A 113,193-nucleotide genomic window follows, 5' to 3' on the forward strand; every position below is an offset into this window, starting at 1 on the left:
CCGTTGAGCATCACCGCCCCGGAGGTCGGATCCTCCAGGCCCGCGACCATCCGCAGCACCGTCGACTTGCCGCAACCCGACGGCCCGAGCAGCACCATGAACTCACCGTCGTTCACGTCCAGATTGATGCTGTCGACCGCGACCGTGCCGTCGCGGAAGACCTTTGTGACGTCCTTGAGTGCGACGGTGGTCACCGTCTCCTCCCCACCTCGTCCACGGAACCCCGAATGACTGTGGCCAGGATCATGCGGATGGCACATCGGGTAAACGTGCCATGTTTGAATCGTGACAGACCTATTACGTTCCATCGATTAGCGGCGATTGTGCGGAACTTCCAACTCAGGCCGGGTTCTCGCCGAGGAACACCCGGCGCACCACCCGCTCGGCGGCACGCCCGTCCTCCAGGGCGCAGAACCGCTCCCGGAAGCGGGCCCGAGCCCGCTCGGCGTCGGGTGCGCGCAGCGCACCCGAGCGGAACACGTCGAGCAGTTCGGTGAAGGTCCGGGCCACCGGTCCGGGCGGCTCGGCGACGATGTCCAGGTAGACGCCCCGGGTCAGCCGGTAGGCGTCCCAGTCCGGCGCGTAGATGACGATCGGCCGGTCCAGGACGGCGTAGTCGAACATCGCCGACGAGTAGTCGGTGACCAGCACGTCGGCGGCGAGGTAAAGATCCTCGACCCGGGGATGGGCGCTGACGTCCAGGAGGCGACCACGGGCGGCCGGAGGTGGCAGCCGCCGGTCCCGGTCGTGGAAGTAGTGGCTTCGCATCAGCAGCAGGCCGGCGGGGCCGAGCGCGTCCAGGAAACGCTCCGGGTCGAACGGCGGCCGGTACCGGGGCAGATGCTCCCGGTGGGTCGGCGCGTACAGCACGACCTGCTCACCGAGGCCGGCGTCGAGCTCCGCGCGCAGCCGCAGCACCTCTTCGGGGGCCGCGGTGACCAACCGGTCGTTGCGCGGGTAGCCCACCTCCAAAGTGGCGTACCCGGCCGGATAGGCGCGTTCCCACATCTGGGTGGAGAAGCTGTTCGAGGTGATGCTGTAGTCCCAACGGTCCACCCGGCGCAGCAGACCGGCGAAGTCCATCCCGCCCGCGCCCAGCGGATAGCGCTGCTGGTCCAGCCCCATCACCTTGACCGGGGTGCCGTGGTGGGTCTGCACGTGCACCGTGCCTGGCCGCTTGCGCACCGAGTCCGGGAAGTTGACGTTGTTGATCAGCCATCGGGCCCGGGCCAGCACCCGGTGGTACGCGGGTGTGCCCGCGACCACGTACTCGACCCCCTTCGGCAGCGTGTGCACCCGGTCCCGCCGGACGATCCACACCCCCCGGACCTGCGGTGCGAGCCGGCGCGCTGCTTCGTAGATCGCGGCGGGATTGCAGGTGTAGCCGCGGTACCAGTACGCGGCGTAGACGGCCAGGTTCTCCTCCACCGGCCGACGCCGCTCGGCCCGCTGGTACTGGCGCAGCACCGCGTCACGGGCCCGCCGTACCCCGACCCGGGCCGGTGGCAGCACCCGACGGCCGGCGCCGCCGGCAACCCGGCGAACGGTCTCCCCCGCCCGGCTCGCGGCCCGCAACGCGCTGAACGTACGCCATCGGCCGGCCGCCACCAGCCGGTGCTTGAGCCCCGCCACCCCACCCGGCACCCGGTGCCCGTCGGACGGCCGGAACCGGGCGTGCTCGATGGCGACCCGGGAAAAGAAGGTAGGTCGCAGCTCGGGCCCGATCCGGTCGCCGTTGCCGAGCACCACCAGGTAGTGCCACATCATCCGCTCGAAGATCGCCGGCCGCAGCTCCTCGGCCCCGAACCGGTCCAACTCCCGGAACACCCGGTGCCACTGCTCGAACACGTCGAAGTGGCGCTCGCCGCGGGTCCTCGTGATCGCCCCCGCCCGCCGCTGCCGATAGTTGACGCAGACCACGTCCAGCACGCCGATCCGGTCGGCGGCCAGCAGCGTCGGGTAGCTGAAGGAGACATCCTCGTACCAGCCGGGTGCGAAGCGTAGCCCCACGTCGGCCAGGAACTGCCGGCGGACCAGCCGGTTCCACGCGGTGTGCAGCAGTCGCACCGTCTCCGGCCGCTCGACCAGCCGGAACGTGACAGGACCGGGCGGAACGGGAAAGACCTCGGCCATGGCGCTGCGGGTCACCGTGTCGTCCCAGTGCGCGCGTACGTGGTCGACGAGCAGCACGTCCGGGCGGGTCTCGCGCAGTCGGGCGGCCACCTCGACCAGGCAGTCCGCCGTCAGCCAGTCGTCACCGTCGACGAACCAGACGTACTCGCCGACGGCCCGGTCCAGCCCGACGTTGCGCGCTGGGCCGAGCCCGACGTTGCGGTCCAGGCGTACGGCGGTCACCCGGTCGTCGCGCTCGGCGTACTCGGCGAGGATGTCGCCACTGCCGTCCGGTGAGCAGTCGTCGACCCCGATCACCTCAATGTCGGCAACCGGTTGGGCGAGGATCGAATCCAGGCATTCCCGCAGGTAGCCCTGCACCCGGAAAGCCGGGACGACGAAGCTGACAAGCGTCATCGTCCCGGCCCCTCCTCAGCGCGTCGCGCGACCTCCCGCACCCGCCGGCACCTGCGCGGCACGTACCGGCCGGACCACCCAGGCCAGCACCACGCTCGCCACGAACAGGGCCAACAGGTAGATACCGAGTGTAGCCAGACCAATACTCATGATTCCGGCGATCGCCGCCAGGGCCAGTACCGCCGAACGCCCCTCCCAGCCGAGCGTGGCGGCGTGCAGCGGCGGTGCGGGCTGCCGTTTCTCCAGCCGGGCGACCAGGTCGTAGTGGTGCAGGGTGAGCACGAAGACGTACCCGAAGATGAGCCACGGCGGCGCGCCGCCGATCACGCCGACCGCGATGGCGAACAGGAACTCGGCCGTCCGCAACGCCGCCGGCACCAGCCAGTCCAGCGGCCCGTTGTGCGCCGCCCGCGCCCCGGCCGCGCCGACCAGCAGGGACAGCAGCACCAGCGGAACCGCCGCCCAGCGCAGCCACGGCGGCACGCCGTTCCCGCTGACCTCCACCAACGTCACCAGCAGCAGGATCGCCGCGCCGAGCGCCGCCACCACCGCGAGCGCCAGGGGCCCCGGCCGCCGCAGCACCGGTAGCCGGACGGCCAGCGGGCCGTCGTCACGGTGCAGGGTCGCGTCGAGCGTGTCCAGCACCGGCACCCACATCCAGCGGGCCCGCAGGGTACGCAGCGCGCCGGTGTAAGCGAACGCCAGCACACCCCAGGTCAGCACCGCTAGCAGGGCGATCCGCTGGTCGAAGAGCGCCACGGTCAGCGAGATCAACGCCCACCGCTCCCCGATCGGGAAGACCACCGTGCGCTTGAGCCAGTACGACACCGAGCCGGCATCGGCCTGCACCCGCGTCGACGCGGCGTTCAGCCGGTCACCGATGCCGCCGCCACCAGCACCGACGCTCTTCGGCCGGCGTGCCGCCTCATCGTGCAGCACGCCGTACCACGCGTCGGTCATGTGCCGCACGGTCTGCATCGTCATCGCGGCGATGGCGAGGGCCCAGCCGTACCGGAACCCGGCCTGGGTCGCGCCGAGACCGAGCCCGGCGTAGACCAGGTACTCCTTCGCCCGGTCGGCCATGGTGTCCAGCCAGCCGCCCCAGGCGCTGAAGTTGCGGGTGTAGCGGGCCAACTGGCCGTCCACGCAGTCCAGCACGAACCCGAGATAGAGCAGCACCGCCCCGACGACCAGCAGCGGCCGGCCACCGGCGGCGAACATCGCCGCCGCCGCCACCGCGAAGGCCACCGACACCATGGTCACCGCCGTCGGGCTCAACCCCAGCCGGGCACAGAGCTTGGTGACGTACGGCGACCAGGTGCTGACAAAGTAGGTGGTGAAGAAGTCGTCCTTCTCCTTCACCGACAGCCGCAGCTCGGCCCGGTCCTCGTCGACCGCGGCCACCGCCGCCTCCGCCCGGGCCAGCCCCGCGGCCTCGTCGACCCGGTGCGCGACGAGCAGGCGTACCCGGTGCGCGAAGACCAGCGCGCCCTGCCCGGTGAGGGCGGCGAAGAGCTGGTCCACGACGGGCCCCGCCGCTGCATCCGGGCGGGCGGCCGGCCCGGCCGGTTCGACCGGTCCCGCCCGCTCGGTCGGTCCGGCCGACTCGAACAGCTCGACCGCGACGGCTCCGGCCGGTAGCCGACCGGCGGCGACCGCACGGGCGGCGGCCACCAGCGCCGGTACGTCCTCCCGGCCGACCCGGACCGCACCGCCGAAGATGCCGGTGGCCGCACCTCCCACCAACTGTTCGGGGCGGCCCGCTTCAACCACCTGGCCGCGCTCCTCGCGCAACACCGTCCGTCCATCGCTGGGCGGATCGGTAAGCACCAGCGCCACGGTCGGCCCGACCGGACTGGTCAGCAGGTGACGCAGTACGGCCGTGTGGGCGACCAGGTCGGCCCCGCTGATCACCACCAGGCCGGTCGCCGAGCCGGCCAGTTCGGCCAGCTCGTCCAGGTCGGCGGCCACCCGCACCTCGGCCGCCCCGGCTTGGCGCCACTGACTGGCCAGCCGTTCGCCCGTGCTCTCGCCGGTGCCCGTCGGCAGGCTCGCGGCCGGTGATCCGGCGGCGAGCACGATCGCGAGGGTCACCGGGGAACCGCGTCGTGGTACGCGGCCAGCGCCTCGGCGATCGTGCCGTCGACGCTCAGCCGACCCGCGTCGAGGTAGAGCCCCCGACGGCAGAACCGGGTCAGATCCTTTTCGTTGTGTGACACCAGCACCAGAGTGCGCCCCTCCCCGAGCAGCCGATCGATGGTCGTGTAGCACTTTTCCCGGAACTCGGCGTCGCCGACCGCCGTCACCTCGTCCATCAGCAGGATCGGGTGCGGCAGGTGCGAGATGATCGCGAAGCCGAGCCGCACCTTCATGCCGGACGAGTAGTGGCGTACCGAGGTGTCGATGGCCCGTTCCACCTGCTCACCGGCGAACGAGACGATGTCGTCGAAGTGCCGTTTCAGATAGCCCGACGAGAGCCCGTGCAGGCCGCCCACCAGGTACAGGTTCTCCCGGCCGGTCAGGTCGTTGGAGAAGCCGGCGGAGAGTTCCAGCAGCGGCGCGACGTCGCCGGAGACCCGGATCCGCCCCTCGTCGGGGATCAGCACCCCGGCGATCAGCCGTAGCAGGGTGCTCTTGCCGGTGCCGTTGCGGCCGACCACCCCGACGGTCTCCCCCGGCGCGATCGCGAAGGAGACGTCGCGCAGCGGCCAGAACCGGCCGTCGGCGGCACCCCGCGTACCCCGGTGGATGAACAGCTCCCGCAGCCGCAACTGCCGGCGGCGGTTGCGGACGAACCGGATGCCGAGGCCCTCCGCCTCGATGATCGCCTCACTCATCAGAGTTCCTTGAGCACGGCGGGTTCGAGCCGGCGGAAGGCCCACCAGCCGGCCACGAGCAGCAGCACGCTGATGCCGACGGTGGTGGCGAGCAGTCGGGCACCCGGGAACTCGTCCGGGTACCACACCGCGTGGTGCAGCTGGAAGATGCCGACCAGCGGGTTGAGTTCGTAGGTCACCCGGACCCAGCCCGGCAGGCCGGAGTCGTGGACCAGGCTCAGCGGGTAGATGATCGGCGTGGCGTAGAAGAGCACCCGGATGACCAGGCGCATGAACCGCTCCACGTCGCGCATCAGCACGTTGAACGCCGACAGCAGCAACGCCAGCCCGATCAGCAGGATCGCCTGCACCAGCACCGCAAGCGGCAGGGCGAGCAGCGACCAACCTGGTTCGATCCGGCCCTGCGCCGCGTACCAGACCGCGATGGCGGCGAGGATCGGCAGGCCGGCAGCGTACTCGGCGAAGCGGCCGGCGACCCGGCCGATCGGGAAGACCTGCCGGGGGACGTTCATCGTGGTGATCAACCGGGCCTGGCCGGTGAGTGCGTGGGTGGCCTCGCTCAGCGCCGAGCTGGTCCACATCCAGGCGAAGATCCCGGTGATCAGGAACAGCGGGTACGACCCGGCGGCCTCGCCGAGATACCGGTTGGTGTCGCGGGAGTAGAGCACGCCGAAGACGAACCAGTAGATAGCGCCCATGCCCAGCGGCTCGATCAACGACCAGAGGTAACCCAGCACCGACTGCTGGTACTTCACCGCCAGGTCGCGCCGGACCAGGATGCGCAGCGAGTTGCGGTGCGACCACAACGCCCCGACGCCAGAGGTCACCGCCGTCTCCCGCCTGGTAAGAGCCTCGGCCAGGACCCGCCTCGCCTCCACCGCCCTGCTGCCGGCCGTGCTAAACGGACGACAGGTTAGCAGCCGGTGAACGCTGCCCCACGAGCGCTCAGCACTCGATCACGTTGACAGCCAGGCCACCGCGCGCCGTCTCCTTGTACTTGACCTTCATGTCGGCACCGGTCTCCCGCATGGTCTTGATGACCTTGTCGAGCGAGACGGCGTGCACCCCGTCGCCACGCAGCGCCAGCCGGGCGGCGGTGATCGCCTTGATGCTAGCCACCGCGTTGCGCTCGATGCACGGGATCTGCACCAGGCCACCCACCGGGTCGCAGGTCAGTCCCAGGTTGTGCTCCATGCCGATCTCGGCCGCGTTCTCCACCTGGGCCGGCGTGCCGCCCAGCGCCTCAGCCAGCCCGGCAGCGGCCATCGAACAGGCCGAACCGACCTCCCCCTGGCAGCCCACCTCCGCGCCGGAGATGGACGCGTTCTCCTTGAACAGCACCCCGATGGCGCCGGCCGCCAGCAGGAAACGCACCACTCCCTCCTCGGAGGCGCCCGGCACGAACCGGGTGTAGTAGTGCAGTACCGCCGGGATGATCCCGGCCGCCCCGTTGGTCGGCGCGGTCACCACCCGGCCGCCGGCCGCGTTCTCCTCGTTGACGGCCAGCGCGAACAGCGTCACCCAGTCCATCACGTGCAGCGGATCCCCACCGGCGCCCGCTACCGGTCCGCCGGGTGCAGTCGCGGCCGGGGCGGCGTCAGCCTCCAGACTGCGACGCAGCTCGGCGGCGCGGCGGCGCACCTTCAGGCCGCCGGGCAGGGTGCCATCGCGGGTGCAGCCACGCTCGACGCACTCCCGCATGACCCGCCAGATGTCGAGCAACCCGGCTCGGACGTCCGCCTCGGCCCGCCAGGACACCTCGTTGGCGAGCATGACCTCGCTGATGGAAAGCCCGGTCGCGGCGGTCACGTCGAGCAGTTGCGCGCCGGTGAGGAACGGGTACCGGACCGGGGTGCTGTCCGGTTTGATCCGGTCCGCCCCGGCCGCGGCCTCGTCCACCACGAACCCGCCACCCACGGAGTAGTAGGTACGCGTCCGCACCTCGACCCCGCCCGCGTCGTACGCCGAAAAGATCATCCCATTCGGGTGGTACGGCAACGATCGGCGGCGGTGCAGCGTCAGATCCCGCTCCGGGTCAAAGTCGATCTCGTGGGTGCCGGACAGGGACAGCCGGTGCTCCGCCCGGATCTGGCCCACCCGCGCCTCGACGCCGTCCGTGTCGACCGTCTCGGGATCCTCGCCGGCCAGGCCGAGCAGCACCGCCCGGTCGCTGCCGTGCCCGTGCCCGGTGGCGCCGAGGGAGCCGAACAACTCGGCCCGCACCCGGGCGGTGCCGGTGAGCAAACCGTCGGCCTTGAGCCCGGCGACGAAGGTCCGCGCCGCCCGCATCGGCCCCACGGTGTGCGAACTGGATGGCCCGATACCCACACTGAACAGGTCGAACACGCTGATCATGACTGTGCCTTCTCGCCGTCGCCGGGATCACCGGTCAGCGGCCGGTCATGGTCGGCTCCGTGCTGCGGACCCGACCGGTCGTGGCCGGTCCTCGCTGCGGTCCGGCCCTGGTGACGCCCGGGTGCGGGCGTCCGACCGGCGAGCCTACTACCCAGGACGCGACCATGACCGACGTGCGAGCGCTGTCGAGCTGACGGCGCAGACGAATCACACCCGCGATAGCGCAGACGGTCCAACTCGACACCAATCGCGGCATCGCCGTCACCCCTGATCCCGACGGCAGGCGTCGTCCGGAACCCACGCGGGTAAGCACCTACGGGTCAGCAGGGTGGCCTTCCTCCTCCCGACCGAGGTCAGGGCGGCCATCCGTGCCTAGCGTTGAATCCAGCAGCGGCGGAGAGCCGCAGAGGGGAAGTGACACGAATGAGTCGCAAACTCGTCCGGCCCCGCCAGGGGCGCATGCTCGCTGGCGTCTGCGCCGGCCTGGCCCGCCGGTTCGGCACCTCGGCCGGGTTGATCAGGCTGCTGTTCCTGCTGTCGCTCCTGCTCCCGGGCACCCAGGTGATCGTCTACCTGGCGCTCTGGATCATCATGCCCAACGAGGACCGCCACCTGGCACCCGGCCACTAGCCCCCTTCCCCTCACTCCCACGCCGCGCACCCCACACCCCACACCCCGCCCCCCACGCCGCAAGCCGCAAGCCGGTGCAACTTCAGGGTTGCTGCCTGCCGCGCGTCGGATACAGCAACAGACTTGAAGTTGCACGCCCAGCTACGGGGGAGCGCTGCGCGCCCTCGCCGACGGTGGGCATGCCACCACGCTGGGCTGGTCGCCTGCGAAGGGGGCGGCCTTGTCGGCGGCGGCGGAGGGGGCTGCCCGGGGCGGCTCACGGTGGGGCGGGGCGGGCGTGGGGGTGGGGGTGGGAGGTTGTCAGGGGGCGATGTAGGTGACGTTGACCTGTTCGAAGCCGAGCGAGCGGAGCAGCCCTTCCAGCATCTTGCGGGTGTTCTCCTCGGCGCGGGCATTCAGGCCGCTGTCCCGGGCCGCCGCGGTGATCCGGTCCTCGGCCAGCCGGTAGACCTCCTGCTGCCGGTTCGGGTCACCGCCGATCAGGTCACCGACGCGGTTGAGCAGGCCGCGCTCCTCCGCGAAGACGTAGCTCTTCTCCAGGTCGAGGTTGGTCTCGGCCAGCTGCGGTGCCGGCAGCCTGATCTCGACCGACTTCCCGTCGGCCGACTGCACGATCGCCCCCTCGGTGAGCGTGCCGAAGTCGACGTACGCCTCGACGCTGCCTGACCCGACGAACAAGGTCCGCTGGTTGAGCAGCCAGTCCGGCACATTGCGCCGGTCGTTCTGCAGGTCGACCACGACCTGGAAGTTGCCCTCGGCGGCCACGTAGCGGCTGAGATCCTGCATCGACTCGAGCAGTGCCGGCTGCGTGCGGTCGGTCTGTTCCTTGGTGAACGGGTTGCGGAACTCGGGCAGGATCCCGGTGGTCTGCACGCCGAGCAGCACCACCACCGCGAGCGCCGCGGCGCCGAGCACCCAGAGCAGGGCACGGACCGCTCCGCCACCTGACTGCGGGGCCGGCGGTGGTGTGTCCGGGGCGTCCGTGAGCACATCGCCCGACCCGTGGTCGGCAAACCTGCTGGTGGGCTCGTTGATGTCGCCGTCGCGTGCCATCGCCCTCACCGTCCTCGTCAGACGCGGTCTCTGTTGATGACGGTAAGCCCAACGTACGACAGCCGCTCGTCGAGCCCGTCAGATGGACCCGGCCAGGGTCAGGTGAACGCGGAGACCCCGGTGAGCCGCTGCCCGACGACCAACTGGTGGATCTCCGAGGTGCCCTCGTAGGTCAGCACGCTCTCCAGGTTGTTGGCGTGCCGCATCACCGGATAGTCCCCGGAAACCCCGTTGGCGCCGAGGATGGTCCGGCACTGCCGGGCGATGGCCAACGCCTCCCGTACGTTGTTCAGTTTGCCGACGCTGACCTGCTCCGGGCGCAGCTTTCCGGCGTCGGCCAGCCGGCCGAGCTGGAGGGCCAGCAGATAGCCCTTGTTCCACTCGACCGCCATGTCGGCGAGCTTGGCCTGGGTGAGCTGAAAGCCGGCCAGCGGCCGCCCGAACTGGGTGCGGGTGGTCGCGTACGTGAGCGCGGTTTCCAGGCAGTCGCGGGCCGCGCCGAGGGCACCCCAGACGATGCCGTGCCGGGCCTCGGTCAGGCAGCTCAGCGGTGCCTTCAAGCCGGTGGCATCGGGCAGTTGCGCGTCCGCCGGCAGCCGGACGTCGTCGAGGGAGATCTCTCCGGTCAGCGACGCACGCAGCGACATCTTTCGAGTGATCTCCCGCGCCGTCACCCCCGGCGTGTCCATCGGTACGACGAAGCCCCGCACCCCGGAGTCGGTGCGCGCCCAGATCACCGCCACGTCGGCGATCGGCGCATTGGTGATCCACATCTTGCTGCCGTCGAGCACCCAGTCGTCGCCCTCGCGGCGTGCCCGGGTGGACATCGACCCCGGGTCGGAGCCGTGGTCCGGCTCGGTCAGTCCGAACGAGCCGATCGCCTCGCCGGCCGCCATCGCCGGCAGCCAGCGCTGCTTCTGCTCCTCGCTGCCGTAGCGCCAGATCGCGTACATGGCCAGTGAGCCCTGCACCGAGACCAGCGACCGGACACCGGAGTCACCGGCCTCCAGTTCCAGGCAGGCCAGCCCGTACGCGACGGCCGTCGAGCCGGCACAGCCGTACCCGGTCAGGTGCATGCCGAGCAGGCCGAGCTTGCCGAACTCGCGGGCCAGGTCGCGGGCCGGCACCTGACCGGCCTCGTACCAGCCGGCGACGTGCGGGCGGACCAGGTCGTCGACCACCTGACGCACGACGGCGCGGATCGCCCGCTCCTCCTCGGTCAGCGACGCATCCAGGTCGAGCAGGTCAACCGGAGTCACTCGACCGCCTCGGCGAGCACGAGCACCCGGGCGTGGATCTGGTTGCGCTGTTGCAGCGCGGCACGCAGCGCCCGGTGCAGACCGTCTTCCAGGTAGAGACCACCGTTCCACTGCACGACGTGCGGAAACAGGTCACCGTAGAAGGTGGAGTCCTCGGCGAGGAGCTTGTCCAGCGCCAGCTCGCGCTTGGTGGTGATGAGCTGATCCAGGCGCAGTGGGCGGGGCGGAATCTCCGCCCACTGCTTCAGGGTCAGGTTGTGTTCCGGATAGGGACGCCCGTCCCGGACCGCTCTGAAGATCACGACGGCACGCTCCCCTCCCCCTGGCCAGCCGGTACCACGACGCCGGGCCGGGTCGCGGCACGGCACCGCGACCTGCGGCGCCGATGACCGTGCCAGCGTAGCCGGACCCCGCACCCCACGTTCTGCTCCCTGATGCCAGTTTCGCCACCGGTCGTCCGGTTCTCAACCGGACGAAACCACCGGTTCGGGTCAGCTCCACCGCCCCCGCCGGACGACCTCGTCCACCGGACGGCGTCCGCGACGCAGCGATGGTGACCGGTGGTCGGCGGCTCTGTAACCGACAGTGAGGGCACCGATCGGGTGGTACGCCTCCGGCACACCGAACGCCTCCCGGTAGGACGCCAACCGCTGCGGCGGGATGCCGAAGAAACAGCAACCCAGCCCCTCGTCCACGGCGGTGAGCATCATCAGCAGTGCGGCGAAGCCGGTGTCGACGTACCAGTAGGGCACCGGCCAACGATCCGTCGACCGGTCAGCCCAACCCTTGTCCGGCTCCGCGTACCGCTCCAGGTAGACCGAGCGGTTGGCGTGCGGCACCACGATCAACGGTGCCCGACGCATCCCGGTCAGCCACCGCTGCATCCCGCCGCCCTCCGGGGTGCTGGCGGCCCAGAAACGCTCCCGGTCCTCCGGCGACTCCAGCACCAGGAAGCCCCACCCCTGTGAGAACCCGGCAGACGGGGCCCGCACCGCGTGCTCCAGCAGCCGTTCCACCACCTCCGGCGGGACCGGCCGGTCCGGGTCGTAGTTGCGCACCATCCGGCGCCGCCGGACGACCTCCGCGAACTCCACGCCGTACTCCTCACGTGCCCGCCCGGTCCGCGACCGGACGCTCAGCCACCCGGCCGAATGCCCCAGCTCCCGCGCCAGGTGTCACCCGGCGCCAGGGTGATGAGATCCCGGCCGGAGCGGAACGCATCCGGCGGGCAGGTCATCGGCTCCACCGCCACCGACCGGCGGAACCGCTCGCCGGTCAGCGTGTCACCGGTGAAGACCTGCCACCAGCCGAACTGGTCGTCGGCCCAGATCCGTAGCCCGGTCGAGGAGTCCGGCCCGGTCAGCGTCACCGAGGAGCTGCCGTCGGCGTCCCGGTTCACCTGCCCGAAGGCGAGATCCAGGACGGCCTCACCGATGCGACGCGGCTCGGTGTAGTCGTACTCGGTACCGGCCACCGCGGCCGCGCCGACCGGTAGCAGCCGACCGTCCAGCAGCAGCCGGGACCGGCCGGGTACGCGCAGCGCGATGTCCTCCACGGACACCCCCGGCAGTTGCAGGTACGGGTGCACGGAGAAGCCGAAGGGCACCGTCTCGGTGCCGACGTTCGTGACGTCGTGCTCGGCGCGCAACCCGTCGGCGCCCACGATCCACCTGGTACGCAGCCGCAGCGGCCACGGGTAACCAGGCTGTGGCAGCAGGTCGTAGCCGACCGTGACCTCGTCCGGCCGCTGCTCGATCAGGTGCCACGATGCCCAGTTCACCAGGCCATGGATGGCGTTGTGCCGCTCCGGCTCGGTCAGATTCAGCTGCCTCGACTGCCCGGCGAAGGTGTAGACGCCGTCGCGGATCCGGTTCGGCCAGGGTGCCAGCACCTGCCCCGCCGAGCCCGGGCACACCTCGTCGGTGGCGTACCCGTCGAGATGCTCGACCCCGTCCTGGCGGTAGGCGCGGAGCCCGCCGCCCAGCTCGACGATGACCGCCTCGTGGCCGGCGGCTGAGATGCTCCACTGCGCTCCCGACAGGGGAAGCGGATCGCGGCTGTCCATTCGCCAGACCCTAGCCGCCGACGCCATTGTTCGCTCGCCGCGGTCGGCGGCCCTCGTCGTGCTCGCGTCCACCCGCTGCGGTCGGTGGCCGGTAGCGGGTCAGCGCCGGGAAGGCCACGGCGAGCAGCACCGCGAGCACCGCCGCCGCGACACCACCACCGATCCAGGCCACCCCGCTGCCGAACCCGGCCGCCATGGCACCGGCCCGCAGGTCCCCCAGGCGCGGACCGCCGGCCACCACGACGGTGTTGACGCCCTGGAGCCGACCGCGCATCCGATCCGGAGCGTAGATCAACAACATCGACTGCCGTACCACCGAGCTGACCAGGTCAGCGGCGCCGGCCAGCACCAGCAGTACGACCACCAGCCAGAGCTGGCCGGCCAGTCCGGCCAACGCCACGGCGACGCCCCAGCCCACCACGGCGAGCACCAGCACCAGCCCCTGCCGGCGAACCTGGCCGATCCAACCCGAGACCAGGCCGGCGAGCAGTGAGCCGATCGCGATGGAACTGTAGAGCCAGCCCACCGCCGCGCCGCCACCGAACCGTTCGGTCGCCACCTCGGGGAAGAGTGCTCGCGGGAAGGCGAACACCATCGCGATGAGGTCGATGGCGAAGGAGAGCAGCAGCACCGGGCTGCCGGCCAGGTACCGCACCCCGTCGACGATGCTGCGCAGTCCCGCCTGCCGGGGCCCGCCGTCTGGATCAGGTTCCGGCGGCATGGCTGGCAGCCGCAGCGCCGCCCAGACCAGGGCGGCGAGCAGCGTCGCGTCCACGGCGTAGGCGACCGGCAGCGCCACCCCGAGGTCCCAGATCGCCAGGATCAGGCCGGCGGCCAGCGGCCCGAGGACCGCGGTGGCCATGGCGGTGGTGAAGTTCAACGTGGTGGCCGCCGGCACCAGCTCGGTCGGGACCAGCCGGGCCACGAGCGCCCCACGGGCCGGCCCGGAGATCGCGAACGCCACCGAACTCAATGCGACAAGGGCCAGTAGGAGAACCGGGCTGCCGACCCCCAGCAGCGCCTGGGTCAGCAGCCCCAGCACAGCCACCCAGAGCAGGACCGAGCCGCCCAGCAGCACCCGCCGCCGGTCGATGGCGTCGGCGACCGCCCCGCCCCAGAGTCCGAAGACCAGCAGCGGTACGAAGGCGGCGACGCCGAGCAGGCCGACCCAGAGGGAGTCCTCGGTCAACGCGTACATCTCCACCGGCACCGCGACGGCGGTGAACTGGAAACCGAACATCGCGATGGCGTTGCCGGCCCAGAGCCGCCGGTACGCCGGCACCCGCAGCGGGCGTAGATCGATCGCCCAGCGGCGCTGCTCGCGCGGCCGGTCGGTGCTGCCGACGGTCACGGTGCCAGCCGCTCCACGACCCAGCCCGCGCCGGTACGCCGGAACCGCAGCCGGTCGTGCAGCCGACTGGCCCGGCCCTGCCAGAACTCCACCGAGTCGGGACGTACCCGCAACCCGCCCCAGTGCGGCGGAGCGGGGATCGGGTCCACGTCGGCGAAGCGCTCGGCCGCGGCCCGGTAGGCGTCGTCGAGGGCGGCCCGTTCCGGCAGCACCGACGACTGGGCGCTGGCCCAGGCACCGAGCTGCGAGCCACGCGGCCGGCTGGCGAAGTACGCCTCCGTCTCGGCCCGGTCGACTCGTTCCACCGGACCGGTGACGATCACCTGCCGCTGCATCGGAAACCAGGGAAAGAGCAGGCTGGCGTACGGGTTGGCGGCCACCTCGGCGCCCTTGCGCGAGCCGTAGTTGGTGAACAGCACGAAACCCTCCGGGTCGTACCCCTTGAGCAGCACCGTCCGCGCGCTCGGCCGCCCGGCGGCGTCGGCGGTGCCGAGCACCATGGCGTTCGGCTCGGGCAGTTCGGCGGCGACCGCGTCGGCGAACCACCTGTCGAACTGGGTGTGCCAGTCGTCGGCCAGGTCGCTCTCCATCAGGCCGGAATCGGCGGCGTACTCGTGCCGCATCCCGGCTGGCACCGGTGTGTCCCCCATCACGTTCCCGCTCCTCCCCCGTCGGGCCGGTACGCGCCCGCCGACCAGCCCGTCCGGCCCAGTCTTATCCGTGCCGGAAGGGGCCCGGCAAGCGGGATGTCGCCAGCAGCACATCGACAGCGTCTCGCGCACCCGGTCACCAGCAGGCAAGATGTCACGAACACATCCCTGAGGGTCGCCTAAGGCGCTCACCCGGCCGGGGCCGGGACACCGAGCCCGGGCGGGCGCACCGACCACACACCAGGAGCAGTGAGATGGCCGATTTCAAACCCGGACTTGAGGGCGTCGTAGCCTTCGAAACCGAGATCGCCGAGCCCGACCGCGAGGGCGGTGCGCTGCGCTATCGCGGGGTCGACATCGAGGACCTGATCGGCCAGGTCTCCTTCGGCAACGTCTGGGCGCTGCTGGTCGACGGCCGCTTCGGCCCCGGCCTGCCGCCGGCCGAGCCGTTCCCGGTGCCGGTGCACTCCGGCGACATCCGGGTCGACGTGCAGTCCGCCGTCGCCATGCTCGCTCCGTACTGGGGCTTGCAGCAGTTGCTGGACATCTCCGACGGGCAGGCCCGCGAGGACCTGGCCCGGGTGTCGGTCACCGCCCTCTCCTTCGTCGCCCAATCCGCTCGCGGCCTCGGGCTGCCGGCGGTCCCGCAGAAGGAAATCGACAAGGCGGAGACGGTCGTCGAGCGCTTCATGAAGCGGTGGCGCGGCGAGCCCGACCCGAGGCATGTCAAGGCCGTCGACGCGTACTTCATCTCGGCCGCCGAGCACGGCCTGAACGCCTCCACCTTCACCGCCCGGATCGTCGCCTCCACCGGCGCGGACGCTGCCGCCTGCATCTCCTCGGGCATCGGGGCACTCTCCGGCCCGCTGCACGGCGGCGCGCCGTCGCGGGTGCTGACCATGCTGGAGGCGGTCGAGCGCAGCGGTGACGCGGAGGGCTATGTCAAGGGCGTGCTCGACCGGGGTGAGCGGCTGATGGGCTTCGGTCACCGGGTCTACCGGGCCGAGGATCCGCGCGCCCGAGTGCTCCGCCGCACCGCCAGGGAACTGGGGGCCCCGCGCTTCGAGGTCGCCGAGGCCCTGGAGAAGGCCGCCCTCGCCGAGTTGCAGGCCCGCCGACCGGATCGGGTGCTCGCCACCAACGTCGAGTTCTGGTCCGCCGTGGTGCTCGACTTCGCCGAGGTGCCGGCACACATGTTCACCTCCATGTTCACCTGTGCCCGGATGGGCGGTTGGAGCGCCCACATCCTGGAGCAGAAGAAGCTCCAGCGACTGGTTCGTCCCTCGGCCCGCTACGTGGGCCCGGGCACCCGCAAGCCGCACGAGGTCGACGGCTGGGACGCCGTCCCGCACGACGTCTGAGATGCAGCGGAAGGGCCCCTCTGCTGGACGGCGGAGGGGCCCTTCCGACTGCTCGGGCATCGGCGGCCAGCCGAAAGCGGCCGGCAGACGGACGTGGCCGGCAGACGGACGTGGCCGGCAGACGGACGTCGCCGGCAGGCGGGGCGGCTGACGGCGGAGCCGACGAGCGGGAGCGGGTCGACAGGCCGCGGCAGGCCAGGTCGGCCGGCTGTGGCGGACGCCTCATGGTTCAGGGTGGGACCAGCGCCCGGACCGGCGGTGACTGGTGCGAGGATAAAGTCCGGCAGCGCTGCCGGACGGGCTCCGACCCGGCAACGCCGTGCGGTCACGCACGCGTCCGCGGTCGGTCCACGCCCATTCTGCTCACCCGGGCCCCGACCCATGCGGAAGGATCTTGAACACCGTGGCTGACGCACCGACCATCCGGATTCCCGACGAGATCAAGCCCGCCGACGGCCGATTCGGCTGCGGGCCGTCCAAGGTCCGTCCGGCCGCGGTCTCCGCGCTCGCCGAGGTGGCCACGAGCTACCTGGGCACCTCGCACCGGCAGAAGACCGTCCGAGACCAGGTGGCCCGGTTGCGCTCCGGCATCGCCCAGTTCTTCTCCCTCCCCGAAGGCTACGAGGTGATCATCGGCAACGGTGGCACCACCGCCTTCTGGGAGGTCGCCACGTTCGGCCTGATCCGGGACCGGGCCCAGTTCGCCAGCTTCGGCGAGTTCGGCGCCAAGTTCGCCAAGGCCGTCAAGGACGCGCCCTTCCTCGGTGAGCCGACGGTCCGCAAGTCCGACGCGGGCAGCGCCCCGGCCCTGGCCGCCGAGGCGGGCGTGGATGTGTACGCCACCCCGCACAACGAGACCTCGACCGGCGTGGCGGTGCCGATCGGCCGGGTGGCCGGCGCGGACCCGGGCTCCCTGCTGCTGGTCGACGCCACCTCCGGTGCCGGCGGGCTTGAGGTCAACGTGGGCGAGACCGACGTGTACTACTTCGCCCCCCAGAAGTGCTTCGGCTCCGACGGCGGGCTCTGGCTGGCCCTGATGTCGCCGGCCGCGCTGGAGCGGGCCGCCGAGGTCAAGGCCTCGGGACGGTACATTCCGGCCTTCCTCGACCTGGTCACCGCGATCGACAACTCGCGGCTGGAGCAGACGTACAACACCCCGGCGCTGGCGACCATCTTCCTCGCCGCGGAGCAGACCGACTGGATGAACTCCCAGGGCGGTCTGGCCTGGGCGGCCAAGCGCACCGCCGAGAGCGCCTCGGTCGTCTACGGCTGGGCCGAGCGCTCCTCCTTCGCCACGCCGTTCGTCACCGACCCGGCGCTGCGCTCCAACGTGGTCGCCACCATCGACTTCGCCGACGGGGTGGATGCCGGAGCGATCGCGAAGGTGCTGCGCGCCAACGGCATCGTCGACACCGAGCCGTACCGCAAGCTGGGTCGCAACCAGCTGCGGGTGGCGCTCTTCCCGGCCGTCGAGCCGACCGATGTCGAGGCGCTGACCGCGTCCATCGACTACGTCGTCGAGCGGCTGTAACCGCCGACCCGGCCCTGCCACGGGCCCGGCACCCCGACCGGGGTGCCGGGCCCGCACCGTGTGATGCCCCGGTCGGCGTCCGGCACTCAGCTGATCCCGCACCACTTCGGACCGTCTACCACGCCACTGTCGGCCACCGACAGCTGACCCGTGACACAGCGGCGGAGCAGGCGGATCCGCCGCTTACCCGGGCGTGGCGTCTCCCACCGGGAGACGGATGGGCGTACCGTGGAGCGCAACGCCCCGGGTGGCCGGCTCGTGGCGTACGGCCAGCGAAGCGGGACGGAGGCAACGCGATGCGCCCAGTACGCTTCGTCGCCCTCTCCGAGGACGGCCAGGCCCTGGTGCTCGCCGACGAGGTCGGGCGGCTGCTCGCCCTGCCGTTGGACGAGCGTGTCGCCGGAGCGCTGCACGCCGAGCCGGGTACGCCCACGCTCGCGGTGGCCCCGGCCGCTGCCGACCCGGTGCCCTCGCTGTCTCCTCGGGACATCCAGGCCCGGATCCGCTCGGGCGAGTCCGCCGAGGACGTCGCCCGGATCGCCGGTGTCCCGGTCGACCGGGTGCTCCGCTACGCCGGGCCGGTGCTCCAGGAGCGCGCGATGCTCGCCCAGCACGCCCGGCGCACCCGACTCAAGGGTGCCGAGAAGCCCACGCCTCTCGCCGAGGTGGTCAACGGTCGGCTCGCCCAACACGGGATCGACACCGAGAAGATCTCCTGGGACGCGTGGCGCCGCGACGACGGCACCTGGCGGATCGTCGCGACCTGGCCGTCGGGCAAGGCCACCGCGCAGGCGGTCTGGGATCTGGACAAGACCCGGCAGTCGGTCGCCCCGCACGACGACATGGCGCAATATCTGTGCGCCGAGCGTCCGACGCCGATCCTGGGCCAGGAGCCGGCACCGGAGCGGGGCGGCCACGCCCTGCCCGGCCCGTCGCGTGGCGAGCCGAGCCGGGGTGGGCACGGCCTACCGTCGCCCGCCGAGCCGGGGCGTTCGGGTCGTGACCCGATCCGAGCCGGTCGTGACGCGCTGCTCGCCTCCCTCGACCGGCCACTCGGCTCGACCTCGGGCCGTGGTCTCGAACCGCGCTCGCCGGCCGCTCTTGCCGGCGGCCCCGACGCGCAGCGCCAGCGCGCGGTCGCCGGGGGCGCTGCGGCGCTGCTCGGCGGCGGTCAGGGCTCGGCCTTCGACGACGACGCGGACGCGCCCAAGGAGGTCCCGGCCGTGCCCTCGTTGGCGGTGCTGCGGCCCCGCCGGACCAACGCGCCGGCCGCTGGTGGCACCGAGTCCGGCGAGGCTGGCGGCAAGCCGCGCAAGCGTCTCCCCAGTTGGGACGACGTCCTCTTCGGCAGCGGCCCGGCGGCCCGCGAGTCATCCTGACCCGCGGGCCCCGCGCCCGCCCACGCCGCCGCCCCGTGTGGATTCAGAGGGGCCAGGCGGCGAGCCGGTGATAGCTCGACGGGGGTCCGGGCCGGCTGTGCACCAGCACCAGCTCGTCGGCGGCCCAGGGCGGCCCGAGGTAGGCGTCGAGCGTGGCCAGGTCCGCCTCGATGTCGGCGTGCGGCAACCGGTCTCCCGGGCGCGCAATGGTCAGGTGTGGTCGGAAGGGTCTCTCGTCGCCAGGTAACCCCGCCGTGGCCAAGCCGACGCGAACGGCACCGGCGAGCGCCCCCAGGCGGGTGACCTCGCCGCGTACGTCGACCCAGAGCACGGTGCCGCGACCCCAGCCGAACCGGCCACCGCCGCCCAGCCGTAGTACGGGCGGACCGCCCCGCCCCTCGCCCACCACGGCACCGCCGCGCGCATCGTCGACGGCGTCACCGAGAACCTGCCGCACATCGTCCAACCGGGCCGGGTCGACCTCGCCGAGGAAGGCGAGGGTGAGATGAGCCTTGGTCGGGTCGACCAGCCGGACGTTCGTGCCGGCAGCCGAGGCCGCTGCCAGTCGCAGCCCGCTCACCTGCGCGGTCAGGTGCGCGACGGCATCGGCCGGCGGGTAGATCGCAGTGAAGAGTCGCACCTGTCACAGGGTGGCAGCTAATGGTTCCGCTCAGGCTGCTCGGGGCGGGCAGCCGGCAGCCGCAGGCCGGCCGCGTCCAACTCGGCCTCGACGCGTACCCGTTCGATCTGCCGGTCCAGACCGGACAACTCCGCGAGATGCTCGGTGATGCCCAGTGCGTGGCAGGCCAGCCGAAGCCGATCGTCGTACGCGTCGAGCACGTCGCGGTGCCACACGACCGGCCTGCTGCCGCCGGCCCGGTCCCGACGCAGACACCGCAGGTCGGCGGCGATCTGCTCCAGCGGCCGTCGCTCCGACCGGTCGAGCGCGTCGAGGTCGATCCGGTCGGCGACCGCGACCGCGTCGGCGGCCTCGTTCAGCCGGGCGATCAGGCACCGGTCGCGGCGCCGCTGCCGCCACTCGCCGTACCGACAGGTCAGCCGGTCGACTACCTCGTCGGTACAGATGACCAGCGCAATCAGCACCGGCACGAAGACCACGGCGGCCAGCGCCACGGCCAGGAGCAGTATGCGTAGGACCTCCACCCATCGAAGCTATGCCGCTGCATAGCGTCACGTAAGCGATTTTCCGCATTCCGGGGTCAGGTGGGTGGTGCGGCAGGCTGGCGCGACGGTGAGCCGACCCGCGGACCGACCTGTGCTCACATTTCGGTGACGTAGAAGCGGGGCAGTGGCAGGACGCGAAACCGCAGTCGAGCACCCGCCCGGCGCAGCTGCCAGGCCAACGCCAGCAGCGCGGTGGTCAGCGAGAGCAGGCCACCGGCCCAGATGCTGGCACCGGCGCCGAAGGTCTCCGCGACCCAGCCGATGATCGGGGCGCCGACCGGGTTGGTGCCGAGGAACACCAGCACCCACAGCGCCATCACCCGTCCGCGGAAAGCGGCGTCGGTGCCGAGTTGTACCCGCTGGTTCGCCGCCTGGGCGAAATAGACCATGAAGAAGCCGGTCGGCGGCAACAGGGCGACCACCATCCAGTACGCCGGGGCCAGCCCGACGAGCGTGCCGAAGGTGGCGCAGCCGATCGCGGCGCCCAGCACCAACCACACCGACGGGCGGCTCCGCCGCCCGGTTCCGGCCAGCGCACCGACCAGCGCACCGGCCGCGAGCGTGGTGCTGAACAGGCCGAACGAGGCCGCCCCGGTGTTGAAGACGGTCTTGGCCAGGGCCGCCAGCGTCAGCTGGAAGTTGAACAGCGACATCCCGATCACCGACATCACCACCATCGGGAGCAGCAGGTCGGGACGGCGGGCGACGTAGCGCAGCCCGTCGAGCACGGTCGCGGCGGCCCGCTCGTCACGCGGTGGCAGTGGGTCCCGGTGCAGCTCGGTCGGGCGCATCCGGATCACTGTCACCAGCGGCGCGATCGAGCTGAGCGCGGTGACGAGGAAGACCGGCCCGACGTCGAAGACGGCGATGGCCAGGCCGGCCACGGCCGGGCCGACGATCCGGGCCGAGTTGAACACGGCCGCGTTGAGCGAGAGCGCGTTCGGCAGCAGCGCCGTGCCGACCAGTTCGGAGACGAACGCCTGTCGTACCGGGGTCTCCATCGCGTTGGCCACACCGAGCAGGGCGGCGAAGACGAAGACGTGCCAGAGTTGCACCAGGTCGGTGAGCACCAGCACGCTCATGGCCAGCGACAGCACGGTCCAGAAGGCGTTGGCGACGAAGAGGAGCATCCGCTTGTCGTACCGGTCGGCGAGCCGGCCGGAGAGCAGCGTGAGCAGCAGCACCGGGGTGAACTGGAGGGCGACGACCACGCCGAGCGCGGTGGCCGAGTCGCCGGAAAGCTCGAGGACCAGCCAGTCCTGGGCGATGAACATCATCCAGACACCGATCAGCTTGACCAGTTGCCCGAATGCGAAGAGCCGGTAGTTGCGGACCTGTAGGGACTGGAACATCGTGCTCAGCCTTGCCTGCACTCTTGGTGCGCCTCCTCGCGGTCGTACGCGTCGTCAACGACGGACGGCACGGCGCGGGGCGCACACCCGGTGCGCGCGGCGTCAGGCGCGGGAGATTCGCTGAAGAATCTCCGCAGCCCGGTGCAGGGTCTCCCGGTCGGGTTCACTCAGCTCGGCCAGCCGGCGGGCCAGCCATTCGTCCCGGACCCGCTCGAACTGGTCGAGCACGGCCCGGCCCCCCTCGGTCGTCGCGAGGATGACCTGCCGGCCGTCGGTCGGGTGCGGAGTCCGCTGCACGAGGCCACGCTCCTCCAGCTTCGCGACGATCTTGGTCATCGTCGGTGGCTGCACCCGTTCGACGTCGGCGAGTTCCCGCGGCGTGAGCGCGCCCGCCAGCCGAAGACTGGTGAGCGCGGACAGTTGGGTGACCGTGAGGTCACCAACCGGCCGGGCCTGGCGGACCCGCCGGTTCAACCGGGTGATCGCATCACGCAGCTGAAGGGCCAGCTGCGCCGGTGGCATGCTCTGAGCCGTCACCGTCCGCTCCGTCACGATAGTTAGCCTAACTAATTAGCTGACCGAGCCGCAGCGGATATGACCATGCTCACCTCGACGTTCTCCTGCTCGGGGCCGGGGGTGCGGATCACGTCAGGAGGATCACACACCCCCGGCCCGGACGGCTGTCAGAAGAGCAGCGCCTCGATCGGACCGCGCAGGAAGTACACCACGAACAGCGCCGCCACCGCGTACAGCAGCGGGTGGATTTCCCGGGACTTGCCCTTGGCCAGCTTGATCACCACGTACACGATCAGGCCGGCTCCGATCCCGTTCGAGATCGAGTAGGTGAACGGCATCAACACGATGGTGAGGAAGGCCGGGATGGCGATCTCGTAGTCGGACCAGTCGATCGTCCGTACCGCCGTCATCATCAGGAACCCGACCACCACCAGCGCGACGGACGCCGCCTCGAACGGGACGACCACCACCAGCGGCGCCAGGAACATGGCCAGCAGAAAGAGCACGCCGGTGACCAGGTTGGCCACTCCGGTCCGGGCGCCCTCCGCGACACCGGCGGCACTCTCGATGTACGACGTGTTGCTGGAGACGCTGGCCGCACCACCGCTGGCCGCCGCGATCGAGTCGACCAGCAGGATCTCCCTGGTGCGCGGCGGGGTGCCCTGCTCGTCGAGCATGCCGCCCTCCTGACCGACGGCCACCATGGTGCCCATCGTGTCGAAGAAGTCGGTGATGAGCAGGGTGAAGATGAACATCAACACAACCAGCCAACCGGCCCGCCCCCACGAGTCCAGCACGTTGAACTGACCGAGCAGGGAGAGATCCGGAACGTCGAACGGGTTGCTCGGCAGCGTCGGAACATTCAGCGACCAGCCCTTCGGGTTCGGCACGCCGTCGACGAAGGACGGGCCGATGTTGCCCACCGCCTCCACCACCATGGCCAGCGCCGTGGAGGCGAGGATGCCGACCAGGATGGCGCCCTTGACCCGGCGTACCACCAGCACCAGGGTCACCAGCAGGCCGACCACGAAGACCAGCATCGGCCAGCTGACGAGTTTGCCGCCGATGCCGAGACCGACCGGGACGGTGGTGTTGGCATCGTCCGGAATCCGCCGGACGAAGCCGGCGTCCACCAGGCCGATGATGGTGAGGAACAGGCCGATGCCGACGCCGATCGCCGTCTTCATCTGGGTCGGCACCGAGCGGAACACCGCCGTCCGCAGCCCGGTCAGCACCAGCACCGCGATGATCAGCCCCTCGATCACCACCAGGCCCATCGCGTCGGCCCAGGTCATCTCGGGCGCGATCTCGTACGCCACCAGGGCGTTGACGCCGAGCCCGGCGGCCACCGCCAGCGGGAAGCGGCCGACCACGCCCATCAGGATGGTCATCAGACCAGCGATCAGGGCGGTGGCCGCCGCGATCGCAGGGATCGGCAGGGTCTGGTTGTCACCATCGACGGCGCTGCCGAGGATGAGCGGGTTGAGCACCACGATGTACGCCATCGTGAAGAAGGTGGCCAGGCCGCCGCGTATCTCGCGGGTGAGCGTCGAGCCGCGGGCCGAAATCTCGAAGTACCGGTCGAAGCCGTTGCGCGGCTGGCCGGAACCGGGTGGGGTGCCGTTGTCGGGCGGCGCTACTGCCATCAGGAACCTCACAGCGGATCATCGGGTTGTCGCGCGCATCGTCGCAGATGGCCGGCCTCTCCGGAAGCGTCGTCACGTACGCTGGCCGGGTGCCCACCCCGCCGCCCCGTCCCGAGCCGCTCGACCCGCCGATGGTGCCGTTCGCCCTCGCCGGGATGGCGGCCTGGGCCGTCGCCGGGCTGGTGCTGCTGCTCTTCCGCGACCGGCTGGTCGCCGGTGGCCACGAGAACTGGCTCTGGATCTGCCTGGCCGGATTCCTCTGGGGCTTCCCCGGTCTGGCGGTGATGATGCGGCACGACGCCAACCGCCGCCGCCGTCGCGCCGCGGGTTGACCCGACGGGCGCCGGCCACGGTCAGGAGTGCCCGTACGGCTCCGCCGGCTCGCCGCTCTCCACGGACCCGGCGGCGCGGCTGACCGCCATCGGCTCCACCGCGCTGTCGTCGTAGACGGTGGGCATCTCGTCGACCGCCGTGTCGGCCTCGACCAGGGTCTCCGAGTGGGCACCGCAGCCGTGGTCGGCGCTTACCACCCGGCCGTCGTCCGGCGCGTAGAAGTTGCCGCAGACACCGAAGCACTGCCGCAGCCTGCCCGCTAGTGGCAGGTAAAAGCCGCAGGTGCCGCAGCGGGCGGCGGCGGGTGCGGAGGCGGAGATCGGTGCCGAGGGGCCGTGATCGCCGTCGTACCAGCGCTGGGCCGTCTCGATCCGCCCCTCCCGTGACATCACCCGGGGCCGGCCCAGCCCCAGTTCCCAGACGGTCTCCTCGACCGCCGGGTCGTCGGAGAGGAGGTAGCCGGGCTGGAGCCGCTCGTCGTCCGACGGGGTCGGCAGCAGGTCGCCGGGGCCAAGGTCACCGGGCTTCAGTCGCTCCTGCCACGGCAACCAGCCGGGGGCGAGCAGCGCGTCCGGGCCGGGCAGCAGGACCGTCTCACAGATCGTCACCGTACGGCTGCGCGGCACCCGGGTCACGGTGACCGCCCACCGCCAGCCGCGATAGCCGGCCAGCCGGCACTCGAAATAGTGCGTGACGAGTCGATCACCCTCGGTCACGACCTGGAGGTGGTCGCCGACGTCGTCGGGGCCAACCTCGGTGATGCCGGCGCGCGCCACCTCGACGGCAGCGGCGCAGACCTGGTCAAGGCGGGCGGCACGGGCGGAAGCGGGCCTGGTCACCCGACCATTGTTCCCCATCGGGTGGGTGAGCCGTGAGGCACTCCCCAGAGGTGTTCTCCGGCGGTGGCGCAGCATTGCCCGGGCCGATGGGTCAGGATGGGTGCCATGCCGCTGTTCTCCCGCGCTGAGCGGTCCCTCCTCGGGCGGACCGTCGGCACCGGCATCCGCGCCACCCGGCTGATGCTGCGCGGCTCCCTGTCCAGCGGCCGCTGGGTGACCCGCAGCGCCGCGCGGGCCCGGGCCCGGGGTGCCGGCGGGGAGACCGGCATGGTCCGTCTGTTCGACCTGCACGCGATCTCCTGTGCCGGTGACACGCTGATCGCCATCGGGCTGGCCGGGACGATCTTCTTCAACGTGCCGCTCGGCGAGGCACGGAGCAAGGTCGCGCTCTACCTGCTGGTGACCATGGTGCCCTTCGCGATGCTCGCACCCGTGGTCGGGCCACTGCTCGACCACTTCCGGCACGGCCGTCGCTACGCCCTGGCCACGACCATGTTGGGCCGGGCGTTCCTGGCCTGGTTGATCTCCGACTACATCCACGGCTTCGGGCTCTATCCGGCGGCCTTCGGCGTGCTGGCGCTCTCCCGGGCGTACGGGGTGGCACGTTCCGCAGCCGTCCCCCGACTGCTGCCGGAAGGGCTCGGGCTGTCCCAGGTCGGTGCCCGGGCCAGCGTCTACGGCACGGTCGCGGGTGCGCTGGTCGCCCCGATCGGCCTGGCCGCGTTCTGGTTCGGACCGCAGTGGCCGTTACGGGTCGCGTCAGTGATCTTCCTGGTCGGCATGGTGATCGCCCTCCGGCTGCCACCGAAGGCGGACTCCGAACCGCCGGAACGGGTACCGCGACCACTGCGGGCGCTGCGTCGAGGCACGGACGAACGACCACTGGGCCGGGGCAGACCCGCCGGACGACTGGTGATCTCGACCCTGATCGGCGCGGCCACGCTGCGCGCGGTCTACGGTTTCCTGCTGCTCTTCCTGGCCTTCACCATCAAGGCGGGCGACCTGACCACCGTGGTGTTCGGGCGCGATCTGGGCGACGAGGGATCACTCGGCCTGGTCGGCGGCGCACTGGCCGTCGGCACCTTCCTGGCCACCGCGATCGGTACCCGGTTGCGCATCCACCGCCCGGCCGCCCTCCAGTCCAGCGGCATGGTGATCGTCGCCGGGGTTGGCGTACTCACCGTGCTCAGCTTCTCGCTACCGATGGTCGCCCTGCTCTGCGTGGTCACGGCGATGATGAGCGGCATCGCCAAGCTGGCCGTGGACGCCTCGATCCAGGAACGCATCCCGGAACGGCTGCGGGCCAGTTCCTTCGCCCATTCCGAGACGGTGCTGATGCTCGCCTTCGTCGCCGGTGGCGGGCTGGGGCTCGTACCCTTCGACGGCCGGATCGGCATCGCCGTCGCCGCCGGTGTCGGTGCCCTCGCCGCCGCCCGGGGCCTGGTGATGGCCCGGCGGCTCCGGGCCGAGAAGCTGCACGGACGGCCACTGACCGACGACGAGTTGGCCGCGGAGAAGCAGGCCGAGTCGGCGCGCACCACCGAGGCGGATCACGCCGAGTCCACCCCCACCTCACCCGCCCCCTTCCAGGGCGGACGTGGTCCCGAGGAGCCGGGGATGGCACCGCCGGGCTTCCACATCTACCGCCCGTCCTCGACGATCACCGGTTCCGGTGGTGGCGACGATGAGACGCGGCGCAGCTCACCCGGTTCGCTCACATGAGCGGTCTGCTCGTGGTGACCGCGGTTCCCGCCGAGGCGGAAGCGATCCAGGCCGGCCTCGCCGACCCGACCGTGGCGGTGCTGCCGGTCGGGGTGGGCCCGGCGGTCGCCGGTGCGGCGACGGCCCGGTTGCTGGCGCTCGCCGAGATGGCCGGCCGCCCGTACCGGGCAGTGGTCAGTGCGGGGGTTGCCGGCGGCTTCGCCGGCCGGGTCGCGGTCGGTGGCACCGTGCTCGGTACCCGGGCCGTCGCCGCCGACCTGGGCGCGGAGTCACCCGACGGCTTCATTCCGATCGACGAGCTCGGCATGCCGGCCGAACTGCTCGGCGGCGGCACGGCCCTCGACGCCGACCCGACACTGCTTGCCGGCCTGCGCGCCGCGCTCCCGGCCGCGACCGTGGGACCGGTGCTGACCGTCAGCACCGTTACCGGCACCACCGCCAGCACCGAGGAACTGGTCCGGCGTCACCCGGAGGCGGTGGCCGAGGCCATGGAGGGGTACGGCGTGGCGGTCGCCGCCAGCCAGGCCGGCGTGCCCTTCGTCGAGCTGCGTGCCATCTCGAACCCGATCGGCCCCCGCGACCGCGACGCGTGGCGTATGCGCGACGCCCTCACCGCCCTCACCGCCGCCGCCTCCGCCCTCCGCTGACCCGCCAACCCCATCCCAAGATCCGCGCAACTTCGGCGATGTTGCTGATTCTGGCCGAGTTCAGGCAGCAAGATCCGGGAAGATGCCCGGATCTTGGGTTGGGGGCGCTGCCGCGCTGGCAGCGGGTCGGGTCGGCGGGGTTACGGTGGGGGTGTGGCGCTCTCGCTGGCGATCTCGCCCTGCCCCAACGACACGTTCGTTTTCCACGCGCTGGTGCACGGACAGGTGCCCGGCGCGCCGCCGGTCGAGGTGACGTACGCCGACGTGGACGTCACCAACACGGCCGCCGAGCGGGGCGCGTTCGACCTGGTGAAGGTGAGTTACGCGGCGCTGCCGTGGCTACTGGAGGACTACCACCTGCTGCCCTGTGGGGGTGCGTTGGGCCGGGGATGTGGCCCGCTGGTGCTCACCCGCACCGACCACGGCGGCCGGCCGGAGCGCGACGACCTCACTGGTGCCACCGTCGCGGTGCCGGGTGACCGGACCACGGCGTACCTGCTGTTCCGGCTCTGGGCGGCCGGACGGACGCCGCGACGCATCGAGGTGGTGCCGTTCCACGAGATCATGCCCGGCGTGGCCGCCGGGCGGTACGACGCCGGACTGGTGATCCACGAGGCCCGGTTCACCTACCCCCGACACGGCCTCACCGCCCTGGTCGACCTGGGCGAGTGGTGGGAGTCGGACACCGGGCTGCCGATCCCGCTCGGCGCCATCCTGGCCCGGCGGGGCGTGGTCGACCCGCAGCAGGCCGCCGGCTGGATCCGGGACTCCGTCCAGCGGGCCTGGGCCGATCCGGCGGCCAGCCGGGGGTACGTGCTCGCGCATGCCCAGGAGATGGAGCCCGACGTGGTGGACCAGCACATCGGCCTCTACGTCAACGAGTTCACCGCAGACCTGGGTGAGGCGGGTTTCGCTGCCGTCGAGGCGCTGCTCGGCCGGGCCGCCGACGCCGGGCTCGTGCCTCAGACCTCCAGCTCGCGGGCGACCGCGTGGACCAGCTGAGCGATCTTCTGCGCGGTCCTACGGTCCGGGAAGCGGCCCCGACGAAGGTCGGGCTGAACCTTCGCCTCCAGCACCTTGATCATGTCTTCGACCAGGCCGTGCAACTCCTCGGCGGGACGTCGGCGCAGCTCCGCCACGGACGGCGGCGCGTCCAGCAGCTTCACCCCCATCGCCTGCGCACCCCGCCGGCTGTCCACCACGCTGAAGTCGACCCGCTGGCCGCCCTTGAGATCGGTGACACCCGCCGGTAGCGCGCCCTTCGGCAGGAACACGTCGCCACCCTCGTCACTGGTGACGAACCCGTATCCCTTGGCCGCGTCGTACCACTTCACTCGACCCGTAGGCACCTGAGAACCTCTGCTTCGCTTGAACCGTCTACTGCCTCAAGGCTAGCCGGATCATCCCGTCGAGCGCCGCTGGGAATCCGGTGAGATCCGCCAGCACCGCCGCCGCCCCGGCGGCACGCAGCTCGTCGGGGGTACACGGGCCCGTGGCCACCGCGATCCCGGGCACCCCGGCCGCTGCGGCGGCCACCATGTCCGCCACGTGGTCGCCGACGTAGTGGGTCGCCCCGTGCGCCCGCAATGCGGTCGCCTTCTCCTCAGCGAACAGATCACCGGCCAACTCGTCCACGACCAGCCCCAGATGGTCCAGGTGCAGCCGGGCCAGCCGCCCGATCTTGGACGTGACCACCAGCACCCGGCCGCCCCGGTCGCGGACCGCGGCGAGGGCCGCCGCCGCGCCGGGCAGCGGCACGGTCGGCGTGATCGCGTACGCCGGATACAGCTCGCGGAAGATGGTCACCGCCCCCTCGACCTGCTCCGGCGGGAACCAGTGGGCGATCTCGGTACGTAGCGGCGGGCCGAGCCGGGACACGGCGGCGTCGGCGTCGACGGGTACGCCCGTCCGCTCCGTCAACGCGCGATAGGTCGCGGCGATACCGGGACGCGAGTCGACGAGGGTCATGTCGAGGTCGAAGCCAACGGTCAACGAGGGCATCCTGGAAAGCTACCCGGCCAGCCGGACCGGCCGGGTCGTCCGATGGGCGGGAGTGGCCCCGACCGGGCTAGCGTGGAACGACGATGAGCACCTCACTCGCCGACCACCTGCGGTCGCTGCCCGACGAGTCCCTCGCCGCGCTTCTTCAGCTCCGGCCCGACCTCGTCGTACCGGTCCCCGCCGACGTGGCCGCCCTCGCCATCCGGGCACAGTCCCGCGTCTCGGTGTCGCGCGCGCTCGACGGGCTGGACCAGTTCACGCTCCAGATCATGGACGCGGCCCGGTTGACCCGTGACCCGGCCGACGGCACCACCTCGGTCGACGGCGGGCAAGGTTCCTGCTGTACGGCCCCGACAGCGCCCTGCACCTCGTCGGTGGCATCGACGAGATCTCTCCGTACCCTGCGGGGCTCGGCCGGCCGGCGACGGAGCTGGACCCACGCACGGCCGCGCTCTGCGCGGACCCGGCGAAGCTGCGGCGGACGCTGCTGTCCGCGCCGCCGTCGGCCCGGGCGATCCTGGACCGGCTGGCCGCCGGCCCACCGGTCGGCAGCGTGCCGCCTGGGGCGTTGCAGGCACCGGCGGTCGGCGCGGACGACGACCTGCCGCCGGACGACACGAACGGCGGGGCGCCGACCGGGTCACCGGTGCGCTGGCTGGTCGACCACCGGCTGCTGGTGCGGGTCTCCGGCGGCAAGGGTGGCACCACCGGCATGGTCGAGCTGCCCCGGGAGATCGGGCTGCTGCTGCGCCGCGAGACCGGTCCGCTGGGCCCGTTGAGCAGCAGTCCACCCCAGGTGGCCGCGACGCCACGCGAGCCGAAGGCTGCCGACTCCGCCGGGGCCGGGCAGACCATGGAGGTGGTACGCCACACCGAGGCGCTGCTGGAGCAGTTGGCCGCCGAACCGGCGCCGGTGCTGCGGTCCGGCGGCATCGGGGTACGTGACCTGCGCCGGTTGGCGCGGGCCACCGGGTCGGACGAGTCGACCGCCGCACTGCTGCTGGAGGTGGCGTACGCGGCCGGGCTGACCGGTGAGACGGAGTTGCCCGGTGCCGCCGGTCGGTACGGCGCCGACCAGCAGGTGCTACCCACCGCCGGGTACGAGATGTGGCGGGCCGGTTCGCTGGCTCAGCGCTGGGAACAACTGGCCCGGGCCTGGCTGACCATGACCCGACAGGTCGGTCTGGTCGGCCAGCGCGACGACCGGGACCGGCCGATCACGGTGTTGTCGGCGGAGGCGGAACGGGCCGGTGCCCCGGCCGCCCGGCGGGCGGTACTCGGCGTACTCGCGGATCTGGAACCGGCGGCCGCGCCCAGTGCCGAGGAGGTGCTGGCGCTGTTGGACTGGCGGGCGCCCCGACGCAGCCGTGGCCGGGAGAACGCGCATCGGGAGGTCCTGGCCGAGGCGGCCACGCTGGGCGTGACCGGGCTGGGGGCGCTCACCTCGTACGGGCGGCTGCTGCTGGCCGAGGCGACGGCGAGCGAGGACGACACCACGGCCGACCCGCTGGGGCTGCGGGCCGACGCCGAGGACGGTGGCAGCGCGATCCGGGTCCTGGACACGCTGCTGCCCGCTCCGGTGGACCACTTCCTCGTCCAGGCAGACCTGAGCGTGGTGGTGCCCGGGCCGCCGGAGCCGGCGCTCGCCGCCGAGCTTGAGATGGTCGCCGAGCCGGAGTCGGCAGGTGGGGCGAGCGTGCACCGGATCACCACCGGCAGTGTGCGGCGGGCGCTGGATGCCGGCTACTCCGCGGACGACCTGCACGACCTGTTCCGTCGCCGGTCCCGCACGCCGGTGCCGCAGGGATTGACGTACCTGGTCGACGACGTGGCCCGCAAGCACGGCGGGCTGCGCATCGGCTCCGCCGGGGCGTACCTGCGCAGCGACGACGAGGCGCTGCTGGCCGAGGTGCTGGCCGACCGGCGGGTGGAGGCGTTGGCGCTACGCCGCCTCGCGCCGACCGTGCTGGTTACCCCGTACCAGGGCGGCCGGCTGCTCAGCGTGCTCCGGGAGGCCGGCTACGCCCCGGTGGCCGAGGATGCCACCGGGTCGACGGTGCTCACCCGACCGAAGACCCGACGGGCACCGGCCAGGGTGTCGGTGGCGACCCGGGCGCTCGACCCGCTCGCCACCCCACGCCTGCCACTGCCGCGCCTGCTCGGCGTGGTGGAGCAGATCCGGCGGGGTGACGCGGTGGCGCGGGCGGCCCGACGGGCTCCGGCGGTGGTGCGCGGCGCGGCACCGGACGGGCCGGCTCCCACGCACAGTCACCACGACGCCCTCGCCGTGCTTCAGCAGGCGGTACGCGACAAGGCGCTGGTCTGGGTCGGCTACGTCGACGCACACGGGGCAACCGCGTCCCGGCTGGTGCGGCCCGTGTCGCTCGGCGCGGGCTACCTGCGTGCCGAGGACGAGCGCACCGAGATGCTGCACACCTTCGCCCTGCACCGGATCACCGCGGCGGTGCTGGAGAAATGAGGTTCAGCGGCGACTGCGCCGCACCGACCCGACGATCGCCACGATCAAGAGCAGGGTGAACCCGGTGCCGGCCGCCTCGCCGACCGAGTCGACGAAGCCCTGCTGGAGCACCAGCCAACCGAACAGGAACCAGCCGAACAGGACGACACCGACGATCGCGTACGCGACGACGGTGGCGGTGGAGACGGGTTCGGACGACTCTGCCTGCTCGCGATCGGGGACAACTTCCTGGTCAACGGTCATCTGCCCTCCCCCGTACGGTCCGGCCCTCGAACGTCAAGGGTGTCACCCTTGACGGCTGTCGGCCAGCACCATCGGGTACCGATCCGGCTCTGTCCGGACCCGAGCGGTAGCCGGCGGCGAAACGGTGGGGTGGGGCGCCGGTACGGCCCCGGGCGCGCCGCTCGCCCCCGTTGGCTTCCACTGCGACGGGAACGGCCCCCGCTTCCTGGCCCGTCCGGCCGTGGATCGAACGCGCTGCGCACCGGCACCGACCGGCATGACGACCGCGAGGGCGTACGGTGGCCCGTTTCGCGACCCATCGGGCCGCCGACCTCGACAACTCGTCCCCTACTGCTAGACGCACCGGGGCACCGGCAGGGTTGCGCAGGATGAGCACTTTCTCGCCGCCCGCCCGTACGTGCAACACTGGATGGTCGCCCGATGGCAGGTCAGCCACCTGCTCCGGCGGCCGGATCAGCCGTACGGACGAGAGGATTCGGCGTGAGTGGTGGACCACTTATCGTGCAGTCGGACAAAACCCTCCTGCTGGAGATCGACCATCCCGACGCACAGTCCTGCCGGATGGCCATCGCACCCTTCGCCGAGTTGGAACGTTCGCCCGAGCACGTGCACACGTACCGGTTGACGCCGCTCGGGTTGTGGAACGCCCGCGCCGCCGGCCACGACGCCGAGGGCGTGGTGGACGCGCTGATCAAATATTCGCGCTACCCGGTGCCACACGCGCTGCTGGTGGACGTCGCCGAGACGATGGACCGGTACGGGCGGCTCCAGCTCGCCAACGATCCGGCGCACGGCCTCGTCCTGCGCGCTCTGGACCGGGTGGTCCTGGTCGAGGTGGCCAAGAGCAAGAAGCTCGCCGGGATGCTCGGCAACCGCATCGACGACGACACCATCGCGGTGCACCCCTCCGAGCGGGGGCGGCTCAAGCAGGCCCTGCTCAAGCTCGGCTGGCCGGCGGAGGACCTCGCCGGGTACGTCGACGGTGAGGCGCACCCGATCGAGCTGGCCGAGGCCGGCAAGGACGGTGGCAAGGCGTGGACGCTGCGGTCGTACCAGCGGGAGGCGGTCGAGGCGTTCTGGGCCGGCGGGTCGGGTGTGGTGGTGCTGCCCTGCGGCGCCGGTAAGACGCTTGTGGGTGCGGCGGCGATGGCGGAGGCGAAGGCCACCACGCTGATCCTGGTCACCAACACGGTGGCTGGCCGGCAGTGGAAGCGGGAGCTGATCGCCCGCACCTCGCTGACCGAGGAGGAGATCGGCGAGTACTCGGGCGAGCGCAAGGAGATCCGCCCGGTCACCATCGCCACGTACCAGGTGCTCACCTCGCGGCGCGGCGGCGCCTTCACCCATTTGGACCTGTTCGGTGCCCGGGACTGGGGCCTGGTCGTCTACGACGAGGTGCACCTGCTGCCCGCGCCGATCTTCCGCTTCACCGCGGACCTCCAGGCCCGCCGCCGGCTGGGCCTGACCGCCACCCTGGTACGCGAGGACGGCCGGGAGGGCGACGTGTTCAGCCTGATCGGCCCGAAGCGGTACGACGCGCCCTGGAAGGACATCGAGTCGCAGGGCTGGATCGCCCCCGCCGAGTGTGTCGAGGTCCGAGTCACCCTGACCGACGCCGAGCGGATGGCGTACGCGACGGCGGAGGCGGAGGAGCGCTACCGGATGGCGGCCACCGCCCGCACCAAGCTGCCGGTGGTACGCGCCCTGCTCGACCGGCATCCGGGCGAGCAGACGCTTGTCATCGGGGCGTACATCGACCAGCTGCACCAGCTGGGCGAATATCTCGACGCCCCGATCGTGCAGGGCTCGACCACGAACAAGGAGCGCGAGCGTCTCTTCGACGCGTTCCGCACCGGGGAGATCCGTACGCTGGTCATCTCCAAGGTGGGGAACTTCTCCATCGACCTGCCCGAGGCCGCGGTGGCGATCCAGGTGTCCGGCACGTTCGGCTCCCGGCAGGAGGAGGCGCAACGGTTGGGGCGGGTGCTGCGCCCCAAGGCCGACGGCCGGCAGGCGCACTTCTACTCCGTGGTCTCCCGGGACACCATCGACACCGAGTACGCCGCCCACCGGCAGCGCTTCCTCGCCGAGCAGGGGTACGCGTACACCATCGTCGACGCCGACGACGTCCTCGGCCCACCCCTGCCCACCGTCGACTGATCCGGGTCGCCGGCAAGATCCGCACACCATCCCTGTTGTTGCTGCCTCAGCTCGAAGCCGACACAGCAACAGCAGGGATGGTGCTGCACTGGTTCAACCCTGGCGTCCTCAGAGCACGCGGGTCACCTGCTCGGCGACGATGACCGTGTCCCGATCCGCCGGGTCCAGGTTGGCGCAGAGCAGCACCGAGGCACCGGCCGCCAGCGGGGCGAGCAGCCACTTCAGCGGCTGGTCGTGCTCGGCGACGTCGACCAGCAGCCGGTCACCGGCCCGCAGGTCGAGCTGCTCGGCCACCGCCCTGGCGATCGAACCCCACTCGGCGTAGCTGGTGCCGTCCGGGCTGGCCGCGTCGTTCGCGTGCAGCACGGGCCGATCGGTCGGGGCGACGCCGTGCCGCAGCACTTCCACGGACCAGTCGAGCCAGCCGACCGGTACGTCGACCAACGGCTGCCGGCCGGTGCCGACGAGGTAGCGGTGCAGCCCGTCCGGTACGTCCTCCAGCCAGTCGTCCAGGCGCTCCGGGGTGACCAGGACCGCGTCGTACGGCCGGTCGCCGCCCGGCTCCAGCACCGGCAGCCCGGCGGTGGCACGCGGCCGGAACGACACCTCAAGCCCCACCGCCCAGGCCCCCAACAGCACGGCGGCGGTACGCCAGTGCGGTGGCAGCAGCACCGCCACCCGACTGCCGGGGATCAGGCCGCAGCCGTCCCGCAGCAGGCCGGCGGCCCGCGCCGACCATTCGCCCAGCTCAGCGGCGGTCATGGCGTGACGCGCACCGGTCCGGTGATCGAGGTGGCTGAGCAGTGGCCCGTCCCGGTCAGCGAGACCGGCGGCGGACGGTACGGGAAGGGCAGCGCGCATACGTACGTCCTACTCCTGCCGCTCGGGCCTGTCGAGGCCGACCCTCCGGCCGGGCCGGTGAAGACATGACTGATGGCATTGGTGCGGGGTACCGCGGCACGGGGAGAGTCAGCGTCATGACTACTCACGGCGAAGAGCGCACGGCTCTCGACGGCGTCCGGCTGCCGATGCTGCGGCGACTCGTACCGGTCGTGGCGCTGCTGTTCCTCGCTCCCTGGGCCGCCGAATGCTCGTGGGGCGGCTTCGCCGGCACCGACATGCTCGGCGTGGTGATCGTCCTGGCACCGATGTACGGGGGCGCGGCGGTGCTCATCCGGGAGGCGGCCCGGCGCACGGGCGGTGGCTGGCCGATGATCGTGCTGCTGGCGGCGGGGTTCGGGGTGGTTCAGGCGGGTCTGGTGGACCAGTCGCTGTTCAACCCCGACTATCTGGCCGACACCGAGTTCGCCGAGCTGAGCGCGGCCGACCGCACCCGCGTTCCGGTGCTGGGCATCAGCGCGCAGGAGGCGATCAGCTTCCTCGGTAACCATGTGGCGTTGACCATCTGCGCGCCGATCGCCATCGTCGAGTCGTACCTCTCCCCGGCCCGCCGGCTGCGGCCGTGGCTGGGCGCGCCCGGCCTGGTCGCCGTGACCGTCCTCTACCTGCTGGGCAGCCTGCTCGTCTTCGCCGACGACAGTGGACGCAAGGGGTTCCTGGCCAGCCCCGGTCAGCTCATCGGGGCGACGTCGGTGGTCCTCGCTCTGGTCGTGGTGGCGGCGCTGCCCCGCTGGCGGCGGCGACCACTTCCGGATCCGGCCGCCGCGCCCCGGCCGACCCGTCCCGGACTGCTGGTGCTGATCGTCTACCTGGGGGTCAGCATGCTCTCCGGCTGGGTCGGCGTCGCCGTGTCGGTGATCGTCGTCGCCGCGCTGGTGGGGCTGCTGGTTCGCTGGGCGGGACGCGCCGGGTGGGGTCAGCGGCACGTGCTGGCCAGTGCCGCCGGGGCGCTGGTCGGGGCGGCCGTGCTGGCCTACCTGGTGCCGCCGTACTCACCGGCGTCACCCACCCAGGCGCTGATCAGCGACGTGATCGTCAGCCTGCTCGCAACCGCCATGCTCGCCGGAGCGTACGCGCGGCTGCGGCGGCACGAGGGGTGACCAGCCGACACCGCACTAGCCCGGAAGTTCGGGGCCGCCGTCGAGCAGTGGGGCGAGCAGGTCGCCGTGCTTCTCGACCCGGTCCAGCACCTCGCCAGCGGTGTAGGGCTTGGTGGCCGGGCGTCGGCCCGCCGCACCGGCGGAGACCTCGTCCCAGGTCAGCGGCGTCGACACCGACGGGACGGGCTGGGCGCGCAGCGAGTACGGGGCCACCGTGGTCTTCGCCGCGTTGTTCTGGCTCCAGTCGATGAAGACCTTGCCCGGTCGCAGGTTCTTCGCCATCTTCGAGACCACCAGTTTCGGCTGGTCGCGTTCGAGTTCCTGGGCGATGCGCCGCGCGTAGGCCGACACGTCGTCGGCGGGCTGGGTGCCGGAAATCGGGCAGCAGAGCTGCATGCCTTTCTTGCCGGAGGTCTTCGGGTAGACGGTCAGGCCGTCGGCGGCCAACCGGTCGCGCAGCGACAGGGCGACCTGGCAGCACTGCTTGAGCGCGGCCGGGGCGCCCGGGTCCAGGTCGACCACCATCAGGTCCGGGTGCGCGCCGACCTTCCACTGCGGGGTGTGCAGTTCCAGGGCGGCGAGGTTGGCCAGCCAGACCAGGGTGGGCAGGTCGTCGGCGACGACGTAGTCGATGGTCTCCCGACCCTTGGTGGAGCCCGGCGCCGGCAGCGTCTCGACGCGTACCCAGGATGGGGTGGCGGCCGGGGCGTTCTTCTCGAAGAACGAGCCGCCGGTCACCCCGTTCGGGTAGCGGATGCGGGTAAGCGCCCGGTCGGCCAGGTGCGGCAGCAGCACCGGGGCGATCCGGGTGTAGTAGTCGATCACCTCGCCCTTGGTGAAGCCGGCCGTCGGATAGAGGACCTTGTCCAGGTTGGACAGCTCCAACGTGCGGCCCTGCACGTCGACCGGGAACCGGTCAGCTGGCATCGTCGACCTCCTCGGCCGGTTTGTCCGGACGGATCCGCAGGATTCGGGGGAACCGCAGCCGCCCGTCCGGGGTGCGCTGGCCGTACTTCACCTCCACCACGACCCGGGGAGTTACCCAGATCGCGCCCCGGGCATCCTCGCGGGGGACGTCGCCGCTGAACGGCGAGGCGGTGGTGCGCAACGGCTCCAACTCGCGCAGCAGTTCCCGTTCGAGAGCGGCACCGATCCCCCCGCCGACCCGGCCCCGGTACACGAGTCGGCCGTCCGCGCCGGGGACCCCGACCAACAGGCCACCGATCCGCCGCGCGCCGGGCCGCCAGCCGCCGACCACGAAGTCGCCGGTCACCTCCAGCTTGACCTTCACCCAGTCCGGCGAACGCACCCCGGGCCGGTAGGCCGACTCGACCCGCTTGGCCATCACCCCTTCGAGGCCGTGCTCGCCGGCCGCCTCGTAGGTGGCCGGGCCGTCGGAGAAGACCGGGGGGACGGCCCACCGCGCCGCGCCCAGCGCCAGGCCGTCGAGGGCTTCCCGCCGCCGGGCGTACGGCCAGCCGGTGAGGTCCTGACCGTCCAGCCGCAACACGTCGAAGATCATGTACGTGACCGGTACGGTTGCCGCCAGCCGGGCCGCCTTGGCGGCGTTACGCACGTGCATCCGCTCGGCCAGGGCGGTGAACGAGGGCCGCCCGGCCTGGTCGAACAGGACCACCTCGCCGTCGAGCAGGACGTCGTCGGCCTGCTCGCTGAGCGGAATCAACTCGGGGTAGGCGGTGGTGATCTCCACACCGGAACGCGCGTACAGGCGTTGCCGTCCGGCGGCGATGTCGGCCAGGGCGCGTACCCCGTCCCACTTGAACTCGTACACCCAGTCGGGACCGGTCGGAAGCTGCCCGGTCATCGCGAGCATCGGCTTGAGCGGCGCGCCGGACACAGGACGACTGTAGTAGCCGGCCGAACACCTCGCGTCCGGTTCCCTGTGATGCGAGCATGGTCGATACCGGGGAAGGGAGCGCAGCATGCGAGCCATCTGGAAGGGAGCCGTGTCGTTCGGCCTGGTCTCGATCGCGGTCAAGCTGTATTCCGCGACGGAGGAGAAGGACATTCGGTTCCACCAGGTGCACCGGGCCGACGGCGGACGGATTCGGTACAAGCGGACCTGCCAGGTCTGCGGCGAAGAGGTCAGCTACGACGACATCGCCAAGGGCTACGACATCGGCGGCGGGGAGATGGTCATCCTCACCGACGAGGACTTCGCCGACCTGCCGCTGAGCACCTCCCACGCGATCGACGTGCTGGAGTTCGTGCCGGCCGAGCAGGTCGATCCGATCCTCTACAACAAGGCGTACTTCCTGGAGCCGGAGGGCACCGCGACCAAGCCGTACCTGCTGCTGCGGGACGCGTTGACCGACTCGGAGCGGGTGGCGATCGTCAAGGTGGCGCTGCGTCAGCGGGAGCAGTTGGCCACCCTGCGGGTCCGTGAGGGTGTGCTGCTGCTGAACACGATGCTCTGGCCCGACGAGATCCGTAAGCCGGACTTCGGTTTCCTCGACGAGGACCTCAAGATCCGGCCACCGGAGTTGGCGATGGCCACGTCGCTGATCGACTCGATGGCCGGGGACTTTCACCCGGACGAGTTCAACGACGACTACCGGGCGGCGTTGCAGGAGGTCATCGACGCGAAGGTGGAGGGCCGCGAGGTGGTCCAGCCGGAGGAGGTGGAGGAGGCTCCCGCCGCCGCTGTCGACCTGATGGCCGCGTTGAAGGCGTCCGTGGAGCGGGCCAAGGCGGCTCGTGGCGAGGCGCCGGCCGGCGGGGGCGCCGAACCGACCCCGATCTCGTCGGCCCGCTCGGCGCAGAAGAAGGCGGCGGAGAAGAAGGCCACCAAGGCGCCGGCCAAAAAGGCACCCGCGAAGAAGACCGCCGAGAAGAAGACCACCGCCAAGAAGGCCCAGCCCGCAAAGAAGACCGCGGAGAAGAAGGCCACCAAAACCGCCAAGAAGACCACTCCGCGCAAATCCGCCTGACTGCGCTCCTGGTCGCCCGAATGCCCCTTTGGGCGGTTGCGGGACGACCTGGACTCCATGATCGGCACAGCCGTGCCTGCGGACGTGGGCCATCGATGGTCGGAAGTGCGTCAGACACCAGGTACCGTGTGTCGGCGACGGCTGCCCGTGGCCGGACCCACCCCACACCTCTCAGCAGGGAGTCGAGGACGTGAGCGAGCAGGAGACCAAGGCGCGGCGGCGGCTGGCCGAGCAGTTGGCGGCTCAGAAGGCAGCCGAGGCGAAGCGCCGCCGGCAGGCCTGGGCCGGTGCGTTCGCCGGGATCGCCGTCGTGGCGGTGCTGATCACCGTGTTCGTGATCGTCGGCCAGCGCGGTGGTGACGACGCGCCCGAGCAGGCCGCTGGCACTCCCTCCGCCCCGGCGGAGGCGACGAACGAGCCGGGGGCGCCACCCGCGCCGCAGCTGCCGGAGGGCGCGGACCCGGCCCTGGGCAGCAAGCCGACCGTCACCGCCGGGGAGGGTGAGCTGACCAAGCTGACCGTCACCCCGCTGATCGAGGGCACCGGGCCGAAGGTGCAGGCCGGCCAGTCGATCACCACCAATTACGTCGGCGTCTTCTACGAGAGCGGCGAGGAGTTCGACTCCTCCTGGGAGCGGGGCGAGCCCGCCACCTTCCCGATCGGCGTCGGGCAGGTCATCCCGGGCTGGGACAAGGGCCTGGTGGGCGTGACCGTGGGCAGCCGGGTGCAGCTCGACATCCCGGCCGAGGACGCGTACGGCGACGGTGGGGGCGGTCGCCCGGCGGGCCCGCTGCGCTTCGTGGTGGACGTGCTCGCCGCCCAGTGAGCTCCGAGTCGGGTCGTCCGACAGAACATCGATGCCGTTGACCACAGATGGCTTCCGAACGGTCACCGACCGGCAGTAGGTTCGGCAGCGTCCCGGGCAGTTCGCCCGGGACGCTGGTCGAAGCGACACGGAGGTGCACGTGACGGCAGTGGACGCCGACGGGCGGACCGCCCGGTTGATGTGGACGCATTACGAGCCGGTGCACGCCGTCACCTATTTCCACCCACGCGCCCGTGCTGCCTACGGCGCAGCCGGACTCCGCGGCTACTGGCGGGGTTACTTCGCCGGTCGCGCCGCCCCGCTCGGGCCGACCGGTCCGGCACCGGTGATCGCCGCCTTCTACAACTTCGCGCCGCACATGGTGAGCCGGGCGCTGCCGGCGGTGTGGCAGCTGGCCTCGCCGGACCAGGCGCTGCGTGCCCGGCTGACCGGGGCGGTGCAGGCGCTCGCCGAGTTGACCTACGAGTTGCCCGAGCGACACCTGGTAGAGGCCGCCGGCCTGCTTGAGGCCGCCACCGACGGGCTCGGCACGGCCGGCCGGGTGCTCGGCGCGGCGAATGCCGCCCTGCCCCGTGGTGAGTACCCGCTGGCTCGGCTCTGGCAGGCCGCCACCACGCTGCGCGAGCATCGCGGCGACGGGCACGTGGCGGCGCTGGTCGCCGCCGATCTCGACCCGGTGGAGACGCTGGCCTGGCGGGTCGCGGTCGACATGCCCCCGGCCAATCTGCTCGGCCGGGGCTGGTCGGAGCAGGACTGGTCGCAGGCGCGCGAGCGGCTCACCGGCCGTGGCTGGCTGGACTCCGACGGCAAGCCGACCGAGCGCGGGCGGGCGGCCTTCCAGGCGATCGAGGACGCCACCGATCTCGCCGCCGCCCGCCCCTGGCAGGCCCTCGGCCCTGAGCGGTCCCATCGCCTACGCGAACTGCTCGACCCCATCGCCCGCGCCGCCCACACGGTCATCCCGCCGGACAGCCCCATCGGCCTCCCGCCCCTGTCGAGTTGACCAAGAGGTTTACGTCTGGCTGCTGCGAAATCCCCGACGCAAACTTCTTGATCGACGCGGTGCTGGGTGGGGGAGGATGGGGGTGTGATGGTGGATGGGGTGGTTTTCGACCTTGACGGCGTGATCGTCGATTCCGAGCCGGTGTGGGAGGAGGTTCGGCGGGCGTACGTCGCCGAGCACGGCGGCAGCTGGCAGGACGACACCCAGCGTCGGCTGATGGGGATGAGCACCGGCGAGTGGGCCCGGTACCTCAGCGACGAGTTGGGGGTGCGACGTACCGCCGACCAGGTCGCCGCCGAGGTGGTGGAGGAGATGGCCCGCCGGTACGCGGCCCGGGTGCCGGTGATCGACGGCGCGGTCGACGTGGTCCGCCGGATGGCCGCGCGGTGGCCCCTGGGGCTGGCCAGTTCGTCACCGACCCGGCTGATCGCCGCGGCGCTGGCCGCCACCGACCTGACCGACGCGTTCCGCAGCACCCTGTCCACCGAGGAGACCGAGCGCGGCAAGCCGGCACCGGACGTCTACCTGAGCGTGGCCCGGCGGCTCGGCCTCGACCCGACGCGCTGCGTGGCGGTGGAGGATTCCTCCAACGGGGTCCGTTCGGCGGCTGCCGCCGGCATGGCGGTGGTGGCGGTGCCGCACGGGGCGTACCCGCTGGATCCGGACGCTCGGCGGCTGGCCGTGACGGTGTTGGAGTCGATCGACGAGTTGACTCCGGAGGTCGTCGACCGGCTGGGCTGAACCGGCACCGGACGGTCCCCGGCCCGCCTACGGTCGGTGGCATGAAGGCGATGGTGTACGAGCGCACCGGTGATCCCTCCGTGCTCCAGCTGGTCGACCGGCCGGTGCCGGATCCCGGTCCGGGCGAGGTGCTGGTGCGGGTCGCGGTGTCCGGGGTGAATCCGACGGACTGGAAGTCGCGCCGGCAGGGCCCGTTGCCGGCCGGCTGGCAGACGCCCGGCCAGGACGGCGCCGGGGTGGTCGAGGCGGTCGGCGAGGGGGTCGACCAGGCACTGATCGGCGAGCGGGTGTGGGTCTGGGAGGCCGCCTGGCAGCGGCCCTGGGGGACCGCCGCCGAGTACACCCTGGTCCCGGTCCGCCAGGCGGTACGCCTGGGCGACGCCTCCTTCGAACTGGGTGCCTGCCTGGGCATTCCCTTCCTGACGGCGCACCGGTGCCTGACCGCCGGAGAGTATCTGCCGGACAGCCTGCGCCCCGGTGCGCTCAGCGATCACACGGTGCTGGTGCAGGGCGGGGCCGGTGCCGTGGGCAACGCGGCGATCCAGCTGGCGGCCTGGGCCGACGCCTGCGTGATCGCCACGGTGAGCAGTGCCGAGAAGGCTCAACTGGCGGCGGCGGCCGGTGCCTCGGCAGTGGTCAACTACCGGGAGCAGGACGTGGTGGAGGAGGTCCACAAGCTCGCGCCCGACGGGGTGCACGCCATCGTGGAGGTCTCGCCCGCGCGGAACGCGGCCACCGACGTACGGTTGCTGCGCCCCGGTGGCGTGGTCTGCGTGTACGCCGACGACGGCGGTGACGAGGTGACGTTGCCGGTCCGACCGCTGATGGCGCCGAACGCCCGCTGGCAGTTCGTGCTGGTCTACACGATGCCGAAGGCGGCCAAGGCGCAGGCGGTGGTGGATGTCGCGGCGGCCGCCGCGCAGGGCGGGATCCGGGTCGGCGAGGACGCGGGCCTGCCGTTGCACTCCTATCCGCTGTCGGCGACCGCCGCCGCCCATCAGGCGGTGGAGGACTCGGTGGTCGGCAAGGTGCTGCTCAGCGCCCGCGAATAAGCGGTCCTACCTGGGAGTTTTCGCCGTCCGCAGGACAGAGGCGAACAAGTCTCGCAATACTGGCCTTGCGGGTCGCCCCGCAAGGAACGGGCGGCCCCGGCGCGGTGCGAACGCCGGGGCCGCCCACCGGAGAGAGGTCTGTGCAGGCCACTACTCCCAATGGCGATGATGCGCCGAAAAACGTTACGGCGTGGCCAGTTCCCGCACATTCAGGTCGCCGTCGGCGTACCGGGAGCGCACCACCTTCTTGTCGAACTTGCCGACGCTGGTCTTCGGCACCGCCTCGATGAACGCCCACCGCTCCGGCAACTGCCAGCGCGCCACCGACCCGGCCAGGAAGTCGCGCAACTCCTCCGGGGTCGCCGAGGCACCCTCCCGGAGCACCACCGTGGCCAACGGCCGCTCATCCCACCGCTGGTCCGGTACGCCCACCACGCAGGCCTCCAGCACCGCTGGGTGGGCCATCAGCGCGTTCTCCAGCTCCACCGAGGAGATCCACTCGCCGCCGGACTTGATCACGTCCTTGGCCCGGTCGGTGAGGGTGATGTAGCCGTCCGCCGACAGCGTGCCCACGTCACCGGTACGCAGCCACCCGTCGCGGAACTTCTCCGGGTCCGGCGCGTCGTCCCCGACGTACCGGGCGGTGATCCACGGCCCACGGACCTCCAGCTCACCGACGGAGGTCCCGTCCGCGGGCAGCGGCTCCCCGGACGGACCCACGATGCGGGCCCGTACCCCGGCCGGCACCCGGCCCTGCGTGTACCGGTACCGCCAGGCGTCGTCGCCGCTCGCCCCCGCCGGCGGGCGCGACACCGAGCCCAGCGGCGACATCTCGGTCATCCCCCAGGCGTGGATCACGTCGACGCCGTGCCGCTCGTCGAACGCGTGCATCAGCGACGGCGGGCAGGCCGAACCACCGACGATCACCTCCTTGAGCGAGGCGGTGTCGACGTCGTGGCTGTCCAGGTAGGCCAGCAGGTCGGTCCAGATGGTCGGCACCGCACCGGCCAGGGTCGGCCGCTCCGCAGCGATCATCTCGGCGATCGGCGCGGCCTGGAGGAAACGGTCCGGCATCACCAGCGACGCGCCGGAGAGGAAGGCCGCGAACGGCAGCCCCCACGACATCGCGTGGAACATCGGCACGATGGCCAGCTCCCGGTCGGTCGGTCCGAGCCCGAACCCCTCCGGCATGCAGATCTGCAACGAGTGCAGGTAGATCGAGCGGTGCGAGTAGGCCACCCCCTTGGGGTTGCCGGTGGTGCCGGAGGTGTAGCAGAGGGCGGCGGCATCGCGTTCGTCCACCTCGGGCCAGTCGTACGCCTCCGGGCGGTCGGCCAGCAGCGCGTCCCAGTGGTGTACGGCGATCCGGTCGCCCGCCGCCGCCAGCAACGGAGCGGGATCGCCGCCACCGACCACCACCACGTGCCGCACGCTGGTCATGCCACCGAGGGACTTCGCCAGCAGCGGGATCAGCGTCGAGTCGACAAGCACCACCGGTCCTCGGCGTGGTTGGCGATGTAGGTGACCTGGTCGGGAAAGAGCCGGATGTTCAGCGTGTGCAGCACCGCACCCATGCTGGGCACGGCGAAGTACGCCACCAGGTGCTCGGTGTTGTTCCACATGAAGGTGGCGACCCGCTCGTCGCCGGTCACCCCGCACTCCGCCCGCAGCGCGTGCGCGAGCCGGGCGGCGTCCCGCCCGACGTCGGCGTACGTGCTGCGCCGTGGCTCGGCGCCGGTCCACGTCACCACCTCGGCCGCGCCGTGCACGGTGGCGCCGTGTTCGAGGATCCGGGAGACCTGAAGAGGGGCGTCCATCATCGTGCTACGCATGGGTAACAAGTTAGTGTCGCCGGTCACACGTTGGGAACCCCCGTAAATTGTCCGGGTGAGCATCTCCTGGGCTGATTCGTACGTCGGGCAGCTGCGCGCCCTGGCCGGCGACCGGACGCTGATGTTCGTCGGGGCGCGAGCCGTGGTGCGCGACAACTCGGCCCGCATCCTGCTGATCCGCCGCTCCGACAACGGACAGTGGGCACTGCCGGCCGGCGCGATGGAGCTGGGCGAGTCGATCGCGGACTGCGCCGTGCGGGAGGTACGCGAGGAGACCGGGCTGCGGGCCCTCCGGGTCAGCGCCTTCGCCCTCTACACCGGCCCGGACCGCACCCACACCAACATGTACGGCCACACCTATCAGATCTTCACCACCGCGTTCCGGGTCGAGGAGTGGGACGGCCGGCTGGCCCGGGTCACCGACGAGACCATCGACGCGGGCTTCTTCCACCGCGAGGCGATGCCCCAGCCGCTCTCGGTCAGCGTCCTGGAGACCCTGGCCGACCTGGACGTCTTCGAGCAGACCAACCGCCTGATCCTGAAATGACCCGGCGGCCCCGCCCGTCAGGGCAGGGCCGCCGAAGCGGGCTCCGGTCCGGCCGATCAGTGCCGGCCCTCGGCGAACTCCTCGACGATCTTGGCGCAGAAGGCCGGCAGGTCGTCGGGCTTACGGCTGCTGACCAGCCCGTTGTCGGTCACGACCTGCTCGTCTACCCACTCCGCGCCGGCATTGACCAGGTCGGTACGCAGGCTGGGCCAGCTGGTCAGCCGACGCCCCCGCACCACGTCCGCCTCGACCAGCGTCCACGGGCCGTGGCAGATCACCCCGACCGGCTTGCCGGCGTCGAAGAACGACCGCACGAACCGGACGGCGTCGGCATCGGTACGCAGGAAGTCCGGGTTGGCCACCCCACCGGGCAACACCAGCGCGTCGTACCGGGCGGGATCCGCGTCGGCCGCGCTCACATCCACCTCGTACGTGGTGGAGGGGTCCAGGTGCTCGAAGGAGGTGATCTTCCCAGGCTTGATCGACACCAGTTCGGCGGTCGCGCCGGCCTGCTCGACGGCCTGACGCGGCTGGACGTACTCGATCTCCTCCACACCGTCGGTGGCCAGGAAGGCGACCCGCTTGCCCTGCAACGTCGCTGCCATGATGTTCTCCTCTCCGGGGGTTCGTCCGTATCCGTTCCCGGCACCGACGTCACGAAACGCGGCGGGTAGGTGGCCCACCACACGTCGCCGCCAGCGGGTGCCTGGCCGGCAGGTTTGACCCCGCCGACCGGAGGGGAACCGCCGGCATGGCACGAGCAGCAGCGGAACAGCTCCGGCTCGCCGACGTCGTGCAGAGCTGGCTCGGGCGTCCGGTCCTGGTGATCGGTGACGCCATGCTCGACGAGTGGCGGTTCGCCGACTCCGACCGGTTGTGCCGGGAAGCCCCCGCCCCGGTCCTCACCCTGCGCCGCCGCATCTCGGCGGCGGGTGGCGCCGCCAACACCGCCGTCAACATCGCCACGCTGGGCGGGCGCTCGGTGCTGGTGGCACCCGTCGGGGCCGACGCGGCCGGCGACGAGCTGCACGACTGTCTCGACCGGGCCGGCGTCTGGGACCGTACGGTCAGCCAGCCCGGGCGGCCCACCCCGGTCAAGCGTCGGATGCTGGCCGGCGACCAGATTCTGCTGCGCGAGGACTCCGGCGACCCGGACGACCCGCTCAGCGACGTGGGGGTGGACTGCCTGCTCACCGCCCTGGACTGCGCGAGTGCGGAACTGCGGGCCGCCAGCGGAGGCGAGAAGCCGACCCTGGTGGTCTGCGACTACGGCCTGGGCGCGCTGCCCGCGCCGGTCCGCGCCTGGCTGGTCGAGCACCGGGACCGGTACGCCACGGTCGCGCTCGACGCGCACGACCTCGCCGACTGGCGGGGCCTCGCCCCGACCGTGGTGACCCCGAGCTTCGCGGAGGCCACCCGCCTGCTCGCCCGCGCGGGCATGGTCGGGCCGACCACGAACCCGGCCCCCGCTGACCCGACCGGCACCGCGACGACCGGTGGGCACGAGCTGCACCTGGAGCATCCCGAGGTCGACCCGGCCGACGGCCCGTCCGAGCTGACCGTGGGAACGGCGCCGGGTGAGGCCGGGATGCGGCGTTCCGACGGGCCCACCGGGGAGCCCACCCCGGGCGAGAGCCGGGTGGCGATGACCCGCGACGGACTCAGCGTGACCGGCACCGGAGTGACCGTGAACGCCGAGATCGGTGCCGGCGTGGACCGGGCCGTCCTGGCCGAATCCCGCCTCGCCGACCTGCGCGCCCACACCGGCGCGGCCGTGGTCGCGGTGACCCTGGACACCGAGGGCGCGGTGGTCGGCGGGATCGACGGCGAACCCGCCCGCAGCCACAGCACACCCGTGCCGGCCAGCCACACCGTCGGTGCCGGTGACGCGTATCTGGCGGCGATGACGCTCGCGCTGGCCGCCGACGCTCCACTGTCCACCGCCGCCCAACTGGCCCAGCTCGCCGCGACGAGCACCGTCGCCGGCACCGGCACCTGCGTGTGCCGCCGCGAGGACCTGCTGGCCGCGCTGGGCCGGCCGACACCCGACGGTCGGCAGGTGCTGGTCGACACCGGGCACCTGACGGAGATCGTGGCCGGGCACCGGCGCGCCGGCCGCACGATCGTCTTCACCAACGGCTGCTTCGACGTGCTGCACCGGGGGCACGTGCGCTACCTGGAACAGGCCCGCGCCCTCGGCGACCTGCTGGTGGTGGCGGTCAACTCCGACGGCAGCGTGCGCCGGTTGAAGGGTGCGGACCGACCGGTCAACCCGATCGAGGACCGGGCCGCCCTGCTCGCCGCGCTGACCTGCGTCGACCACGTGGTGGTGTTCGAGGAGGATTCGCCGGCCGCCCTCATCGAAGCGGTCCGACCGGACGTCTACGTCAAGGGCGGCGACTACCCGCCCGAGCTGGTGCCGGAGGCCCCGCTGGTGCAGCGGCTGGGCGGCCAGGTACGCACTCTCGGGTACGTGCCGGACCGCTCCACCTCGGCGATCATCGACCGGATCCGCGGGTACGGCCAGGAGGGCGCGACCGGGGCGGAGGTCGGGCCGACCGCGCCCGCTCAGGAGGTGGAGACCTCCGGAGCGACCGGAACCACCGGTGCGGACGCGCCGCCACTGACCGGCAAGGCGCCGTGAACCGACCCCTCGACGCCGGCGCGCCCGCGCAGTTCCGCGTCGACCGGCTGGTCGACGTGCTCGTCCCGACCCGCAACCGGCCCACCGAACTCGCCGTCACCCTCTCCGGGCTCGCCGCCCAGGAGGGGGTGCCGGGATTCGGCGTGGTGGTCAGCGACCAGTCCGACGGCGACCCCGGGTACGCCCATCCGGCGGCGGCCACCATGGTCCGGGCCCTGCGTCACCGGGGACATCCGGTGCTGCTGACCCGGCGGCTACCCCGGCGTGGGCTCGCCGAACACCGCAACTTCCTGCTCGCCACCTCCATCGCCCGGTACGTGCTCTTCCTCGACGACGACGTCTGGCTGGAACCGGGAACGCTGCGCCGGCTGGTCACCGCGATCGGCGAGCTGGGCTGCGGCTTCGTCGGCAACGGGGTGCACGGCCTGTCCTACCTGGACGACGTCCGACCGCACACGCACCGGCACTACCGGGAGTGGCCGGGACGACCAGTGCCGGAGCGGGTCCGCCCGGGCACGCCCGAGTGGGACCGGGCGCAGATCCATTCGGCGGCGAACCTGCTGCACGTGACGGCGTCGCTGGCGCTGGCCGACGACGAATGGCGGGCGTACCAGGTGTCCTGGGTCGGCGGTTGCGTGCTCTACGACCGGACCAAGCTGGTCGACGCCGGCGGTTTCGACTTCTGGCGTCGGGTGCCGGTGCGGCACCAGGGCGAGGACGTCGCCGCGCAGCTCGCCGTGCTGGCCCGGCACGGCGGCGCCGGTGTCCTGCCCAGCGGCGCCTACCACCTGGAGTCACCGACCACGGTCACCGAACGTGACGTGGAGGCGTGGGAGGTCGTCCTCGCCGACCCGGACGCCTGAGCCAGCGGATGTCTTCAGCGGAACAGCAGCTCCCGGGCGGCTTCGAGCACCTCGGGGACCGGCACGTCGGTGACGAAGGAGTCGCGGTGCGGGCAGTCGCCGTCGCCCGGACGGTGCGGGTAGATGCCGGGCGTGCAGTCCACTCCGCAGACCGGACAGTGCACCGTCCACGAGGTGATCGGCCGATGCCGGCCCCGTAGCACCGGAGCGGTGGTGATCAGGTTGCCGACCCAGAAGATGCCGACGGTGGGGGTGCCGACGGCGGCAGCCAGGTGCAGCGGACCGGTGTCGTTGGAGACCACCAGTTCGCAGCCGCGGTAACAGCCGGCCAGCCCACTCAGACTGAGCGTGCCCACCTGCGGCCGGACCGGCACACCGGCGGTGGCGACCACCCGGTCGACCACCTCCCGCTCGGCCGGGGTGCCGGTGACCAGCACCTCGTACCCGTCGGTGTGCAGCGTCCGGGCGACCTCCCCGAAACGGTCGGCGGGCCAGCGTCGGCGGGTGTCGGTGGCCCCGGGATGCAGCGCCACCCGGGGACGCTCCGGCTCGCCGAGCACGGACCGCGCCTCGGCCCGGTCGGCTTCGGTGACCGCCAACGCCGGGGTGACCGTGGTGGCCGGAGCACCCACCAGGGCCACCGCCTCCAGATAGCGGATCACCTCGTGCTGGTAGTAGACGTAGCGCAGCCAGCGGTCCAGCGGCGGCGCGTCCTCGGCCCGCAGGCCGGCGGTGACGCGGGCACCGAGCGCGGCCACCAGCGGGTTGGAGTTGGCACCGCCGCCGTGCAGTTGCAGCGCCACGTCGAACCGTTCCGCGCGGGCGGCGGCCAGGAAGTCGACCATGCTGGACTCTGGCTCGCCGTCGGTCGCCGTCCGGATCCCCGGCGCGGGCGGCACCACCAGTACCCGGTCGACCGGGCCAGGCCGGTCCCGCCACAGCTGCGCGTGCCAGGGCGCGCCGAGCAACACGATCTCCGCTTGGGGGTACGCGGCCCGCAGCGCCTCCAGCGCGGGTAGCACGAAGATGAAGTCACCGAGCGCGTTGGCGCGCAACACGGCGATCCGGGCCACGTCGGGCACCCGGTCGGCGGCCTCTTCCAGCACGGCCCGGGCCACGGGACGCGCTACCGACCGGAATCGCCGGTGGCGACGTCCGGCTGGTGCAGTTCCCGATCCGCCGCCGGGTCGACGCTGCTCGGCACACCGCCGGACGCGCCGGCCGGACGTGGGCCGGTACGACCGACGGTGATGGTGCGCGGCGCGGGCCGGTTCGCCCGGGGCAGCCGTACCCGCAACAGACCGTGGTCCATCACCGCGTCGATCGCCTCAGGGTCCACTCGCGACGGAAGCTGCACGCGGTACTCGAAGCCCCGGGTCTCGAACCCGCCGGGAATGCCATGGTCGGCGTTGACCTCGGCCTCCGTCCGCGCCCGTACGCACAGCTCGCGGTCGTCAAGTTCCACCGCGACCTCCTCCGGAGCGACGCCGGGCAGCCGGACGACCACCTCCCAGCCGGCGCTGGTCTCGCCCAGCTCCACCTCGGGCGGACCCGGTCGACCACCGACCAGCCGGCTCAGCTCGGCCCGCAGCGACTGCAACTCGCCCATCGGGTCCCAGCCCTGCTGACCGCCCCGCCAGCCGCGTCCCGGCCTGGTCATCGCGCATCTCCCATCCGTTGACTGGCGGCCACCGGCCGCAGGGAACTCGGCGCGTCCAGGCTGGCCTCCCGGTCGACCCCGACCCCGAGCCGGTCGACGAGTTCGCCGCCCAGCCAACCGCCGACCCCGAGGATGCCGAGCGCCACCACCTCGATGGCGATCAGTGCCCCGCCCGCGCCCCGCGAGTCGGCGTTGAGCCGTACCACCCAGACGGCGGCGAAGAGCAGGAGCATCGCGACGTTCGCGGCGGCGTGGGTCAGCGCCACCCGCTTGGCGCGGGTACCGGAAGGGATGGCCAGCAGGTCGAACGTCCCGGCCGCCGCCGCCAGCAGGCCGCCGATCAGGCCGACGGTGAGGTTCCAGTACGCCACCTCGCCGAGGAAGTCCGGCCCGCCGACCGTGTCGATGATGTCGAAGAGCACGGCGGTGACCAGCAGGGCGAACGGAAACATCACAAGCATCGGATGGACGGGATGCCCCAGGATCTTGAGCCGACTCTCCATCTCCGGGCCTCCACTGCTCTCCGAGGGCGCTGAGTGGACCGGTACCCCGGTCACCGAGGGACAAACCTCACGGGCGGGCGTGACTAGACTGACCGTGGCGGTTTCCCGCCCGGGTGCCGCCACCACGGTCAACTCCATGGGGAGGCACCCAGTGACGGTGGAGATCACATCCGCAGCCGAATTGACCGAGCTGCTCGGCACCCCGGCACCCCGCGCAGTCGCCAAGGAGCGCACCGAGCTGCACGAACGTGACCGGCAGTGGCTCGCCGCGTCGCCGTTCTGTCTGGTGGCCACCGCCGGAGCGGACGGTACCTGCGACGTCTCGCCCAAGGGTGATCCGGCGGGTTTCGCTCACGTGCTGGACGAGCGGACCATCGCTATTCCGGAGCGTCCCGGCAACAAGCGCGCCGACGGCTACCGCAACATCCTGGCGAATCCGCACGTCGGCCTGATCTTCCTCATCCCAGGACGCACCGACACCCTGCGGATCAACGGCCGGGCGCGGCTGCTCCGCGACGCGCCCTGGTTCGACGCCATGGTGGTCAAGGGGCACCGGCCGGTGCTCGCCGTGGTGGTCGAGATCGAGCAGATCTTCTACCACTGTGCCAAGGCGTTTCTCCGGTCCCAGCTGTGGCAACCGGAGACCTGGCCAGCGGACCCGCTGCCCAGCCGGGCCCGCCTGATCAAGGAGGTCGAGGCCCCGGCGGCCACCCTCGCCGACCTCGAACGCCACTACGGCCCCCAGTACGCCGCCAACCTCTACACCTGACCGCCCCTCCTCTTCCCCCTCCCCCGCACCGCCACCCACCCGTGCCCGCCCGGCTCCCCGGCCCGCAACTTCGGTGATGTTGCTGCCTGAGGTCCACCAGGACACGACAACATCCGCGAAGTTGCAGGCTGGGTTACCCGGGTGGGTCAGCTGCGGGGGATCACGGTGGTGGTGACGATGACACTGTTGACGACGGTCGCGGTCATCGTCCGGGTCACGGCTTCCGCTGCGGCACCGGCGCCCCAGTTGCCCTGTTCCAGTTCCTTGGCCCGGTTGATCACGGGTGTGGTCCACGGGATGTCGCGGTAGAACTGGGGAAGAGTTCCGCTGCCCGACAGCAGTGCCGCGAGCGCGGCTACCCGGGCCGACGGTTCCGCGCCGTTCACGAGGACCTGCCGCACCTCCTCCAGCAGACGCGCGCGGCGTCCGGTGCCACCGTCGCGCAGCGCGGTCGTACGGAACAGGCCGAGCATCTTCCGGTCCTCCCGGGTGATGTCGCCGCGTTCGACGAGCCGCTCCAACACCGGCTTGCGCAGCTCCGGGCCGATCGCGGCGAGCACCGTCTGGACGCCGCGGGGTTTCTCGGAGATGTAGTCCCACGCCGACCGGAGCAGCTCATCCGACGGTGCCTGTCCCTCGACGATCTTCACCTTGCGTCGGTCCGCCATGGTCACCCGGTCGGCAAGGGCGAGATCCGCGAGTACGGCCCCGGCGAGGACGTAGAAGAGGGTGTTCTCTCCGGCGATGGTGCCCGACCTCGGCTGGAACAGCAGGAGCAGGAGGTCCTCCACCAGAGTCGGTGCGCTCTCGGCGGGCGCGCCTGAGGAATTGTCGGGTTGCCGGGTCATGGGTCAGACCTCTCTTGAGACGGCTGGGTGTTCAGCGGACGGCCTCGGTGTTCGGACCATGGTCTGGTCATCCCGCCGCCGTCGCGACAATGATCGAGACGAGCGTCGCGGAGGCGTTGTTGACGCCGTGCAGCACGACGCCCGGCCAGATGGAGCCGGACCAGCGGAACATCAGGGCGGCAAGCACGCCGACGACGAACGCGGCGGGCAGTACCGGGTTGATGCCGTGCGCGACAGCGAAGATCGCAGCGCTCGCGATCACCGCGATCCAGGCCCGGTATCGGGCGAACAGGGCGTTAGCGAGCACGCCGCGGAAGAATGCCTCCTCGCCGAGCGGTGTGATGACCGACCCCGCGACGAGGGTGAGGGCGAGCGACAGCCAGCCGGCGTTGGCGGCCTCCTGGTAGCTCGTCTGGACGTTCTGCGCGTCGCCGCTGACGATCATGTAGATGATCGCGGCCATCGTGCCGAGCACGTAAGCGCCGATTCCGAGCGCGGCGGCGACGAGCAGCTGACGTGCTGTCGCACGGCGGACGCCGAAGGCCGACAGCCCACGAATACGGATGAGCACGGCGACCGCGAACGCGACAAGCCCCATCGCGCCCGAGACGACGAGGCCCACGACGCCCGCCACGGCATCGTCGGCAACGCGCGGCAGGAACACGGCCACCAGAGCGAACGAAGCCGCGTAGGCGAGTCCGCCGGCAATGACCTCGGGCCAGGCCGGACGCCTCCGACCGACGCGCCCAGTCCTGCCGTCACCGATCGTGTGAGGGGTCACGGTCACTCCTTCGGCGTACGCCCTTCTGGGGCAGTGTGCGGCCTGGTCGGATCGGCGGTCGGGAAATCGCCAGGGCAGCTCCAGCGGGCTTGGCATCTCAACGGCGGGGCTCCCAGTTGAAGAGGCGGGTGGCCAGCACGACGGCGACGACGACCCAGCCCAGCGTCGGAGCCAGCAGGAGCAGAGAGTCGGTCACGGCGACGCCACCGTTCCAGGCGTTCATCACCATCTCGGTCGCGGAGCCACCGGGCAGCAGCCGCTTGAGCAGGGCGAGGTCCTCGGTGCCGCTGATGCCCACCCAGCTGGCCACACCGATCACACCGAGGGTGACCGGCAGGGTGGTGACCTGGGCGTGCTCGGGTGAGTTCGTCAGGCCGGCGGTGGCCAGCCCCAGACCGAGCAGCATGGCCACGGTCGCGACGATCGCCACCACCAGCAGGGGAATATTGGCCGGCCCGCCGGCAACCATGGCCAGCGCGGTCAGGATCGCAGCCACCTGCACCACGGCGACCACGGTGGCGGGCAGCAGCAGGCCGGCGAGAATGCCGGCGTCCCCGATGGCCGTGGAGCGCAACCGTTTGAGGAAGAGATTCTGCCGCCGGGACGCCAGGGTGGTCACGGTCGTGGCGTAGAGCCCGAACGCGGCCACGGTGAACAGCACGATCGCCGCGATGTAGCCGAGACTGCCGAGGGCGGCGAAGGTTTCGTACTGACGGACGAAGTACCCGGAGACGACCACCGGAATGATGAAGCTGGTGACCAGCACCAGCCGGTTCCGGAAGAGCTGGATCAGCTCACTGAAGGCGATGGGGAACACGGGAAGGTTTCCTCTCGGGGAACGAGTCAGCCGCTGATGGCGCGGAAGACGTTGTCGAGGCGGGTCGGTCCGGCCTCCAGGTCCCGCAGCTCCACGGCGTGGTCCTGCGCCCAGGAGAGCAGGATGTGCAGGTCCTTCTGCAGGCCAAAGGTCTCGATCACGACCTTGCCGTCGCCGTCCCTGGCGGCCTGCAACGGCAGCGCCGGGACCGTCGATGGCAGCGAGAAGCGGATGACCGCCGGCAGGGTCCGGGTCAGCTCGGAGACGGTGCCCTCCCGGTGGAAGGTGCCCTCGTGCATGAGCCCGATCCGGTCGGCGCGCTCCTGTGCCTCCTCCAGGTAGTGCGTGGTGAGCACGATGGTCGCGCCGTTCTCCCGGAGCCGGTCCACGGTCGTCCACAGGTGGTCGCGCGACTGGACGTCCAGGCCGGTGGTCGGCTCGTCCAGGAAGATCAGCTCCGGGGTGCCGTAGACGGCGGTGGCGAAGTCCAGCCGCCGCTTCTCCCCGCCGGAAAGCTGGGAAACCTTCCGGCCGGCCTTGCTGGTGAGATCGACGACGTCGAGCACCCGGTCGACATCGTCGGTCCGCCGGGTGAGGGTGCCGATCAGCCGGACCGATTCGCGAACCGTGAGGTCCGGGGAGAAACCACTCTCCTGGAGCATGACACCCATCCGGGGACGTACCAACCGGCGGTCACCCGGTTGGTGCCCGAAGACGCGCACGCTGCCGGAGGTCGGCATCCGGTGACCCTCGATGGTCTCCAGGGTCGAGGTCTTCCCTGCCCCGTTCGTGCCGAGCAGCGCGTACAGTTCCCCACGCCGGACCTCGAAGGACAGGTCCTTCACGGCGTGGAAGTCGCCGTACCTGACGTTGAGCCGTTCGACTTCGATGACTGGTGTCGTGGACATGCCCCAATGACAGCAGCGGTCGCTCCGATCCATCAGTGGTGCCACGTCACGGGTACATGTGACGTGGTGTCACTGCCGCCGGGCAGGATCGGCAGAATACTGGGCAGGTGACCGCGAGATCGCCGGCCTTCACCAAGACGACGCAGAGGCGGCTGCGCCGGATAAATCTCCTCACCTCACTTCCGCCGGTCGTGTTCGCCGCGGTGGTTCTCCTGGCCACCGACGCGCACACCTGGTGGCATCTCATCGTCCTGGCTCCGGGTGCCGTGGCGGCCGTGGTGGCCTTCGAACGTTGGACGGCGGACGACCTCGCCCGGGTCGCCCTGCCCTGCACGATCGTCGGGGCTGTGGTGTGGCCGCTCGGGGTGCTGCTGACCGGCAGCCCCAACGCCTACTGGGGCATCTGCGCGGTGGGGTCCCTCGCCCTGCGCCAGGTACGACGCCGGACCCTGGCGGCGTTCGGACTGTTCAGCTACGTCGCCGCCGTCGGCGCGGCGCGGCTCCTGGTGCAGCAGGACGACGTCCGCGGCGTCCTGATCACCTACGTCCTCGTCCCGACGGGCCTCACCATCCTGGTGACCGTCCTGACGGTCGTTGGCGAACGGTTCTACGACCTCATCCGGGAGCTGGATCACGCCCGGGAGCGCGAAGCGGAACTGGCGGTCATCCGCGAACGCGTCCGCTTCGCCAGCGATCTGCACGACATCCAGGGCCACACCCTGCACGTGGTCAAGCTGAAGATCGCGCTGGCTCGGAAGCTGATGCGCCGCGACACCGATCGCGCCGAGAAGGAGCTGCGGGAGACGTACGCTCTGGTCAGCGACACCATCGCCCAGACCAAAGAGCTGGCGTACGCCCAGCGCCGGCTCAACCTCTCGGCGGAACTCGAAAATGCGAAGAACCTCTTCGAGGCGGCGGGGATCCGGGTCCGGGTGACCCGGGAGGCCGAGGTGGGCCCGCGCAGCAGCGAACTGCTCGGCCAGGTGCTGCGCGAGACCACCACCAACATCCTGCGACACGCCCAGGCCACCCAGGTGCAGATCACGCTCTCCGAAGCCGGCATCGCGATCGTCAACGACGGCGTGAGCAGCGATACGCTGCCCGAGCTTCGAGGGCTGTCCAGCCTCCGACAACGGTTGGCAGCCGACGGCGGCGAACTGGCCGTGCAACAGCAGGACGGGCGTTTCCTGACCGCCGCGAGCTTCCCGCCCGCTCGTGTCGATGCCGCCACCGGCGGCGCTGCGGAGGATGACCGATGACCACCGCCATCGTGCTCGCTGACGACGAGGCCCTGCTGCGCAAGGCGCTGGCCGCGCTGCTTCCGCTCGAAGGCGACATCGACATCGTCGCCGAGGCGACCGACGGCGACACCGCCGTCGAGGCCACTCTGAGACACCGGCCCGACGTGCTGGTCATCGACCTGGAGATGCCCGGCGTGGACGGCCTCGGCGCCATCACGCAGATCCGCCGCGTCCGACCGGAGCAGGTGGTTCTCATGTTGACCCGGCATGCTCGGCCCGGCGTGCTGCGTAAGGCACTGAAGCTCGGCGTCCAGGGCTTCGTCAGCAAGTCGGCCGAGCCGGCCCACATCGCCTCGGTCATCACCGACCTGCACGCGGGCAAACGGTGGATCGACCCGGACGTCTCCGCGCTCGCCATCGTCGACGACTGCCCACTCACCGAGCGCGAACTCGACGTGCTGCGGGTGACCAGCGAGGGCTACTCGGTCGCCGACATCGCCGCCCGGCTTTACCTCGCGCAGGGCACCGTCCGCAACTACCTGTCCAACGCAATGCAGAAAACCCAGACCCACACCCGTCACGAGGCCGCGCGCTACGCCCGCGAACACGACTGGCTGTGACTCAGAACGCGACCCAGGGAGTTGTCAGATGTTGGACCCGGTTCCGACCCAGCGCATCGAAGGCGTTGTCGTAGCGGCCCTCGCCGTCGTGGTGATCGTCGCCGCCGGCTACGCGTGGTGGTGGCTGCTCGCCCTCTTCCTGATCTTCGACCTGTCGATGATCGGCTATCTACGTGGCCCGCACGCGGGTGCCTTCTGCTACAACCTGGTGCACTCGTACGCGCTGCCGGCGTTGCTGGGCGCGGTCGCGGTGGCCTTCGCCGCATTCCGTGACCCGATCGACTGGCTCGGCATTCTCGCCATCGCGTGGGTGTTCCACATCGCCGTCGACCGCGCCCTCGGCTACGGTCTCAAGACGACAGAGGGCTTCGAGCACACCCACCTCGGCCGGATCGGAAAGGCCAAACGGTCCACTCCCTGAGCCGCACGGTTCGGCATGGCCCGGCCACAGCGGAACGGACGGTGCCGCTGCCCACCGGGACGCCCCGGGTGTTAGCAGCGGAAACACCTCTCGACATCGCGCCGTTTGCCAACCGCTTGCGGACTGGGTGCGGACCGCAGGTCCAACTGACGGCCGGAGCTACTCCTTCGCCGGCAGGTCGTGAAACCACCGCCGGGACGACGCGGGCACCAGCAACAGGCCAACGATGGCTGACGCACCAACGATCTGCAGCAGCCCCAGCACATCAGCCTTGGCAATCGCGATGACGCCGTACACAACGCCGGCGGTCGAGAAAACGGTTGTCCAAAACCGGGCCCGCCCGCTGCCACGCCACAGGCCGTAGGCCAACGCCAGGAGAAGAAGCACCCCTATCAACCCGGTGGCGACGGATGGACCACTGGTCAACATCATCGACCCCCAGAGCGCCGCCGCCACGAGCAGAACCAGGCAGACGGCGGCTACCGGCGCTGGGACGCGTCGCTGACCTTGCTCGATCATCGGCTCATGGTAGGCGTCGTTCGCCCCATCCATGAGCCGCTCTCGCCGTCGGCTCCGACCAGGTGCAGTCACGCGTCATTCCCTGCCTCGGAGCTACCTGCTCTGCCGACGGCGGCGGGGGTAGCGCGTTCCGGGGCTCGGCGGATCTCCGAACAGAACCAACGTCGACCTCGGGAAACGGCGAAGCCCAGGCCGATGACCTGGGCTTGCGTGCCGAGCCGCCGAGCCGCCTGACGCAATCGAACCGGGCCTCCCGCGGCCAAGGCCCTGCTCGCGCATTCGTGCCATAGCGGGATGTCCCGGCGATTAGCACGCGAGCGAACGGGCAGGGTTTATCCAACCACGACACCAGGAAGAGGAATTCGACATGCGCTCCTCGTACTGCCTCGCGCTCCGCCTGCTCCCGGTAGTCGGCGTTGCCGCTGCCGCGACAGGTTGCACGACCACGCCATCCGCCTCTTCTTCCTCCGCGCCCCCCACAGTCGGATCGTCCTCCGCTTCCTCCCCCTCCGCCTCTTCGTCTTCCGGTTCGGACTCGGCGGCCGCGTGCCGGACCGAGGACATGTCGGCCGTCATCACCGCGCAGCCGCATGCCGAGAACGTCGCGCTCGTAACGCTGACCAACGCCGGCCCTGACGCCTGCAGCGTCGACGGCTGGGCCCACATCTCCCTCGTCAACGCCGCCAACATGGTTGTCGATGTGAACACCGAGAAGGTCGACCAGCCTGGCCCGCCAACACCGACCACGGTCGAGCCGGACGAGTCCGTCTGGGCCGGCATCAAGTGGACGACCTGCGACAAGGGCAGCAGTGACTGCGCTGCGGGCAACACCCTGAAGTTCAGCCTCCAGGCATCCGTTGACGACAAGCCCGCCGAACTCAAGGGCTTCCCGAACCCGGAAGCCAGCAACATCACCATGGGATCGCTGCAGATCGGTTCCCTACAGCCCAGCCGTCAAGGCGTCGTCGCCTGGTGATCCAGCCCGCTATGCAACCATCCCACCAGATCAAGGGGGAGGCACCGTGATCTGTCGATCCGCCTCCCGCCCTGAACCACGTCGCATCAGGCGACCTGCAGGGGTCGAGCCATCCCTGGCTCATCTCGACGCCCAGGTCCGGCGGCTCCACTCCCGGGGTGACGCGCGGGAGGTTCGGGGGCTAGTCGGATCTCCATCGATACAAGTGATGCCCTGACCTGCGTCTCCGCTGGTCAGGGCATCATTCCGAGCCGCCTGACGGAATCGAACCGTCGACCTACGCATTACGAGTGCGTCGCTCTGCCGACTGAGCTAAGGCGGCAACGGTGGTCAAGTGTACGGCACGCGTCGCTCCGTGGCCGAGCGGGATTGCTCGCGAGCCGAACGAACCGGGCGCCGGGGGGCGTTTCCGGGGTCGTCGGGTCAGCCGGGCCGCACTACGCTGCGGCGAATGACCGACGATCACACCTCTCGTGACGAACCGGGCGACGTCGGGCCCTCGCCCGGCGACCGGACGCAGCCGCAGGGGCCGTACGCCGGGGAGGCCGCCGGAGGTCGGGCGGCCCGGCGACCCCGCAGCACCGATCCGCTGGAGCTGGGTTTCACCCCCCGCAAGCCGGTGCCGTGGCTCGCGCCGTTCCTGCTGATCAGCACCGGCCTGCGTACGCTGCTGGCGATGCTGTTCGGGGCCTACCTGGACAAGCGGGAGCTCCAGAAGGCACTGGACGCGGAGATCTCCCGGCAGGTGGGGCCGGACGGGGGGCTCTGGCTCGACTACGTGGCCGACCTGGGTGACGGGTTCAACGCCACCTACTCGGTGGCCTACCTGCTCGCCCAGCGGGAGATCACCGTGGACGGGCACCGGCTGCCCCGGGCACAGACCCTGGTGATGGGGGGCGACCAGGTCTACCCGTCGGCGGAGTACGCGGCGTACGAGGACCGGTGCAAGGGGCCGTACCAGGCAGCACTGCCGGCCACCCCGGCGGAGCAGCCGACGATCTTCGCGGTGCCCGGCAACCACGACTGGTACGACGGGCTGACCGCGTTCCTGCGGCTGTTCGTCCGTACCCGGGACCGGCACTTCGGCGGCTGGCGTACCGGCCAGTCCCGGTCGTACTTCGCCGTCGAGCTGCCGGCCGACTGGTGGCTGCTCGGTCTCGACGACCAGTCCGGCTCGTACGTCGACGACCCGCAGCTCACCTACTTCGACGCGGTGGCGAAGCGACTCGGACCGCAGAGCCGGGTGATCCTGGCGGTGCCGGCTCCGGCCTGGGTGAAGGCCGTCGACCGGCCCACCGCGTACGACTCGATCGACTACTTCATCCGGACCATCGTCGCGCCCACCGGTGCCCAGGTCCGCCTGCTGATCTCCGGCGACCTGCACCACTACGCGCGGTACACCGGGCCGGACGGGCGGCAGCTGGTCACCTCCGGCAGCGGCGGGGCCTACCTGTACCCGACGCACAAGCTGCCCGAGCGCATCGAGGTGCCACCGCCCGACACCCTGGCCCGCCGGTCCAGCCCGTCCCAGGCGTACGAGTTGGCGGGCCGCTACCCCGACGCCGCCCGCTCACGCCGGTACGGCTGGGGGATCTTCGCCCGGCTGCCGCGCCGCAACCCGGGCTTCTCGACGTTGCTGGGCGTGTTGCAAACCCTGCTGATGCTCTCCATGGCCGGTGTGACCGACTTCCGGTCCGAGGCCTCCGAGCAGCGGCTGTTCAGCGTGCCGCTGGTGATGATGGTGCTGGTGACGGTGCTCGCGGCGGCGATGTTCGCGAAGCCGCCCAGTTCCAGCGGCAAGCGGCACGCCCGGCACTGGATCCTCGGCGTCGGGCACGGGTTGGCGCACGTCGGGTTGGCCGCCGCCGGCACCTGGGCCTGGCTCGCCCTGCCGTTCCACGACTGGTCCTGGCCGCTGCCGGCGGTGGCGGCGGCAGTGGTCTACCTGCCGGTGATCGGGTTGGTGGCCAGCCAGCTGGTGGCCGCGTACCTGCTGCTCGCGAGCGCGTTCGGGGTGAACGTCAACGAGCTGTTCGCCGGGCAGGGCATCGAGGACGCCAAGGGCTTCGTCAGGATGCGGATCGACCCCGACGGCACACTCACTCTCTACCCGATCGCCATCGACCGGGTCGCCCGCGACTGGCAGGTCACCCCCGACTCCTCCCCCGACTCCTCCTGGCTAACCCCCACCACCCCGCTGACCCCCCGCCTAGCCGAACCCCCCACCACCCTCACCTAACCCGCCCACCCAATCCCACCCTGTTGATCATGAGGTTAGCGGCAACTCTGGAGATCGAAACTGCCGCTAACCTCATGATCAACGCATAAAACCCAGAAGAGGTGTCAGGGGGTGTGGGTTTGGTCGTAGGCGCGGCGGGAGCCGCAGACGTCGGCGCGGGAGCACCTGGAGCGCGAGCCGTCGGCGTCCAGGCGGACGGTGACCGCGTCCCTAGGGACGCTGTGACCGACCACTCGGCCCTCCCCCTCCGGCGTGGTGACGCGGGTGCCGATCGCCGGGGCGGATTCGGCGAAGTTGGCGTACAGGGGATGTTCGTACTTGAGGCAGCACATCAGCCGACCGCAGGCGCCGGAGATGCGCAGCGGGTTGAGCGGAAGATCCTGGTCCTTGGCCATCCGGATGGTGACCGGCTCGAAATCGTTGAGGAAGGTGGCGCAGCACAGATCCCGGCCGCAGGAGCCGATACCGCCCTGCACCCGTGCGGAATCGCGGGCCGACAGCTGGCGCAACTCCACCCGACAGTGCAGGGTCGCGCCGAGATCGCGGACCAGGGAGCGGAAGTCCACCCGGTGCGGGGCGGTGAAGTAGATGGTGCTGCGCTCACCGCCGCCCTCGCCGTTGCCGAGCACGTGGTCGACCGCCACCACCTTCATCGGCAGACCGTGCTCGCGGATCAGCCGTTTGGCCGCGACCTTCGCCTCGGCCTTGCGCCGCCGCAGTTCCTCGTCGCGGCGCAGGTCCTCCTCCTGTGCGAGCCCGGCCAGCCGGGGAAACCCCGTCGTGTCGTCGGTGACCCACTGCGCCGCCCACACGCACTCCGCCACCTCGGGGCCGTCGTCGGTGGGCACCAGCACCTTGTCGCCCACCTGCGGACTCAGCTCGCCGGGGTCGAGATAGTAGAGACGCCCGTACCGCTGGAAGCTGACCGCGCAGAGCATGCCCATTCCCTCACCCTACGTCGCGCGGGCGGGAACGCGCCGGGTCGATCGGCGGCGGCGTTCCGCCAGGGCCCCGCGCCGCCGCACGCCGCGCAGCCATCCACGATTGTCGACTCGACCGATCCCCATCCCGGCCGCCGGTACGACGATGCCGCCCGGACGGCTGAAACCTGCGTCACGGGCGGGACAAGACCGGGCCGAACGCGTTGAGTGGAGAGCAGACCTGCGGGGGGTGCAGGGAAGGTCACGGCGCCGCTGACGGGCCACCCGCGAGGGTGCCCGCGAGCGGCGCCGTGCACCCTGTGCACGCGCCAGCGCCAGCATCGGCGACGGTGTTGACGGACGCCCGACGACGACCCGAGCGACGACCGGATGGTCTCGCCGGCCTCACCAGCCGACCCGGGTCGTCCGGCCGCCAGCCGGGCCATTACCCGTGTCCGGGCGGAACCGCCCGCCCCCGGGCCGCCACGGCGACTCGGCGAGGCTCGGTGACCACTGCCGCAACAGGGTCTCCGCGCCGTCGTACGCGACGCAGAGCACCGCCAGCACCCGGGCAGCGATCTCGGCGGCGGCCACCCCACCCGACCCGGACGCCCCGGAGCCCGCCGCCGTCCGCTGGACCGAGGTGGCGGCGACGACGGCTACCGCCTCGGCCGAGCCGATCGCCTCGGCGAGGGCCCGGGCCACGGCGAGCCGGCTGCCTTCCACCCAGTCGGCCAGCGCGTCGGCGTAGCCGGCGGTGGCTTCCAGCCGCCCGACCAGGCTTTCGGGGCCCTCGTCAAGGTGCCGCAGCAGGGCCGCCCGGGACTGGCCGTACGCCATGGCGGCCGAACCGGACCAGAGCAACGGGTCGGTCAGCGCGGCGCAGGCGTGGTCGTAGCCGTGCACGTGCCGACGGACGGCGTGTCCGGCGGTGGCCAGCGGCCCCGGCCGCAGGTCGAGGAAGCCGCGCAGCGCGTCACCGGGCAGCACCTGCATCCGGCGCAGCAGCGGCCAGACCCGATGCCCCTCGGGAGCACCCGCCGCGAGCAGCGTGTCCACCCGCCCCAGCAGGTCAAGGCCGGGCTCGGCGAGCCGGTCGAGGAAATCCATCACGCCTCACCGGCGAGCCGGCGGGAGACGGCGGAATCGATGTCGGAGTAGCGGTCGGCGGCCTCGCGCAGCGCGGCGGCCACGGACGCCACCTGCGTGGCAGCGGTGTGCGCCTCCCGGGCCCGATCACCGGTGGCGGCCACCCACTGCCGGTGCAACGCCCGACCGATCTCGCCCGGTCGGCCGGGTGCGTCGGCGCCGAACGCCACCTGCGCCGGGTCCCCGGCGGTGACCGATCGGGAGAGCGCGGTAAGCGTGGCGCTGGCCTCGTCGAGGCGGCCAGCCAGGATGCGAAGGCTGTCCATCTCAGGCCCCCGTCAGCGGTCGGTAGGCGGTGAAGGTCTCGTTGTGCAGCTTTTCCCTCGCCCACTCGGCAGCGTCGGCGGCGGCGGTGACCGCGGCCCGCACCGAGTCGGCGACGTCACGCGGTGCCCGGGTGTGCAGAGGGCCGAGGAAGCGCACGTCGGTGATCCGGCCGCCAGCGGTGACCACCACCTCGACCAGGCCGTCCGGTGAGCGGACGGTGACTTCGACCGTCGCCACGGCCTGGTCGAACTCGGCCTGGAGGGACTCGATGCGGCGGTAGCGCCGGACCGCCTCCTCGATCCATGCCTCGTCGATCTCACCCCGCGGCATCGCCGGACTCCTCCCGGTTTCATCACTGTGCGTGCCGCCACCGTCACCACGGCACACCGGACCGTACCGCACGCGAATTGCGCCTGTCGATGGCTGTCGGCAACGGTCCGGCTACGGACCGGCCGGGGCGCGACGGCCCGGCCGTTCGCCGAGGTGTTGCACCGGACGGCGGCGGTCAGCCCTTCCAGAGGGCGAGCATCATCGCCTCGACGGCGATCCGGGGCTTGACGTTGGCCTCGATCGCGGCGCGACAGGTGAGCACCGCCTCCAGGCGCCGCAGCGCCCCCTCCGCCTGCCAGCTACGAGCGCCCGCCTCGGCCAGCTCGGCGGTGTCGGAGTGCACCGGCGACACCGGCGCGCCCAGCGCCATGGTCAACGCGTCCCGGTAGAAGGCGGCGAGGTCCACCAGAGCCCGGTCCAGCGCGTCCCGTTGGGCCCGGGTCGCCCGTGACTTCTGGCGTCGTTCCAGGTCCTTCAGTTGCCCGGCGGCTCCTCGGGCGGCACCAGCCGCACCCCGACCGGTGCCGCCAGCGCCGAGCGCCGTCTCCAGCGCCGCGCGCTCCGCGGTGTCGATCTCCGCGACCGACGCCTCGGCCTCCGCCTCGGCGGCCTCGATCAGCGCGGACGCCGCGTCGAAGGCGGCACCCACGCCGGTGAGTCGACGCGGCACGGCGAGCACCGCTTCCCGCCGGGCCCGGGCCTGCGGATCACGCGCCAGCCGGCGGGCCCGCCCCACATGGCCTTGCGTGGCGGCCGCCGTCCAACGCGCAACGTCGGGGGCGATCCCGTCCCGACGGACGAGTACGTCGGCCACCGCCTCGGCCGCCGGCTGCCGCAACGGCACCACCCGACACCGCGACCGGATGGTCACCGAAATGTCGTCCGGGTGGGTGGACGGCGTGCAGAGCAGGAAGACCGTACGCGGCGGAGGCTCCTCCACCGCCTTGAGCAGCGCGTTGCCGGCCGCCTCGGTCAACCGGTCGGCGTCTTCGATGACGACGACCTGCCAGCGCCCACCGGACGGGGTACTGGCCGCGCGGAGCACCAGAGCCCGCATCTCGTTCACCCCGATGGAGAGCCCGTCGGGCACCACCAGCCGGACGTCGGCGTGAGTGCCGGCGAGGGTGGTGTGGCAGCCGGGGCACTCGCCGCAGCCGGTGCCGTGCACGCACTGCAACGCGGCGGCGAAGGCCCGTGCCGCGACCGACCGGCCCGAGCCGGGCGGTCCGGTGAAGATCCAGGCGTGGGTCATTCCCCCGCCCGGGTCAGCGCCGACGGCTGCCTCGGGTTCGCCGGTGCCGCGCAGCGCGGCGGCGGCAGCCGCGGCGGCCCGGCGCAGCGTCTGCACCGCCTCGTCCTGCCCGACCAGGTCGGCGAAGGCGTCCGGCATCAGGTCCGCTCCGTCGTCACCAGCTCCGACGGGGATAACTCGGGCTGCACCGAGGTGTCCGGACCGTGCGCCGGACCCGGGTGATCGACCCCGTCGGCGCTGCCGAGCAGTTCCTCCACCCGGCGGGCGACCCGCTCGGCGATCTCCTCGGCCGAGCGGGCCGCGTCGAGGACCAGGTAACGCTTCGGGTCGGCAGCGGCGAGATCGAGGAAGGCGTACCGGACCCGGTCGTGGAAGGTGATCGACTCGGCTTCCAGACGGTCGGCGCTCTCCGCACGAGCGGCGACCCGGGACAGTCCGGTACGCGGATCGACGTCGAGCAGCACCACCAGATCGGGCTTGAGCCCGCCGGTGGCCCAGGAGGAGAGCCAGGACACCTCGTCGACCGGCAGCGTCCGGCCGGCGCCCTGGTAGGCAAGGGACGAGTCGACGTACCGGTCGCTGATCACGACGGCGCCCCGGGTCAGCGCGGGCCGGACCACGGTGGCCACATGATGCGCCCGGTCGGCGGCGTAGAGCAGCGCCTCGGCGCGCGGGGAGGGTGCCTCGTCGGGCGCGGTGTCCAGCACCAGTGACCTGATCCGGGCACCGACGCCGGTGGCGCCCGGTTCCCGGGTGACCACCACGTCCCGTCCCTGGCCGCGCAGCAGCTCAGCCAGCTTGCCGAGCTGGGTCGACTTGCCGGCGCCCTCGCCGCCCTCGAAGACCACGAAGAGTCCGGCTGAGACGAACGGCTCGGCCGGCATCAGCGGACGGCCCCGGATCGACCCCCACAGGTCAGCCAGGACCGGCACGCCCTTCTTGTCGTCCATCTGCCCGAAGGCGCTGATCCCGGCGAAGATGCCGGCCGCGCCGGCGGCGAGCAGCAGCAGGCGGGTGGAGGAGACGGAGATGCCGAGGTCGGCGATGGTAAGCGTGCGGGAGCCACCAACACCGGCCAGCAGGCTCCCGAGCGCGATCGCCAGGATCAGCACGAGCCGGGTACCGATCTGCACCACGGCGAAGACCCGGCCGCGTACCTCGTCGGCGACCTCGCCGCCGAGCAGGGTGGTGCCGGAGAGGAAGGCCATCCCGGCACCGGCCCCGACGAAGACCGCACCGACCAGCGCCATGGACAGGTGGATGGCGAAGGCCAGCGTCATCACCGAGGCGCTGGCCAGCACGATGCTCATGCCGAACCAGCGACGCCGGGACATCTCCCGCACGATCATCGGCCCGAGCCCGATACCGATCGCCAGGCCGATGAAGATCGCGCCGAACAACAGGTAGAACGCGGCGTCACCGGCGCCGAGCGAGTCGGCGAAGAACCGGGCCGTGCCGATGACGATGCCGCCGCCGGCGAAGGCACCGAGGATGCCGAGGACCAGTCCGCGCACCAGCGGGGTCTGCCCGATGAATCGCCAGCCCTCGGTGAACTGGCGCATCATGCTCTGCTCGGTGCGCTCCCGTTCGTCGGTCTGCCCCTGGCTGATCTCCTTGATGCCGAAGGCCACCACGACGGCGGTGGCGAGCCGGGAGAGCGCGTTGAACCAGAGCGCGAGTTGGGCCGGCTGGGCCCAGTCCGGCATCTCGCCGCCGGTGGCACCCCGGATGATGCCGTCGAGCGACGAGAGCACGATCGCGGCGAAGACCGGGGTCAGGCCGTACGTGGTGATCAGGGTGAGCTGGTTGGCTGTCTCCAGCCGGGCCCGCGGGATGAGGTTCGGTACCGCGGCTTCCTTGGCCGGGATCCAGAGCAGGGTGACCGTCTCGATCAGGAAGGTGGCGATCGCCGCCCAACTGACCACCCGTGCGCCGCTGGCGCCGGTCAGCGCGTAGAGCGGGATGGAGGCGAAGAGCACGAACCGCAGCAGGTCGCAGATGACCATCGTCCAGCGCCTGTCGAACCGGTCGGCGAGCACTCCGGCGACCGGGCCGAGCAGCAGGGCGGGTAACAGCCGAATGGCGATCACGCCACCGAAGGCCGCACCCTTCGCGGTGCTCCCCTCCACCTGGGCGGCGGCGAAGACGCTTGTGGCGAGCAGGCCGAGCCAATCACCGAAGGAGGCTGCGCCGAGCACGATCCAGAGCCGCCGGAACGGCCGGATGCGCAGCACCGAGCGGATCGCGCCGTACCCGGTCAGGTCGGGTTGGCCGCCGGGGCCGCCCGACGGGCTCTGCGTCCCCGCCTTGCCGGACTGGTTCGTGGCACCGCCGGACTGGCCGGTCGCGCCGGTGGGCTGCCCGGCTGTGCCGGCAGGTTGGTCCGTGGACGGCGACTCGCCGGACGACTCGCCGTTGAACTCGCTTTCGATGGCCGTACCTCCACGTGCCGGCCCATCGCTGGGCACCCCCGGTGGAACACTCTAGACCCGGTAAGGACGTCCTCCCGTCCTGCACCGCCTGCTCGCCGAGCCTAGGCCGCCGTGGCCAGCCCGACCCAGGCAACGCGGACGCGAGGGTATTTCGCATTCACCGTTTCACAGTTAGCGTGCACACGTGGCCACCGACAGCGAGAATCTGCGCCACCGGCTGGACCGGGCGACCGCGCACCTCGACCCGCCGTACGCGGTGGTCGACCTCAGCGCCTTCGACGCCAACGCCGCCGCCCTCGTCGACCTGGCCGGCGGCAAGCCGTTGCGGGTCGCCAGCAAATCGGTGCGCAGCCGCGACCTGATCGCCCGCACGCTGGCCGGGCCGGGCTGGCATGCGGTGATGGCGTTCACCCTGCCCGAGGCGATCTGGCTGGTCCGCACCGGGATCGCCGCCGACGTGCTGGTGGCGTACCCCACCGTCGACCGAGGCGCGCTCACCGAACTCGGTGCCGATCCGGTGCTGGCCGCCGCGATCACCCTGATGGTCGACGACCCGGATCAACTGGACTTCTGCGACGCGGTGTCGCCCCCGGGACGCCGGTCCGAGCTGCGCGTCTGCCTGGACCTGGATGCCTCGTGGCGGCTGCTCGGTGGGCGGCTGCACGTCGGCGTCCGCCGGTCACCCGTGCACAGCGCCCGGGCGGCCGGCCGGTTGGCCGCCACCGTCGCCCGCCGGCCGGGCTTCCGCCTGGTCGGGCTGATGTCGTACGAGGCGCAGATCGCCGGCCTGGGCGACGCACCGCCCGGGCGGGCGGCGCTCGGCACCGCGATCCGGTTGGCCCAACGCGGGTCGTACCGGGAGTTGCTGGTCCGCCGGAGCGCGGCGGTGGCCGCCGTACGCGAGCACGCCGACCTGGAGTTCGTCAATGGCGGCGGCACCGGCAGCGTGGCCGCGACCCGCGCCGATCCCGCGGTGACCGAGATCACCGCGGGATCGGGCCTGTACGGGCCGACGCTGTTCGACGCCTACCGCGCCTGGCGCCCCACCCCGGCGGCCTTCTTCGCCTGCGGGGTGGTCCGGCGCCCGACGCCCGCCCTGGCCACCGTGCTCGGCGGTGGCTGGATCGCCTCCGGCTCGGCCGACCGCAGCCGGCTGCCCCGCCCGTGGTTGCCCGCCGGGCTCAGCCTGCTCGGCGCCGAAGGTGCCGGCGAGGTGCAGACCCCGCTGACCGGCGCACCCGCCGCCCACCTGCGCGTCGGCGACCGGGTCTGGTTCCGGCACGCGAAGTCGGGCGAACTGTGTGAACGGGTGAACGAGCTGCACCTGGTGGACGGCGACCAGGTGGTGGCCACCGTGCCGACCTACCGGGGCGAGGGTCGGGCCTTCCTCTGACCGTCTGGCCGGTGGCTGTCTCGGCCCGGCTTGGTCGGCCCAGGTGGGCCGGTGTCAGGCGTGGGTCGGCTTCAGGCGGGTTGGGCCGCCGGCTGCGCGGGCTCGGTGTCGGCGACGATCTGGTCGTCGGCCGGCTTCGCCGGCTGCACCACCGACCGGCGACCGGCGTCACCCCGAGCGTTGACCTGCCGGTGCAGGTACTCCCGGATCAGCGCCTTCGCCTCGGTCAGCACCCGATCGTCCCCGTCCGGCTTGCGCCGGAACGCCAGCTTGATCAGGGCGTCGGCCGCCTCCACCGCGATCTCCAGATGGAAACGCAGGTCCGGCACGTCGGCCAGCCCGAAGCGCTCGGTGAGCACCCGGGCCAGCTGGTCGGCGATCACCCCGTTGTTGTCCCGCTGCTCATCGAGCAGATGCAGGTCGACCACGTCGCCGAAGTGCAGGGTACGGAACCCGGGAACGGTGCGGTGCATCGTGATGTATTCATCGATCCCCGCGTCGACCCCGTCCCACCAGTGGGTCAGGTCGTCCGAGGCGAAGCGTTCATCGAGCCGCTGGAGGTAGGACTCCATCGTGCGCAGCGTCAGCGCCTGCACGATCGCCCGCTTGTCCGGAAAGAACTGGTAGACCGACCCGATCGCCACCTCGGCCCGCTCGGCGAGCAGGGTGGTGGTCAGCCCCTCGTACCCCACCTCGTCGACGAGTTCGGCGCAGGCGTCCAGCATCCGCTGGACCCGCGCGACACTACGACCCTGCACTGGCACTCGACGCAGTGGCCCGGTCGTGGCGGCTGAAGTGGACACTCGCCACCCCCTCTCGACGGATGAACATATCTGCACGTCACGAGTCCGTGACTACCGGTACAACGAGCGGACCTCGATTGCGGTGTTTACCAGGGACAACGTTCCTGATATGAATTCGGTTCATATTCACCTTGAGGAGCGGGCCCATGGCCGAGAGCACCGCCACCAAGACCGCTGCCTGGTCGAACTGGGCAGGCAATCAACGCGGCGTGGCCACCGCCGTACTACGGCCGTCCTCGGTTGACGAGGCCGCCGAGCAGATCCGACGTGCCGCCGAAACCGGTGAGCGGATCCGCCCGGTCGGCAGCGGCCACTCCTTCACCCCCGTCGCGGTCAGCGACGGGCAGCGGATGGACCTGACCCGACTCGCCATCGACGTACGTGTGGACGTCGATCGACGCCTCGTCACCGTACCGGCCGCGATGACGCTACGGGGGGTGAACGCGCTACTCGCCGGTCACCGACTGGCGCTGCCCAACCTCGGTGACATCGACGCGCAGACCGTGGCCGGCGCCATCTCCACCGGCACCCACGGCACGGGTGCGACCTACGGCGGCCTGGCCACCTTCGTCGAGGCGTTGACCCTGGTCACCGCAACCGGGGAGGTGCTGCGCTGTTCCGCCGAGGAGCACCCGGAGGTGTTCGACGCCGCCCGGGTCGCGCTCGGCTCGCTCGGCGTACTGGTCGAGGTGACGCTGCGCTGTGTGGACGCCTTCGTCCTGCTGGCTCACGAACGGCCGGCGGCGCTGGATGCGGTGCTGGCGCAGCTGCCCGGGCTGGTCGACGCGCACGATCACCTGGAGTTCTTCTGGTTTCCCTACACCGACCGGGTGCAGCTCAAGACCAACGACCGGGTACCCGTGGACGACCGCCCGCTGTCCCGCTGGCGCGGTTGGTTGGACGACGACTTCCTGGCCAACACCGTCTTCGCCGGAGCCTGCCGGCTCGGCCGCGCCGTGCCGGGCCTGGCACCGGGCATCAGCGCGATCTCCGCGCGGGCGCTCAGCGAGCGCCGCTACACCGGCCGCTCCGACGCCGTCTTCTGCAGCCCACGCCGGGTCCGCTTCCTGGAGATGGAGTACGCGCTGCCACGCGAGGCGCTGGCCGAGGCGCTGGCGGCGGTGCGCCGCATCATCGACGGGTTGCCGTTCAAGGTGCTCTTCCCGGTCGAGGTTCGCTTCAGCGCGGGTGACGGCATCTGGTTGTCACCCGCCTACGGCCGTGATTCGGTTTACCTCGCCCTGCACCAGTACGTCGGCATGCCGTACGAGCCGTACTTCCGGGCCTTCGAAGAGGTGGCGACCGGGCTGGGCGGTCGACCGCACTGGGGCAAGCTGCACTGGCGTACCGCCGCCTCGCTCGCTGCCGCCTACCCCCGTTGGCCCGACTTCCAGCGGATCCGCGCCCACCTCGACCCCCACCGCACCTTCACCACCCCCTACCTGGCCAGCCTCCTCGGCTGAACCCACCGCGAATCCTGGTCCGAATCCGCCCCTCAGGGGGCGCTGTCGTACCAAGATCCGCATGGTCCCGGGCACCAACCCGCCGCCGTGAGGGCGGCGCGGAGTTGGGTGATGACCTGGGTGGGTGCGTGGCGGATCGCCCACGCCGGGAAGCGGAGTACCCGGTCACCGCGCTGCCCCTGTGGACAGCGGAGAGATCTTGGTCCGCCAGCGCCCCTCCAGGGGCAGCTTCGGACCAAGATTCGGCGCGGTCAGTCGGTGGTGCGGGCTTTCGCCGGGGTGGACTTGGCGGCGGGGGCCTTCTTCGCGGTCGCCTTGGTGGACTTGGTGGCGGTGGACTTGGTCGCCTTCTTCGCCGTCGCCTTCTTCGCCGGTGCCTTCTTCGCGGCGGCCTTCTTCTTCGGGGCCGGACCCTTTGCCCGCTTCTCGGCGAGCATCTCGGAGGCCTCCTCAAGGCTCAACGCCTCGGGGGTCTGGCCGCGCCGCAGTGAGGCGTTGGTCTCCCCGTCGGTGACGTACGGGCCGAACCGACCGTCCTTGATGACCAGAGGCTTCTCGGTCAGCGGGTCGTTGCCCATCTCCCGCAGCGGCGGGGCGGCGGCCCGCCGCTGGCGGGTCTTTGGTGCGGCCAGCAACGCCAGCGCCTCGTCCAGCGTGACGGTGAACATCTTGTCTTCCGAGTCCAGCGACCGGAACTCGTCACCGCGCTTGACGTACGGGCCGTAGCGGCCGTTGTTGGCGAACACCTCCGCGCCATCCGGGCCGACCCCGACCAGCCGGGGCAGGCTGAGCAGCTTGAGTGCCTGATCGAGGGTGAGCGAGTCGGGCGACTGGGAGCGCAGCAGCGAAGACTTGCGCTCGCCGCTGGCCACGTACGGACCGAACCGGCCGGACTTGAGCAGGATCGGCTCGCCGGTCGCCGGGTCGTCGCCCAGCTTGCGTTCGCCCCCGCCACCGAGGAACAGCTCGTGCACCTTCTCCGGGGTCAGTTCGTCCGGCGCGAGCCCTTCCGGGATCGGCGCCCGGTCGCCCGGGGTGGTCGTCTCCTCGCCCTCCGCGGCGGGCGTCTGCTCCTCGCCGGGCACCGAGCGTTGCAGGTACGGCCCGTACCGGCCGACCCGCACCATCACCTCACGCCCGTCGTCGTCGGTGAACAGCGGGATCGAGTTGACGCTGCGCGCGTCGATCTCGCTGAGGTTCTCGGTGACCAGCTTCTTCAGCCCGCCCGCATGCGCGATGGCCTGGTCGCCGGTGCCGTTGCTGCTGCCGAAGTAGAAGGCGGTGAGGAAGTCCACGGCGGCGTGGTCGCCACCGGCGATCTCGTCCAGCTCGTTCTCCATGCTGGCGGTGAAGTCGTAGTCGATCAGACGCGGGTAGTGCCGCTCCATCAGCCCGATCACCGCGAAGGCCAGGAACGACGGGATCATCGCCTGGCCACGCTTGAAGACGTACCCCCGGTCCTGGATCGTCTGCATGATCGACGCGTACGTCGACGGGCGGCCGATGCCCAGCTCCTCCAGGGCCTTCACCAGCGACGCCTCGGTGTAGCGGGCCGGCGGCTGGGTGTGGTGGCCCTGCGCGGCCAGTTGGTCGGCGGTCAGCGGCTGGTCCTTGACCAGGTTCGGCAGCCGACGCTCGGCGTCCTCGGCCTCGGCGTTCTCGTCGTCGCTGGACTCGACGTACGCCCGCAGGAAGCCCGGGTCGGTGATGGTCTTGCCGGTGGCGCCGAAGTCGGCCTCCTCGCCGCCGGAGGTGGTCGCCCGGATCCGCACCGAGACGCTGGAGCCGACGGCGTCGGTCATCTGTGAGGCGATGGTGCGCCGCCAGATCAGCTCGTAGAGCTTGAACTCCTCGGCCGACAGCTCCTTGGCCACATCGCCCGGGGTCCGGAAGTTGTCCCCCGCCGGGCGGATCGCCTCGTGCGCCTCCTGCGCGTTCTTCACCTTGCCGGTGTAGCGGCGCGGCTCCGGCGGCACGCTGCGCTCGCCGTACAGCTCGACGATCTGCCGGCGGGCCGCCGCGATGGCGGTGTCCGACAGGTTCACCGAGTCGGTACGCATGTAGGTGATGTAGCCGTTCTCGTAGAGCCGCTGCGCGGTGCGCATCGTCTGCTGCGACGAGAACCGCAACTTCCGGGCCGCCTCCTGCTGGAGCGTGGAGGTGATGAAGGGGGCGTACGGGCGGCGCCGGTACGGCTTCTCCTCGACCCGGGTGACGGCGAACGGTCGCCCCTCCAGGCGGGCGGCGAGCCCTCGGGCGCCGCCCTCGTCGAGGTGGACCACACCGGCACCGGGCCGGACCCGGCCGGTGGTCGGCTCGAAGTCCTTGCCGGTGGCGATCCGGTCGCCGTTCAGCGCGACCAGGGTGGCGTTGAAGCTGCGCGGCCCCTCACCCGGGTTGGTCACGGCGAGCGTGGCCAGGATGTCCCAGTACTCGGCGGTGCGGAAGGCCATCCGCTGCCGTTCCCGCTCGACCACGATCCGGGTGGCCACGGACTGCACCCGGCCCGCCGAGAGCTTCGGCATGACCTTCTTCCACAGCACCGGGGAGACCTCGTAGCCGTAGAGCCGGTCGAGGATGCGCCGGGCCTCCTGGGCGTCGACCAGATCACGGTCGATCTCCCGGGGGTTCGCCACCGCCGCCTGGATCGCCGGCTTGGTGATCTCGTGGAAGACCATCCGCCGGACCGGCACCTTGGGCTTGAGCGTCTCCACCAGGTGCCAGGCGATCGCCTCGCCCTCGCGGTCCTCATCCGTGGCCAGGAAGATCTCGTCGACCTCCTTGGCCAGCTTGGTCAGCTTGCTGATCTGCTGCTTGCGGTCGGCGGAGACGACGTAGAGAGCGTGGAAGCCGTTGTCGACGTCGACGCCGAGCCGCGCCCACGACTCGCCCTTGTAGCGGGCGGGCACGTCGGCGGCGTTGCGGGGCAGGTCACGGACATGCCCGAAGCTGGCCTCCACGACGTACCCCGGGCCCAGGTAGCCCGAGATCGTCTTGGCCTTCGCCGGAGACTCGACGATGACCAGACGGGTGGTTCCAGCGTTGCTCGGCACGTCTGTTTCGACCTCATTCCCACTCAATGGCCGCGCCTGGCCGGATTGGGGCGCACTCGGCCCACCGGTGCCCGGCGGTCCGGATGTCCAACGTAACGCGCCGTCCGTGTTTCGGGTTTCGCGGGCGGCAATCCGCCCCGGACGATCCGTGGTCACGCCAGACGGCGTCACCGTACACCCTGGGTAGGGTGACGAGCGGGCCGCTGTGACCATGGCAGCCCCTCAGTGGAGGTCAAACCCGGCCGATTCTCCCTGTGTTCCCCGACACCTGGCTGTCTCCGATCGGACAGCCGCCCGACCGTCAGGCCCGGGTCGGCCAGGCCAACGGCGGGCTCGCGGGCGGGCGCTCACCGACCAGCTCGGCCAGCCGCTGCGTCCCGCGACGGCCCGCGATCCGGTACGCGGGGCCGCCCGGTGCCACCTCGACCAGCTCACCGGTCAGCCCGGCCGTGGCCAGGGCCGCACCGACCGCGGCCCACCGCGCCGGGTCACTACCGCCGAGGTGAAGCAGGAAATCGGGCGGATCGGCCACGCCGGCCGCGGCGAGCCAGAGACGCAGCCGCCGGCCGTCGAGCTGGAACCCCGGCGGCGGATGCTGCGTCGGGCCGCGCAACCAGGCCGCCGCGAGCGGCACGATCGTCCGGGTGTACGCGGTCCGCACCGCGTAGCGCTGGTCCTCGGTGGGCGCCCAACTGCTCCGGACACCTCGCTGGGCCAGCTCAGCGATGAGCACGTGCACCCGCCACGCCGCCTCCACCACCACCGACAACCGGGCCGTGCCGCCCATCCGGTGCACCTCGCCCGGGCCGGCGAGCAGCCCGGCCAGGTCGGCCACGGAGGGCTCACCGGTCTCCGCGCCGAAGAAGACCAGTTGCCGATCGACGCCGGTGACACCGGCCGACACCGGTGTCGGACGGTCCGCAGAGTCGTCGTCGGGCGGTGGGTCGACGGGGACGGGTCGACGGCCGGTCGGCCGACGACGGCGCACCGGTGAGGTCTCGGCGGGCGGTGGGAAGGACACCGGCAGCGGTTGCGCCGCCGGTGTCTCGCCGGAACCGCTCAGCGGCATTCGGGTACCTCGTCGAAGGCGCGTTTCAACTCCTCGGAGTCGAGCCGGCTGGTGTCCAGCGCGCTCGCGTCGTACTCCTGCTGGAGGGTTTCCACGGCGGCCTGGACACCGTCGTAGAAGGTGCTGGCCTCACCGGTGCCCAGGCCGTCGATGGTGGCCCGGGCCCGGCCGTAGGCGTCCCGCATCGACGCGAGCGAGGCGCGGAAGCCGGCGGAGACCTCCTCGCCGTGCTCGACCTCGGGCACTCCGGCCTGCTCCACCTTGCGCCGGGCGGTCTCGCTGGCCTGCTCGGCGCCGCTGAAGAGACGGACCAGGTTCTCCTTGGCCTGCGCCGGGGTGGTCTGCGCGGTCATCTGCTGGTCGGTGCTGTTGGTCAACTTGCTGATCTCAGCCCGCCAGGGGGTGAGCGCCGAACAGACCGAGGCGGCCCAGGCCCGTGGACTGGGTCCATCGGAGCCGCAGGCGACCAACATCATCAGCGTGGCCAGGACCACCGTGAACTTTCCGGCGGTTGCCGCCCGGCACGTACGCATGCGTTGCAGCGTACGGCTTCTCTTCCCGGTCGGCACCGGTCATCGGTACCGGGTCCGGACCGGCGACCGGTCCCCGGCCGGCAGACAGCTGCCGACCGGGGACCGTCGTGTGCCACGCGTCAGGCCTTGATCTCCTCCGGACGCGGGTCCGCGCTGCCGGAACCGCTGTCGGCGTCGTCGCCCATCGCGATGCTCTTGCGCTTGCTGAACACCACCGCCGCGACGACGATCAACGTCGCCACCACCGCGATGGTGACCCGCAGGCCGACGTTGCGGTCGTCGCCCACGCTCCATGCCACCACGGCCGGCGCGATCAGCAGCGCCACCAGGTTCATCACCTTGATCAGCGGGTTGATCGCAGGACCGGCTGTGTCCTTGAACGGGTCGCCGACGGTGTCACCGATGACGGTCGCGGCGTGCGCCTCGGAACCCTTGCCGCCGTACGCGCCGTCCTCGACCATCTTCTTGGCGTTGTCCCAGGCACCACCGGAGTTGGCCAGGAAGACCGCCATCAGGGTGCCGGCACCGATCGCACCGGCCAGGTACGACGCCAGCGCGCCAGGCCCGAGGCCGAAGCCGACCGCGATCGGCGCCAGGATCGCCAGCAGGCCGGGGGTGAGCAGCTCACGCTGCGCGTCACGGGTGCAGATGTCGACGACCTTGCCGTACTCCGGACGCTGGGTGCGGTCCATGATCCCGGGCAGCTCGCGGAACTGCCGACGGACCTCCATCACCACGGCACCCGCCGAACGGGAGACCGCGTTGATGGCCAGACCGGAGAAGAGGAACACCACCGCCGCGCCGATGATCAGGCCGACCAGGTTCTGCGGGTTCGACACGTTCAACGCGTTGAGGATCTCGGCACCCACGTCGGTCACCCCGGCGTCGGCGTACGCGGTGCGCAGCGTGTCGGTGTAGGAGCCGAAGAGCGCGGTCGCGGCCAGCACCGCGGTGGCGATCGCGATGCCCTTGGTGATCGCCTTGGTGGTGTTGCCGACGGCGTCCAGCTCGGTGAGCGTACGGGCGCCGTGCTCGTCGATGTCGCCGGACATCTCGGCCACACCCTGCGCGTTGTCGGAGATCGGGCCGAAGGTGTCCATCGCGACGATCACGCCGACGGTGGTGAGCAGGCCGGTACCGGCCAGCGCCACGGCGAACAGCGAGAGGGTGATGGACCCGCCGCCCAGCAGGAAGGCACCGAAGACACCACCGGCGATGAGCAGCGCCGAGTAGACCGCCGACTCCAGGCCGACGCTGATGCCGGCGAGGATGACGGTCGCCGGACCGGTCTGCGAACTCTTGCCGATGTCCTGCACCGGACGCTTGTTGGTCTCGGTGAAGTAGCCGGTCAGCGCCTGGATGGCGGCGGCCAGCACGATACCGATGATCACCGCGCCGATGACCACGCCGCGTGGGCCGAAGAGCGGGTCGCCGCCGTTCACGCCGAGAGTGGTCCGCCAGTCGTCGCCGAGCTGCGCCGCCCACGTCGGCTGGAGGTAGGCGAAGGTGGCCACCGCGACCAGCACCGCCGAGATCAGCGCGGAGAGGTAGAAGGCCCGGTTGATCGCGGTCAGGCCGTTGCGGTCGGAGGCGCGCAGCCGGGTGATGAAGACGCCGATGATGGCGACCAGCACCCCGATCGTGGAGATGATCAGCGGCAGCACCAGGCCGTCGGTGCCGAACGCGGCCCGGCCCAGGATCAGCGCGGCGACCAGGGTGGCCGCGTACGACTCGAACAGGTCGGCGGCCATGCCGGCGCAGTCGCCGACGTTGTCGCCCACGTTGTCGGCGATGGTGGCGGCGTTGCGTGGGTCGTCCTCGGGGATGCCCTGCTCGACCTTGCCGACCAGGTCGGCACCGACGTCGGCGGCCTTGGTGAAGATGCCGCCGCCGACCCGCATGAACATGGCCAGCAGCGCGGCGCCGAAGCCGAAGCCCTCCAGCACCGTCGGCGCGTCACCCCGGAAGATCAGGACGACAAGCGCGGCACCGAAGAGACCGAGACCGACGGTGAGGAAGCCGACCACGCCACCGGTCCGGAAGGCGATCTTCATGGCCGCCTCCCGGCCACCTTCCCGCTCCCGGGCGGCGGCCGCCACCCGCAGGTTGGCCCGGGTCGCCAGCCACATGCCGGCACCGCCGATGAAGGCGCTGAACAGGGCGCCGACCACGAAGAAGAGCGAGCGACCGATCTTCACCGCGACTTCGCTGCCGTCGGTGTTGTGCACCGGCAGCAGGAACAGCAGCACCACGGCGATCACCACGAAGATCGCCAGGGTCCGGAACTGCCGGAGCAGGTAGGCCGAGGCGCCCTCCTGCACGGCCCCGGAGATCTCCTGCATGTTGGTGGTGCCCTTGCCGGCGGCCAGCACCGTTTTCGTCAAGGCGGCGGCGAAGGCGAGCGCGACCAGCGCGATCACCGCGGCGATGACGACGTACGTGACATTGGCTCCGGTGAGGGAGATCCCGCCGCCCTCGGCGGCCAAGGTGTCGGACATCTGTGTCCTCCTGTGCCGAACAACGCGCCGGCCGGTGGAGACGCACCGTCCGGCGCCTGGATGCGAATTCGCAAGCGCGCGCCGATCCACCCGACGAACCAGCGCTCCACGCCCATCTGCGCTGGGTGCCGGGTGGATCACTTGCTGACAACCCGCGTACTCTAGCCGCCCCCCGTGTTCGAGGTCACACCGAGGTGGCGGCGGGTCTGGATGATCTCCGTCGCTGTGTTATGAACCGAAATCTGATATAGGAAGCGGTCCATGGTGATCCGGCAGCGGTCGTCCGGGGCGGCCAGGCCCTCGGTTCAGTGGTTGACCGGCCAGACCATCCGCACCTCGGTGCCGACGCCCTCGTCGACCGGACGAACCTGAAGATCCTCGACGAATCCGGCGAGCAACGCGAAGCCGACACCGGTGGTCAGGTCGTCCTCGTTCAGCGACTCGTTGGCCAACTGGTCGGCATCGAGCGCGGCCAGCCCGATGCTCGCCTCGATCGGCGCCCGATCGACCACCCGCACCGAGTACGCCCCCGAGTCGGACATCTCCACCAGCACCGGCTCGGCGACGCCGTACTGGCGGTGCAGGGCGACCGCCCGGGTGCACGCCTCACCGATGGCCAGGCGGACCTCGTCGAGCAGATCCTCGCGGACGCCCGCGCGCCGAGCCACCGCGACGCCGACCAGGCGGGCGGTACGCACGTGCACCGGCGCTGGCGAGAAGGAGAGCCGGACCGTGGCCATCACTGGTTGGCGCCGGTCGCTGCTTCGACCGTCGGGTACAGCGGAAACACCTGGTCCAGCGCGGTGATCCGGAAGATCTTGAGCAGCGGCTCCTTGTCGCAGACCAGGGCGAAGGTGCCGTCCGCGGTACGCAGCCGCTTGAGCGCCCCGACCAGCACACCCAGCCCGGTGGAGTCGAGGAAGTCCACCCGGCCCAGGTCGACGACCACGTGCCGGGCCCCGGCGTCGATCAGTTCCAGGAGCCGTTCGCGCAGCCGGGGGGCGGTGTAGACGTCCACCTCACCGCCGACCTCGAGCACCGTGTGCTCACCCACGGTCCGGGTCGCCAGTGACAGCTCCATCCGTCCTCCTCAGGCAGCCGTAAACTCTCTTGGCATCTAACCACTACCCCAGGGTCGGGCCGACGACTCACCGGGGCAGGTCCATCCGTACCCGGCACGCCGATTTCCCATTTCCGAACACCAGTGCGAGAGTGCAGGACGTGACCTCGGCAGCCACCGTATCCGCCGGCAGCGGCCCCGAGCGACCGCCCGGTGCGGTCCCGGCCGGTGCGCCGGTCGTGTCGCCGGGGGAACTGCTGCGCCGGCTACGCCAGCGACACCCCGCCGATCCGGTCACCCACGTCGAGCGGGTACCGCCCCGGGCCGGAGCGCCGGCGCCGTGGCCGTCCTGGGTTCCGGAGGACCTGCGCGCGGCGTACGCCCGACGCGGAGTGGTGACACCGTGGCGGCACCAGGCCGAGGCGGCCGGCCTGGCGTACGACCGCCAGCACGTCGTGGTGGCCACCGGCACCGCGTCCGGCAAGTCGATGGCGTACCAGCTGCCGGCGCTGGCCACGCTGCTCGCCGACCCGCGCGCCACCGTGCTCTACCTGGCACCGACCAAGGCGCTCGCCGCCGACCAGCTGCGCGCCGTCGCCGCGTTGGAGATCGAGGGCGTACGCCCGGCCTGCTACGACGGCGACACCCCGCGCGCCGAGCGGGAGTGGATCCGCAGGCATTCCCGGTTCGTGCTGACCAATCCCGACATGCTGCACCACGGCATCCTGCCCGGGCACGCCCAGTGGTCCGGTTTCCTGCGTCGACTGGCGTACGTGGTGGTCGACGAGTGCCACGTCTACCGGGGCGTGTTCGGCTCGCACGTCGCCCACGTGCTGCGCCGGCTGCGGCGGCAGTGTGCCCGGTACGGTCGCGCCGCCGGCCCGACGTTCGTGCTGGCGTCGGCGACGTCGGGCGATCCGGCCGCGGCGGCCGGCCGGTTGACCGGCCTCCCGGTGACGGCCGTCACCGAGGACGCCTCACCGCGCGCGGGCGTCACCTTCGCCCTCTGGGAGCCGCCGCTGCTCCCGCCGGACCCGTCCGCCGCCGGGCCCATGCCGGCACCACGCCAGGAGCGGACCGGGAAGTCAGCTGCGTCCGGGAAGCCTGACCCGGGGTCCGATCTGACCCAGGTTCGCCGGTCGGCGCTGCGGGAGACCGCCGACCTGCTCGCCGACACCGTCGCCGCCGGGGTACGCACGCTGGCCTTCGTCCGCTCCCGCCGGGGTGCCGAGGTGGTGGCGACCAGCGCCCGGCGCAGCCTCGACGAGGCGGTGCCGGGGCTCGGCGACCGGGTGGCCGCGTACCGGGCCGGCTACCTGCGCGAGGAGCGTCGCGAGCTGGAGCGGGCGCTGCTGCACGGCGATCTGTTGGGGTTGGCCTCGACCAATGCTCTGGAGCTGGGGGTCGACCTGATCGGGCTGGACGCGGTCATGATCTGCGGCTATCCGGGCACCCGGGCGTCGCTGTGGCAGCAGGCGGGCCGGGCCGGACGCTCCGGCCAGGAGGCCCTCGCGGTGCTGGTGGCCCGGGACGACCCGCTGGACACCTACCTGGTGCACCATCCGGAGGCGGTCTTCGGTGCGCCGGTGGAGGCGACCGTGCTCGACCCGGCCAACCCGTACGTGCTCGGCCCACAGCTGGCCTGCGCGGCGGCGGAGGCTCCGTTGACCGCAGCCGACCTGGAGCTTTTCGGTGACGGCGCCAAGGAGGCGGTGGCGGCGCTGGTCGAGGCGGGCGCGCTGCGCCAACGGCCGACCGGCTGGTACTGGCGGCACCGGGAACGGCCCGAGGTGGATCTGCGCGGCGAGGGCGGCGCCCCGGTCTGTGTGGTGGAGGCGGCGACCGGCCGGCTGCTCGGTACGGTCGACGGCGGCTCCGCGCACTTCCTGCTGCACGCCGGCGCGGTCTACCTGCATCAGGGCGTGTCGTACGTGGTCGACTCGCTCGACCTGGACGACGGATGCGCGCTGGTGCGCCCCGAGGAGCCGGACTGGTCCACTCACGCCCGCGACGTCACCTCGCTGTCGGTGGTCTCGGTGCGTTCCTACGTCGACGCCGGACCGGTCGGACTCTTCCTCGGCGAGGTGGACGTCACCAGCCAGGTGGTCTCCTACCAGCGGCGACGGATCGCCACCGGCGAGGTGATCGACACCCGTCCGCTGGACCTGCCGGCGCGTGAGCTGCGTACCGTCGCGGTCTGGTTCACCCTCTCCCCCGAGTCGCTGATCGCCGCCGGGGTGGATCCGGCCGACGTGCCGGGGGCGTTGCACGCGGCCGAACATGCCGCGATCGGGCTGCTGCCGCTCGTCGCCACCTGCGACCGGTGGGACATCGGCGGGCTCTCCACGGCGGTGCACCCGGACACCGAGGCCCCGACCGTCTTCGTCTACGACGGCCATCCGGGGGGAGCCGGCTTCGCCGAGCGGGCGTACGGCATGGCGGCGTCCTGGTTGCGGGCCACCCGTGACGCGATCGCCGAGTGCGGCTGCGAGGCCGGCTGCCCGTCCTGCGTGCAGTCACCCAAGTGCGGCAACGGCAACAATCCGCTGTCCAAACCGGATGCGATCCGGGTGCTCGACGTGGTGCTCGCAAACCTGCCGGAATGACCTGGCCGGGTATGAAAACCGGGGCCGCCGGGCAATGATGGTGGGAGCGCTTCCATAGAGCGCCGTGCTTGCCGTTCACTGTCCTTGCCAGCATGGAGGAGAGGCCGTGGCCGACACCATCGCCGAGACCGTCGACCTGCTCTACACCATCGACCAGGAGAAGCTCGACATCAACCAGCAGATCGCGTTGGGAACCGCGCTCGCCACCCTGGCCCAGGCCGAACGGCTGGATCAGATCAACGAACGTCTGCGCACCATCCATCTGCTGTTGACCACCATGACCCACCGTTCGGGCGTCGACGGCGTCCGCTGACCGGCGGACCCTGGACGCAGCCGTTGTCCGACTGTGCGACACTCCGGCGCACCACAATCGAGGAGTTCTCATGCAGCTCGACAGCTTGCAGGCGCAGCAACAGTTCCACATCCGCCAACGGGTGCGGTTCATGGTCAACCAGTACGAGGTGCACAGCGTCGCGCCGGACGGGTCCGAGGGCGGGGTGTTGGCGTTCGCCCAGCAGAAGCGACTCGCCTTCAAGGAGCAGGTGACGATCTACACCGACGAGTCCAAGCAGCAGCCGCTGCTCGGCTTCAAGGCGCGCCAACGCCTCGACCTCGGCGCCACGTACGACGTCACCGACGACGCCGGCAACCCGATCGGCCTGTTCCGGAAGGACTTCGCGCAGTCCCTGCTCCGCTCGACGTGGCACGTCGAGCAGGCCGGCCTGCCCAACGTCACCGGTCAGGAGCGCAGCATGCCGGTGGCGCTGCTGCGCCGTTTCGTCGACTCGCTGTCCTGGTTGCCGTACCACTTCGACTTCGTCGCGGACGGCCAGCCCGTCTTCTCCGTGGTCAAGAAGTGGGGTCTGCGCGACCGGTACGTCGTCGAAATCCAGAACCCGCAGATCGACCGCCGCCTGGTGATCGCCATGGCCGTCGCCCTCGACGCCCTTCAGGGCCGCTGACGCCGGTCCCCGCCTGCGATCCACCTGCCCCCGGGCCGGCCCGCTCGACCACCACGCCGAGCGAGCCGGCCCACCGGGACCGGTGGGCCGCACTGCGCGGCGGCCGGGACAGCGCCAGGTTCATGGCCGGCCGCCCGCTTCACGCCACGCAGCCACCGCACCAACCGCCCTCTGCCGGTACCCGGTCAGCCGCGCAGCGGGCCGGCCCGGCCGGTGGCCCTGGCGGACCGGGTCATTCCCGGCAACGGGCTCACGATCACCTCAGCGGTGACCAGCACATCCAGCCCATCGATCCGGCACCGCACCAGCCGGGCAGCGTTCGCGGCGACCAACTCCGCTGCCCGCGCGCACGTCACCGGCTCGTCCTGAAGGACCCGAGCCGCACCCGCGAGAGCGCCGAGATCGGCGGCCACCCCGGCCTGCTGCCGCGCCACCCGGGCCGCTCCCACACCCGCGCCGAACAGGCCCGCCACGACGAACAACAACACCACGCCGAGCAGGCAGATCGTGGCACCACCCCGCTCACCACCCCCGGCCGCCCGCCGGCCCGCCCGCCGGGCCAGCCAGCCCAGCTTCCACCCCAGCCAAAGCTGCCGCCGGGCAGTGCGACGCAGCCGACGGGCGTGACGGCAGCGCCCGGAAGCGATGGTGGCGGGACGAGCTTCGACCGCGCTCACGGTTGCGGCTCCGGCGCACCCGGTTCGACCGCCGCGACGGCCGTCGCCACGACGCTGATCGTGGGGAGATCGGTACCGAGGGCGCGGACGGAGACGCGGACCGTCGCCCGGACGTGCTCACCGTCCGAGGTGACGACCACCTCCGCACCGGCCGGTGCGTGCCGGCTGCCGGCGGCGGTGCCCGGCTCTCCCCGGGAGGCGGCCAACGCCGCCTCCCGGGCCGCGTCCAGGCACGCCGCCTTGGTACTCACCGCGTTGATCGTGGTCAGCCCGGTGAGCAGGAGCAGCACCAGCGCCGGCAGGCCGGCCGCCATCTCGGCGGTGAACGATCCCCGGTCGTGGCCGGCCGGCCGGCGCCCGGTCACTTCAGTGCCCGGTCGATGACGGCGGTCAACGCGGACTGCACACCGTCGGAGGTCAGCACCTTGAGCAGGACGCCGCCGAAGGCCACCGCGGCAAGCGTGCCGACCGCGTACTCCGCCGTGTTCATCCCGGCGTCCCCGCGAAGGCGGGCGAGGATTCTGCGCACGTGTTCGTCCTTTCTCGATGGGTTCACAGCACGTCGCCAAGGACAGCGACGATCACCGGCACCAGACCGGCGAGAATGAAGGCGGGCAGGAAGCAGAGCCCCAGCGGCAACACGATCAGCACGCCCGAACGGCGAGCGGCCGCCTCAAGCGCGACGGCCCGGTCTGCTCTCAGGTCGTCGGCGAGCCGGGTGAGCGCCCCGGCCAGGGCGGCACCACTGCTCGCCGAGCGGATCGCGGCCGTGGCCACGCGGTGCGCTCCTGGAACCGCCGCCAGATGTCCCCACGCCTCCTGGAGACCACCGCCGAGTTGCAGGGTCCGACCGACCCGGGCAAGTTGCCGGCCCAGCGGCCCGCCGAGCGCGTCAGCCACCGCGAGCAGCGAGCGTTCCACGGGCGCCCCGGCCCGCAGCGCCGCCGCCAGCAGGTCGGCGGCGAGTGGGAGGTCGGCTGCGGCCCGCAGTCGGCGACGGCGTACGGCCGGCGGCTCGATCCGCCGGAGCAGCCGGTCGAGCAGCACCGCCGTGGGCAGTGCCGCCACCGCGCCGGCCCAGCCTTCGACCAGTACCGCCACCGCCAGCCCGGACAGCCCAGCGGTCAGCCGGACCAGGTCCGGCCGCCACCGGCTCGAACCTCGTGACTCGGCTGCCGAAGCCTGTGCCGGACCCTCGCCGGCTGACCAGTGCCGCTGGACGGCCGGTGGCACCCGGCGAGACCTGACCCGTCGGGGCATCGAAGGCCAGAACCGCTGACCTGTCCGGTTGGCCGTCACGTGGCTGGACAGCCGGCGCAACCGACGCCGGGGCCGGTACCGGCCGACCGCGAGCGCGGTGACCAGGGTTGCACCGGCCAGACCACAGGCGACCAGTGGCGTCCCGGACATCAGCTGTCCCCGGACGAGGTGGCCGCGAGACGCTCCGCCCAGAGCAGCCCGATCACCTGAAGGCCCACGGCAGCGATCGCGCAAGTGCCGCCGACCGGGGTGTGCAGCAGCACCTGGAGTGGGTCCGCCCCGATCCCGTATCCCAGGCCGATCCCGCCCAGCGGCAAGGCAGCCAGCAGCCAGGCGGTGGCGCGGGCACCGGACGCCTGGGCCGTGGCCGCAGCCAACCCTCGGTCCGTCGATCGGGCGTCGGCCTCGATGCGCTCCACCAGATCGGCCAGTGGCGCTCCCGTACGCTCGGCCAGCCGTACCGCAGCCCCGGCCAGTCGCCCGAGGCGGTCTCCCGCCACACCGGGCGCGGCTCTGTCGGAGAGACGCTGCTCGGGCCCGACCGGCTGGCCGACGTAGCTGACGGCCTCGTCCGCCTGGACCGGTTGCGCCACACCTGCGGCGGCACTGGGTGACGAACTGGTCAGCACCTGCCCGGCCACCGGCACCGGCAGACCGACCCGCAGGTCCCCCGCCAGGGCACACAGTTGATCCAACCGCTCCCGGCGCTCCCGGTCGGCCCGGCCCACAGTTGCCCGACGGAGTATCGCCCGCACACCAAGGGTGCCGTAACCGGCCAGCGCCGTCGCGGCCACCGGACCGGCGAGCAGCCCCCCAGCCCCCGCACCAAGCAGGCAGGTCAGCACCAGGATGCGCCGCGGCGTCGCGAGCAGCGCCGGCGGTCGGCTCAGCCTCGGTGGGCGCTGGTCGGGCTGTTCACGGTGATCCGGCTGCTCGCGATGGTCGGCCGGTACCCGGTGATCGATGCCGCCTGCGGCGATCTGCTCCTCGTCGAGCACCGCCGTGCCGAGCGCCCGTGCCGTCAGCTTCACGGTGGCGGGGGCTGTTCCCCGTACGACCACACCGGGCACGCCACCAGGCCGATTCGGCCGCCGGCTGCCACGCGGCCCCGGCGGACGGGACGCGATCGGTGCTGTCGGCGGCCCCGACGTGGGCCAGGCGATCGGGGAAGCAGCTGGCCTGACCGGGTGGGCCACCACCGAGGACGGCGGTGCTCCCGTCGTCGGCCACCCGACACCGGTCGGCTCCGGACTGCTCCGAGGCGGGCCCTGCGGCTCCTCACGGTCCCGCCAACCACCCGCCTCCCGCAGGGCAACGACCCACGCGACCAGCGCATCGTCGGCTGCCTTCCCGCCGTCCCCGGACCACTTCGCAACACGTCGCCAACGCATCCGTCCTGCGAGTGCCAGCAGGACCGGCACCGCCGACACCACCCACCACCATGCGCCGCTCATGACGACACCGCCGACGCGGGCCACGGTTCGCACAGGACCGGCGGCACCGGCACATCGCGGTTGCGGATCAGCGTGCCGAGCGCCCGGGCCGCCAGGCCGAGCCCTCGGTTGCGGATCCACGCCGGGACGGCGGTGACCAGCCGGTCGGGCCCTTCCGGCAACAGCAGACAGATGGACTCCAGCATCCGGCCCTGCGGCGTACGGCGGATCTGGAACACCACCTGAAGCGCCGCTGCCACCTGGGCATGCAGCGCCGGACGTGGCAGCCCACCGAGCAGACCGAGCGCCTCCAGCCGGGCCGGCACGTCCGACGGGGTGTTGGCGTGCAGCGTCCCCGCCCCGCCCTCGTGCCCGGTGTTGAGGGCAGCCAGCAGGTCGACCACCTCCGCGCCCCGACACTCGCCGACCACCAGGCGATCCGGCCGCATCCGCAGCGCCTGCCGGACCAGCTCGCTCAGACCGACGGCGCCCGAGCCCTCCACGTTGGCCGTACGCGTTTGCAGACCCACCACGTGCGGGTGCACCGGCCGCAACTCGGAGGCGTCCTCGACCAGCACGATCCGCTCGGTGGTCGGGACCAGGCCGAGCAGCGTGTTCAACAAAGTTGTCTTGCCGGAGCCGGTGCCGCCGATCACCAGATAGGCGAGCCGGGCCGCCACCACGGCGGCCAGCACTGGTGCCACCGGCCGGGCCACCGCGCCCTGTGCCACCAGTTCGTCCAGCGTGAACGGCCGCTGCCGGAAGGTACGCAGCGACAGGTACGGCCCCTCGGTCGCCACCGGCGGTAGCACCGCATGCAGCCGCGTACCGTCGGCCAACCTGGCGTCGGCGCACGGCGAACCGTCGTCCAGCCGACGACCGGCCCCAGCCGCGAGCCGCTGCGCGAGTCGGCGAACGTCGTCCGGAGTGCCCACCGGCACCGGCACCTGGTGCAGCCCCTGCCCACGGTCGACCCACACCCGCGCCCCGTTGACAAGTACGTCCGTCACCTCGGGGTCGGCCAGCAGCACGGCCAGCGGGCCCGCGCCCACCAGGTCGTCGCGTACCCGGTCGGCCATCCGCAGCAGGGCATTGTCACCGAGTACGGCGGCGTCGGGCTCGGCGCGTACCGCGGAAACAATCGCGGCCGGGGTGACCGGCGTGGTGGTCGCGGCGATCCGCTGCCGTACCCGGGCCGCGAGGTTCTCCCCGGTCATGCCACACCCGCCGTGGGCTGGCCGCTGAGTTCGCTGACGATCCGCTGGCAGAGCTCGGCGAGCGGGCCGCGCCCACCGGCCGCCGGGGCCTCGCCCCGTTCCAGTCCCCGGCACAACCCGGGCTCAGGCCGTAGCGAACCAGCCAGTGGTAGACCGAGCGCTTTGGCGACCTCCGTGGCTCGCAGCCGGCCGGGAGCGGGACCCCGGACGATGACGGACAGGTCGGAACAGTGCGGTGCGACCGCAGTGACCACTCGGGCCGCTGCGGCGGTCGCCCTCAGTTCGGCGGGTACCACCACGAACGCCCGGTCGGCCGCCTGAAGTGCGGTCACCGCGGCGTCGTCCAGGTGGCGGGGCAGGTCGACGACCACGAAGTCCCGGCCTCGCCGGGCGGCGTCCAGGGTGGCGGCCACCGCCTCGGCCGGTACGGCGATCAGGTCGCCACGGTCCCAGGAAAGCACCACCAGATCGCCCCGGCTGGGCAACGCTCGCACCAGGGCGGGCGCGTCGACCCGCCCGTCGGCCCCGGTCAGCGCCGGCCACCGCAGCCCTTCCATCTGTTCCCAGCCGAGCACCAGATCCAGGCCACCGCCGAGCGGATCGGCGTCGAGCAGGAGGGTACGCAGCCGTGCCCGAGCGGCGGTGACGGCGAGGCCACCGGCGAGAATGCTGGCACCGGCTCCGCCCCGCCCACCGACCAGCGCGACCATCCGGGCCGAGACGGTGACCGCGCCCTCGACGCCGCATTCGGCGAACCGGTCCACCAGCCACGGCTCGGCCGCCGGCAACACGGCGACGTGCTCGGCACCGAGCAGGTCGGCCACCTGCCAACCGGACTCGACGTCGCCGGCCCGTCCCACCAGGACCAGCCCGGAACGCCGGGTAAGCCGCGCCCGCAGGCAGGGCTGCGCCTGGTCGCTGCCGACGAGAACCAACGGAGATGGCCGCCAGCGGGTGCGGGCGGCCGCCGGATCGGCGGCGACCTCCACCTCGACTCCGCCTGCGACAGCGAGCCGGAGCAGGTCGTCGAGCAGGTCACCGTCCGAGGTGACGACCAGCGGCAGGCGCCGGTCCGGTGGGACGGAGGTACGGGATGGCATCGCGGCCTCCAAGCGGTCGGCGCGGGTTCACTGCGTCGAACCCTGCCGCCGCTGCCGCCCCGAGCGCCGCCCCTGCCGGCTGGCCTGTGGACAACGAACCGCTCTGTGGACAACGCCCACAAGGGGCGTTGATCTGTTATGGGGACGGGCCGCACATCGCGCCTATCTCGACCGTCGCCAACCGTGGCGAAAGGTGACGCGCAACACGCATAATCGACGTCCTGTGCCGTCGGCAGAGAACGGCATCCCTCGCCGGATCGAGGTCATGACGCAGTCGCCAGATCATGAACATGCCCGTGTCGAGCCGAGACTGCGGGTCGGCCCCTGGCTGTTCGACCCACGTTCCCGCGCCCGGCAGTTGACGGCGCGCCCGGTTCCGCGGGCACTTCCGCCAGCGCCCGAGCCACCTGGCGGACCGGTCGTTCCGCCCCCGCCCATACGGTCGGCCGCCGTCACCGTCGAACCTGCCCACCGCGCTCCCGGTCGCATGTCGCACCGGCTGGTGCTGGCCGGCCTCGCGGCCGCCACGCTCGGGCTCATGCTCACTGTGCTGTGGCCGGCGACCGAGCCGCCGCCGGTCGCGGCCCCCGATGTGCCGTCGGACTGGGTACCTCCGCCTCCCGGCAGCCCCGGGTCCAACCTGGACGACGTTGCGTCCGCCGACGTGCCGTCGCCGTCGGCCGCGTCGTCCGTCGGCGGGGTCTCGTCCTCCCGACCACAGCTCAGCCGCAGGGCGACGCCGGCTCCTTCGCCCACCCGACCCGACTCGTCGACCGTGCCCGCCACACCAAGCACCGGCCCGAACCCCTCACCGAGCCGGCCAGCGAAACCGCCGTCGACCACTCGGCCGCCCCAGCCGGAGCACCTGACGCCTTTACCGGCATGGCGGGAGCGCGGGCTGCGATCGGTCAGCGGCGGCAGCGAAACCAGCATCGAGTTCGTCAACCTTCGCTCGCGATCGGTGATCGTGTACTGGTTGGACCACCAGGGCCAGCGGAGGCAGTACGCCGTGCTGCACCCGAGCGAGTCGCACCGGCAGCACACGTACGTCGGTCACCCCTGGGTGGTGACCGACCGCCGGGGCCGTGCGCTGGTCTGCTTCGAACCGAAGCGCACACCCGCCCGCGCCGTGATCGAATGACCGGGGTCTTTCCGGCCGTCCAACTGACCGGCTGCTTTCCCGAAGCACGCGGATTCGTGCTGCTCGACCCCGTGCGCCTGGACCAGCATCTCGGTGCGAGCAGCACGGGTCGCGACCTGCTGGAATTGTTCAGTACCACCGAGGCCGGTGACACCGTCGCCCGGGCGGGAATAGCGCTACCGCTGACGGGTGTGACTGCGGGGTACTACACCGTGCTGGTGCGACATGCCGCAGACCGTTCACCATGGCCCATTGCGGCCGTCTCCTCGCCGGGCTGGATCCTGGGGTCGAAGACCGGCTCGCTGTTGCTCTGCGGCCTCGGCTACCTCCGCCAATGGAGACCCGATCATTCGCACCACCGCCGCGTGGCGGTGCCACCCGGCTGGTACGAAACCGAAATCCGAGCGCACCCGCACGCCGAGGGGTCCGACGACGGTACGTACGAGTTCGTGCTGACCCCCACCCTGGCCCAACCCGCCTTCCGCGCCGATCCGACCCGACAGTTCGCGATCCTCTGACGCACGATCGGCTGGCCGGACCGGCGCCCGGGAGCGAAACGACCGGGTACCAAGCAGCATCCTCGGGCGGAGCGATCGCGCCTTGGACGTCGGCTTCCTCGGCGGCCCCGGTAATGGAGCGCTCACGGCACAAAGGGACGACCCCCGTCGGGGGGAGACGGGGGTCGTCGGAGGTTCGGCTCCGGGGGGGTCGAGCCGAACCCGCTCAGCGGTCACGGGGGGTGCAACCGCCGAGGGTCTGCCGGTGTACGAGATATGAATGCTCGTGCTGTGAACAAGTCTGCCTGAGCGGACCTGTGTACGTCGAGTGGTGTAGCCTCCACTCCCTGCGAAATCCTGTTCGTAGCGTGTGACCGCGGTCACTGTTCGCAGATGGGTGGGGGTCGGCCCGCAGGTCCGAGTGCTCTTCAGGCCCCGGGCACCCGCCGACCATAGACCATCGGGCTAGACTTTCGCGCCGTGGGCCGAAGTGCCGCTTTCTTCGATCTGGACAAGACCGTCATCGCCAAGTCGAGCGCCTTGGCGTTCGGCAGGCCGTTCTACCGGGACGGCCTGATCACTCGGCGTGACGTGGTCAAGTCGGCGTACGCGCAGCTGATGTTCCGGCTGGGCGGCACCGACGAGCAGACCATGGCCCGGACCCGCGACTATCTCGCCACGCTCTGCAAGGGGTGGCCGGTGGAGCAGGTCCGCCAGATCGTCGCGGAGACGCTGCACGAGCTGATCAACCCTTATGTGTACGCGGAGGCCGCCGCGCTGATCGAGGAGCATCAGGCCGCCGGTCGGGACGTGGTGCTGGTCTCCGCCTCGGGCGAGGAGATGGTCCGCCCCATCGGTGTGTTGCTCGGGGTGACCGACGTGATCGCCACCCGGATGGGCGTGGTCGACGGTCGGTACAGCGGCGAGGTCGAGTTCTACGCCGCCGGTCCCAGCAAGGTCGAGGCGGTCAGCGAACTCGCCACCGCCCGCGGCTACGACCTGGCCGACTCGTACGCCTACTCCGACTCGTACAGCGATCGCCCGTTGCTGGAGTGCGTGGGTCATCCTTCGGTGGTCAACCCGGACCGGCAGCTACGCCGCCTGGCGGTCGAGAACGCCTGGCCGGTGCTCGAGTTCCGGCACCCGGTACCGCTGGGTCGGCGACTGCGCGAGCGGCCCGCCGTTCCGGTCGCCGCGGCGGCGCTCGGCGTCGGTGTCGGGGTGGCGATCGGTATCGCCTGGTACGGCCGGCACCGCCGCACCCGCGCCGCCGCCTCGCCAGCCTGACCTGGCCGCCGGGGCACCGCGGCAGGACGAGCAGCCGGTACCTGGTCAGGCGGCCAGGATCTCGTCGCCGATCGCGGTGAGCTGGTCGGCGCCCACCTCGACGGCGGACATGTAGTGGCGGAGCCAGGATCGCAGGCCGTCCGGGGTGCCGGTGGCGAAGGCTCCGGCCGCACCCACGTACTCCGGCTCGCGTTCCCGGTGCCCGACATCGACGGCGAGCAGGCCACGGGGGTCGAATCCGGTGGAGAGCAACACGAGACGGGCCGCGCCCCGGGCCACCACGCCCGACGGGCCGGCGAACGGCCGCAGGTTGAGCAGTTCACCGTGCACGACGGCGGCCAGCACCAGCGGAGTGACCTGGGTGCCGCCGGCCACCAGCGTGGCCAGGGCGTCGAGCCGGGCGGCGACCACCGGGTCGTCGACCGGACGGCCCAGCTCGGCCTCGGCGACCACCTCGCGGGCGGCGAGCACGTGCAGCTTCGCCAGCGCCTGCCGAGGGGCCTTCGGCCAGAGTTCACTGAGCCCGGGCAGGGCGCCGGCCACCCGCAGCGCACCCTGGAGCACCGGTTCGGTGACGGTGCCGGCGCGTACCGTCTCCCGCTCGTGGTGGTGCCCCTCCAGCCCGGCGCTGGCCACCGCGGAGCGCAGGCTCACCTCGGCGGCGACCTGGCCGCCGTGGCGCCGCAGCGCCCGGTGGCCCAGTGCCCGGTCGAACCGGTCGCGGGCACGCTCCACGGCGGCGGTGATGTCGGCGAGGTCGAGCAGCGGCGCGAGCGGATCGGCGGTCACCCCGACACGTTAGCGACGATGCCGACGGCACCGGGCGGGAGTCACCGGCAACGCGATCCCCGCCACCCGCCCGCCCGGCGGGGACCGTCCGCCCAGGCCCGGCGAGGCCCGCCCGGCCCGGCGGGCCGTCCCCTGACGCGGCCGCGCCGGGAGGGACCGCAGTCGCGACATGCGGCATGTCGGGCTCTCACGTCGACGGGAAGGCCCGACATGCCGCAACCCGGGACAGCGACCTGCCGCAGCCCGGGACAGCGACCTGCCGCCACCCGGGACAGATCTGCTCTGCACCTCGGCGCGTGGGAGGGGCCGTTGAGCGACGGGCGCGTCGGGGATCGGTCGCCTCGCTCGGCCGCCGCGACTAACCTGCCCGGGAGAGACCCAGGTCACCCGAGCAACGAGGAGTCACCGCATGAGCGAGCGGCAGCGAGCGAATCATCAATGCAGCGCGCTGGTGCCTCAGGGCGGCACGAAGCGAAGCGGAGTGCCGGCATGAGCGAGGCATTGGCCAACCTGCTGAACGAGACGCGCCAGTTCCCGCCGCCGGCCGAACTCGCCACTGACGCCAACGTCACCGCTGACGCGTACGCCGAGGCGGAGGCCGACCGGCTCGCCTTCTGGGAGCGTCAGGCGGCCCGGCTGGCCTGGACCAAGCAGTGGGACCAGGTGCTGGACTGGTCCCGGCCGCCGTTCGCGAAGTGGTTCGTCGGCGGGCAGTTGAACGTGGCCTACAACTGCCTCGACCGGCACGTGGAGGCCGGCCGGGGCGACAAGGTGGCGATCCACTGGGAGGGCGAGCCCGGCGACAGCCGCACCATCACCTACGCCGACCTGCACAAGATGACCTGCCAGGCGGCGAACGCGCTCACCGACCTCGGGGTGACGGCCGGTGACCGGGTGGCGATCTACCTGCCGATGATCCCCGAGGCCGCGGTCGCGATGCTGGCCTGCGCCCGGATCGGCGCCACGCACAGCGTGGTCTTCGGCGGCTTCTCCGCCGACGCGCTCACCAACCGGATCCAGGACGCCTCGGCGAAGGTGGTCATCACCGCCGACGGCGGGTACCGGCGCGGCAAGCCCTCCGCGCTCAAGCCGACCGTCGACGAGGCGGTGGCGAACTGTCCGTCGGTCGAGCACGTCCTGGTGGTCCGGCGTACCGGCGAGGACGTCGGCTGGTCCGAGCGGGACCACTGGTGGCACGAGACGGTGGAGCAGGCGTCGGCCGAGCACACCGCGCAGTCGTTCGACTCCGAGCACCCACTGTTCATCCTCTACACCAGCGGCACCACCGCCCGCCCGAAGGGCATCCTGCACACCACCGGCGGTTACCTGACCCAGGCGGCGTACACCTCGTACGCGGTCTTCGACCTGAAGCCGGACTCCGACGTCTACTGGTGCACGGCGGACATCGGCTGGGTGACCGGTCACTCCTACATCGTCTACGGCCCGCTCTCCAACGGCGTGACCCAGGTGATGTACGAGGGCACCCCGGACACTCCGCACAAGGGCCGCTTCTGGGAGATCGTCGACCGGTACCGGGTGACCATTCTCTACACCGCGCCGACGCTGATCCGCACGATGATGAAGTGGGGTGAGGAGATTCCGGCCGAGTACAACCTCTTCTCGCTGCGGCTGCTCGGTAGTGTCGGCGAGCCCATCAACCCCGAGGCCTGGATGTGGTACAGGCAGCACGTCGGGCGAGGTGAGCTGCCCATCGTGGACACCTGGTGGCAGACCGAGACCGGCAGCATGATGATCTCGCCGCTGCCGGGCGTGACCGCCGCCAAGCCGGGTTCGGCGATGACCCCGCTGCCGGGCGTCGTCGCGGACGTGGTGGACGACCAGGGTCAGTCGGTGCCCAACGGCGGTGGCGGTTACCTCGTGCTGCGCGAGCCGTGGCCGTCGATGCTGCGCACCATCTGGGGCGACGACAACCGGTTCATCGAGACGTACTGGTCGCGGTTCGGTGCGGGTGCCACTGGCGACGCCAACGACCCGTGGATCTACTTCGCCGGTGACGGCGCGAAGAAGGACGACGACGGGCACGTCTGGCTGCTCGGCCGGGTCGACGACGTGATGCTGGTGTCGGGGCACAACATCTCCACCACTGAGGTGGAGTCGGCGCTGGTCTCGCACCCGTCGGTGGCGGAGGCGGCGGTGGTCGGCGCGACCGACCCGACCACCGGGCAGGCGATCGTCGCGTTCGCCATCCCCCGGGGCAGCACCGAGATCTCCGGCGAGGCGGGCGAGCAACTCATCGCAGAGCTGCGCAACCACGTGGCGAAGACGCTCGGCCCGATCGCCAAGCCCCGGCAGATCATGCTGGTGCCGGAGTTGCCGAAGACCCGCTCCGGCAAGATCATGCGGCGGTTGCTGCGGGACGTGGCGGAGAACCGCTCGCTGGGCGACGTGACCACGTTGCAGGATTCGTCCGTGATGGACCTGATCGCCTCCGGCATGAGCGGCGGCAAGTCCGACGAGGACTGACGACAGGCGTACGACCCGAAGGGTGGCGGTCCGGCATCGGGCCGCCACCCTTCGTCATGTCGAGGTACGCCGCAACCGGATCGAGATGTGACAGTGAAAACGCCTGCCAACTAAAAGGTGCAACAAATTCGGCTGCGACTCTTCCCACCAGCCCCAGTAGTCCCTAGGTTCACCACTGGCCCCATTCACGGGGGCCGTTTTCGCCGGCCCGCAACCCCCGACGGGCCGGTTCCCTCAATCCGGAGGTACCACGTGCGGAAAGTCGCAGTGGGTCTGCTCGGACTCTCGTTGACGGCGACAGGACTGACGGTCGGCCCATCCGCCGCCGCAGCCGCGCCGCAGCCGGAGACCCCGGCAGCCGCCCCGTCCATCGCGGAGCCCGCCCACGCCGAACACGACCTACCGAACCCGCTGGAGGCCAAGCGCCGCGCCCTGCGTCAGGAGGGTCTCAGCGAGGTGCTGTCGGGCAGAGCCAAGGCCGAACGGATCAACGGCAGCACGGTGGTCAAGGTCGGCGAGCGGGCCGCCCGTGGCGGTGAGGCCGGTCGCAACGCCAAGGCCACCAAGCGCGGCCGGGGCCCCACCGAGAAGCAGTACGTCGAGCTGTCCCGGGAACAGACCGACCAGATCTTCGTGATCCTCGCCGAGTTCGGCAACGACCGGCACCCCAACTACCCCGACCAGGACACCGACCCGGAGATCCCCGGGCCGACGAAGTTCGACGGGCCACTGCACAACGAGATCCCCGAGCCGGACCGGTCGGTGGACAACTCCACCGTCTGGCAGGCGGACTACGACGCCGACCACTACCGCAAGCTCTACTTCGGCACCGAACCCGGTGACGAGTCGGTGAAGCAGTACTACGAGGCCCAGTCCTCGGGCCGGTACAGCGTCGACGGCGTGGTCACCGACTGGGTCAAGGTCCAGTACAACGAGGCCCGGTACGGCCGCTCCAGCGGCTACCCGTGCGACGGGATCGTCTGCAACAACGTCTGGGCGCTGGTGCGCGACGCCGCCAACCAGTGGGTCGGCGACCAGAAGGCCGCCGGGCGGACCGACGAGGAGATCGCCGCTGACGTGCGGGCGATGGACGAGTGGGACCGCTACGACCACGACGGTGACGGCGACTTCAACGAGCCGGACGGCTACATCGACCACTTCCAGATCGTGCATGCCGGTGGCGACATGGCCGACGGCGACCCGATCCAGGGCGAGGACGCCATCTGGAGCCACCGTTGGTACGCGTACGCCTCCGACCAGGGCCGCACCGGGCCGTCGAACTTCCCGGCGGGCGGTACCCAGATCGGCGACACCGGCGTCTGGATCGGTGACTACACCATCCAGCCGGAGAACGGCGGTCGCAGCGTCTTCTACCACGAGTACGCTCACGACCTCGGCCTGCCGGACGACTACAACGTCATCAGCGGGGGCGACAACAACAACGAGCACTGGACGCTGATGGCCCAGAGCCGGCTCGGCGCCAAGAACGACGGCGGTATCGGCGAGCGCGGCGGCGACCTCGGCGCCTGGAACAAGCTCCAGCTCGGCTGGCTCGACTACGAGGTGATCGTGGCCGGGCAGAAGCGGACGCTGACCCTCGGCCCGCAGGAGTACAACACCAAGAAGGCCCAGGCCGCCGTGGTGGTGCTCCCCGAGCGGGAGTACACCTTTGACAACGGCGCGCCGTTCGAGGGTGACAAGCAGTTCTTCTCCGGCAACGCGGACGACCTCAACAGCACCATGACCCGGACGTTCGACCTGGCCGGGAAGTCGTCGGCGACCCTGTCGATGAAGGGCCGCTACAGCATCGAGGCGGACTACGACTACCTCTTCTTCGAGACCTCGGTCGACGGCGGACAGACCTGGACGTCGCAGAACGGCACGGCCGACGGCGAGCCGCTGAAGGAGATCTCCCCCGGCCGGTTCGCGCTGGACGGCAGCTCCGACGACGAGTGGGTCGACATCGCGATCCCGCTGGACCAGGTGGCCGGGGAGAGCGTCGCGTTCCGGTTGCGCTACCAGACCGACGGCGGTGTCTCCGAGGGCGGCTTCTTCGGTGACGCGGTCACCCTCACCGCCGACGGCGAGACCGTCTTCACCGACGGTGCGGAGTCCGACGCGGACGGCTGGACGTTGGCCGGCGGGTTCGAGGTGGTCGAGGCAACGTACACGCGGAGCTTCGCGAACTACTACATCGCCGGCACCCGGCAGTACATCTCGTACGACAGGTACCTCAAGACCGGCCCCTACTTCTTCGGGTACGAGAACAGCAAGCCGGACTACGTGGACCACTACGCGTACCAGGAGGGGCTGCTGATCTCGTACTGGAACACCCGGTGGGCGGACAACGACACGTTCGCGCACCCGGGCGAGGGCCGGAACATGATCATCGATGCCCATCCGCGGCCGATCTACAACCTGACCGGGCAGCCCTGGCGGGCCCGCATCCAGGTCTACGACGCGCCGTTCGGCCTCAAGAAGGCGGACTCGTTCACGCTGCACCTGAACAGCCAGCCGCAGTACATCCGTGGGCAGGCCGCGCAGCCGCTGTTCGACGACACCAAGAAGTACTGGTTCCCGGAGCTGCCGAACCACGGCGTGAAGCTCCCGGCCACCGGCACCAGGATCAAGGTGCTGGAGCAGAAGGGGATCTACACCAAGGTCCGCTTCTCCTGATCCGCTGGACCGACGACGTGCTGCCCCGGGCGGACCACCCGCCCGGGGCAGCACGCTTCTCGGCACCGGCCTCGACCGGCAGGGAACCGCCGCGAGCCTGCTCGCGTCGTACCCTGATGCCCACCACCGACCGCATCCGAATGCCGGCGGCCTGCCTCGCCATGCTGCTGGCCCTGGCCGGTTGCGGCGAGTCGGACGGAGGCACAGTGACCGCCGACCAGAGCCCCACCCCAACCGGCAGCTCTCCAGCCGCCAGTCCCGACCGGTCGGACGGCGATGCCAGCGCGCAGCCTCCCGTCGGGCGTACCGGCAGCCCCCTGTCGCCCACCGAACCGCCGCTGATCGGCACCCCGACGGCACCGCCACGCCATCCCACCGAACTACGCAAGACCAACGTCCTGGCCGGCCGACTCAGCCAAGGCGGCAGCGGCCCCTGCTACACGCTGGTCACCGACGACGGCCGGGAGTACGCGTTGCACGGCACCGACAAGGGCACCTTCGCCACCGGATCCTGGGTACGGGTGACCACCGCTCCGGCTGCGGCCGAGGTGGACTGCGGCCCGGGAATCCCGCTCAGCATCCTCAAGATGAGCCCGGTCGGTTGACCGTCCGCGCCGTTCGGTCGGACCGGCCCTGGCATCCACACCGACGGCACGGACCGGCGGACGCAGCGACGACGCCGCCGGTCGTCGCCGGGTCCCGTCGCAGCCCGGTGATGATCGGCAGGACAGGGCCCTAGGCTGTCGGACATGACCGAGCAGCGTGACGAGGCCGTCGACGAGTCCTGCGTACTCACCGAGGGGCCGTGGACGCACCGGTTCGTGGGCGCCAACGGCAGCCGCTTCCACGTCGTGGAGGCCGGCACCGGGCCGATGGTGCTCTTCCTGCACGGCTTTCCCGAACACTGGTGGGCCTGGCACCGGATGCTGCCGGCGGTCGCCGACGCCGGTTTCCGCGCCGTCGCCATGGACCTGCGGGGCTACGGGGCCAGCGACAAACCACCCCGGGGGTACGACGGCTACACCCTCGCGGCCGACGTCGCCGGGTTGATCCGGGCGCTGGGCGAACGCTCGGCCACCCTGGTCGGCACCGGCGCCGGCGGCATGATCGCCTGGACCGTGGCGTCGTTCCACCCCAATCTGGTACGCCGCCTGGTGGTGCTCGGTGCCCCGCACCCGCTGCGGCTACGGGCCGCCATCTTCGCCGATCCACGCGGTCAGTTCGCCGCGTCGACCCCCGCGCTGAAGTTCCAGTTGCCCCGGTACGAACACCTCCTCACCCGCGACAACGGCCGCGTGGTGGAGGAGATGCTGCGCCGCTGGGGCGGCCACCGCTGGGTCACCGGCGCGGACTTCGCCGACTACGCGCGGCGTTACCGGGAGGCGATGCGGATCCCGCAGGCCGCGTTCTGCGCGCTGGAGGGCTACCGGTGGGCGTTCCGCTCGGTACTGCGGCTGCACGGCTACCGGTTCGTGAAGCTGATGCAGCGTCCGCTTTCCGCGCCCACCCTGCAACTGCACGGGGCGCGGGACGTGGCCGCGTTGCCGCGTACCGCCCAGGGCTCCGGGCGCTACGTCAGCGCACCGTACGAGTGGCGACTGCTCGACGAGGTCGGGCACTTTCCCCACCTGGAGACGCCGGAACTGGTGCTCGGTGAGGTTCTCCGCTGGGCGAAGTCCTGACCGGCTCGGACGGCCTCAGACCCGCTGCTCGCGTACGTCGGTGACCTCACCGGCGGGGGCCCACCCCTGGTAGACGCCGAAGTCGAACGCCTCCAGCCGCATCGCCTGCGCCACCGGCCAGCGTCCACCGGTGTACTCGACCCGCAGCCACCCGTCGTGCTCGGCCAGCACGATGAACGGCTGCCCCTTCCAGGTGCAGGTGGTGCGGACGTACGCCAGTTCCTCGATCTCGTTGGCCGGCACGACCCGGACGTGCCGGCCGGGTCGCACCTCGGTGAAACCCTCGGTCGCCTCCGGCTGGTACAGCCGAACCTCACCGCCGTCCGGGCTGGCCTGGAACTCCCGCCCGCGCCAGCGCGCCACGTAGCCGTCGCGCATCACCGCTCACCGACCTCCTGCCAGGAGAGCGTGTCGGCGTCGAGCACGGCGATCAGCCGCTCGGTGCCCGAGGCGTCGATGCACACCAGTTGGGCGCCGTGCGGCAGCCGGACGCTGTCCACCTTGAACTCGGCGAGCACCTCACTGCCGGAGCCGGGGGCGAAGCCGTTGCCCCGGAACGGGGGCCGTTCGATCACCCAGCCCTCCATCGCCCGCATGGCCGCCTCGTTCTGCCCGCCGTAGGGGATGCGGTACAGGCTCGGCCGGTACGCCGGCCACCGGAGCACGTAGATCTGTTCGGCGTCCACGGCGAAGGGCGACTCGGGATGGTTGAGGCCGAGCGCCTGGTAGAGGGCGGTCGGGGTGGTGAGATGCGCCAACTCGCTCGCCCGGTGGACGAATCCGGAGACCCGGTCGTAGCCCCGTTCCAGGTAGTAGCCGAGCTGGCTCGGGGCGATCGCCTTCTGCATCACGATCGGCCGGGCCAGATCACCCGACGGTGCCGCCTGCCGTGGACTGCTCGCCGGTGCCGGGGCCTCGACGGTCGGCTCGGGCTCGCCCTCGGCGTCGTCGCCGAGGCCGAGTTCGGCCGCCCAGTTGGCCAGCCCGACGATCTGCTCACCGGGCAGCTTCGCGCCCACCGGAGTGCCGGGGTTGACCGCGAACGACCACGAAGGGTCGGGCCACCTCCGGATCAGCTGGACGAAGCGGACCTGGACCGTCTCGGCCGCCGGATCGGTGTGGTCGGCGAGACGCTGTGGAGAGGTGTAGGCCACCACGAAGGTCTGCCCGTCCAGCTGCACGGCCGGCCAGACGAAGCCCGGGTCGCCGGGGCGGCTACCCGGGGCGGAGTCGGCCGCGACCGGCATGAGGACCCGGGCCAGCAGCAGCGTGGAGAGGAAGGTGTCGGTGCTGCCGGCCTCGGCGGCACCGTGGAGGTCGTCCTCCACCTCGTTGGCGGGCCGGAAGGGCGGACCGACGACGGGCGCGGTGACCGCGCCGGACGCGGCGTCGGGGACCGGCGGTTCGGCAGCCGCGGGCGCTTCCGTGGCCGGCGCGGTTGACGCGGGTGCCGAGGTCGGCGACGCCGTTGACGGCGGTGCGGACACCGGGGTGAACAGCGAGGGCGTCTCCGTGACCGGGGCGGCCGTCGGGCGGGCGTCTGCCGGTGGTGCCGCAGCAGCGTCGGTGTCCGTCCGGGTCCGGCTGGGCGGTGCCGGGGTGGCCGTCGGAGCAGCGGCCGCCGGATCGGGCGTAACCGCCCGCCCTGGAACGGTCGGATCGGGCGTCACCGTCCGGACCGGAACGGTCGGCTCGGGCGGCGCTGTCGGCGCGGCCACGGTCGGCTCGGCTCCCGACACTGTCGGCTCCGGGCGGGGCGTCGGGAAGCGTACCGTCGGCTCCGGCTCGGCGGCTGCCGGCTCCGGTGCCGGCACGGGCGGGGTCGCCACCTCGGTGTCTTCAGGTGCCGGACGGGCAGGCGGTGGCTCCGCCTGGGGCCCGCTGCCGCCGTGCGGTGCCCCGCCGGGCTGACCCGGCTGACCGTTGGTCAGGGTGAGGTCGCGGGCCTCGATGATGGTGCCCTCTATGACGATCGGAGTGAATCCGCGGCGCGGCGCGGGCGGCGCGGAGACCGGCTCGGCCGCCGAGGTCGGCTCTTCCTCGACCGGCTGGCGCCGGGGTAGCGCCTGGGTCGGGTCACCGCCGCCGGCGGTCGGATCACCGCCGCCCGGTGCCGCCCAGCCCGCGGGGGTACTCACCCGCAGCGGCCGGACCGGCCCGTCGGGCGGCGGCAGCGGTTGGGTTGCCTCCTCGTTCGGGACGGGTTGCGTCCGGGCGGTGGCCTGGTCGTTCTCGCTGAACACGAAGGCGCGGGTCGGCCCGTCGGAGGGTGGTTCGCCGGCCGATCCGCGCCGGGGAAACGGCTGACCGCCCCGGAACCGGGACGGTGGCGCGGCGCGCTCGGCAAGGCGGTCACCGCGATGCGTCGAGCGACCGTTCGCGGGCTCGAAGAAGGAGCGCTGAGCCGGCGGCTCGGAACCGGCCGCACGTCCGTTGCTGGGCGTTCCGGGCCGCTCCGGCGCCATCGGCCATCCCGGCCCGGCGGAGGTCGGCTCCTCGTTCCGGCCCGGCGACGGCCGCCGTGGCGGCATGTCGTCTCTGCTGGGGCCATCCGGCCGGACCCCGCGGAGATCACCCGGCAGCCGGGGGCCGGCCGCACCGGCACGACCCGTCCCGCTGCTGTCGGGTCGAGCCGGGCGGGGCGGGGCGGGTGCCCGCTCGGCGGGCTCCGGTCGGTGCGGACCGCCGACCGTGCCCGACGCCACCGACGGCACCTCGGGCACATGGAAGGCCGCCGGCACCACCGGCGGCGCCGGGGAGAGCTGTGTCGGCCGGACCGGGCCCGGTTGTCGCGGTGGGGACGGCGGGTTCGGCGCTGCCGGGGCGGGTGCCGCCGAGGCGGCGTCGCGAGCCCGGTTCAGCGCCTCCACGCGTTCCAAGCGGGCGCGAGCGCCTACCGTACGGCCGGGTAGCCGGACGTCACCTCGGGAGAGCTGGGAGACGTACCAGGCGGGCAGGTAGCCCTCGATGGGCAGACCCGGGTTCACCGCCAGCCACCACTCGTGGTTCGGCCAGCTCGTGGCGAGTTCGGCGTAGCCGGTGCGTCGGCTGGGGCCGGCGTGCTCGCCGAGGCAGGCCCGCATCGCCTCGGCGGAGGTGAACGCCAGCACGTGCGTCCGGCCGCCGGTCGTCCAGGTGCCCCAGCCCACCGGTGTGTGCCCTGCGGCCGCTTGGGCGGAGACCGGCAACAGCAGCTCGACACCGGACAGGATGCGGAAGTAAAGCTGCTGGTCATTGCCGTGCAGCGCGTCGCGCATCGCCGCCTCGGCCCCGGTGGCCGGCTCCCAGTCGGTCACGGCCACCCCTCCTCCCGGGCACAGGCCATAGGTATCGGGTACAACCTACAAGGTGATCACAAGATCACAATGCCAGGCTGGCGGTGGCCCGCCCGGTTGACCAGCTACCGATAACATTCCGTTCCGTTATCGACACGATACGGAGGCGGTCGATGTACCGGGTACCAGGTGCGCGGTGGCACCGGCGGGGTGCTCGACGCCTGCCGTACCTGCTCCTGGCGGGACTGGTCGCAGCCCTGCTGGCCGGCCCGGTGACGCCGGGCGCGGTGACGCCGGCCCGCGCCGCGCCGGGATGTGCGTCGCCTCCGGCACCGGCCCGGCCGGTCGCCGCGACCCCGTGGGCCCAGCAACGGTACGCCCCGGAGCGCCTCGCTCGGCTGGCCACCGGCGCCGGAGTGACCGTGGCGGTGGTCGATTCGGGCGTGGACCGACGGCATCCCCAGCTGGCCGGGCGGGTGCTCGCCGGCACCGACCTGCTCGATGCCGGCGGCGACGGTGGCCTCGACTGTGTCGGTCACGGCACCGGCGTGGCGAGCATCATCGCCGCCACGCCACGCGACGGGAGCAGCTTCCATGGGTTGGCGCCGAAGGCCCGGATCCTGCCGGTCCGGGTCAGTGAGCAGCAGGTCGTGGACGGACGCGGGACGGGCCGCACGGCAGCGCCCGGCGACCTCGGCCGGGCCATCCGCTGGGCGGTCGACCAGGGCGCCACCGTGGTCAACCTTTCCGTGGTGCTCTACGCCGACCATCCCACGGTCCGCGCGGCGGTCGGGTACGCGCTCAGCCGGGACGTGGTCGTGGTGGCTGCCGCCGGCAACCTGTCCGGTGGCGGCGAACGCCGCCCGTATCCGGCCACCTACGACGGGGTGCTCGGGGTCGGTGCAATCGGCGCGGACGGGGCGCGGGCCGACTTCTCGGAGACCGGCGACCACGTGGATCTCGTCGCTCCCGGTGTCGATGTGCTGATCGCCGCCCCCGGACGCGGTCACCGCAGCGCCGACGGAACCAGTTACGCGGTGCCCTTCGTCGCCGCCACCGCCGCCCTGCTACGCCAGTACCGCCCGGACCTCAGCGCGGTCGAGGTGGCTCGGCGGATCGTCGCCACCGCCGATCCGGCGCCCGGCGACGGGTACGGCGCGGGAGTGCTCAATCCGTACCGGGCGGTGACCGAGGCCGGATCGGTGCCGGGGCACGCGCGGCCGGCGGCCGGGCTGGTCGACGATCGACCCGATCCGACGTTGCTGGCGCAGCAGGACCGTCGGAGCGACGCGTGGCGCCGCGCACTGCTGCTGACCGGGGTGGGGGTGCCGATGGTGGCTGCCGTCGTGCTGGCCGCGGCGGTGTTGCCCCGAGGGGTACGCAGACGATGGCGTCCGGCCCACCATGACCACGACGCGGGGTGACGCCGATCCGCGCCACCCCGCGACCCGTGCGGGTTCACTGGAAGAGGCTGGTGTTCCGCTTCTCGGTGTCGAGATAGTCGGCCGCGGACTCGTCCACCGCGAGCTTGATGTCGCGCAGCATCACCTGGAGATCCTGCGAGGCGTTACGCCACCGGGCCTGCCGCTGTTCGTAGGCCTGCTGGGCCGCGCCGGACCAGCTGGCGACCAGCGGCGCCGCGTCGCGCTCCAACTGGCCGAGTTGGGCGTCCAGTGTGTTCAACGCCCGTTGGATGTCCGCGCTGGCCTGTTGCAGCGCAGCGAAGTTGACGACCAGCACACCGTGCTCCATCGGATTCTTCTCCCTGGGGTCGTGGGCTAGAGCGGCAGTTGGATGCCGCCTCGGTTGGTGGCAGCCACCCGGGCGGCCGCCTCGGCGTCCGACGCGTCGTACCGCGTGCCGGCGGCACGGATCGCACCCGCCGTCTCCCGCAGCGCCTGCTGCAACCCGGCCTGGTCCTCCGCCCACTTCCGTTTGACCTGCTCGAACGACCGGCCACCAGCCCCGCGCCAGGCCTGCTGAAGGATCTCCAGCTGGACCAGCAGTCCACTGAGCATCGACTGCAACGACTGGTCGGTCTGCTCGAACTTCGCCGCGGTCTGCTGCATCACCGCGGCCTCTGCCTGGGTCTGGGACACCTTGGACGTCACCTCGTCTCTCGATCGTGGCTGGCCCTGCGGCGGAAACGCACCACCCACGACGCCGGAGGGCGAGCACGACGCGGGATGGGCCAACGAGAACTCGTCGCTGAGAGTAGCGACACGATCGCGGTCTTGCTACCCCTCGGCGTTCCCCTGTGGACAACGCGATCGCTCGCCGGTGATTACGATGGGCGGCGGCAATGTCGCGATGGGTGACCGGTTTCGGGGGAGGTGTGATGGCGGTGACCCTCACTCCCACCCGCCCGGATGCGGCTGTCCTCCATGGCCCGAGCGATCTGTCTGCCGGCCCCGAGCCTCGGATCCGCCCCACCGGAGCACGACGACGCACCGGCCGCCGGAAGCGGGTCGCTCGGCTTCGGTCGGGGCAGATCGTCGCGACCCAGGTCGTGGTGGCGACGCTCGTCGTCGTACCGGGCCGGGGTTCCCTGGCGACGGTTGCCGGGACACTGGTGGCGGCCGCGCTGCTCGCCGTGACCTGGTGCCGGGTTCGCCGGCGATGGTTGCACGAGTGGCTGGTCATCGGCGTCGGCTATCTGGCCCGACGGCGGGCGACCAGAGCCCGTTCCGGTCCGACGGAGCTGCTCGGCCTGGTGGATCCGCACGCCGTGATCCGTCCCGTCGAGCTGGGCGACGGTACGGCCTCGGTGCTGGACGACCCGGCCGGCCTGGTGGCTCTGCTGGAGATCGGCGACCCGGCCGACCTGCTCGGTGACGGCGAACTGTCACTACCGTCACCCGCGTCGCTGCTCCCGGTCGAGACCGACCAGGTACCACCCGTACGCGTACAACTTCTCCTGACCGGCACGCCGGCACCGGCGGTCGGTGCCGGCGGCGGCGCGGCGGCCGTCTCCTACCGTCAGCTCACCGACGGGCAGCTGGCCGGCCGGGAGCGGGCGGTGCTGGCGGTGCGGGTATCGCGGACGCGGGGCTGGCCGGAGGAGGCGCTGCGGCACGCCCTCGCGGGCACCGTCCGGCGCATCGTCCGGCGGCTCCGACCGGTGACCGTGCGACCGATGGGCGAGCAGCCGATCCGGCGGATGCTCGCCGAGTTCGCCCACCACGACGGACGTCCGGTGCGGGAGTCCTGGCAGGCGGTCCGATGCGGCGGCCTGCTGCAGACCACCTTCCGGTTGAGCCGGTGGCCGGGCGGGAACGCGGCCACGCTCGTGCCCCGGCTGTGGGAACTGCCGGCGACGGCGATCACGGTGGCGCTGCACACCGGGACGGAGCGGCCGGCGGCCACCGTTCTGCTCGTCCGGCTCGCCGCGGCGACGCCCGCCGAGCTCTCCGCGGCGGCCCGGCAGTTGCGGCGGACGGTGGCCGCCGACGGCGCGACGGTGCAGCGGCTCGACGGCGGGCAGTTGGGCGGGCTCGCCGGAACGCTGCCGTTGGCCCTGCCCGGGGTGCCGCTGACCGGGAAACCGGAGCGCGAGGTGCCGATCGGCAGCGAGGACCTGGCGCGAGAGCTGCCGTTCGGTGCCGCCGGGCTGATGCTCGGCGTCAACCGGCGCGGCCACGCCGTCACCGTCCGGCTGTTCCGGCCGGAGAGCACCCGACTGATGCTCGTCGGCGGGGTACCCGCCGCCCAACTGGTCGTGGTGCGCGCGATGGCACTCGGCGCCCGGGTCATCGTGCAGACCGCCCGGCCACACGCCTGGGAGCGGTTCGTCCGGGGCGTCGGCTGGCCGGGCGGGCCGGTTCGGCTGACACCACCGGACCGCCCGGTGGCCGGGGAACCCGGCACACCACTGACCCCGGTGCTCGTGGTGCTGGACGCGCCAGCGCCGGCCGGTCCCCGGCCGGGCACCGCCTGGCACACCACGCTGCTGGTCCGCGACGTGCTGACCCCGGCCGACGCGGACGCGTTGGGCCGGGCCGACCTGGCGGTGTTCCAGCCGCTCAGCCCGGCGGAAGCCACCGTCGCCGGCAACGCGCTGGGGCTCGGCGACGCGGCGAAGCTGCTGACCCGGATCCGGCACGACATGGTCGCCGTGGTCAACCGGCGGGCCCTGCGTTGGGCACTGCTCGCCTGCACCGCGATCGAGGCGCAGCTCATCGACGCCCGGCCCGCCGCCGAACCGGATGATCTCGCGGGTTCCGCCCACGCGTCCGCCGTGGCACCATGCCCGCCATGGGTTTTCTGAAAGGTCTACTGATCCGGGTCGGCGCCACGGCGGTGGCCTTCTGGCTGGCCACACTGCTTATTCCCGGTATCTCGCTCGACACGGAATCGGTCTCCGAGACGATCCTGACCCTGATCCTCGTCGCGGTCATCTTCGGGGTCGTCAACGGGGTACTCCAGCCGATCATCAAGACCGTCGGCTGTGGTTTCTACCTGTTCACCCTCGGCCTGATCGCGCTGGTGGTCAACGGCCTGCTCTTCCTGCTCACCGGCTGGATCGCGGATCAGGCTGGGCTGCCCTTCGACGTCGACGGCTTCTGGCCGGCCGCGGTACTGGGGGCGCTCTTCGTCGGTGTCGTCACCTGGATCCTCGGTGCCATCCTCGACCGCGACTGACCGCCCTCTCGGCACCGCTCGCGCCCGGCCGGCGGCCCCCCCAACGGTGACCGCCGGCCGGGCGCGAGCGGCGGCCATATCCCGGGAATTGGCTGCCGAAACGCCCAGGGTGAGGCACTAGCTTCGGCGGCGTGTTCACTCTCGCCCGCGATGACGGCTACACGATCAGCACGGATCCCGCCCGGCTCGATCTGGATCTCGTGCACACCTGGCTCAGCCGGGACGCGTACTGGGCGCTCGGGCGGGACCGGGAGACAGTGACGCGGGCGTTCGCCGGATCCGTCGGGTTCGGCGTGTACCGGCCGGCGGACGGCCGGCAGGTCGCCGTCGCCCGGGTCATCACCGACCGGGCCACCTTCGCCTACCTCTGCGACGTCTACGTCGACCGGGCCGAACGGGGCCGGGGGCTGGGCACCTGGCTGGCCGGCGCGGTCCGTGACCATCTGGCCGAGCTTGGCGTACGCCGGATCCTGCTGGCCACCAACGACGCCCACGGGGTGTACGCGAAGGTCGGCTTCGGCGGGGTACGCGCCGACCGGTGGATGGAGTTCGACCAGCGCGACCAGGTCGTGAGCCCGCTCACCAGCAAGGATCGACAGCCCAGTACGCCCCTTACGGTGGAGCCGTGACGTCGCTCCGCCTCGGATACCTCTACGGACTAGGTGCGTACCTGCTGTGGGGGTTCTTCCCGCTCTACTTCAAGCTGCTGCGGCCGGCCGGTCCGCTGGAGATCCTGGCCCACCGGGTGGTGTGGTCCGTCGCCTTCGTCGCGCTGCTGCTCGTCGCGCTGCGCAACATCGGCTTCCTGCGGGCGTTGCTGCGCCGGCCCCGGGCCCTCGCGGGGATCGGTGCCGCCGCCACGCTGATCGCGGTCAACTGGTTCACCTACATCTACGGCGTCAACTCCGACCGGGTGGTGGAAACCGCCCTCGGCTACTTCATCAACCCGTTGGTGGTGGTCCTGCTCGGGGTGCTGGTACTCCGCGAGCGGCTGCGCCCGGCACAGTGGGTGGCGCTCGGCGTCGGCGCCCTGGCCGTGGCCGTGCTCACCGTCGACTACGGCCGGCTGCCGTACCTCGCGCTCATCCTGGCGTTCACCTTCGGCGGGTACAGCCTGGTGAAGAAGCGCCTGGGCCTGCCTGCGGCCGAGGGCCTGTTCGTCGAGTCGGCCGTGCTGTCGCTGCCCGCGCTGGGCTACCTCGGCTGGCTCGCCGCCACCGGTGACGCCGCGTTCGGCCACGTCTCGGTCGGGCACACGGCCCTGTTGGTGCTCGCCGGAGCGTTGACCGCCATTCCGCTGCTGCTCTTCGCCGGTGCCGCCAACCGGCTGCCACTGTCCGCCCTCGGCATGCTCCAGTACGTGGCGCCGATCCTCCAACTCGGCTGCGGTGTACTGATCTTCCACGAGCCGATGCCGCCGGCCCGGCTGGCCGGCTTCGCCCTGGTCTGGCTCGCCCTGATCGTCTTCACCGCCGACGCCGTACGTCAGGCGCGGCACACCCGCCGTCTGCGCCTGGACGGCACCGTGCCACCCACGCCGGCGGTCGCCACCAGTCGCTGAGGTCGCCGCCAGCGAGCAAGCTGAGGCGCGGTTCAGCGGACTTCGTAGGCGAGCACGGGAGTGCCGTCGGCACGGATCAGTTCCAGCCGGACCAGTTCGGCGTTGGTGAACCGGGTCGCTCCGGTGATCCGCAGGTCGTCGCCGGGCGCCGCCAGCCAGGAACCGATCTGCTCCTGCGAACCGTCCCCGGCGTGCGCCACCAGCCGGAAGGCGTTCGCCTTGCCGTACCCGGCCCGCTCGTCGTAGCCGCAGTGCATGGTGACCTCGGTGCCCCAGTTGGTGCCGGTCAGGCCGATCTCGGCGTGCACCGGCACCGTTCCGGCCACCGGTTGCATCTGCACCATCCGGACCTGTCCCGCCGGCCCGTTCGGCCCCTGCCCGGGCAGGATCGTGGCCACCCCGAGGCCGACCACCAGAGCGAACGCGGCGGCGGCCAGCCCGATGACCGCGTACCGCAGCCGGCTGGCCTGCCGCTCGCGGCGTCGGCGGTCCCGTGCGGCATTGAGCAGCTCGGGCACCCGGGGGTTCTCCGGCGGCGGCAGGAACTGTTCGAGGCTGGCCGGATCCAGCCGGCCGAGCAGACCGGGCAGCACGGCGATCTCAGAGACCGACTGCTGGCAGGCCGGGCAGTCGACGAGATGCCGTTCGTAGGCCACCCGGTCGGCGGGAGAGAGCGCGCCGAGCACGTACGCCCCGTCGTCGTAGGCGAACTCGCAACGGTTCATCCGGTCACCCCCATCTCGGCCAGGACCAGCCGTAGGGAGCGCAGCGCGTAATGGGTGCGGGACTTCACAGTGCCCGGCGGCACGCCCAGCCGGGAGGCCGCCTCGGAAACCGATCGACCCTGGTAGAAGCACTCCACCAGGACATCGCGGTGCGAGGGACTCAGCCGGTTGAGCGCCTCCGCGACCGTCCACGCCTCGACGGCCCGCTCGGTTTCGTCGACGACCTCCGGCGGCTCGGGAAGTTCGTCGGTGTAGACCTCGCCGACCCGGGTGGACCGCCGCCGCCAGGCGTCGATCGCGAGGTTACGAGCGGTGGTGAAGAGCCAGGCCCGTACCGAGCCGCGCCGGGGGTCGAGCGACTCCGGATGCCGCCAGGCCCGCAGCAGCGTCTCCTGCACCAGATCCTCGGCCCGCTGCCGGTCGCCGTTGACCAGCCGCAGCGCGTGCGCGTACAGCGCCTCGGCATGCTCGTCATGCAGGGCGCGCAGCAGGTGGGCGTCGTGGTCGCTGATGGTCTTCTCCTCGCTCTCGGCGCGAGCGGGCGCGGTGTTACGACCAGAGATACGTGCTGTCACGCCGAACGGTTCATTCCCAGCTCAACCTGGGATTCCCGGGAGTGGAGTTCATCGCTGGTTCACATCGACGCTGACCCGCGCTCACCGCGCCGCCCTAGCGTCCGGCGGGTACGCGTCGGTGACCTGCACCGACGTGCACCGACCCTCAGGAGGATCCTCCCCATGAGCGACCGTCCTCGGCTGCTCCCGCTGCTGGGCACCCCCCGCCACGGCAGCCGCGACGCCATGACCTGCCTATACCGCTGCGGCAACGCCTGTGACCACCCGGTACCCAACACCTCCGACAACGCGTACTTCGGTGACGTGGTGAACGCCGAGGTCAGCCGCCGCGGCGTGGTCCGCGCCGGGGCGGTCGGCGCCCTGGTGCTCGGTTTCGGCGGCGCTGCGGCCGGCGCGCTGGCCGGCGCGGCCCCCGCCGCCGCCGCGGCCCCGGTCCCCCCGGTGCCGCCGGCCGGTCAGCCGGCGACGGCCGGCCGTCGTCCGGGCAGCGGTGCCCTGAGCTTCAAGCCGATCCCGCCGAACACCCTCGACACGTTCGTCGTCCCGAACGGCTACGACCACGCCGTGGTCATCCGCTGGGGTGACCCGGTGGTGCCCGGTGCACCGGAGTTCAACCTGCGCCGGCAGACCCCCGCCGCACAGGCCAAGCAGTTCGGCTACAACAACGACTTCGTCGGCGTGCTTCCGCTGGACAAGCGCGGCAAGCGGGCACTGCTCGTGGTCAACCACGAGTACACCAACGAGGACCTGATGTTCCCCGGCTTCACCAGCCAGGACGCGCTCAGCGTCGAGCAGGTGAAGGTGGCGATGGCCGCACACGGCATGTCGGTGGTGGAGATCGAGCGGGTCGCCGGCACCGGCCAGTGGCAGGTCGTCGACTCCGGCCGTCGGCCGTACAACCGCCGCGTCGACGCGCTGAGCAGCAAGTTCGAGCTGACCGGCCCGGCCGCCGGCTCGTCGTTCCTGAAGACGGCCGCCGACCCGAAGGGCCGTACGGTCATCGGCACGCTCAACAACTGCGCCGGTGGGGTCACCCCCTGGGGCACGGTGCTCTCCGGTGAGGAGAACTTCAACCAGTACTTCGTCGGCGGCGACGCGGCACCGGAGTCGGAGAAGGCCCGGCTGGCGCGCTACGGGATCAGCACCACCGCCCGCTACCCCAGCGGCAGCCGCAAGTGGGACCGGGCCGCCGAACGCTTCGACCTCGCCAAGCACCCTAACGAGGCCAACCGGCACGGCTGGGTCGTGGAGATCGACCCGTTCGACCCGGAGAGCCGCCCGCGCAAGCACACCGCGCTCGGCCGGTTCAAGCACGAGGGCGCGAACGTCATCGTCGCGCGCAACGGGCACGTGGTCGCGTACATGGGCGACGACGAGCGCTTCGACTACCTGTACAAGTTCGTCTCGGACAAGAAGTTCATGAAGGGTGACTCCTGGGTCGCTCGCAAGCACAACCTGACGCTGCTGGAGTCGGGCACCCTCTACGTCGCCAAGCTCGACCAGACCAGCGCCGGTGAGATCGACGGCTCCGGCACCCTGCCCAGCGACGGCGCCTTCAACGGCCGGGGCCGCTGGATCAAGCTGGTCAGCGGCAACCGCTCCTACGTGGACGGGATGACCGCCGCCGAGGTGCTGACCTTCACCCGCATCGCCGCCGACAAGGCCGCGGCGACCAAGATGGACCGCCCCGAGGAGGTGGAGATCAGCCCACGCACCGGCAAGGTGTACGTGGCGCTGACCAACAACTCCAACCGCGGGGTCGGCAGCAACCCGGCACCGGACGAGGCCAACCCGCGTACCGCGAACCGGCACGGGCAGATCCTGGAGCTGGTCGAGGACCGGGGGGACAACACCTCCGACGCGTTCACGTGGTCGCTGCCGATCGTCTGCGGCGACCCGGCCGACCCGTCGACCTACTTCGCCGGGTACGACAAGACCAAGGTGTCGCCGATCTCCTGCCCGGACAACCTGCTCTTCGACCGGGCCGGCAACCTGTGGATCTCCACCGACGGCAACGCCCTGGGCAGCAACGACGGACTCTTCGCCACCCCCATCGAAGGACCGGAGAGGGGCCACCTGAAGCAGTTCCTGACGGTGCCGGTCGGCGCGGAGACCTGCGGCCCGTTCTTCACCGACGACGAGCGTTCGGTCTTCGTGGCCGTGCAGCACCCGGGTGAGATCACCGGTGCCACCATCGACAACCCGGCCTCCACCTGGCCGGACGGCGACTACGCCAAGCCGGGCGTGGTGGTTACCTGGCGGCTGGACGGCGGACCGGTCGGTAGCTGACCCCGCCCCGGCATCGCGCCGGCCGCCCATCCGACGGCCCTCTCCCCACCAGGGAGGGGGCCGTCTCGGCGGGCGACGAAGGTCAGTTGTCGGCGGCCAGGCCGTCGGCGATGGCACGGGCCGCGGTGAGCAGCTTCGCCCGGACCACCCGGGCGGAGGTCATCATCTCGCTGGCCGGCAGCGCGCAGGCCAGCACCGTCCGCCGTTCCATGTCCTTGTCCGGGCTCACCAGCACGGCGGCGCAGGCCACACCCTGCCGGAACTGGCCCAGCTCCAACTGCATCCCGCGTCGGTCGCCGGCCGTCAGGTCGGCCTCGAAGGCCTCAGGGGTGGTGAGGGTGGCGCTGGTGAACGGACGCATGCCGTACTCGCGCAGGTAGCGGTGGCGCTGCTCGGCGGTGAGCGTGGCGAGCAGGGCCTTGCCGAGCGCGGTCGCATGCGCGCCCTCGTCGAACCCGGGGACGAGATCCTCCAGGTACGGCGAGCGGTGTCCCTCCGCCACGGCGGTGATCGCCACCTGACCGCCCACGAACCGGCCCAGGAAGTGACTCCAGCCGGTCTCCAGGGCCGCCCGCCGCAGACTCTCCCCGATGGCCGGTGAGCCGCGGAAGGCGGCGACCAGTTCCCGGTAACGGTCGGCCACCTCCAGACCCACGATGTACGTGCCGTCCTCCCGACGGATCACATAGCCCTCGTAGGCGAGGGTGCGGACCAGGTGGTATGTGGTGGCCACGGTCAGCTCGCAGCGGCGGGCGATCTGTTTGACCGTCAGGCCCCGTGGGGCACGACCGACCGACTCAAGCACTCGAAGCGCGCGGGAGACACTTCGGATCAGGTCCGAAGGTTCCGCCAGGGGGTCACGCACAACCACCTCCGCCACCGGGGACTTACACCATATGAAAAAGCGGCCCGGCGCGAAACGCCTGATCGGGTGGATGATCCAAGGGTAATCGAATACGCGATGTGACGTACGCCGCACTTTCCGTCGCCGGGATGCGACTGGCGTAGGTTGGCCGCACCATGACCCGCATCGCCCCTCCACGCACCGCGGCGGCCGCCGCACGACCCGTCCGGGCCAGTGCGGTCGCGGTCACCGTCACGATCGTCTGTGTCCTGCCGGTCTTCCTGGTCGGCGGGCTCGCCGTGCAGCTGCGGGAGGAGTTGGGCTTCTCCCCCGCCGGTCTGGGACTCGTCGTGGCGGTCTACTTCG

General features: G+C 71.7%; 105 protein-coding genes, 1 tRNA gene and 2 pseudogenes (2 of these 108 cut by a window edge). 44 read left to right on the forward strand and 64 right to left on the reverse strand.

Going from position 1 to position 113,193, the window contains the following annotated elements:
- From KBX50_RS13835 to KBX50_RS13860, 6 genes are all read right to left on the reverse strand, one after another.
- Window positions 1-194 carry the start of an ABC transporter ATP-binding protein gene (locus KBX50_RS13835; RefSeq protein ID WP_210937443.1) on the reverse strand. Its footprint begins 1,108 nt before the window's first position, so only the first 194 of its 1,302 coding nucleotides appear in the window; it begins with the start codon at window positions 192-194; the stop codon falls past the left edge of the window.
- 145 nt (window positions 195-339) lie between these two features.
- Window positions 340-2,529, reverse strand: a complete 2,190-nt coding sequence (locus KBX50_RS13840; RefSeq protein WP_210937444.1) for a bifunctional glycosyltransferase family 2 protein/CDP-glycerol:glycerophosphate glycerophosphotransferase — start codon at window positions 2,527-2,529, stop codon at window positions 340-342.
- A gap of 15 nt (window positions 2,530-2,544) precedes the next feature.
- Window positions 2,545-4,623, reverse strand: coding sequence for a DUF5941 domain-containing protein (locus KBX50_RS13845; RefSeq protein ID WP_210937445.1), 2,079 nt, complete (start codon window positions 4,621-4,623; stop codon window positions 2,545-2,547).
- Entirely contained in the window at window positions 4,620-5,366 is a 747-nt protein-coding gene (locus KBX50_RS13850) for an ABC transporter ATP-binding protein (RefSeq protein WP_210937446.1), read from the reverse strand. Before KBX50_RS13850 ends, KBX50_RS13845 begins: the two co-directional genes overlap by 4 nt.
- Window positions 5,366-6,193: an ABC transporter permease gene (locus KBX50_RS13855; RefSeq protein WP_210937447.1), complete on the reverse strand. Its 828-nt coding sequence runs from the start codon at window positions 6,191-6,193 to the stop codon at window positions 5,366-5,368. Before KBX50_RS13855 ends, KBX50_RS13850 begins: the two co-directional genes overlap by 1 nt.
- Before the next feature lie 118 nt (window positions 6,194-6,311).
- Complete coding sequence (locus KBX50_RS13860) at window positions 6,312-7,721, reverse strand: L-serine ammonia-lyase (protein ID WP_210937448.1); 1,410 nt, start codon at window positions 7,719-7,721, stop codon at window positions 6,312-6,314.
- 423 nt (window positions 7,722-8,144) lie between these two features.
- On the opposite strand from KBX50_RS13860, the gene KBX50_RS13865 reads away from it, so the two are divergent.
- Entirely contained in the window at window positions 8,145-8,351 is a 207-nt protein-coding gene (locus tag KBX50_RS13865; protein ID WP_210937449.1) for a PspC domain-containing protein, read from the forward strand.
- 300 nt (window positions 8,352-8,651) lie between these two features.
- On the opposite strand, the gene KBX50_RS13870 is transcribed toward KBX50_RS13865, so the two are convergent.
- From KBX50_RS13870 to pdxH, 7 genes are all read right to left on the reverse strand, one after another.
- Window positions 8,652-9,404: a DUF4230 domain-containing protein gene (locus tag KBX50_RS13870; protein ID WP_210937450.1), complete on the reverse strand. Its 753-nt coding sequence runs from the start codon at window positions 9,402-9,404 to the stop codon at window positions 8,652-8,654.
- A 98-nt stretch (window positions 9,405-9,502) separates the two neighbouring features.
- Window positions 9,503-10,663, reverse strand: coding sequence for an acyl-CoA dehydrogenase family protein (locus KBX50_RS13875; RefSeq protein WP_210937451.1), 1,161 nt, complete (start codon window positions 10,661-10,663; stop codon window positions 9,503-9,505).
- The gene (locus tag KBX50_RS13880) at window positions 10,660-10,965 is read right to left on the reverse strand and encodes a type II toxin-antitoxin system VapB family antitoxin (protein WP_111214238.1); all 306 of its coding nucleotides are present in this window, start codon (window positions 10,963-10,965) and stop codon (window positions 10,660-10,662) included. Before KBX50_RS13880 ends, KBX50_RS13875 begins: the two co-directional genes overlap by 4 nt.
- Window positions 10,966-11,154: 189 nt before the next feature.
- Window positions 11,155-11,757, reverse strand: a complete 603-nt coding sequence (locus KBX50_RS13885; protein ID WP_210937452.1) for a nitroreductase family protein — start codon at window positions 11,755-11,757, stop codon at window positions 11,155-11,157.
- 41 nt (window positions 11,758-11,798) lie between these two features.
- Window positions 11,799-12,728, reverse strand: a complete 930-nt coding sequence (locus tag KBX50_RS13890; RefSeq protein ID WP_210937453.1) for an aldose 1-epimerase family protein — start codon at window positions 12,726-12,728, stop codon at window positions 11,799-11,801.
- Window positions 12,729-12,738: 10 nt separating this feature from the next.
- Window positions 12,739-14,079: an MFS transporter gene (locus KBX50_RS13895; protein WP_210937454.1), complete on the reverse strand. Its 1,341-nt coding sequence runs from the start codon at window positions 14,077-14,079 to the stop codon at window positions 12,739-12,741.
- Window positions 14,076-14,729, reverse strand: coding sequence for a pyridoxamine 5'-phosphate oxidase (gene pdxH, locus KBX50_RS13900; protein ID WP_247673662.1), 654 nt, complete (start codon window positions 14,727-14,729; stop codon window positions 14,076-14,078). The genes KBX50_RS13895 and pdxH overlap by 4 nt, the downstream gene beginning before the upstream one ends.
- 254 nt (window positions 14,730-14,983) lie before the next feature.
- Between pdxH and KBX50_RS13905 the strand changes: the two genes are divergently transcribed.
- From KBX50_RS13905 to sepH, 3 genes are all read left to right on the forward strand, one after another.
- On the forward strand, window positions 14,984-16,090 hold the full coding sequence (locus KBX50_RS13905; protein WP_210937455.1) for a citrate synthase 2: 1,107 nt from the start codon (window positions 14,984-14,986) through the stop codon (window positions 16,088-16,090).
- 403 nt (window positions 16,091-16,493) lie between these two features.
- Entirely contained in the window at window positions 16,494-17,621 is a 1,128-nt protein-coding gene (serC, locus tag KBX50_RS13910) for a phosphoserine transaminase (protein ID WP_210937456.1), read from the forward strand.
- A gap of 296 nt (window positions 17,622-17,917) precedes the next feature.
- Window positions 17,918-19,000 carry a septation protein SepH gene (gene sepH / locus KBX50_RS13915; RefSeq protein WP_093404134.1) on the forward strand — a complete coding sequence of 361 codons (1,083 nt, stop codon included), beginning with the start codon at window positions 17,918-17,920 and terminating at the stop codon, window positions 18,998-19,000.
- Window positions 19,001-19,043: 43 nt separating this feature from the next.
- Here sepH and thpR read toward each other — a convergent pair whose 3' ends face one another.
- The 5 genes from thpR to KBX50_RS13940 form a co-directional block, all read right to left on the reverse strand.
- Window positions 19,044-19,640 (reverse strand): RNA 2',3'-cyclic phosphodiesterase, encoded by a 597-nt coding sequence (thpR, locus tag KBX50_RS13920; RefSeq protein WP_210937457.1) that lies wholly within the window; start codon window positions 19,638-19,640, stop codon window positions 19,044-19,046.
- Between the two features lie 17 nt (window positions 19,641-19,657).
- The gene (locus KBX50_RS13925; RefSeq protein ID WP_210937458.1) at window positions 19,658-20,164 is read right to left on the reverse strand and encodes a hypothetical protein; all 507 of its coding nucleotides are present in this window, start codon (window positions 20,162-20,164) and stop codon (window positions 19,658-19,660) included.
- A 116-nt stretch (window positions 20,165-20,280) separates the two neighbouring features.
- Window positions 20,281-21,558: an MFS transporter gene (locus tag KBX50_RS13930; protein WP_210937459.1), complete on the reverse strand. Its 1,278-nt coding sequence runs from the start codon at window positions 21,556-21,558 to the stop codon at window positions 20,281-20,283.
- An 81-nt stretch (window positions 21,559-21,639) separates the two neighbouring features.
- A complete protein-coding gene (locus KBX50_RS13935; protein WP_210937460.1) occupies window positions 21,640-22,089 on the reverse strand; it encodes a MarR family winged helix-turn-helix transcriptional regulator in 450 nt (149 codons plus the stop codon).
- Window positions 22,090-22,220: 131 nt separating this feature from the next.
- On the reverse strand, window positions 22,221-23,699 hold the full coding sequence (locus tag KBX50_RS13940) for an NCS2 family permease (RefSeq protein WP_210937461.1): 1,479 nt from the start codon (window positions 23,697-23,699) through the stop codon (window positions 22,221-22,223).
- A gap of 89 nt (window positions 23,700-23,788) precedes the next feature.
- Between KBX50_RS13940 and KBX50_RS13945 the strand changes: the two genes are divergently transcribed.
- Complete coding sequence (locus KBX50_RS13945) at window positions 23,789-24,031, forward strand: DUF2530 domain-containing protein (RefSeq protein WP_269740182.1); 243 nt, start codon at window positions 23,789-23,791, stop codon at window positions 24,029-24,031.
- Between the two features lie 21 nt (window positions 24,032-24,052).
- Here KBX50_RS13945 and KBX50_RS13950 read toward each other — a convergent pair whose 3' ends face one another.
- On the reverse strand, window positions 24,053-24,889 hold the full coding sequence (locus tag KBX50_RS13950; protein WP_210937462.1) for a DUF3027 domain-containing protein: 837 nt from the start codon (window positions 24,887-24,889) through the stop codon (window positions 24,053-24,055).
- Between the two features lie 87 nt (window positions 24,890-24,976).
- Between KBX50_RS13950 and KBX50_RS13955 the strand changes: the two genes are divergently transcribed.
- The 3 genes from KBX50_RS13955 (at window position 24,977) to KBX50_RS13965 (ending at window position 28,242) form a co-directional block, all read left to right on the forward strand.
- Window positions 24,977-26,593, forward strand: coding sequence for an MFS transporter (locus KBX50_RS13955; RefSeq protein WP_210937463.1), 1,617 nt, complete (start codon window positions 24,977-24,979; stop codon window positions 26,591-26,593).
- Window positions 26,590-27,240, forward strand: coding sequence for a futalosine hydrolase (locus tag KBX50_RS13960; RefSeq protein ID WP_210937464.1), 651 nt, complete (start codon window positions 26,590-26,592; stop codon window positions 27,238-27,240). Before KBX50_RS13955 ends, KBX50_RS13960 begins: the two co-directional genes overlap by 4 nt.
- 153 nt (window positions 27,241-27,393) lie before the next feature.
- Window positions 27,394-28,242 carry a 1,4-dihydroxy-6-naphthoate synthase gene (locus KBX50_RS13965; protein WP_210937465.1) on the forward strand — a complete coding sequence of 283 codons (849 nt, stop codon included), beginning with the start codon at window positions 27,394-27,396 and terminating at the stop codon, window positions 28,240-28,242.
- Here KBX50_RS13965 and KBX50_RS13970 read toward each other — a convergent pair.
- Window positions 28,203-28,589 carry a cold-shock protein gene (locus KBX50_RS13970; RefSeq protein WP_093404122.1) on the reverse strand — a complete coding sequence of 129 codons (387 nt, stop codon included), beginning with the start codon at window positions 28,587-28,589 and terminating at the stop codon, window positions 28,203-28,205. The two genes, KBX50_RS13965 and KBX50_RS13970, sit on opposite strands and share 40 nt — an antisense overlap.
- 28 nt (window positions 28,590-28,617) lie before the next feature.
- Entirely contained in the window at window positions 28,618-29,241 is a 624-nt protein-coding gene (locus tag KBX50_RS13975; RefSeq protein WP_210937466.1) for an HAD family hydrolase, read from the reverse strand.
- 83 nt (window positions 29,242-29,324) lie between these two features.
- On the opposite strand from KBX50_RS13975, the pseudogene KBX50_RS13980 reads away from it, so the two are divergent.
- Window positions 29,325-31,720, forward strand: a pseudogene (locus KBX50_RS13980) (helicase-associated domain-containing protein).
- A 3-nt stretch (window positions 31,721-31,723) separates the two neighbouring features.
- Here the strand turns inward: KBX50_RS13980 and KBX50_RS13985 are convergent.
- Complete coding sequence (locus KBX50_RS13985; protein ID WP_210937467.1) at window positions 31,724-31,963, reverse strand: hypothetical protein; 240 nt, start codon at window positions 31,961-31,963, stop codon at window positions 31,724-31,726.
- Between the two features lie 480 nt (window positions 31,964-32,443).
- Between KBX50_RS13985 and KBX50_RS13990 the strand changes: the two genes are divergently transcribed.
- Complete coding sequence (locus KBX50_RS13990) at window positions 32,444-34,123, forward strand: DNA repair helicase XPB (RefSeq protein WP_210937468.1); 1,680 nt, start codon at window positions 32,444-32,446, stop codon at window positions 34,121-34,123.
- Window positions 34,124-34,231: 108 nt separating this feature from the next.
- Here KBX50_RS13990 and KBX50_RS13995 read toward each other — a convergent pair whose 3' ends face one another.
- Entirely contained in the window at window positions 34,232-34,984 is a 753-nt protein-coding gene (locus tag KBX50_RS13995; RefSeq protein WP_210937469.1) for a TIGR03089 family protein, read from the reverse strand.
- 116 nt (window positions 34,985-35,100) lie between these two features.
- Here KBX50_RS13995 and KBX50_RS14000 point away from each other — a divergent pair, with 116 nt between their 5' ends.
- Complete coding sequence (locus KBX50_RS14000) at window positions 35,101-36,123, forward strand: hypothetical protein (RefSeq protein ID WP_210937470.1); 1,023 nt, start codon at window positions 35,101-35,103, stop codon at window positions 36,121-36,123.
- 15 nt (window positions 36,124-36,138) lie between these two features.
- Here the strand turns inward: KBX50_RS14000 and ligD (KBX50_RS14005) are convergent, their stop codons facing one another.
- Both ligD (KBX50_RS14005) and ligD (KBX50_RS14010) read right to left on the reverse strand, forming a co-directional pair.
- The gene (ligD, locus tag KBX50_RS14005; RefSeq protein WP_210937471.1) at window positions 36,139-37,050 is read right to left on the reverse strand and encodes a non-homologous end-joining DNA ligase; all 912 of its coding nucleotides are present in this window, start codon (window positions 37,048-37,050) and stop codon (window positions 36,139-36,141) included.
- Entirely contained in the window at window positions 37,040-37,981 is a 942-nt protein-coding gene (gene ligD / locus KBX50_RS14010; RefSeq protein ID WP_210937472.1) for a non-homologous end-joining DNA ligase, read from the reverse strand. Before ligD (KBX50_RS14010) ends, ligD (KBX50_RS14005) begins: the two co-directional genes overlap by 11 nt.
- Window positions 37,982-38,066: 85 nt before the next feature.
- On the opposite strand from ligD (KBX50_RS14010), the gene KBX50_RS14015 reads away from it, so the two are divergent.
- From KBX50_RS14015 to KBX50_RS14035, 5 genes are all read left to right on the forward strand, one after another.
- A complete protein-coding gene (locus KBX50_RS14015) occupies window positions 38,067-39,074 on the forward strand; it encodes a Ku protein (protein WP_210937473.1) in 1,008 nt (335 codons plus the stop codon).
- A gap of 190 nt (window positions 39,075-39,264) precedes the next feature.
- Window positions 39,265-39,900 carry an FKBP-type peptidyl-prolyl cis-trans isomerase gene (locus KBX50_RS14020; protein ID WP_210937474.1) on the forward strand — a complete coding sequence of 212 codons (636 nt, stop codon included), beginning with the start codon at window positions 39,265-39,267 and terminating at the stop codon, window positions 39,898-39,900.
- A 178-nt stretch (window positions 39,901-40,078) separates the two neighbouring features.
- Window positions 40,079-40,903, forward strand: a complete 825-nt coding sequence (locus tag KBX50_RS14025) for a hypothetical protein (protein ID WP_210937528.1) — start codon at window positions 40,079-40,081, stop codon at window positions 40,901-40,903.
- A gap of 87 nt (window positions 40,904-40,990) precedes the next feature.
- Window positions 40,991-41,644 (forward strand): HAD family phosphatase, encoded by a 654-nt coding sequence (locus KBX50_RS14030; protein ID WP_210937475.1) that lies wholly within the window; start codon window positions 40,991-40,993, stop codon window positions 41,642-41,644.
- Between the two features lie 41 nt (window positions 41,645-41,685).
- Entirely contained in the window at window positions 41,686-42,696 is a 1,011-nt protein-coding gene (locus KBX50_RS14035) for an NADPH:quinone reductase (protein ID WP_210937476.1), read from the forward strand.
- A gap of 183 nt (window positions 42,697-42,879) precedes the next feature.
- Here KBX50_RS14035 and KBX50_RS14040 read toward each other — a convergent pair.
- A pseudogene (locus KBX50_RS14040) lies at window positions 42,880-44,528 on the reverse strand (fatty acid--CoA ligase).
- A gap of 55 nt (window positions 44,529-44,583) precedes the next feature.
- Between KBX50_RS14040 and KBX50_RS14045 the strand changes: the two are divergent.
- A complete protein-coding gene (locus tag KBX50_RS14045) occupies window positions 44,584-45,075 on the forward strand; it encodes an NUDIX domain-containing protein (RefSeq protein ID WP_210937477.1) in 492 nt (163 codons plus the stop codon).
- A gap of 56 nt (window positions 45,076-45,131) precedes the next feature.
- Here KBX50_RS14045 and KBX50_RS14050 read toward each other — a convergent pair whose 3' ends face one another.
- Complete coding sequence (locus tag KBX50_RS14050; protein WP_210937478.1) at window positions 45,132-45,680, reverse strand: type 1 glutamine amidotransferase domain-containing protein; 549 nt, start codon at window positions 45,678-45,680, stop codon at window positions 45,132-45,134.
- 146 nt (window positions 45,681-45,826) lie between these two features.
- On the opposite strand from KBX50_RS14050, the gene rfaE2 reads away from it, so the two are divergent.
- Together rfaE2 and KBX50_RS14060 are read left to right on the forward strand one after the other, a co-directional pair.
- Complete coding sequence (gene rfaE2 / locus KBX50_RS14055; RefSeq protein ID WP_210937479.1) at window positions 45,827-47,719, forward strand: D-glycero-beta-D-manno-heptose 1-phosphate adenylyltransferase; 1,893 nt, start codon at window positions 45,827-45,829, stop codon at window positions 47,717-47,719.
- Window positions 47,716-48,582 (forward strand): glycosyltransferase family 2 protein, encoded by an 867-nt coding sequence (locus KBX50_RS14060; RefSeq protein ID WP_210937480.1) that lies wholly within the window; start codon window positions 47,716-47,718, stop codon window positions 48,580-48,582. The genes rfaE2 and KBX50_RS14060 overlap by 4 nt, the downstream gene beginning before the upstream one ends.
- A gap of 14 nt (window positions 48,583-48,596) precedes the next feature.
- On the opposite strand, the gene KBX50_RS14065 is transcribed toward KBX50_RS14060, so the two are convergent.
- Genes KBX50_RS14065 through KBX50_RS14075 form a run of 3 tightly spaced genes read right to left on the reverse strand, consistent with a single transcriptional unit; the run spans window position 48,597 to window position 50,745 of the window.
- Window positions 48,597-49,700 (reverse strand): glycosyltransferase family 9 protein, encoded by a 1,104-nt coding sequence (locus KBX50_RS14065; protein ID WP_210937481.1) that lies wholly within the window; start codon window positions 49,698-49,700, stop codon window positions 48,597-48,599.
- 8 nt (window positions 49,701-49,708) lie between these two features.
- Window positions 49,709-50,242, reverse strand: a complete 534-nt coding sequence (locus tag KBX50_RS14070; RefSeq protein ID WP_210937482.1) for an Hsp20/alpha crystallin family protein — start codon at window positions 50,240-50,242, stop codon at window positions 49,709-49,711.
- The gene (locus tag KBX50_RS14075) at window positions 50,239-50,745 is read right to left on the reverse strand and encodes a DUF2231 domain-containing protein (protein WP_210937483.1); all 507 of its coding nucleotides are present in this window, start codon (window positions 50,743-50,745) and stop codon (window positions 50,239-50,241) included. The genes KBX50_RS14070 and KBX50_RS14075 overlap by 4 nt, the downstream gene beginning before the upstream one ends.
- Window positions 50,746-50,896: 151 nt before the next feature.
- Between KBX50_RS14075 and KBX50_RS14080 the strand changes: the two genes are divergently transcribed.
- Complete coding sequence (locus KBX50_RS14080) at window positions 50,897-51,514, forward strand: pyridoxamine 5'-phosphate oxidase family protein (RefSeq protein WP_210937529.1); 618 nt, start codon at window positions 50,897-50,899, stop codon at window positions 51,512-51,514.
- Window positions 51,515-51,660: 146 nt separating this feature from the next.
- Here the strand turns inward: KBX50_RS14080 and KBX50_RS14085 are convergent, their stop codons facing one another.
- From KBX50_RS14085 to KBX50_RS14100, 4 genes are all read right to left on the reverse strand, one after another.
- The gene (locus KBX50_RS14085) at window positions 51,661-52,362 is read right to left on the reverse strand and encodes a GPP34 family phosphoprotein (protein ID WP_210937484.1); all 702 of its coding nucleotides are present in this window, start codon (window positions 52,360-52,362) and stop codon (window positions 51,661-51,663) included.
- Window positions 52,363-52,429: 67 nt separating this feature from the next.
- Window positions 52,430-53,143, reverse strand: a complete 714-nt coding sequence (locus KBX50_RS33590) for a CPBP family intramembrane glutamic endopeptidase (RefSeq protein ID WP_210937485.1) — start codon at window positions 53,141-53,143, stop codon at window positions 52,430-52,432.
- 97 nt (window positions 53,144-53,240) lie between these two features.
- The gene (locus KBX50_RS14095; protein WP_210937486.1) at window positions 53,241-53,960 is read right to left on the reverse strand and encodes an ABC transporter permease; all 720 of its coding nucleotides are present in this window, start codon (window positions 53,958-53,960) and stop codon (window positions 53,241-53,243) included.
- A 26-nt stretch (window positions 53,961-53,986) separates the two neighbouring features.
- Entirely contained in the window at window positions 53,987-54,868 is an 882-nt protein-coding gene (locus tag KBX50_RS14100) for an ABC transporter ATP-binding protein (protein WP_210937487.1), read from the reverse strand.
- Between the two features lie 107 nt (window positions 54,869-54,975).
- Here KBX50_RS14100 and KBX50_RS33595 point away from each other — a divergent pair, with 107 nt between their 5' ends.
- From KBX50_RS33595 to KBX50_RS14115, 3 genes are read left to right on the forward strand one after another with little or no spacing between them, the layout of a single operon-like run.
- Entirely contained in the window at window positions 54,976-56,127 is a 1,152-nt protein-coding gene (locus KBX50_RS33595; protein ID WP_210937488.1) for a sensor histidine kinase, read from the forward strand.
- Entirely contained in the window at window positions 56,124-56,729 is a 606-nt protein-coding gene (locus KBX50_RS14110; protein ID WP_210937489.1) for a response regulator transcription factor, read from the forward strand. Before KBX50_RS33595 ends, KBX50_RS14110 begins: the two co-directional genes overlap by 4 nt.
- 28 nt (window positions 56,730-56,757) lie before the next feature.
- Window positions 56,758-57,150, forward strand: coding sequence for a DUF4260 domain-containing protein (locus tag KBX50_RS14115; protein ID WP_210937490.1), 393 nt, complete (start codon window positions 56,758-56,760; stop codon window positions 57,148-57,150).
- A 159-nt stretch (window positions 57,151-57,309) separates the two neighbouring features.
- On the opposite strand, the gene KBX50_RS14120 is transcribed toward KBX50_RS14115, so the two are convergent.
- The gene (locus KBX50_RS14120; protein WP_210937491.1) at window positions 57,310-57,669 is read right to left on the reverse strand and encodes a hypothetical protein; all 360 of its coding nucleotides are present in this window, start codon (window positions 57,667-57,669) and stop codon (window positions 57,310-57,312) included.
- Between the two features lie 367 nt (window positions 57,670-58,036).
- Between KBX50_RS14120 and KBX50_RS14125 the strand changes: the two genes are divergently transcribed.
- Window positions 58,037-58,645 (forward strand): DUF4232 domain-containing protein, encoded by a 609-nt coding sequence (locus tag KBX50_RS14125; protein ID WP_282101387.1) that lies wholly within the window; start codon window positions 58,037-58,039, stop codon window positions 58,643-58,645.
- A 249-nt stretch (window positions 58,646-58,894) separates the two neighbouring features.
- On the opposite strand, the gene KBX50_RS14130 is transcribed toward KBX50_RS14125, so the two are convergent.
- A tRNA-Thr gene (locus KBX50_RS14130) sits at window positions 58,895-58,967 on the reverse strand.
- Between the two features lie 129 nt (window positions 58,968-59,096).
- Here KBX50_RS14130 and KBX50_RS14135 point away from each other — a divergent pair.
- Window positions 59,097-60,884: a metallophosphoesterase gene (locus tag KBX50_RS14135; RefSeq protein WP_210937493.1), complete on the forward strand. Its 1,788-nt coding sequence runs from the start codon at window positions 59,097-59,099 to the stop codon at window positions 60,882-60,884.
- Between the two features lie 104 nt (window positions 60,885-60,988).
- On the opposite strand, the gene KBX50_RS14140 is transcribed toward KBX50_RS14135, so the two are convergent.
- The 6 genes from KBX50_RS14140 to tmk form a co-directional block, all read right to left on the reverse strand.
- The gene (locus KBX50_RS14140; RefSeq protein WP_210937494.1) at window positions 60,989-61,828 is read right to left on the reverse strand and encodes a regulatory iron-sulfur-containing complex subunit RicT; all 840 of its coding nucleotides are present in this window, start codon (window positions 61,826-61,828) and stop codon (window positions 60,989-60,991) included.
- 381 nt (window positions 61,829-62,209) lie between these two features.
- Complete coding sequence (locus tag KBX50_RS14145) at window positions 62,210-62,914, reverse strand: hypothetical protein (RefSeq protein WP_210937495.1); 705 nt, start codon at window positions 62,912-62,914, stop codon at window positions 62,210-62,212.
- Window positions 62,914-63,219, reverse strand: a complete 306-nt coding sequence (locus KBX50_RS14150; RefSeq protein WP_210937496.1) for a type VII secretion target — start codon at window positions 63,217-63,219, stop codon at window positions 62,914-62,916. Before KBX50_RS14150 ends, KBX50_RS14145 begins: the two co-directional genes overlap by 1 nt.
- Before the next feature lies 1 nt (window position 63,220).
- The gene (locus tag KBX50_RS14155; RefSeq protein ID WP_093404078.1) at window positions 63,221-63,550 is read right to left on the reverse strand and encodes a YbaB/EbfC family nucleoid-associated protein; all 330 of its coding nucleotides are present in this window, start codon (window positions 63,548-63,550) and stop codon (window positions 63,221-63,223) included.
- A 175-nt stretch (window positions 63,551-63,725) separates the two neighbouring features.
- Window positions 63,726-64,940 carry a DNA polymerase III subunit delta' gene (locus KBX50_RS14160; protein ID WP_210937497.1) on the reverse strand — a complete coding sequence of 405 codons (1,215 nt, stop codon included), beginning with the start codon at window positions 64,938-64,940 and terminating at the stop codon, window positions 63,726-63,728.
- Window positions 64,940-67,270, reverse strand: a complete 2,331-nt coding sequence (gene tmk / locus KBX50_RS14165; RefSeq protein ID WP_374224629.1) for a dTMP kinase — start codon at window positions 67,268-67,270, stop codon at window positions 64,940-64,942. The genes KBX50_RS14160 and tmk overlap by 1 nt, the downstream gene beginning before the upstream one ends.
- A 148-nt stretch (window positions 67,271-67,418) precedes the next feature.
- Between tmk and KBX50_RS14170 the strand changes: the two genes are divergently transcribed.
- Window positions 67,419-68,627, forward strand: coding sequence for an amino acid deaminase/aldolase (locus tag KBX50_RS14170; RefSeq protein WP_210937498.1), 1,209 nt, complete (start codon window positions 67,419-67,421; stop codon window positions 68,625-68,627).
- Between the two features lie 71 nt (window positions 68,628-68,698).
- Here KBX50_RS14170 and KBX50_RS14175 read toward each other — a convergent pair whose 3' ends face one another.
- Entirely contained in the window at window positions 68,699-69,352 is a 654-nt protein-coding gene (locus tag KBX50_RS14175; RefSeq protein ID WP_093404075.1) for a TetR family transcriptional regulator, read from the reverse strand.
- 224 nt (window positions 69,353-69,576) lie between these two features.
- Between KBX50_RS14175 and KBX50_RS14180 the strand changes: the two genes are divergently transcribed.
- Window positions 69,577-70,893, forward strand: a complete 1,317-nt coding sequence (locus KBX50_RS14180; RefSeq protein WP_210937499.1) for a D-arabinono-1,4-lactone oxidase — start codon at window positions 69,577-69,579, stop codon at window positions 70,891-70,893.
- Window positions 70,894-71,144: 251 nt separating this feature from the next.
- Here KBX50_RS14180 and topA read toward each other — a convergent pair whose 3' ends face one another.
- From topA to KBX50_RS14210, 6 genes are all read right to left on the reverse strand, one after another.
- Window positions 71,145-73,946, reverse strand: coding sequence for a type I DNA topoisomerase (gene topA, locus KBX50_RS14185; RefSeq protein WP_210937500.1), 2,802 nt, complete (start codon window positions 73,944-73,946; stop codon window positions 71,145-71,147).
- A 301-nt stretch (window positions 73,947-74,247) separates the two neighbouring features.
- Entirely contained in the window at window positions 74,248-75,015 is a 768-nt protein-coding gene (locus KBX50_RS14190; protein ID WP_210937501.1) for a hypothetical protein, read from the reverse strand.
- Complete coding sequence (locus tag KBX50_RS14195; protein WP_210937502.1) at window positions 75,006-75,548, reverse strand: hypothetical protein; 543 nt, start codon at window positions 75,546-75,548, stop codon at window positions 75,006-75,008. Before KBX50_RS14195 ends, KBX50_RS14190 begins: the two co-directional genes overlap by 10 nt.
- A 119-nt stretch (window positions 75,549-75,667) precedes the next feature.
- Window positions 75,668-78,046 carry a sodium-translocating pyrophosphatase gene (locus KBX50_RS14200; RefSeq protein ID WP_210937503.1) on the reverse strand — a complete coding sequence of 793 codons (2,379 nt, stop codon included), beginning with the start codon at window positions 78,044-78,046 and terminating at the stop codon, window positions 75,668-75,670.
- 305 nt (window positions 78,047-78,351) lie between these two features.
- Window positions 78,352-78,786 (reverse strand): ATP-binding protein, encoded by a 435-nt coding sequence (locus KBX50_RS14205; protein ID WP_093404069.1) that lies wholly within the window; start codon window positions 78,784-78,786, stop codon window positions 78,352-78,354.
- Entirely contained in the window at window positions 78,786-79,127 is a 342-nt protein-coding gene (locus KBX50_RS14210) for an STAS domain-containing protein (protein WP_093404068.1), read from the reverse strand. Before KBX50_RS14210 ends, KBX50_RS14205 begins: the two co-directional genes overlap by 1 nt.
- Before the next feature lie 140 nt (window positions 79,128-79,267).
- Between KBX50_RS14210 and KBX50_RS14215 the strand changes: the two genes are divergently transcribed.
- From KBX50_RS14215 to KBX50_RS14225, 3 genes are all read left to right on the forward strand, one after another.
- Entirely contained in the window at window positions 79,268-81,712 is a 2,445-nt protein-coding gene (locus KBX50_RS14215; protein ID WP_307870951.1) for a DEAD/DEAH box helicase, read from the forward strand.
- Window positions 81,713-81,818: 106 nt separating this feature from the next.
- The gene (locus KBX50_RS14220) at window positions 81,819-82,025 is read left to right on the forward strand and encodes a hypothetical protein (RefSeq protein WP_093404067.1); all 207 of its coding nucleotides are present in this window, start codon (window positions 81,819-81,821) and stop codon (window positions 82,023-82,025) included.
- A 70-nt stretch (window positions 82,026-82,095) separates the two neighbouring features.
- On the forward strand, window positions 82,096-82,674 hold the full coding sequence (locus KBX50_RS14225) for a hypothetical protein (RefSeq protein ID WP_210937504.1): 579 nt from the start codon (window positions 82,096-82,098) through the stop codon (window positions 82,672-82,674).
- A 185-nt stretch (window positions 82,675-82,859) separates the two neighbouring features.
- Here KBX50_RS14225 and KBX50_RS14230 read toward each other — a convergent pair whose 3' ends face one another.
- The 7 genes from KBX50_RS14230 to ssd all read right to left on the reverse strand — a co-directional run bounded on the left by KBX50_RS14230 (window position 82,860) and on the right by ssd (window position 88,361).
- Window positions 82,860-83,258 carry an Rv3654c family TadE-like protein gene (locus KBX50_RS14230; RefSeq protein WP_247673704.1) on the reverse strand — a complete coding sequence of 133 codons (399 nt, stop codon included), beginning with the start codon at window positions 83,256-83,258 and terminating at the stop codon, window positions 82,860-82,862.
- An 89-nt stretch (window positions 83,259-83,347) separates the two neighbouring features.
- Window positions 83,348-83,716, reverse strand: a complete 369-nt coding sequence (locus KBX50_RS14235) for a TadE family type IV pilus minor pilin (protein ID WP_210937505.1) — start codon at window positions 83,714-83,716, stop codon at window positions 83,348-83,350.
- Window positions 83,713-83,841 (reverse strand): DUF4244 domain-containing protein, encoded by a 129-nt coding sequence (locus tag KBX50_RS14240; RefSeq protein ID WP_205808979.1) that lies wholly within the window; start codon window positions 83,839-83,841, stop codon window positions 83,713-83,715. Before KBX50_RS14240 ends, KBX50_RS14235 begins: the two co-directional genes overlap by 4 nt.
- Window positions 83,842-83,903: 62 nt before the next feature.
- A complete protein-coding gene (locus KBX50_RS14245; protein WP_210937533.1) occupies window positions 83,904-84,611 on the reverse strand; it encodes a type II secretion system F family protein in 708 nt (235 codons plus the stop codon).
- A gap of 149 nt (window positions 84,612-84,760) precedes the next feature.
- Window positions 84,761-85,642, reverse strand: a complete 882-nt coding sequence (locus KBX50_RS32815) for a hypothetical protein (protein ID WP_307870952.1) — start codon at window positions 85,640-85,642, stop codon at window positions 84,761-84,763.
- 419 nt (window positions 85,643-86,061) lie between these two features.
- Entirely contained in the window at window positions 86,062-87,261 is a 1,200-nt protein-coding gene (locus KBX50_RS14255; RefSeq protein ID WP_210937506.1) for a TadA family conjugal transfer-associated ATPase, read from the reverse strand.
- Entirely contained in the window at window positions 87,258-88,361 is a 1,104-nt protein-coding gene (gene ssd, locus KBX50_RS14260) for a septum site-determining protein Ssd (protein WP_210937507.1), read from the reverse strand. The genes KBX50_RS14255 and ssd overlap by 4 nt, the downstream gene beginning before the upstream one ends.
- Before the next feature lie 487 nt (window positions 88,362-88,848).
- Between ssd and KBX50_RS14265 the strand changes: the two genes are divergently transcribed.
- The 3 genes from KBX50_RS14265 to KBX50_RS14275 all read left to right on the forward strand — a co-directional run bounded on the left by KBX50_RS14265 (window position 88,849) and on the right by KBX50_RS14275 (window position 91,286).
- Window positions 88,849-89,502: a hypothetical protein gene (locus KBX50_RS14265; RefSeq protein WP_247673667.1), complete on the forward strand. Its 654-nt coding sequence runs from the start codon at window positions 88,849-88,851 to the stop codon at window positions 89,500-89,502.
- A complete protein-coding gene (locus KBX50_RS14270) occupies window positions 89,499-90,020 on the forward strand; it encodes a hypothetical protein (RefSeq protein ID WP_210937508.1) in 522 nt (173 codons plus the stop codon). Before KBX50_RS14265 ends, KBX50_RS14270 begins: the two co-directional genes overlap by 4 nt.
- A 459-nt stretch (window positions 90,021-90,479) precedes the next feature.
- Complete coding sequence (locus tag KBX50_RS14275) at window positions 90,480-91,286, forward strand: HAD family phosphatase (RefSeq protein ID WP_210937509.1); 807 nt, start codon at window positions 90,480-90,482, stop codon at window positions 91,284-91,286.
- A 45-nt stretch (window positions 91,287-91,331) separates the two neighbouring features.
- Here the strand turns inward: KBX50_RS14275 and KBX50_RS14280 are convergent, their stop codons facing one another.
- Window positions 91,332-92,075 (reverse strand): oxidoreductase, encoded by a 744-nt coding sequence (locus tag KBX50_RS14280; RefSeq protein ID WP_210937510.1) that lies wholly within the window; start codon window positions 92,073-92,075, stop codon window positions 91,332-91,334.
- Between the two features lie 489 nt (window positions 92,076-92,564).
- Between KBX50_RS14280 and acs the strand changes: the two genes are divergently transcribed.
- The 4 genes from acs to KBX50_RS14300 all read left to right on the forward strand — a co-directional run bounded on the left by acs (window position 92,565) and on the right by KBX50_RS14300 (window position 98,917).
- A complete protein-coding gene (acs, locus tag KBX50_RS14285; protein ID WP_210937511.1) occupies window positions 92,565-94,559 on the forward strand; it encodes an acetate--CoA ligase in 1,995 nt (664 codons plus the stop codon).
- A gap of 267 nt (window positions 94,560-94,826) precedes the next feature.
- A complete protein-coding gene (locus tag KBX50_RS14290) occupies window positions 94,827-97,235 on the forward strand; it encodes an immune inhibitor A domain-containing protein (RefSeq protein ID WP_210937535.1) in 2,409 nt (802 codons plus the stop codon).
- A 116-nt stretch (window positions 97,236-97,351) separates the two neighbouring features.
- Window positions 97,352-97,840 carry a DUF5818 domain-containing protein gene (locus KBX50_RS14295; RefSeq protein ID WP_210937512.1) on the forward strand — a complete coding sequence of 163 codons (489 nt, stop codon included), beginning with the start codon at window positions 97,352-97,354 and terminating at the stop codon, window positions 97,838-97,840.
- Window positions 97,841-97,984: 144 nt separating this feature from the next.
- A complete protein-coding gene (locus KBX50_RS14300) occupies window positions 97,985-98,917 on the forward strand; it encodes an alpha/beta fold hydrolase (protein WP_210937513.1) in 933 nt (310 codons plus the stop codon).
- Window positions 98,918-98,932: 15 nt separating this feature from the next.
- Here KBX50_RS14300 and KBX50_RS14305 read toward each other — a convergent pair whose 3' ends face one another.
- Window positions 98,933-99,298 (reverse strand): hypothetical protein, encoded by a 366-nt coding sequence (locus tag KBX50_RS14305; RefSeq protein WP_210937514.1) that lies wholly within the window; start codon window positions 99,296-99,298, stop codon window positions 98,933-98,935.
- On the reverse strand, window positions 99,295-102,213 hold the full coding sequence (locus tag KBX50_RS14310) for an SseB family protein (protein WP_307870953.1): 2,919 nt from the start codon (window positions 102,211-102,213) through the stop codon (window positions 99,295-99,297). The genes KBX50_RS14305 and KBX50_RS14310 overlap by 4 nt, the downstream gene beginning before the upstream one ends.
- Before the next feature lie 152 nt (window positions 102,214-102,365).
- Between KBX50_RS14310 and mycP the strand changes: the two genes are divergently transcribed.
- Window positions 102,366-103,616 carry a type VII secretion-associated serine protease mycosin gene (gene mycP, locus KBX50_RS14315; protein WP_210937515.1) on the forward strand — a complete coding sequence of 417 codons (1,251 nt, stop codon included), beginning with the start codon at window positions 102,366-102,368 and terminating at the stop codon, window positions 103,614-103,616.
- A gap of 34 nt (window positions 103,617-103,650) precedes the next feature.
- Here the strand turns inward: mycP and KBX50_RS14320 are convergent, their stop codons facing one another.
- Entirely contained in the window at window positions 103,651-103,944 is a 294-nt protein-coding gene (locus KBX50_RS14320) for a WXG100 family type VII secretion target (protein WP_093404050.1), read from the reverse strand.
- Window positions 103,945-103,970: 26 nt separating this feature from the next.
- Window positions 103,971-104,291 carry a WXG100 family type VII secretion target gene (locus KBX50_RS14325; RefSeq protein ID WP_210937516.1) on the reverse strand — a complete coding sequence of 107 codons (321 nt, stop codon included), beginning with the start codon at window positions 104,289-104,291 and terminating at the stop codon, window positions 103,971-103,973.
- A gap of 239 nt (window positions 104,292-104,530) precedes the next feature.
- On the opposite strand from KBX50_RS14325, the gene eccE reads away from it, so the two are divergent.
- From eccE to rarD, 4 genes are all read left to right on the forward strand, one after another.
- Window positions 104,531-106,459 carry a type VII secretion protein EccE gene (eccE, locus tag KBX50_RS14330; RefSeq protein ID WP_210937517.1) on the forward strand — a complete coding sequence of 643 codons (1,929 nt, stop codon included), beginning with the start codon at window positions 104,531-104,533 and terminating at the stop codon, window positions 106,457-106,459.
- Window positions 106,447-106,833 (forward strand): phage holin family protein, encoded by a 387-nt coding sequence (locus KBX50_RS14335; protein WP_210937518.1) that lies wholly within the window; start codon window positions 106,447-106,449, stop codon window positions 106,831-106,833. The genes eccE and KBX50_RS14335 overlap by 13 nt, the downstream gene beginning before the upstream one ends.
- Window positions 106,834-106,964: 131 nt before the next feature.
- Window positions 106,965-107,462, forward strand: coding sequence for a GNAT family N-acetyltransferase (locus KBX50_RS14340; protein WP_210937519.1), 498 nt, complete (start codon window positions 106,965-106,967; stop codon window positions 107,460-107,462).
- Window positions 107,459-108,394, forward strand: a complete 936-nt coding sequence (gene rarD / locus KBX50_RS14345) for an EamA family transporter RarD (RefSeq protein ID WP_210937520.1) — start codon at window positions 107,459-107,461, stop codon at window positions 108,392-108,394. The genes KBX50_RS14340 and rarD overlap by 4 nt, the downstream gene beginning before the upstream one ends.
- Window positions 108,395-108,426: 32 nt before the next feature.
- Here the strand turns inward: rarD and KBX50_RS14350 are convergent, their stop codons facing one another.
- Together KBX50_RS14350 and KBX50_RS14355 are read right to left on the reverse strand one after the other, a co-directional pair.
- Entirely contained in the window at window positions 108,427-109,119 is a 693-nt protein-coding gene (locus KBX50_RS14350; RefSeq protein ID WP_210937521.1) for an anti-sigma factor, read from the reverse strand.
- A complete protein-coding gene (locus tag KBX50_RS14355; RefSeq protein WP_232511229.1) occupies window positions 109,116-109,610 on the reverse strand; it encodes a sigma-70 family RNA polymerase sigma factor in 495 nt (164 codons plus the stop codon). The genes KBX50_RS14350 and KBX50_RS14355 overlap by 4 nt, the downstream gene beginning before the upstream one ends.
- A 246-nt stretch (window positions 109,611-109,856) precedes the next feature.
- Between KBX50_RS14355 and KBX50_RS14360 the strand changes: the two genes are divergently transcribed.
- Complete coding sequence (locus KBX50_RS14360) at window positions 109,857-111,983, forward strand: PhoX family phosphatase (RefSeq protein ID WP_210937522.1); 2,127 nt, start codon at window positions 109,857-109,859, stop codon at window positions 111,981-111,983.
- 82 nt (window positions 111,984-112,065) lie between these two features.
- Here the strand turns inward: KBX50_RS14360 and KBX50_RS14365 are convergent, their stop codons facing one another.
- Window positions 112,066-112,848, reverse strand: coding sequence for an IclR family transcriptional regulator (locus tag KBX50_RS14365; RefSeq protein WP_210937523.1), 783 nt, complete (start codon window positions 112,846-112,848; stop codon window positions 112,066-112,068).
- A gap of 155 nt (window positions 112,849-113,003) precedes the next feature.
- On the opposite strand from KBX50_RS14365, the gene KBX50_RS14370 reads away from it, so the two are divergent.
- Window positions 113,004-113,193 carry the 5' end (the start) of an MFS transporter gene (locus KBX50_RS14370; protein ID WP_210937524.1) on the forward strand. The gene runs 989 nt beyond the window's last position, so only the first 190 of its 1,179 coding nucleotides appear in the window; it begins with the start codon at window positions 113,004-113,006; the stop codon falls past the right edge of the window.

The sequence above is a fragment of the Micromonospora sp. C51 genome, assembly GCF_018070435.1.
Lineage (GTDB): Bacteria > Actinomycetota > Actinomycetes > Mycobacteriales > Micromonosporaceae > Micromonospora > Micromonospora sediminimaris.

What these genes read in the sequence shown, in the direction of transcription:
- mycP (WP_210937515.1), top strand. Translation starts at nt 102,366, where the DNA reads ATGTACCGGGTACCAGGTGCGCGGTGGCACCGGCGGGGTGCTCGACGC.
- KBX50_RS14155 (WP_093404078.1), bottom strand. Translation starts at nt 63,550, where the DNA reads ATGCCGCGGGGTGAGATCGACGAGGCATGGATCGAGGAGGCGGTCCGG.
- KBX50_RS13985 (WP_210937467.1), bottom strand. Translation starts at nt 31,963, where the DNA reads ATGACCGTTGACCAGGAAGTTGTCCCCGATCGCGAGCAGGCAGAGTCG.
- KBX50_RS14015 (WP_210937473.1), top strand. Translation starts at nt 38,067, where the DNA reads ATGCGAGCCATCTGGAAGGGAGCCGTGTCGTTCGGCCTGGTCTCGATC.
- ssd (WP_210937507.1), bottom strand. Translation starts at nt 88,361, where the DNA reads ATGCCATCCCGTACCTCCGTCCCACCGGACCGGCGCCTGCCGCTGGTC.
- KBX50_RS13865 (WP_210937449.1), top strand. Translation starts at nt 8,145, where the DNA reads ATGAGTCGCAAACTCGTCCGGCCCCGCCAGGGGCGCATGCTCGCTGGC.
- KBX50_RS14320 (WP_093404050.1), bottom strand. Translation starts at nt 103,944, where the DNA reads ATGGAGCACGGTGTGCTGGTCGTCAACTTCGCTGCGCTGCAACAGGCC.
- KBX50_RS14350 (WP_210937521.1), bottom strand. Translation starts at nt 109,119, where the DNA reads ATGAACCGTTGCGAGTTCGCCTACGACGACGGGGCGTACGTGCTCGGC.
- ligD (WP_210937471.1), bottom strand. Translation starts at nt 37,050, where the DNA reads ATGCCAGCTGACCGGTTCCCGGTCGACGTGCAGGGCCGCACGTTGGAG.
- sepH (WP_093404134.1), top strand. Translation starts at nt 17,918, where the DNA reads ATGCGCCCAGTACGCTTCGTCGCCCTCTCCGAGGACGGCCAGGCCCTG.
- KBX50_RS14180 (WP_210937499.1), top strand. Translation starts at nt 69,577, where the DNA reads ATGGCCGAGAGCACCGCCACCAAGACCGCTGCCTGGTCGAACTGGGCA.
- KBX50_RS14205 (WP_093404069.1), bottom strand. Translation starts at nt 78,786, where the DNA reads ATGGCCACGGTCCGGCTCTCCTTCTCGCCAGCGCCGGTGCACGTGCGT.
- KBX50_RS14100 (WP_210937487.1), bottom strand. Translation starts at nt 54,868, where the DNA reads ATGTCCACGACACCAGTCATCGAAGTCGAACGGCTCAACGTCAGGTAC.
- KBX50_RS14240 (WP_205808979.1), bottom strand. Translation starts at nt 83,841, where the DNA reads ATGAACACGGCGGAGTACGCGGTCGGCACGCTTGCCGCGGTGGCCTTC.
- KBX50_RS14245 (WP_210937533.1), bottom strand. Translation starts at nt 84,611, where the DNA reads ATGCCCCGACGGGTCAGGTCTCGCCGGGTGCCACCGGCCGTCCAGCGG.
- KBX50_RS14225 (WP_210937504.1), top strand. Translation starts at nt 82,096, where the DNA reads ATGCAGCTCGACAGCTTGCAGGCGCAGCAACAGTTCCACATCCGCCAA.
- pdxH (WP_247673662.1), bottom strand. Translation starts at nt 14,729, where the DNA reads ATGGGGGACACACCGGTGCCAGCCGGGATGCGGCACGAGTACGCCGCC.
- KBX50_RS13960 (WP_210937464.1), top strand. Translation starts at nt 26,590, where the DNA reads ATGAGCGGTCTGCTCGTGGTGACCGCGGTTCCCGCCGAGGCGGAAGCG.
- KBX50_RS13840 (WP_210937444.1), bottom strand. Translation starts at nt 2,529, where the DNA reads ATGACGCTTGTCAGCTTCGTCGTCCCGGCTTTCCGGGTGCAGGGCTAC.
- KBX50_RS13975 (WP_210937466.1), bottom strand. Translation starts at nt 29,241, where the DNA reads ATGCCCTCGTTGACCGTTGGCTTCGACCTCGACATGACCCTCGTCGAC.
- KBX50_RS14210 (WP_093404068.1), bottom strand. Translation starts at nt 79,127, where the DNA reads ATGGAGCTGTCACTGGCGACCCGGACCGTGGGTGAGCACACGGTGCTC.
- KBX50_RS14110 (WP_210937489.1), top strand. Translation starts at nt 56,124, where the DNA reads ATGACCACCGCCATCGTGCTCGCTGACGACGAGGCCCTGCTGCGCAAG.
- KBX50_RS14335 (WP_210937518.1), top strand. Translation starts at nt 106,447, where the DNA reads ATGGGTTTTCTGAAAGGTCTACTGATCCGGGTCGGCGCCACGGCGGTG.
- acs (WP_210937511.1), top strand. Translation starts at nt 92,565, where the DNA reads ATGAGCGAGGCATTGGCCAACCTGCTGAACGAGACGCGCCAGTTCCCG.
- KBX50_RS14255 (WP_210937506.1), bottom strand. Translation starts at nt 87,261, where the DNA reads ATGACCGGGGAGAACCTCGCGGCCCGGGTACGGCAGCGGATCGCCGCG.
- KBX50_RS14135 (WP_210937493.1), top strand. Translation starts at nt 59,097, where the DNA reads ATGACCGACGATCACACCTCTCGTGACGAACCGGGCGACGTCGGGCCC.
- KBX50_RS14175 (WP_093404075.1), bottom strand. Translation starts at nt 69,352, where the DNA reads ATGCTGGACGCCTGCGCCGAACTCGTCGACGAGGTGGGGTACGAGGGG.
- KBX50_RS14030 (WP_210937475.1), top strand. Translation starts at nt 40,991, where the DNA reads ATGGTGGATGGGGTGGTTTTCGACCTTGACGGCGTGATCGTCGATTCC.
- KBX50_RS14140 (WP_210937494.1), bottom strand. Translation starts at nt 61,828, where the DNA reads ATGGGCATGCTCTGCGCGGTCAGCTTCCAGCGGTACGGGCGTCTCTAC.
- KBX50_RS14000 (WP_210937470.1), top strand. Translation starts at nt 35,101, where the DNA reads ATGACTACTCACGGCGAAGAGCGCACGGCTCTCGACGGCGTCCGGCTG.
- KBX50_RS13940 (WP_210937461.1), bottom strand. Translation starts at nt 23,699, where the DNA reads ATGGCAGTAGCGCCGCCCGACAACGGCACCCCACCCGGTTCCGGCCAG.
- KBX50_RS14200 (WP_210937503.1), bottom strand. Translation starts at nt 78,046, where the DNA reads ATGTCCGACACCTTGGCCGCCGAGGGCGGCGGGATCTCCCTCACCGGA.
- KBX50_RS14070 (WP_210937482.1), bottom strand. Translation starts at nt 50,242, where the DNA reads ATGACCAGGCCGGGACGCGGCTGGCGGGGCGGTCAGCAGGGCTGGGAC.
- KBX50_RS13890 (WP_210937453.1), bottom strand. Translation starts at nt 12,728, where the DNA reads ATGGACAGCCGCGATCCGCTTCCCCTGTCGGGAGCGCAGTGGAGCATC.
- KBX50_RS14035 (WP_210937476.1), top strand. Translation starts at nt 41,686, where the DNA reads ATGAAGGCGATGGTGTACGAGCGCACCGGTGATCCCTCCGTGCTCCAG.
- KBX50_RS13995 (WP_210937469.1), bottom strand. Translation starts at nt 34,984, where the DNA reads ATGCGCGCTGCCCTTCCCGTACCGTCCGCCGCCGGTCTCGCTGACCGG.
- KBX50_RS14085 (WP_210937484.1), bottom strand. Translation starts at nt 52,362, where the DNA reads ATGACCCGGCAACCCGACAATTCCTCAGGCGCGCCCGCCGAGAGCGCA.
- KBX50_RS14050 (WP_210937478.1), bottom strand. Translation starts at nt 45,680, where the DNA reads ATGGCAGCGACGTTGCAGGGCAAGCGGGTCGCCTTCCTGGCCACCGAC.
- eccE (WP_210937517.1), top strand. Translation starts at nt 104,531, where the DNA reads ATGGCGGTGACCCTCACTCCCACCCGCCCGGATGCGGCTGTCCTCCAT.
- KBX50_RS14300 (WP_210937513.1), top strand. Translation starts at nt 97,985, where the DNA reads ATGACCGAGCAGCGTGACGAGGCCGTCGACGAGTCCTGCGTACTCACC.
- KBX50_RS14295 (WP_210937512.1), top strand. Translation starts at nt 97,352, where the DNA reads ATGCCCACCACCGACCGCATCCGAATGCCGGCGGCCTGCCTCGCCATG.
- KBX50_RS14160 (WP_210937497.1), bottom strand. Translation starts at nt 64,940, where the DNA reads ATGCCGGACGCCTTCGCCGACCTGGTCGGGCAGGACGAGGCGGTGCAG.
- KBX50_RS13850 (WP_210937446.1), bottom strand. Translation starts at nt 5,366, where the DNA reads ATGAGTGAGGCGATCATCGAGGCGGAGGGCCTCGGCATCCGGTTCGTC.
- KBX50_RS14075 (WP_210937483.1), bottom strand. Translation starts at nt 50,745, where the DNA reads ATGGAGAGTCGGCTCAAGATCCTGGGGCATCCCGTCCATCCGATGCTT.
- KBX50_RS13955 (WP_210937463.1), top strand. Translation starts at nt 24,977, where the DNA reads ATGCCGCTGTTCTCCCGCGCTGAGCGGTCCCTCCTCGGGCGGACCGTC.
- KBX50_RS14145 (WP_210937495.1), bottom strand. Translation starts at nt 62,914, where the DNA reads ATGGATTTCCTCGACCGGCTCGCCGAGCCCGGCCTTGACCTGCTGGGG.
- KBX50_RS14190 (WP_210937501.1), bottom strand. Translation starts at nt 75,015, where the DNA reads ATGCCGCTGAGCGGTTCCGGCGAGACACCGGCGGCGCAACCGCTGCCG.
- KBX50_RS14120 (WP_210937491.1), bottom strand. Translation starts at nt 57,669, where the DNA reads ATGATCGAGCAAGGTCAGCGACGCGTCCCAGCGCCGGTAGCCGCCGTC.
- KBX50_RS13905 (WP_210937455.1), top strand. Translation starts at nt 14,984, where the DNA reads ATGGCCGATTTCAAACCCGGACTTGAGGGCGTCGTAGCCTTCGAAACC.
- KBX50_RS14125 (WP_282101387.1), top strand. Translation starts at nt 58,037, where the DNA reads ATGCGCTCCTCGTACTGCCTCGCGCTCCGCCTGCTCCCGGTAGTCGGC.
- KBX50_RS14360 (WP_210937522.1), top strand. Translation starts at nt 109,857, where the DNA reads ATGAGCGACCGTCCTCGGCTGCTCCCGCTGCTGGGCACCCCCCGCCAC.
- KBX50_RS13870 (WP_210937450.1), bottom strand. Translation starts at nt 9,404, where the DNA reads ATGGCACGCGACGGCGACATCAACGAGCCCACCAGCAGGTTTGCCGAC.
- KBX50_RS14270 (WP_210937508.1), top strand. Translation starts at nt 89,499, where the DNA reads ATGACCGGGGTCTTTCCGGCCGTCCAACTGACCGGCTGCTTTCCCGAA.
- KBX50_RS14150 (WP_210937496.1), bottom strand. Translation starts at nt 63,219, where the DNA reads ATGGACAGCCTTCGCATCCTGGCTGGCCGCCTCGACGAGGCCAGCGCC.
- KBX50_RS14265 (WP_247673667.1), top strand. Translation starts at nt 88,849, where the DNA reads ATGTCGCACCGGCTGGTGCTGGCCGGCCTCGCGGCCGCCACGCTCGGG.
- rfaE2 (WP_210937479.1), top strand. Translation starts at nt 45,827, where the DNA reads ATGGCACGAGCAGCAGCGGAACAGCTCCGGCTCGCCGACGTCGTGCAG.
- KBX50_RS13860 (WP_210937448.1), bottom strand. Translation starts at nt 7,721, where the DNA reads ATGATCAGCGTGTTCGACCTGTTCAGTGTGGGTATCGGGCCATCCAGT.
- KBX50_RS14195 (WP_210937502.1), bottom strand. Translation starts at nt 75,548, where the DNA reads ATGCGTACGTGCCGGGCGGCAACCGCCGGAAAGTTCACGGTGGTCCTG.
- KBX50_RS14025 (WP_210937528.1), top strand. Translation starts at nt 40,079, where the DNA reads ATGTGGACGCATTACGAGCCGGTGCACGCCGTCACCTATTTCCACCCA.
- KBX50_RS14115 (WP_210937490.1), top strand. Translation starts at nt 56,758, where the DNA reads ATGTTGGACCCGGTTCCGACCCAGCGCATCGAAGGCGTTGTCGTAGCG.
- KBX50_RS13950 (WP_210937462.1), bottom strand. Translation starts at nt 24,889, where the DNA reads ATGGGGAACAATGGTCGGGTGACCAGGCCCGCTTCCGCCCGTGCCGCC.